Annotated in this window: 99 protein-coding genes and 1 tRNA gene (1 of these 100 running past the window's edge); 59 read left to right on the forward strand and 41 right to left on the reverse strand. The window is 48.8% G+C overall.

The genetic code is table 11. The features are described from left to right. Positions 1-9 precede the first annotated feature (9 nt). The 9 genes from dnaA (at position 10) to R2103_RS00045 (ending at position 14,295) form a co-directional block, all read left to right on the forward strand. Positions 10-1,374 carry a chromosomal replication initiator protein DnaA gene (dnaA, locus tag R2103_RS00005; protein WP_411172533.1) on the forward strand — a complete coding sequence of 455 codons (1,365 nt, stop codon included), beginning with the start codon at positions 10-12 and terminating at the stop codon, positions 1,372-1,374. 188 nt (positions 1,375-1,562) lie between these two features. Then, positions 1,563-2,678, forward strand: a complete 1,116-nt coding sequence (gene dnaN / locus R2103_RS00010) for a DNA polymerase III subunit beta (RefSeq protein ID WP_317529548.1) — start codon at positions 1,563-1,565, stop codon at positions 2,676-2,678. A gap of 83 nt (positions 2,679-2,761) precedes the next feature. Then, the gene (gene gyrB / locus R2103_RS00015; protein ID WP_317529549.1) at positions 2,762-5,182 is read left to right on the forward strand and encodes a DNA topoisomerase (ATP-hydrolyzing) subunit B; all 2,421 of its coding nucleotides are present in this window, start codon (positions 2,762-2,764) and stop codon (positions 5,180-5,182) included. Positions 5,183-5,373: 191 nt separating this feature from the next. Beyond that, positions 5,374-7,956, forward strand: a complete 2,583-nt coding sequence (locus tag R2103_RS00020) for a type I restriction-modification system subunit M (protein ID WP_317529550.1) — start codon at positions 5,374-5,376, stop codon at positions 7,954-7,956. A gap of 1 nt (position 7,957) precedes the next feature. Next, the gene (locus R2103_RS00025) at positions 7,958-9,181 is read left to right on the forward strand and encodes a restriction endonuclease subunit S (protein WP_317529551.1); all 1,224 of its coding nucleotides are present in this window, start codon (positions 7,958-7,960) and stop codon (positions 9,179-9,181) included. Positions 9,182-9,311: 130 nt separating this feature from the next. Beyond that, positions 9,312-9,566, forward strand: coding sequence for an antitoxin (locus R2103_RS00030; RefSeq protein ID WP_317529552.1), 255 nt, complete (start codon positions 9,312-9,314; stop codon positions 9,564-9,566). A gap of 5 nt (positions 9,567-9,571) precedes the next feature. Continuing rightward, positions 9,572-9,970 carry a type II toxin-antitoxin system VapC family toxin gene (locus R2103_RS00035; protein ID WP_317529553.1) on the forward strand — a complete coding sequence of 133 codons (399 nt, stop codon included), beginning with the start codon at positions 9,572-9,574 and terminating at the stop codon, positions 9,968-9,970. Beyond that, positions 9,967-13,083: a type I restriction endonuclease subunit R, EcoR124 family gene (locus tag R2103_RS00040; RefSeq protein WP_317529554.1), complete on the forward strand. Its 3,117-nt coding sequence runs from the start codon at positions 9,967-9,969 to the stop codon at positions 13,081-13,083. The genes R2103_RS00035 and R2103_RS00040 overlap by 4 nt, the downstream gene beginning before the upstream one ends. A gap of 156 nt (positions 13,084-13,239) precedes the next feature. Continuing rightward, positions 13,240-14,295: a hypothetical protein gene (locus tag R2103_RS00045; protein WP_317529555.1), complete on the forward strand. Its 1,056-nt coding sequence runs from the start codon at positions 13,240-13,242 to the stop codon at positions 14,293-14,295. Positions 14,296-14,374: 79 nt separating this feature from the next. Here R2103_RS00045 and typA read toward each other — a convergent pair whose 3' ends face one another. Further along, the gene (gene typA / locus R2103_RS00050; protein WP_317529556.1) at positions 14,375-16,189 is read right to left on the reverse strand and encodes a translational GTPase TypA; all 1,815 of its coding nucleotides are present in this window, start codon (positions 16,187-16,189) and stop codon (positions 14,375-14,377) included. A 119-nt stretch (positions 16,190-16,308) separates the two neighbouring features. On the opposite strand from typA, the gene R2103_RS00055 reads away from it, so the two are divergent. Beyond that, positions 16,309-17,286: an ornithine cyclodeaminase family protein gene (locus tag R2103_RS00055; RefSeq protein WP_317529557.1), complete on the forward strand. Its 978-nt coding sequence runs from the start codon at positions 16,309-16,311 to the stop codon at positions 17,284-17,286. Here the strand turns inward: R2103_RS00055 and R2103_RS00060 are convergent. From R2103_RS00060 to R2103_RS00070, 3 genes are all read right to left on the reverse strand, one after another. Next, a protein-coding gene (locus tag R2103_RS00060; protein ID WP_411172575.1) for an IS3 family transposase occupies positions 17,267-18,384 on the reverse strand; the annotation gives its coding sequence in 2 pieces (ribosomal slippage) (positions 17,267-18,123 and positions 18,123-18,384; 1,119 coding nt in all). The two genes, R2103_RS00055 and R2103_RS00060, sit on opposite strands and share 20 nt — an antisense overlap. A gap of 145 nt (positions 18,385-18,529) precedes the next feature. Beyond that, the gene (locus R2103_RS00065) at positions 18,530-20,641 is read right to left on the reverse strand and encodes a methyl-accepting chemotaxis protein (protein ID WP_317529559.1); all 2,112 of its coding nucleotides are present in this window, start codon (positions 20,639-20,641) and stop codon (positions 18,530-18,532) included. A gap of 337 nt (positions 20,642-20,978) precedes the next feature. Next, a complete protein-coding gene (locus R2103_RS00070) occupies positions 20,979-21,170 on the reverse strand; it encodes a hypothetical protein (RefSeq protein WP_317529560.1) in 192 nt (63 codons plus the stop codon). Positions 21,171-21,318: 148 nt separating this feature from the next. On the opposite strand from R2103_RS00070, the gene cutA reads away from it, so the two are divergent. The 5 genes from cutA to R2103_RS00095 all read left to right on the forward strand — a co-directional run bounded on the left by cutA (position 21,319) and on the right by R2103_RS00095 (position 25,462). Beyond that, positions 21,319-21,648: a divalent-cation tolerance protein CutA gene (cutA, locus tag R2103_RS00075; protein ID WP_317529561.1), complete on the forward strand. Its 330-nt coding sequence runs from the start codon at positions 21,319-21,321 to the stop codon at positions 21,646-21,648. A gap of 16 nt (positions 21,649-21,664) precedes the next feature. Continuing rightward, a complete protein-coding gene (gene dsbD, locus R2103_RS00080) occupies positions 21,665-23,599 on the forward strand; it encodes a protein-disulfide reductase DsbD (RefSeq protein WP_317529562.1) in 1,935 nt (644 codons plus the stop codon). Positions 23,600-23,756: 157 nt separating this feature from the next. Further along, positions 23,757-24,344 (forward strand): TlpA disulfide reductase family protein, encoded by a 588-nt coding sequence (locus R2103_RS00085; protein ID WP_317529563.1) that lies wholly within the window; start codon positions 23,757-23,759, stop codon positions 24,342-24,344. A 279-nt stretch (positions 24,345-24,623) separates the two neighbouring features. Next, on the forward strand, positions 24,624-24,959 hold the full coding sequence (locus R2103_RS00090; RefSeq protein ID WP_317529564.1) for a BON domain-containing protein: 336 nt from the start codon (positions 24,624-24,626) through the stop codon (positions 24,957-24,959). A gap of 128 nt (positions 24,960-25,087) precedes the next feature. Continuing rightward, positions 25,088-25,462, forward strand: a complete 375-nt coding sequence (locus tag R2103_RS00095; RefSeq protein ID WP_317529565.1) for a DUF2784 domain-containing protein — start codon at positions 25,088-25,090, stop codon at positions 25,460-25,462. Here R2103_RS00095 and ttcA read toward each other — a convergent pair. Beyond that, positions 25,454-26,362 carry a tRNA 2-thiocytidine(32) synthetase TtcA gene (gene ttcA / locus R2103_RS00100; RefSeq protein ID WP_317529566.1) on the reverse strand — a complete coding sequence of 303 codons (909 nt, stop codon included), beginning with the start codon at positions 26,360-26,362 and terminating at the stop codon, positions 25,454-25,456. The two genes, R2103_RS00095 and ttcA, sit on opposite strands and share 9 nt — an antisense overlap. Before the next feature lie 159 nt (positions 26,363-26,521). On the opposite strand from ttcA, the gene R2103_RS00105 reads away from it, so the two are divergent. Genes R2103_RS00105 through R2103_RS00115 form a run of 3 tightly spaced genes read left to right on the forward strand, consistent with a single transcriptional unit; the run spans position 26,522 to position 27,982 of the window. Continuing rightward, the gene (locus R2103_RS00105) at positions 26,522-26,974 is read left to right on the forward strand and encodes a plastocyanin/azurin family copper-binding protein (RefSeq protein WP_317529567.1); all 453 of its coding nucleotides are present in this window, start codon (positions 26,522-26,524) and stop codon (positions 26,972-26,974) included. Next, positions 26,971-27,501 (forward strand): DUF411 domain-containing protein, encoded by a 531-nt coding sequence (locus R2103_RS00110; RefSeq protein ID WP_317529568.1) that lies wholly within the window; start codon positions 26,971-26,973, stop codon positions 27,499-27,501. The genes R2103_RS00105 and R2103_RS00110 overlap by 4 nt, the downstream gene beginning before the upstream one ends. Before the next feature lie 13 nt (positions 27,502-27,514). After that, positions 27,515-27,982 (forward strand): cytochrome c, encoded by a 468-nt coding sequence (locus R2103_RS00115; protein WP_317529569.1) that lies wholly within the window; start codon positions 27,515-27,517, stop codon positions 27,980-27,982. A gap of 21 nt (positions 27,983-28,003) precedes the next feature. Here the strand turns inward: R2103_RS00115 and R2103_RS00120 are convergent, their stop codons facing one another. Continuing rightward, positions 28,004-28,414: a hypothetical protein gene (locus R2103_RS00120; RefSeq protein ID WP_317529570.1), complete on the reverse strand. Its 411-nt coding sequence runs from the start codon at positions 28,412-28,414 to the stop codon at positions 28,004-28,006. A gap of 399 nt (positions 28,415-28,813) precedes the next feature. Between R2103_RS00120 and mutS the strand changes: the two genes are divergently transcribed. Beyond that, positions 28,814-31,414: a DNA mismatch repair protein MutS gene (gene mutS, locus R2103_RS00125; protein WP_317529571.1), complete on the forward strand. Its 2,601-nt coding sequence runs from the start codon at positions 28,814-28,816 to the stop codon at positions 31,412-31,414. A gap of 31 nt (positions 31,415-31,445) precedes the next feature. On the opposite strand, the gene R2103_RS00130 is transcribed toward mutS, so the two are convergent. The 8 genes from R2103_RS00130 to lnt form a co-directional block, all read right to left on the reverse strand. Continuing rightward, positions 31,446-31,925: a peptidylprolyl isomerase gene (locus R2103_RS00130; protein ID WP_317529572.1), complete on the reverse strand. Its 480-nt coding sequence runs from the start codon at positions 31,923-31,925 to the stop codon at positions 31,446-31,448. Between the two features lie 137 nt (positions 31,926-32,062). Further along, complete coding sequence (locus R2103_RS00135) at positions 32,063-32,755, reverse strand: SprT family zinc-dependent metalloprotease (RefSeq protein ID WP_317529573.1); 693 nt, start codon at positions 32,753-32,755, stop codon at positions 32,063-32,065. A gap of 2 nt (positions 32,756-32,757) precedes the next feature. After that, entirely contained in the window at positions 32,758-33,483 is a 726-nt protein-coding gene (locus tag R2103_RS00140; RefSeq protein WP_317529574.1) for a lysophospholipid acyltransferase family protein, read from the reverse strand. A gap of 2 nt (positions 33,484-33,485) precedes the next feature. Further along, on the reverse strand, positions 33,486-34,025 hold the full coding sequence (gene gmhB, locus R2103_RS00145; RefSeq protein WP_317529575.1) for a D-glycero-beta-D-manno-heptose 1,7-bisphosphate 7-phosphatase: 540 nt from the start codon (positions 34,023-34,025) through the stop codon (positions 33,486-33,488). A gap of 1 nt (position 34,026) precedes the next feature. Further along, positions 34,027-36,174 carry a glycine--tRNA ligase subunit beta gene (gene glyS / locus R2103_RS00150; protein WP_317529576.1) on the reverse strand — a complete coding sequence of 716 codons (2,148 nt, stop codon included), beginning with the start codon at positions 36,172-36,174 and terminating at the stop codon, positions 34,027-34,029. Then, entirely contained in the window at positions 36,171-37,274 is a 1,104-nt protein-coding gene (locus R2103_RS00155) for a DUF4357 domain-containing protein (protein ID WP_317529577.1), read from the reverse strand. Before R2103_RS00155 ends, glyS begins: the two co-directional genes overlap by 4 nt. Before the next feature lie 17 nt (positions 37,275-37,291). Further along, positions 37,292-38,224, reverse strand: coding sequence for a glycine--tRNA ligase subunit alpha (glyQ, locus tag R2103_RS00160; protein WP_317529578.1), 933 nt, complete (start codon positions 38,222-38,224; stop codon positions 37,292-37,294). A gap of 45 nt (positions 38,225-38,269) precedes the next feature. Beyond that, on the reverse strand, positions 38,270-39,727 hold the full coding sequence (gene lnt / locus R2103_RS00165; protein WP_317532030.1) for an apolipoprotein N-acyltransferase: 1,458 nt from the start codon (positions 39,725-39,727) through the stop codon (positions 38,270-38,272). A gap of 429 nt (positions 39,728-40,156) precedes the next feature. Here lnt and R2103_RS00170 point away from each other — a divergent pair, with 429 nt between their 5' ends. The 11 genes from R2103_RS00170 to ychF all read left to right on the forward strand — a co-directional run bounded on the left by R2103_RS00170 (position 40,157) and on the right by ychF (position 49,190). Continuing rightward, positions 40,157-41,893, forward strand: coding sequence for a tetratricopeptide repeat protein (locus tag R2103_RS00170; RefSeq protein ID WP_317529579.1), 1,737 nt, complete (start codon positions 40,157-40,159; stop codon positions 41,891-41,893). Positions 41,894-41,989: 96 nt separating this feature from the next. After that, positions 41,990-42,760, forward strand: a complete 771-nt coding sequence (minC, locus tag R2103_RS00175) for a septum site-determining protein MinC (RefSeq protein WP_317529580.1) — start codon at positions 41,990-41,992, stop codon at positions 42,758-42,760. Positions 42,761-42,785: 25 nt separating this feature from the next. Beyond that, positions 42,786-43,598 carry a septum site-determining protein MinD gene (gene minD, locus R2103_RS00180; RefSeq protein ID WP_090315069.1) on the forward strand — a complete coding sequence of 271 codons (813 nt, stop codon included), beginning with the start codon at positions 42,786-42,788 and terminating at the stop codon, positions 43,596-43,598. Then, positions 43,595-43,873: a cell division topological specificity factor MinE gene (gene minE / locus R2103_RS00185; protein WP_317529581.1), complete on the forward strand. Its 279-nt coding sequence runs from the start codon at positions 43,595-43,597 to the stop codon at positions 43,871-43,873. The genes minD and minE overlap by 4 nt, the downstream gene beginning before the upstream one ends. A gap of 40 nt (positions 43,874-43,913) precedes the next feature. After that, positions 43,914-44,585: a lipoprotein insertase outer membrane protein LolB gene (gene lolB, locus R2103_RS00190; RefSeq protein ID WP_317529582.1), complete on the forward strand. Its 672-nt coding sequence runs from the start codon at positions 43,914-43,916 to the stop codon at positions 44,583-44,585. 42 nt (positions 44,586-44,627) lie between these two features. Continuing rightward, positions 44,628-45,467, forward strand: coding sequence for a 4-(cytidine 5'-diphospho)-2-C-methyl-D-erythritol kinase (ispE, locus tag R2103_RS00195; RefSeq protein ID WP_317529583.1), 840 nt, complete (start codon positions 44,628-44,630; stop codon positions 45,465-45,467). Between the two features lie 6 nt (positions 45,468-45,473). Continuing rightward, a tRNA-Gln gene (locus R2103_RS00200) sits at positions 45,474-45,548 on the forward strand. A gap of 155 nt (positions 45,549-45,703) precedes the next feature. Next, positions 45,704-46,654 (forward strand): ribose-phosphate pyrophosphokinase, encoded by a 951-nt coding sequence (locus R2103_RS00205; protein WP_090315077.1) that lies wholly within the window; start codon positions 45,704-45,706, stop codon positions 46,652-46,654. A gap of 60 nt (positions 46,655-46,714) precedes the next feature. Further along, positions 46,715-47,335, forward strand: a complete 621-nt coding sequence (locus R2103_RS00210; protein WP_317529584.1) for a 50S ribosomal protein L25/general stress protein Ctc — start codon at positions 46,715-46,717, stop codon at positions 47,333-47,335. Between the two features lie 137 nt (positions 47,336-47,472). Next, positions 47,473-48,042, forward strand: a complete 570-nt coding sequence (gene pth, locus R2103_RS00215) for an aminoacyl-tRNA hydrolase (protein WP_317529585.1) — start codon at positions 47,473-47,475, stop codon at positions 48,040-48,042. Positions 48,043-48,098: 56 nt separating this feature from the next. Beyond that, entirely contained in the window at positions 48,099-49,190 is a 1,092-nt protein-coding gene (gene ychF, locus R2103_RS00220; protein ID WP_317529586.1) for a redox-regulated ATPase YchF, read from the forward strand. A gap of 188 nt (positions 49,191-49,378) precedes the next feature. Here the strand turns inward: ychF and R2103_RS00225 are convergent, their stop codons facing one another. The 6 genes from R2103_RS00225 to R2103_RS00250 form a co-directional block, all read right to left on the reverse strand. After that, a complete protein-coding gene (locus tag R2103_RS00225; protein ID WP_317529587.1) occupies positions 49,379-52,735 on the reverse strand; it encodes a DEAD/DEAH box helicase family protein in 3,357 nt (1,118 codons plus the stop codon). Further along, entirely contained in the window at positions 52,732-53,766 is a 1,035-nt protein-coding gene (locus R2103_RS00230; RefSeq protein ID WP_317529588.1) for a virulence RhuM family protein, read from the reverse strand. The genes R2103_RS00225 and R2103_RS00230 overlap by 4 nt, the downstream gene beginning before the upstream one ends. After that, positions 53,763-56,888 carry a site-specific DNA-methyltransferase gene (locus R2103_RS00235; RefSeq protein WP_317529589.1) on the reverse strand — a complete coding sequence of 1,042 codons (3,126 nt, stop codon included), beginning with the start codon at positions 56,886-56,888 and terminating at the stop codon, positions 53,763-53,765. Before R2103_RS00235 ends, R2103_RS00230 begins: the two co-directional genes overlap by 4 nt. Before the next feature lie 237 nt (positions 56,889-57,125). Then, a complete protein-coding gene (locus tag R2103_RS00240) occupies positions 57,126-60,038 on the reverse strand; it encodes an SNF2-related protein (protein WP_317529590.1) in 2,913 nt (970 codons plus the stop codon). A gap of 132 nt (positions 60,039-60,170) precedes the next feature. Further along, the gene (gene rapA / locus R2103_RS00245; protein WP_317529591.1) at positions 60,171-63,092 is read right to left on the reverse strand and encodes an RNA polymerase-associated protein RapA; all 2,922 of its coding nucleotides are present in this window, start codon (positions 63,090-63,092) and stop codon (positions 60,171-60,173) included. A 243-nt stretch (positions 63,093-63,335) separates the two neighbouring features. Continuing rightward, the gene (locus tag R2103_RS00250) at positions 63,336-64,100 is read right to left on the reverse strand and encodes a DUF2490 domain-containing protein (RefSeq protein ID WP_317529592.1); all 765 of its coding nucleotides are present in this window, start codon (positions 64,098-64,100) and stop codon (positions 63,336-63,338) included. Between the two features lie 651 nt (positions 64,101-64,751). Between R2103_RS00250 and R2103_RS00255 the strand changes: the two genes are divergently transcribed. Then, a complete protein-coding gene (locus R2103_RS00255) occupies positions 64,752-65,060 on the forward strand; it encodes a c-type cytochrome (protein ID WP_317529593.1) in 309 nt (102 codons plus the stop codon). A 40-nt stretch (positions 65,061-65,100) separates the two neighbouring features. On the opposite strand, the gene hemN is transcribed toward R2103_RS00255, so the two are convergent. Beyond that, entirely contained in the window at positions 65,101-66,513 is a 1,413-nt protein-coding gene (gene hemN / locus R2103_RS00260; RefSeq protein ID WP_317529594.1) for an oxygen-independent coproporphyrinogen III oxidase, read from the reverse strand. A gap of 223 nt (positions 66,514-66,736) precedes the next feature. On the opposite strand from hemN, the gene fnr reads away from it, so the two are divergent. The 18 genes from fnr to R2103_RS00350 all read left to right on the forward strand — a co-directional run bounded on the left by fnr (position 66,737) and on the right by R2103_RS00350 (position 83,792). Then, positions 66,737-67,486, forward strand: a complete 750-nt coding sequence (fnr, locus tag R2103_RS00265; protein ID WP_317529595.1) for a fumarate/nitrate reduction transcriptional regulator Fnr — start codon at positions 66,737-66,739, stop codon at positions 67,484-67,486. Between the two features lie 269 nt (positions 67,487-67,755). Beyond that, positions 67,756-68,481 carry a 30S ribosomal protein S2 gene (gene rpsB, locus R2103_RS00270; RefSeq protein ID WP_108699452.1) on the forward strand — a complete coding sequence of 242 codons (726 nt, stop codon included), beginning with the start codon at positions 67,756-67,758 and terminating at the stop codon, positions 68,479-68,481. Positions 68,482-68,688: 207 nt separating this feature from the next. Continuing rightward, positions 68,689-69,573, forward strand: a complete 885-nt coding sequence (gene tsf, locus R2103_RS00275) for a translation elongation factor Ts (RefSeq protein ID WP_317529596.1) — start codon at positions 68,689-68,691, stop codon at positions 69,571-69,573. A 31-nt stretch (positions 69,574-69,604) separates the two neighbouring features. Continuing rightward, positions 69,605-70,321, forward strand: a complete 717-nt coding sequence (gene pyrH, locus R2103_RS00280; RefSeq protein WP_317529597.1) for a UMP kinase — start codon at positions 69,605-69,607, stop codon at positions 70,319-70,321. A gap of 50 nt (positions 70,322-70,371) precedes the next feature. Then, positions 70,372-70,929, forward strand: a complete 558-nt coding sequence (gene frr, locus R2103_RS00285) for a ribosome recycling factor (RefSeq protein ID WP_317529598.1) — start codon at positions 70,372-70,374, stop codon at positions 70,927-70,929. 1 nt (position 70,930) lies between these two features. Then, positions 70,931-71,698: a polyprenyl diphosphate synthase gene (uppS, locus tag R2103_RS00290; RefSeq protein ID WP_317529599.1), complete on the forward strand. Its 768-nt coding sequence runs from the start codon at positions 70,931-70,933 to the stop codon at positions 71,696-71,698. 14 nt (positions 71,699-71,712) lie between these two features. After that, the gene (locus R2103_RS00295) at positions 71,713-72,537 is read left to right on the forward strand and encodes a phosphatidate cytidylyltransferase (RefSeq protein ID WP_317529600.1); all 825 of its coding nucleotides are present in this window, start codon (positions 71,713-71,715) and stop codon (positions 72,535-72,537) included. Further along, positions 72,534-73,721, forward strand: coding sequence for a 1-deoxy-D-xylulose-5-phosphate reductoisomerase (gene ispC / locus R2103_RS00300; RefSeq protein ID WP_317529601.1), 1,188 nt, complete (start codon positions 72,534-72,536; stop codon positions 73,719-73,721). Before R2103_RS00295 ends, ispC begins: the two co-directional genes overlap by 4 nt. A 152-nt stretch (positions 73,722-73,873) precedes the next feature. Next, complete coding sequence (rseP, locus tag R2103_RS00305; protein ID WP_317529602.1) at positions 73,874-75,241, forward strand: RIP metalloprotease RseP; 1,368 nt, start codon at positions 73,874-73,876, stop codon at positions 75,239-75,241. A 3-nt stretch (positions 75,242-75,244) separates the two neighbouring features. After that, positions 75,245-77,551, forward strand: a complete 2,307-nt coding sequence (gene bamA, locus R2103_RS00310) for an outer membrane protein assembly factor BamA (protein ID WP_317529603.1) — start codon at positions 75,245-75,247, stop codon at positions 77,549-77,551. 25 nt (positions 77,552-77,576) lie between these two features. After that, complete coding sequence (locus tag R2103_RS00315; protein ID WP_317529604.1) at positions 77,577-78,110, forward strand: OmpH family outer membrane protein; 534 nt, start codon at positions 77,577-77,579, stop codon at positions 78,108-78,110. 54 nt (positions 78,111-78,164) lie between these two features. Next, complete coding sequence (gene fabZ / locus R2103_RS00320; protein ID WP_108699460.1) at positions 78,165-78,608, forward strand: 3-hydroxyacyl-ACP dehydratase FabZ; 444 nt, start codon at positions 78,165-78,167, stop codon at positions 78,606-78,608. A 71-nt stretch (positions 78,609-78,679) separates the two neighbouring features. After that, positions 78,680-79,261 carry a ribonuclease HII gene (gene rnhB, locus R2103_RS00325; RefSeq protein WP_317532031.1) on the forward strand — a complete coding sequence of 194 codons (582 nt, stop codon included), beginning with the start codon at positions 78,680-78,682 and terminating at the stop codon, positions 79,259-79,261. 342 nt (positions 79,262-79,603) lie between these two features. Next, complete coding sequence (locus R2103_RS00330; RefSeq protein WP_317529605.1) at positions 79,604-80,251, forward strand: hypothetical protein; 648 nt, start codon at positions 79,604-79,606, stop codon at positions 80,249-80,251. A 216-nt stretch (positions 80,252-80,467) separates the two neighbouring features. Beyond that, positions 80,468-80,896: an Hsp20/alpha crystallin family protein gene (locus R2103_RS00335; RefSeq protein ID WP_317529606.1), complete on the forward strand. Its 429-nt coding sequence runs from the start codon at positions 80,468-80,470 to the stop codon at positions 80,894-80,896. A gap of 179 nt (positions 80,897-81,075) precedes the next feature. Beyond that, entirely contained in the window at positions 81,076-83,001 is a 1,926-nt protein-coding gene (locus R2103_RS00340; protein ID WP_317529607.1) for an ATP-binding cassette domain-containing protein, read from the forward strand. Positions 83,002-83,108: 107 nt separating this feature from the next. Continuing rightward, the gene (locus tag R2103_RS00345; protein WP_317529608.1) at positions 83,109-83,435 is read left to right on the forward strand and encodes a c-type cytochrome; all 327 of its coding nucleotides are present in this window, start codon (positions 83,109-83,111) and stop codon (positions 83,433-83,435) included. Between the two features lie 27 nt (positions 83,436-83,462). Beyond that, positions 83,463-83,792, forward strand: coding sequence for a c-type cytochrome (locus R2103_RS00350; protein ID WP_317529609.1), 330 nt, complete (start codon positions 83,463-83,465; stop codon positions 83,790-83,792). A 71-nt stretch (positions 83,793-83,863) separates the two neighbouring features. On the opposite strand, the gene R2103_RS00355 is transcribed toward R2103_RS00350, so the two are convergent. The 6 genes from R2103_RS00355 to aat are packed head-to-tail and all read right to left on the reverse strand — an operon-like array spanning position 83,864 to position 88,101. Beyond that, complete coding sequence (locus R2103_RS00355; protein WP_317529610.1) at positions 83,864-84,301, reverse strand: DUF1841 family protein; 438 nt, start codon at positions 84,299-84,301, stop codon at positions 83,864-83,866. Positions 84,302-84,312: 11 nt separating this feature from the next. After that, the gene (gene nth, locus R2103_RS00360; RefSeq protein ID WP_317529611.1) at positions 84,313-84,951 is read right to left on the reverse strand and encodes an endonuclease III; all 639 of its coding nucleotides are present in this window, start codon (positions 84,949-84,951) and stop codon (positions 84,313-84,315) included. A gap of 1 nt (position 84,952) precedes the next feature. Beyond that, positions 84,953-85,609: an RnfABCDGE type electron transport complex subunit B gene (locus R2103_RS00365; protein ID WP_317529612.1), complete on the reverse strand. Its 657-nt coding sequence runs from the start codon at positions 85,607-85,609 to the stop codon at positions 84,953-84,955. Between the two features lies 1 nt (position 85,610). Next, positions 85,611-86,642, reverse strand: a complete 1,032-nt coding sequence (locus R2103_RS00370; RefSeq protein WP_317529613.1) for a quinone-dependent dihydroorotate dehydrogenase — start codon at positions 86,640-86,642, stop codon at positions 85,611-85,613. A gap of 40 nt (positions 86,643-86,682) precedes the next feature. Further along, on the reverse strand, positions 86,683-87,390 hold the full coding sequence (locus tag R2103_RS00375; protein ID WP_317529614.1) for an arginyltransferase: 708 nt from the start codon (positions 87,388-87,390) through the stop codon (positions 86,683-86,685). A gap of 12 nt (positions 87,391-87,402) precedes the next feature. Beyond that, positions 87,403-88,101, reverse strand: coding sequence for a leucyl/phenylalanyl-tRNA--protein transferase (gene aat, locus R2103_RS00380; RefSeq protein WP_317532032.1), 699 nt, complete (start codon positions 88,099-88,101; stop codon positions 87,403-87,405). A 298-nt stretch (positions 88,102-88,399) separates the two neighbouring features. On the opposite strand from aat, the gene R2103_RS00385 reads away from it, so the two are divergent. Next, a complete protein-coding gene (locus R2103_RS00385) occupies positions 88,400-89,338 on the forward strand; it encodes a porin family protein (protein ID WP_317529615.1) in 939 nt (312 codons plus the stop codon). 340 nt (positions 89,339-89,678) lie between these two features. On the opposite strand, the gene R2103_RS00390 is transcribed toward R2103_RS00385, so the two are convergent. The 4 genes from R2103_RS00390 to R2103_RS00405 form a co-directional block, all read right to left on the reverse strand. Then, complete coding sequence (locus R2103_RS00390) at positions 89,679-92,429, reverse strand: multicopper oxidase domain-containing protein (RefSeq protein WP_317529616.1); 2,751 nt, start codon at positions 92,427-92,429, stop codon at positions 89,679-89,681. A 35-nt stretch (positions 92,430-92,464) separates the two neighbouring features. Next, entirely contained in the window at positions 92,465-93,481 is a 1,017-nt protein-coding gene (locus R2103_RS00395) for a multicopper oxidase domain-containing protein (RefSeq protein WP_317529617.1), read from the reverse strand. A gap of 231 nt (positions 93,482-93,712) precedes the next feature. Next, the gene (locus R2103_RS00400) at positions 93,713-94,438 is read right to left on the reverse strand and encodes a response regulator transcription factor (protein ID WP_317529618.1); all 726 of its coding nucleotides are present in this window, start codon (positions 94,436-94,438) and stop codon (positions 93,713-93,715) included. Between the two features lie 263 nt (positions 94,439-94,701). Next, positions 94,702-95,385: a response regulator transcription factor gene (locus R2103_RS00405; protein ID WP_317529619.1), complete on the reverse strand. Its 684-nt coding sequence runs from the start codon at positions 95,383-95,385 to the stop codon at positions 94,702-94,704. A 512-nt stretch (positions 95,386-95,897) separates the two neighbouring features. Between R2103_RS00405 and R2103_RS00410 the strand changes: the two genes are divergently transcribed. Next, positions 95,898-96,767 carry a PEP-CTERM sorting domain-containing protein gene (locus R2103_RS00410; protein WP_317529620.1) on the forward strand — a complete coding sequence of 290 codons (870 nt, stop codon included), beginning with the start codon at positions 95,898-95,900 and terminating at the stop codon, positions 96,765-96,767. Positions 96,768-96,952: 185 nt separating this feature from the next. Next, a complete protein-coding gene (locus tag R2103_RS00415; protein WP_090315146.1) occupies positions 96,953-97,783 on the forward strand; it encodes an inositol monophosphatase family protein in 831 nt (276 codons plus the stop codon). Here R2103_RS00415 and scpB read toward each other — a convergent pair. From scpB to R2103_RS00445, 6 genes are read right to left on the reverse strand one after another with little or no spacing between them, the layout of a single operon-like run. Further along, on the reverse strand, positions 97,777-98,412 hold the full coding sequence (scpB, locus tag R2103_RS00420) for an SMC-Scp complex subunit ScpB (protein WP_317529621.1): 636 nt from the start codon (positions 98,410-98,412) through the stop codon (positions 97,777-97,779). The two genes, R2103_RS00415 and scpB, sit on opposite strands and share 7 nt — an antisense overlap. After that, a complete protein-coding gene (locus R2103_RS00425; protein WP_317529622.1) occupies positions 98,387-99,190 on the reverse strand; it encodes a segregation and condensation protein A in 804 nt (267 codons plus the stop codon). Before R2103_RS00425 ends, scpB begins: the two co-directional genes overlap by 26 nt. 23 nt (positions 99,191-99,213) lie before the next feature. Then, entirely contained in the window at positions 99,214-100,416 is a 1,203-nt protein-coding gene (locus R2103_RS00430) for a tryptophan--tRNA ligase (RefSeq protein WP_317529623.1), read from the reverse strand. 26 nt (positions 100,417-100,442) lie between these two features. After that, complete coding sequence (locus tag R2103_RS00435) at positions 100,443-101,108, reverse strand: site-2 protease family protein (protein ID WP_317529624.1); 666 nt, start codon at positions 101,106-101,108, stop codon at positions 100,443-100,445. After that, entirely contained in the window at positions 101,101-101,733 is a 633-nt protein-coding gene (locus tag R2103_RS00440) for an L-threonylcarbamoyladenylate synthase (RefSeq protein ID WP_317529625.1), read from the reverse strand. Before R2103_RS00440 ends, R2103_RS00435 begins: the two co-directional genes overlap by 8 nt. 42 nt (positions 101,734-101,775) lie before the next feature. After that, a complete protein-coding gene (locus tag R2103_RS00445) occupies positions 101,776-102,636 on the reverse strand; it encodes a 3',5'-nucleoside bisphosphate phosphatase (RefSeq protein ID WP_317529626.1) in 861 nt (286 codons plus the stop codon). A gap of 133 nt (positions 102,637-102,769) precedes the next feature. Here R2103_RS00445 and R2103_RS00450 point away from each other — a divergent pair, with 133 nt between their 5' ends. Both R2103_RS00450 and R2103_RS00455 read left to right on the forward strand, forming a co-directional pair. Then, positions 102,770-103,987 carry an NnrS family protein gene (locus tag R2103_RS00450; protein ID WP_317529627.1) on the forward strand — a complete coding sequence of 406 codons (1,218 nt, stop codon included), beginning with the start codon at positions 102,770-102,772 and terminating at the stop codon, positions 103,985-103,987. A 59-nt stretch (positions 103,988-104,046) separates the two neighbouring features. Next, entirely contained in the window at positions 104,047-104,547 is a 501-nt protein-coding gene (locus tag R2103_RS00455) for a hypothetical protein (protein WP_317529628.1), read from the forward strand. A 324-nt stretch (positions 104,548-104,871) separates the two neighbouring features. On the opposite strand, the gene R2103_RS00460 is transcribed toward R2103_RS00455, so the two are convergent. Further along, positions 104,872-105,555 carry a PEP-CTERM sorting domain-containing protein gene (locus R2103_RS00460; RefSeq protein ID WP_317529629.1) on the reverse strand — a complete coding sequence of 228 codons (684 nt, stop codon included), beginning with the start codon at positions 105,553-105,555 and terminating at the stop codon, positions 104,872-104,874. A gap of 119 nt (positions 105,556-105,674) precedes the next feature. Here R2103_RS00460 and R2103_RS00465 point away from each other — a divergent pair, with 119 nt between their 5' ends. Then, positions 105,675-106,214 (forward strand): histidine phosphatase family protein, encoded by a 540-nt coding sequence (locus R2103_RS00465; protein WP_317529630.1) that lies wholly within the window; start codon positions 105,675-105,677, stop codon positions 106,212-106,214. Between the two features lie 13 nt (positions 106,215-106,227). Here the strand turns inward: R2103_RS00465 and R2103_RS00470 are convergent, their stop codons facing one another. Beyond that, on the reverse strand, positions 106,228-107,331 hold the full coding sequence (locus R2103_RS00470; RefSeq protein ID WP_317529631.1) for an SMP-30/gluconolactonase/LRE family protein: 1,104 nt from the start codon (positions 107,329-107,331) through the stop codon (positions 106,228-106,230). 215 nt (positions 107,332-107,546) lie between these two features. On the opposite strand from R2103_RS00470, the gene R2103_RS00475 reads away from it, so the two are divergent. After that, the gene (locus R2103_RS00475; protein ID WP_317529632.1) at positions 107,547-108,821 is read left to right on the forward strand and encodes a prenyltransferase/squalene oxidase repeat-containing protein; all 1,275 of its coding nucleotides are present in this window, start codon (positions 107,547-107,549) and stop codon (positions 108,819-108,821) included. A gap of 53 nt (positions 108,822-108,874) precedes the next feature. Then, positions 108,875-109,543 carry an HAD family phosphatase gene (locus tag R2103_RS00480; RefSeq protein WP_317529633.1) on the forward strand — a complete coding sequence of 223 codons (669 nt, stop codon included), beginning with the start codon at positions 108,875-108,877 and terminating at the stop codon, positions 109,541-109,543. A 10-nt stretch (positions 109,544-109,553) separates the two neighbouring features. Here R2103_RS00480 and R2103_RS00485 read toward each other — a convergent pair whose 3' ends face one another. Next, positions 109,554-110,318, reverse strand: a complete 765-nt coding sequence (locus R2103_RS00485) for a zinc-dependent peptidase (protein ID WP_317529634.1) — start codon at positions 110,316-110,318, stop codon at positions 109,554-109,556. A gap of 263 nt (positions 110,319-110,581) precedes the next feature. On the opposite strand from R2103_RS00485, the gene R2103_RS00490 reads away from it, so the two are divergent. Together R2103_RS00490 and R2103_RS00495 are read left to right on the forward strand one after the other, a co-directional pair. Further along, a complete protein-coding gene (locus tag R2103_RS00490) occupies positions 110,582-110,776 on the forward strand; it encodes an entry exclusion lipoprotein TrbK (protein ID WP_108698101.1) in 195 nt (64 codons plus the stop codon). 224 nt (positions 110,777-111,000) lie between these two features. Beyond that, the gene (locus R2103_RS00495; protein ID WP_317529635.1) at positions 111,001-113,787 is read left to right on the forward strand and encodes a TIR domain-containing protein; all 2,787 of its coding nucleotides are present in this window, start codon (positions 111,001-111,003) and stop codon (positions 113,785-113,787) included. Between the two features lie 29 nt (positions 113,788-113,816). On the opposite strand, the gene R2103_RS00500 is transcribed toward R2103_RS00495, so the two are convergent. Then, positions 113,817-115,343, reverse strand: partial view of an ABC transporter ATP-binding protein gene (locus tag R2103_RS00500; RefSeq protein WP_317529636.1) — the 3' portion only. It continues 177 nt past the right edge of the window; the window shows 1,527 of its 1,704 coding nt (coding positions 178-1,704); its start codon lies beyond the right edge, outside the window; it ends in the stop codon at positions 113,817-113,819.

Genomic DNA, 115,343 nt, shown 5'->3' on the forward strand with positions numbered 1-115,343 from the left:
ATGCAATCACTGAACACTTTCTGGTTATCCTGCCTTGATCATTTTAGAAAAGAACTCAACGCACAGCAATTTAACACCTGGATCAAACCCTTACAGATTGATCCGGAACTGAATAGCGACGATGAGGTTGTGTTGATTGCACCTAACCGTTTCGTGTCGCAATGGGTTAAAGATAATTTCATCGGGCACATTGAAAACATGGCGCTGATGTACTTCGACAAGAAAATCCAGTTTCACCTGAAACTGGCCGAGCAAAACGATGCAAAAACCGTGATAGTCAAAGCCGCGCCGGTGGAAGCACCACAGGAGCCGCCAGCGGAACCCAAGGCCGCATACCAGCCCGGCAGGAAAAATCCCAGCGGTCTGAATCCTAATTTCACCTTCGATAATTTCGTCACCGGCAAAGCCAATCAACTCGCGCGCGCCGGTGCGATCCAAGTGGCGGAATCGCCCGGCATCGCGTACAACCCGCTGTTCATCTACGGCGGCGTGGGGCTGGGAAAAACGCACTTGATTCAAGCCATCGGCAATTACGTGCAGAAAAACGACAAAAACGCCAAGATCCGCTATGTGCATGCGGAAAAATACGTGTCCGATGTCGTCAGCGCTTACCAGCACAAAGCGTTCGACAAGTTCAAGCTGTACTACCATTCGCTCGATCTGTTGCTGGTGGACGATGTGCAGTTCTTTGGAGGGAAGAACCGCACGCAGGAAGAGTTTTTCTATGCGTTCAACGCGCTGATTGAAACGCATAAACAAGTGATTATCACGTGCGATACTTATCCGAAAGAAATTACCGGACTGGAAGAACGTCTGGTATCGCGTTTTGGCTGGGGATTGACGGTAGCGGTCGAGCCGCCGGAACTGGAAATGCGCGTGGCGATTTTGCTAAAGAAAGCCGAGCAGGAAAAAATCCGTCTGGGCGAAAATGTCGCGTTTTTCATTGCCAAGCATATCCGCTCCAATGTGCGTGAGCTGGAAGGCGCATTGAAACGCGTGCTGGCTTTCTCGCGCTTCATCGGTCAGGAAATCACCTTGGATCTGGCGAAGGAGGCATTAAAGGACTTGCTTGCCGTGCAAAGCCGGCAAATCTCGATCGAGAACATCCAGAAAACCGTCGCCGATTACTACAAAATAAAAGTATCGGAAATGTATTCCAAGAAGCGCTCGCGTATCGTCGCACGGCCACGGCAAATGGCAATGGCCATCGCCAAGGAACTGACTTCATTGAGTTTGCCGGATATCGGCGAGGCGTTCGGCGGCCGGGATCATACCACCGTGCTGCATGGCTACCGCAAAATTAACGAATTGCGCATTTCCGATCCGGTGGTGAACCGCGATTTCAACGCGCTGATACTCATTTTGAGAGGTTGATAACAGTTGAACAGTTTGTGTATAACTCTTGTTTTAAAAAATCCGCCATTTTTATCCACAAACTATCCAAGCAGTATACACTCGCCATACAAAGCAAAATTTTAAACTATCTTGTTGATATTCAGCAGATGTTAGAAACTATACAGAAGATTGGCGGACATTATTAAATTACTATTACTTTTATATAAATGCTTTTAATTAAAACCAACCGGGATACCTTGTTAAAACCGCTGCAGACAGTCACCGGAATTGTCGAACGCCGTCAGACATTGCCTATCTTATCGAATGTGCTGATCCGGCAAACTGCGGAAAAGACCTCTTTTTTGACCACTGATCTGGAAATACAAATCAAAACGGTTGCAACCATTGATTTGTTGCCCAAACAGGATTTTTCCTTAACGGTTTCCGCGAAAAAACTTCAGGATATTCTGCGTTCTCTATCCGCCGACGCCGAAGTAACCTTAACCCGGCAGGACGATCATCTCTACGTCAAATCCGGCAAAAGCGCGTTCAACCTGCAAATACTTCCGGCGGAAGACTTTCCAGAAGTTGCGGAAGAAGCTGAATCGGAAAATGCGATCACGCTGAAACAAAAAGAATTAAAAGATTTATTGCACCATGTCCAGTTCGCCGTCGCGCAACAAGACATCCGTTATTACCTGAACGGTCTGTTGTTATTGACGGATAACAAGAAATTCATCAGTGTTGGCACCGACGGGCATCGTTTGGCTTACATCGAGGCGGCACTGGACAAAGTACAGAAAAAGCAGGAAGTCATCCTGCCACGCAAGGCCGTGTATGAACTGTCCAAACTGCTCGAAGATAACGAAGAACCGGTAACCATTGAATACTTCCAGAACAAGGTGCGGTTTTCCTTTTCCGGCATCGTCCTGACGTCCAAAGTCATCGACGGGAAGTTTCCCGACTACAATCGCGTTATCCCGACCCGGAACAACAAACAGTTTGAAATTAGCCGCCAAACCTTCTTGCAAGCGTTGCAACGGGTATCGATACTGTCTAACCAAAGCGAAAAATTCCGCGGTGTACGCTTGATCGTCAGTGAAAATAACTTGCGTATCGTTTGCAAAAACAACGAACAGGAAGAAGCCGAAGAAGAACTGGAAATCAACTACACTGAAGAATCGGTGGATATCAGCCTGAACATCACTTATCTGCTCGATTTATTGAACAATGTGGATAGCGAAACCGTGCAATGCGCGTTTGAAAATGCCAACAGCAGCGTGCTGATCACGATACCAGGGAACGATGCGTTTAAATATATCGTCATGCCGATGAGAATTTAACCGCATGTGAGCAAGAACTCAGCAAAATCGGCAACTATCGAAGTCATTTCCTGCAACTTACATAACCCTGAAAATCCTGACCCATGAGCGATCAAAATCCCAACGTACCTAAAGACAGTTCGAGCGATTACGGTTCCGAAAGCATCAAAATCCTGAAAGGCTTGGACGCCGTGCGTAAACGGCCCGGCATGTACATCGGCGACACCAGCGATGGCACGGGACTGCATCATATGGTGTTCGAAGTCGTCGATAACGCCATCGATGAAGCGTTGGCGGGTCATTGCGACGAAATCACCGTCACCATCCATCCGGATAATTCCGTCAGCGTCATCGACAATGGCCGCGGTATTCCAACCGGTATTAAGCATGACGACGATCTGAAACGCTCGGCGGCGGAAATCGTCATGACCGAACTGCATGCCGGCGGGAAGTTTGACGACAATTCATACAAGGTTTCCGGCGGTTTGCACGGCGTCGGCGTGTCGGTGGTCAATGCGTTGTCGGAATGGTTGAAACTGACCATCCGCCGTGACGGAAAAATCAACCAGATGGAATTTCGCATGGGTGTTCCGGTCAAGCCGCTGGAAGTCACCGGCGAAAGCGAACGCCACGGCACCGAAGTGCACTTTCTCGCCAGCAAGGACATTTTCGGCAACGTCGAATACCATTACGATATTTTCGCCAAGCGCTTGCGTGAGCTGTCTTTTCTCAACAATGGCGTAAAAATCCATCTGATCGACCAACGCACCGGTAAGGATGAGCGATTCGCTTTCACTGGCGGTATCAAAAACTTCGTCGAATACATCAACCGCAGCAAAACCGTGCTGCACCCCAGTATTTTTTATGCCGCTGGTGCGAAGGACAACATTGCCGTCGAGGTATCGATGCAATGGAACGACAGTTACACCGAGCAGGTGCTGTGCTTCACCAACAATATTCCGCAAAAAGATGGCGGCACACATTTGACCGGCCTGCGCGCGGCGATGACGCGCACGCTCAACAATTACATCGAAAAAAACGAGCTGGCCAAAAAAGCCAAGGTGGAAACCTCCGGGGATGACATGCGCGAAGGTTTGTCGTGCGTTCTATCGGTGAAACTGTTCGAGCCCAAGTTTTCGTCGCAAACCAAGGAAAAACTGGTGTCTTCGGAAGTACGCCCAGTGGTGGAAGAAGTCGTGGCGCAAAAACTGACCGAGTATTTGCTGGAAAATCCCATCGACGCCAAAACGATTTGCAACAAAATCATCGATGCCGCCAGAGCGCGCGAAGCGGCGCGCAAAGCCCGCGAATTGACGCGTAGAAAAGGCGTTCTGGATAGCATGGGACTGCCGGGCAAGCTGGCCGATTGCCAGGAAAAGAATCCGGCATTGTGCGAACTGTACCTGGTCGAGGGTGATTCCGCAGGCGGTTCCGCCAAGCAAGGGCGCGACCGTAAATTCCAGGCCATCATGCCGCTCAAAGGTAAGATCCTGAACGTGGAAAAAGCGCGTTTTGACAAACTGATCTCGTCGCAGGAAATCATTTCACTGATCACCGCGCTTGGCACTGGCATCGGCAAGGACGAATACAACCCGGACAAGCTACGCTACCACCGCATCATCATCATGACCGACGCGGACGTGGACGGCTCGCATATCCGCACGCTGCTGCTGACGTTCTTCTACCGCCAAATGCCCGAATTGATCGAACGCGGCCACATTTACATCGCGCAACCGCCGCTGTATAAAATCAAGCACGGTAAAAAGGAACGCTACGTCAAGGACGACCATGAATTGAAACAATACATGCTGAGCCTCGCGCTGGACGGTTCCGAGCTGCATACCGGCGGCGATAAACCGGCATTAACCGGCGAAACGCTGGAAAAAATCGCCAATGAATACATCCTGGCGGAAGCGGTTATCGAGCGCATGAGCCAGGCTATCGACAGCACCGTCATGCACGCACTGCTACGCCAGCCCGATGTCGATTTAAGCAACGGCCAAGCCGCGGCGGATAGCGCAACCCGCTTGGCAGCGCGCGTCAAGGACGTGCAAATCGTTGCCGAATACGACGATCTGCACGAACGGTACCGCCTCAAAATCATGCGCATGTCGCACGGCAACGTGCTGACCAGCTACCTCGACATTGATTTCCTCGAAAGCGGCGACTACGCGCAAATCCAAAAAACCGCGCAAGTGTTTGACGGCCTGCTGAGTCAAGGCGCGTATATTCAGCGCAATGAACGCAAACAAACAGTCAGCGAATTCAAGCACGCGCTCGAATGGCTGCTGGAAGAAGCGAAAAAAGGCCTGAACGTCCAACGCTACAAAGGCCTGGGCGAAATGAACCCCAGCCAGCTCTGGGAAACCACCATGGACCCGGAAAACCGCCGCCTGCTGCGCGCGCAAATCGAAGACAGTATTCTCACCGACGAAATCTTCACTACCCTGATGGGCGATGTGGTGGAACCGCGCCGGGCGTTTATTGAGAAGAATGCGTTGCGGGCGACGAATATTGATATTTAGGAAAGCTATCGAATGTCAAAATAAGTGAAATTTAGTATTAGTTATTGAAATTTAAATAACTTAATGAATGAAAGTATGGTTAGTGAGTAAGTGGGGCTCGTCAAGAGCCCTTTTTTTTAAGACTGAATTACATTTGTTCATCAAATGACTTGTAGGCTATGTAGGGATCATTTTGGGAATAAAGCTCACCAATGAATAAGCAACAATTAGCAGCCAAAATCTGGGAATCAGCGAATCAGATGCGTTCAAAAATTGAGGCCAATGAATATAAGGACTATATTCTTGGCTTTATTTTTTACAAATATCTTTCAGATAAAGAATTACAGTTTGCCAAAAAAGAAGACTTTTCTGCCGAAGATATTAAAGCGCTGTCAGAGGATGATGCAGAAACCGTTGAATATATTAAAAGGAACATTGGCTACTTTATTGCCCATGAAAACCTTTTTTCCACTTGGATTGCAAAGGGAAAAGACTTCGATGTTTCCAATGTACGCGATGCGCTCTCTGCCTTTAGCCGTTTAATTCACCCAGTACACAAAAAGCTGTTTGATGGTGTTTTTGACACCCTGCAAACAGGCCTCAGCAAGTTAGGCGAAAGCGCAGCGGTGCAAACCAAAGCCATTAGCCAGCTCATTCACTTGATTAAAGACATCCCGATGGATGGCAAGCAAGATTACGATGTGCTGGGTTTTATTTATGAATACCTGATTAGCATGTTTGCCGCCAATGCGGGTAAAAAAGCAGGCGAATTTTATACGCCGCATGAAGTATCGTTGCTCATGTCCGAGCTCATTGCGCACCATGTCAAAGACAAAAAAGAAATCCAGATTTATGATCCAACCAGCGGATCAGGCTCGTTGCTCATCAATATAGGCCAATCCGTTGCCAAGCATATCGATGATGAAAACAACATCAAATACTACGCGCAGGAGCTCAAGCAAAACACTTACAATCTCACGCGTATGAACTTGGTGATGCGTGGTATTTTACCCAGCAACATCATCACGCGTAATGGCGATACCTTAGAAGATGACTGGCCATTTTTTGATGAGAGTGACCCTACCAACAGCTACAACCCGCTGTATTTGGATGCAGTGGTTTCTAACCCGCCCTATTCACAAAAATGGGATTCCGAGCATAAAGAAACCGACCCTCGTTATGCCCGCTTTGGCTTAGCACCCAAAACCAAGGCCGACTACGCCTTTTTGTTGCATGATTTATATCACCTTAAACCGGATGGCATGATGACGATTGTCTTGCCTCATGGCGTGCTGTTCCGTGGCGGTGAAGAAGGCACCATTCGAAAAAAGCTGATAGAAGCCAACCATATTGACGCCATTATCGGCTTGCCCGCCAATATCTTTTTTGGCACAGGCATCCCCACCATCATCATGGTGCTCAAACAAAAACGTGAGCTTACCGATGTGCTGATCGTCGATGCCTCCAAAGGCTTTATTAAGGTTGGCAAAAACAACAAGCTCAGAGCCTCCGATATTAAACGTATTACCGATACCGTAATCGAGCGGCAAACCCACCCCAAATATTCCAAGCTGGTGAGCCGTGACCAAATCCGTGAAAATGATTACAACCTCAATATTCCAAGGTATGTCGATTCCTCCGAACCCGCAGAGCGTTGGGATATTTACGCCACCATGTTTGGCGGTATCCCGGAAAAAGAAATCAACGCACTGGATGAATTTTGGCAGGCATTCCCCAATTTAAGGGCGGCGCTGTTCTCAGCCACCTCAAGCGAATATTCCGCGCTCAATGTGGCAGACATTAAAACCGCCATTACCCCCCACGCCGAAGTCAAAGCCTTTGCGCAAAGGTTTACCACCGCCTTTGCGGATTTTGATGGCTTTTTAAAACAAGGGTTAATCACCAACATACAAACGGTGAACATTCAAAAACAACTCACCGCGATCAGTGACGATATTTTTAGCCGTCTAAAGCCTATCCCGCTCATCGACAAATACGAAGCCTACCAACTGCTCGATGACCATTGGACCAGCATCGCGGTGGATTTAGAGATCATCCAAACCGAAGGTTTTAACGCCACCAAACAGGTTGATCCCAATATTGTCACCAAGAAAAAAGACGGCAAAGACCAAGAAGTGCAAGAAGGCTGGCTAGGCCACATTATGCCGTTTGAGTTGGTGCAACAAACCTATTTAAGTGGTGAACTGCAACAGATTCAAAGCAAGGAAAACCGCTTAGCAGAAATAAGCGCAGAAGTTGAGGAAATACTCGATTCACTGACTGAGGAAGAAAAATCCAGCGCAATCGTCAACGAAGCGATGGATGCTTTTGTGGCAAGCGAGGTCAGCAAAGAAGCCAAACAACTCAAAGCTGAAGTTAAAAAAGGCGTTGTATTTGCAGAAGAAACGATAGAAACCAAAACATTAAAAGTAGACGCGCTGCTTGCGGAAGAAAAAGAACTCAAAAAACAACTCAAAGCTGAAACTGCCGCGCTTCACTTAAAAACCAAAACCACCATTGAGGCGTTAACAGACGCACAAGTGTGGGCACTGTTAGAACTGAAATGGATTAACCCGCTGATCGCATCGATCAATCAACTGCCAACTACGCTGATTCAAACCCTCGCTACCAAAGTGCAAGTGCTGGCGGATAAATATGCCACCACGTATGCAGATGTGGCAAAAGAAATCACAAGCACAGAGGATGAACTCGCTAGCATGATAGATGAACTCACAGGCAACGCCTTTGATATGCAAGGCTTGGCTGAATTTAAAGCGTTTTTAAAGGCTGAGTAAGATGGCGGAGAATAAGCAAATACCAGCCATTCGGTTTAGGGAGTTTAAAGAAGAATGGGTTGAAGTTGAATTAAAAGATGTGTCCATTTATTCAAATGGCGGGAGCTTCGAAAATCAAACCCAAGAAAATGGACGTTACGAACTCATTACACTTAAATCAATCGATATGCAGGGTAAATTAGTATCCTCAGGCAGATATATTGATATAGAAACTCCAACATTAAAGAAAGACACACTTGTAATGATCCTCAGCGAGCAGTCCCCAGGATTGCTTGGCATGACAACATTAATACCAACAGATAATGAATTTGTTCTTAATCAGCGTGTTGCGGAAATAAGACCCAATAAAGATATTTCTAGCTATTTTTTATCAATGGCAATAAACAAAAATCAATATTACTTTAGTCGGTGTGGAGCGGGAACAAAAGTACAAAATATTTCGAAACCTAATGTCGAAAGATATGCTTTTTCATGTCCTCAATGTAAAGAACAAACCCAAATAGGCAGTTATTTCCAAAACCTCGATAAGCTAATTAGCTTGCATCATGCCAAGGTCAACAAGCTGGCCAACCTCAAAAAAGCCATGCTTGAAAAAATGTTCCCCAAAGATGGCGCGGATGTCCCTGAAATTCGTTTTAAAGGCTTTGACGGGGCATGGGAGAAGAGTAGGTTTGGCGATTGTGTTCTTATTCAAAGAGGAGGTTCCCCTAGACCAATAGAAAGCTTTATTACAAATGAAGAGAATGGTATCAATTGGATAAAAATTGGAGATGTATCAAAAGCCTCAAGATACATTACAAAAACAAAAGAAAAGATAATTCCGTCTGGAGAAAAATACTCAAGAAGAGTTTATGCAGGTGACTTGATACTATCCAACTCTATGAGTTTTGGAAGACCATATATTATGGCGATAGAAGGTTGCATCCATGACGGATGGCTTGTAATCAGGGACGAGAACAAACTATTTAATCTGGAGTACTTATTGCAACTATTGTCCTCAGATTTTATGCTTGAACAGTATAAAGCGTTGGCATCTGGTGGCGTTGTTATCAATCTAAATAGTGAGTTAGTTCAATCAACCACTGTTTATGTCCCAATTTTGGCAGAGCAAGAAAAAATCGGCGCCTATTTCCAAAATCTAGATAATCTGATCGCCCTCCACCAAACCGAGTTAGATAAACTCAACAATCTCAAAAAAGCCTGCTTAGAAAAGATGTTTGTCTAAGGAAATGGTTGGTTTTTTTGATTCTATTTTTAAGCCAGCACACCGTGCAAAAGTAACGTTGCATTATCGCTTAGCTCTGTCTAAAATACATACAGACTAGTACACACATTTATTGCGGGAGATCAACTTTATGCAAACCTTAACAACACGGGTGTTTATGAATGGCAATAGCCAAGCAGTGCGCATTCCGCAGGCTTTTCAACTGGATGTTCAGCAAGTTGAAATAAGCCGTGCGGAGAATGGCGACCTTGTGATTCACCCGATAAAACCTAAACGGGGCGATAGCTTGCTAGCAGCACTCACGCAGTTTGACGATGATTTTATTGAAGCATTGGCAGAGGATGTTTCAACCGCGCAACCGATGCAAGATAGAGATGCTTTATGAGGTATATGCTGGATACCAATATCATTATTTATTTGCTGAAAAATAAGCCCGTCGCGGTTGCAGAGCGGGTGAATGCGCTCAGTGACGATGATGTGTTGTGTATGTCTTATATTACTTACGCGGAGTTGTTAAAAGGTGCTGAGCGCAGTGTGCGTAAAACGCAGGTACAAAAGCAGATTAAACAGCTTACGCTGAGCATCCCTGTGGAATATGCGATTGATGCAAAAATTTGCCAGCATTACGCGGCGCAGTTTACCCAGCTTAAAACTTCTGGCACACCGATTGGCGCGAATGATTTATGGATTGCCTGCCATGCACTGGCAATGGATGCCACTTTGGTGACTAATAATGTAGGCGAATTCGAGCGTGTGCATGGCTTGAGCATTGAAAACTGGAGCCTATGACCTACCCCTCTGAAGCGCAATTTGAAGCCGCCTTGATTGAAGAACTCTCAAACAAGGGGTGGGAAAAGACGGTGCTAAAAAACCCGACGGAGGCGGATTTACTCAACAACTGGGCGCAGATTTTATTTGAGAATAATCGAGAGCGTGACCGTTTAAACGATACCCCACTAACGAACTGCGAAATGCAACAAATCATGGAGCAGATTGCCGAGCTGCGGACCCCACTCAAACTGAATGGTTTTATCAACGGTAAAACGGTGGCGATTACGCGCGATAACCCGGCTGATGCTTTGCATTTGGGTAAAGAAATCAGCCTGAAGATATACGACCGCCGAGAAATTGCCGCCGGGCAAAGCCGTTACCAGATTGTGCAACAACCCAGATTTAAGAGCTATTCCAAAATTCTGAATGACCGTCGCGGCGACCTGATGCTGTTAATCAATGGCATGCCGGTGATTCATATTGAGCTTAAAAAAAGCGGGGTGGCGGTGAGCCAAGCTTGCCACCAAATCGAGAAATATGCTCATGAGGGTTTGTTTACGGGCATTTTTTCTTTGGTGCAGTTGTTTGTGGCGATGGAGCCAGAAGAAACGTTGTATTTTGCTAACCCTGGGCCAGACGGCAAATTTAACAAAGATTATTTTTTTCATTGGGGTGATTTTAATAACGAGCCGGTTAACCACTGGAAAAAAATCACCGCTGATTTGCTCTCTATCCCGATGGCGCATCAACTGATTGGTTTTTATACCGTGGCGGATGATACCGATGGCGTGCTGAAAGTGATGCGTAGTTACCAGTATTACGCTGCCAATGCGATTTCGACCAAGGTGGCCAAAACGGATTGGGAAAATACCAACCAACTAGGCGGCTATATTTGGCACACCACAGGCTCAGGCAAAACCATGACCAGCTTTAAATCTGCTCAACTGATAGCCAACTCAAAAGATGCCGATAAGGTGATTTTTTTGATGGACAGGATCGAGCTGGGCACGCAATCGTTGCTTCAGTATCAAGGCTTTGCCGATGAAAACGAAGACGTGCAAGCCACCGAAAATACAGGTGTTTTAGTCACCAAACTAAAAAGCACCGACCCTGCCAATACCTTGATTGTCACCTCGATTCAAAAGATGAGTAATATCAAAGACGAGGCAGAGGGGCTAACGGCACATGATGTTGAAATCATGCGGGCAAAAAGAGTGGTGTTTATTGTGGATGAGGCGCATCGTTCCACTTTTGGCGATATGCTGATTACGATTAAGCAAACCTTTAACAATGCCTTGTTTTTTGGATTTACTGGCACGCCGATTCATGATGAAAACCAACGGCAAATGAACACCACCGCCACGGTGTTTGGCGATGAATTGCACCGGTACAGCATTGCCGATGGCATTCGCGATAAAAACGTATTGGGGTTTGACCCTTATAAGGTGATGACCTACAAAGACAATGAGTTACGCAAAGCGGTGGCGCTTGAAAAAGCCAAAGCCAGCAGCGAAGCCGAAGCGCTGGCTGACCCCAAGAAAAAAGAAGTGTTTAACCACACTATGCGCAAAGTGAGCATGGCGGGGCATTTGGACGAGGCTGGGCAATATGTAAAAGGCATTGAAGATTACATATCGAACGTGCAGTACGAACGTATTGAACATCAAGAAAAAGTGGTTGAAGATATTTGGGAGCACTGGGTCACACTCAGCCAAAATGGCAAATTCCATGCGATTTTGGCAACCAGTAGCATTAAAGAAGCGATTGAGTATTACAGATTGTTAAAGGCTAAGTGTGATTTAAACATCACCGCGCTGTTTGACCCCAACATTGATAACAACGGCAATGCGCACGATAAGGAAGCCGGTTTGCTGGAAATTGTTGAGGACTACAACCAGAAATTTGGCCAAGCCTTTACCTTTGCGGCGCATGATAAATTTAAAAAAGACATTGCTGCCAGACTCGGCCACAAAAAACCCTATGCGCAAATTGCCAAAACACCCGAGCAGCAAATCAATTTGCTGATAGTGGTTGACCAGATGCTGACTGGCTTTGACTCAAAATGGCTTAATACTTTGTACTTGGATAAAGTGATTAAGTACGAAAACATCATTCAGGCATTCTCACGCACTAATCGACTGTTTGGGCCTGATAAACCGTTTGGCACGATTCGCTATTATCGTAAGCCACATACGATGGAACAGCATATCAACCGTGCTGTTAAATTGTATTCAGGCGACAAACCGATTGCGCTATTTGCGCAACGGCTGGAAAGTAACCTGAATAAGTTAAATGCGATTTATGAAGAAATTGTTGAGTTGTTCATCCATGCGGGCGTTGCTAATTTTGAGAAACTACCTAACGATTTAACTGAACGAGGCAAGTTTGCCAAGCTGTTTAAGGCATTAAATGATTATTTAGAAGCTGCAAAAATTCAAGGCTTTAAATGGATCCAGTTAACGTATGAATTTGGTAATTCCAAATCTGTCGTGACCTTAAAATTTGATGAAAACACCTACCTGATTTTGGCGTTACGTTATAAAGAGCTATTTAGTAGCGGAGCTGGCGGTGGTAGCAGTGATGTGCCTTTTGAAATTGATGGCTATCTAACGCAGATCGATACCGGGATTATTGATGCGGATTATATGAATTCCCGATTTGAGAAGTTCTTAAAGACACTCCAGCAAGCAGGTGACGATAGCGGGGAAGTTCAAAAAACGTTAGATGAGTTACACAAGTCTTTTGCTTCGCTCACGCAAGAAGAACAAAAATATGCCAATATTTTTCTGCATGATGTTCAGAGTGGCAATATCACCATAGATATCCAAAAAACCTTTAGGGACTACATTACAGAGTATCAATTTACGGCTAAAGATACAGAAATACATGAGATTGCACAGGATCTTGGCTTAGATGAAACCAAGCTAAGAGCGATGATGAATACTGGTATCACCGAGGCTAACCTTAATGAATATGGGCGCTTTGATAGCTTAAAAAGTACAGTTGATATTTGCAAAGCAAAGGCCTATTTTGAAAAATTAGAGGGCAAGTCACTTTCTGCATCCAGAGTGAAGATGAAAGTTCATGACTTACTTCAGAGATTTATTATTAATGGTCGCTTTGGAATATAAAGTCTTTTTAAATCGCCGCTATGATTATAGTTTTGAGCGAAGTGGCTTCAGCTTGTTGCAAATGGATGCCAAAACACCGCTACAAAGATAATTAAAGTTATTGTCAAAGCTATAATAAAAACATCCTATTATTTATCTTAAAAAGGAGGTCGGCGCATGAAAGCTAAATCCCTTATTCCAAAAATTTGTTCCGTATCGCTGGCGCTTATCCTGGCGCAGGGTGTTTCCTACGCCATGCCCGGCATGCACGATTCCGGTAGCGGCGCGGCGACGGAGCGTCCGCGAGTGTCGAACAGCATCGGCGGGAAAATCAATTCACCCGGTTCTGAGATGGAGATCACCTACAGTGCCGACGGCAAGACGGCGATTTTTGTGTCGACGCGCGAGGGTAGTGTTCAATCGCCCGGCGGTCATTACAGTTTCGATATCTGGATGTCCCATCTGGTCAACGGTGAGTGGCAGGAGCCGGTTCATTTGGGGCCGGGTATCGATTCCAAGGTGGGACCGAACATCAATACTTCGGCGTGGGAGCTGGAGCCGAGTTTTTCCGACGATGGCAATGTGATTTATTTCACCCGCTACGAAGCGGGCAACATGTTGTCGGGCGATTTGTATGTGGTGCAAAAAGTCGACGGTGTTTGGCAAGAGGCCAGGAATTGGAACGATGTGCCGGAGTTGCCGGGCATCAATACCTCAACCGGTGAGGAACATTGTCCGATCATCGCGTCCGATAGCCTGATTTACTTCAGTTACCATCAGCCGGGCGAGACGCAGGATAGCGATATCTGGAAGGTTGAGAAGAAAGACGGTGTGTGGCAGAAGCCGGAAAGTTTGGGAGCGAAGATCAATTCACCGCAGCGCGACCATATGCACTGGACCGGATTATCGAAGGACGGTAAAAGCCTGATCATTACCAGCATGCGCACCGATTTGGATTCGCGCGGCGGGCATGATGAATGGATTGCCCGGCAAAATGCCGACGGTGAATGGCAGCAGCCGGTCAATCTCGGTGACACAATCAATACCGGCGGGGAAGATATGTGCTGGACATTCACACCGGACGGTAAGCAATTCACCGGCAGCTGGGGGCCGCACGGCACGTATGACATGGATCTGCGCTGGGTGAATAAGGACGATGTGCCGCTGTTGAAGGACTTTGAGCCGATTGGTCCGCCGCCCAATCTGCTGAAAAACAGTAAAACAGGCAGATGACGGACAAGCGGTGAAACAGTGAAGCTTTAAGGTTGCGCCGGTATTACCTCATACCGGCGCAATGGATTGAAAATCGTGATTAAGCTGCCGCTCTCGATGCGCGTTTGCGTTCGTGCTCGAGTAAAAAGCGTTTACGGATGCGGATGGTTTGCGGTGTAATTTCTACCAGCTCGTCGTCGGCGATGAATTCAATCGCGGATTCCAAGGTCAGTTGAATCGGTGGGATTAACGTCACCGCTTCATCGGTGCCGGAGGCGCGGATGTTGGTCAATTGCTTGCCTTTGATCGGATTGACGACCAGATCGTTATCGCGGGTGTGAATGCCGATCACCATGCCTTCATACAGGCGGTCACCAGGGCTGACGAACATGCGGCCGCGGTCTTGCAGTTTCCATAACGCATAGGCGACGGCTTCCCCCAGTTCGGCGGAAATCAGCACGCCGTTTCTGCGCGGCGGAATTTCCGGACGCATCGGGGCGAATTCGTCAAACACATGGCTCATCAGGCCGGTGCCGCGCGTCATGGTCATGAATTCGGATTGAAAACCGATCAGGCCGCGCGCCGGAATGCGATAATCCAGCCGTACACGGCCTTTGGCATCCGACACCATATCTTGCAAATCGCCGCGGCGTGCACCCAGGGCTTCCATCACCGCACCTTGATTGGCCTCGTCGACGTCGACGGTGAGCATTTCAAACGGTTCGCATTTGACGCCGTCGATCTCGCGGATCACCACGTGCGGGCGCGATACTGCCAGCTCGTAGCCTTCGCGGCGCATATTTTCCAGCAGAATGGTCAGGTGCAATTCGCCGCGCCCGGAGATCAGGAACGAATCGGTCTCGGCCGTTTCTTCCATGCGCAAGGCGACATTGGTGAGCAATTCTTTTTCCAGACGTTCGCGCAATTGGCGGCTGGTGACGAATTTGCCTTCCTGTCCGGCAAACGGTGACGTGTTGACCTGGAATGTCATGGTCAGGGTTGGTTCATCAACAGCGAGAACCGGCAGCGCCTCAGGTTTGTCGACATCGGCCAGTGTGGCGCCGATACTGAGTTCGTCCACGCCGTTGATCAGTACGATGTCACCCGCCAAGGCTTCTTTCATTTGCACCCGTTCCAGACCCTGAAAACCGAGTACTTGATTGACTTTGGCTTTTTTCGGCGGCTTATCGCCCATTAACACCATGACTTCCTGACTGGGCCGCAGTTTACCGCGGCGGATACGGCCAATGCCGATACGGCCGACGAAACTGGAATAATCCAGCGCGCTGATTTGCAGTTGCAAGGGTTCATCGGGGTTTTCATCGGGAGCGGGGACGTAGCTGAGGATGGTGTCAAACAACGGGCGCATGTCCGTGCTGGGTTTTTCAATATCCAGCGTGGCAAAACCGTTTAACGCCGAAGCATATACAACTGGGAAATCAAGTTGCTCGTCGCTGGCGCCCAGTTTGTCGAACAAATCGAATGTTTGATCGACTACCCAATCGGCACGCGCGCCGGGCCGGTCGATCTTGTTGATCACGACAATCGGACGCAACCCCAACGCCAGTGCCTTTTTGGTGACAAAACGGGTTTGCGGCATCGGGCCTTCTACAGCGTCGACCAGCAGTAAAACGCCGTCGACCATCGACAGCACGCGCTCGACTTCACCGCCGAAATCCGCATGACCCGGGGTGTCGACGATATTGATGTGGACGCCTTCGTAGTCGATAGCGCAATTTTTGGCTAAAATGGTAATACCGCGCTCGCGTTCAATATCGTTGGAATCCATCACACGTTCAGAAATTTGTTGGTGCGCGGCAAAGGTGCCGGCTTGATGCAACAGTTTGTCAACCATTGTGGTTTTGCCATGGTCAACGTGAGCGATGATGGCGATATTGCGGATTGGGCGAGACATAAATAATTCCTCAAAAAATAAGCTTTTAGTTGTTGCGGCGGGGGCAGCATTATAGCAGCCGTAGCGTGAAAATGGCTAATTTTCCATTAACTTAATAGAATCTTCAGAGACAACATTCCGTGCGGCAAAGTTCTGACATCCGGTATTTATCTTGGGATTTATTGCAATCGCTGCAATTAACGCCGCAGGAAATTGCGCTCAGTATTGAGCATCTGTTGCTCGGCCGTAAGCGGCAGCAGGTTTGGAATGCGCCCAAAGCGGTTATCACGCCGCCGGATGGCCGCTATATGATGGCTACGCTGGCGGCGGCCGACGATCCGCCTTTTCTCGCCGTCAAAGCCTTGGTGTTGAACCCGGATAACCCTAAAAACGGCTTGGCCAGTATTAATTCGCTGGTGACTTTGCTCGATAGCCGCAACGGATTGCCGCTCGCGGTGATCGACGGTAACTGGGTGACGGCGATGCGTACTGCCGGATTGAGCGCGGTTGCGGCCAAGCGGCTGGCACGGCCGGATGCTTCCGTTGCTGCGTTTATCGGTTGTGGGGTGCAGGCGCACAGTCATTTGCAGGCATTGGCTGCGCTGTTTCCAGTGACCTACGTTCGTGCATATGCACGCGGCGAAAGCCGGGAAAGTTTTTGCCAAATTGCGGAAAAAATGGGATTGATCGCAACACCTTGCCAAACTGCCGAAGAAGCAATCTGCGGCGCGGATTTAATCGTCACGTCGGTGACCTTATCGCCGCAATTGATACCTTTCCTAGATGCGCATTTGCTGAAGCCTGGCGCCTTCGTCACCATGGCCGATCTGGCTGCTCCATGGCGCGCTGACAGTATGGCGGCATTTGACCGCATTATCGTCGACGATCTGGAGCAAGAAGCAAGCATGCCTAAACCGTTGGTCGACCCAGCGCTTGTGCATGGCGATCTGACCGGTTTGGTGACAGGGGATGTGTCCGACCGTTGTACCGAAGACGAACGGATTGCTTTTGTGTTTAGGGGATTGGCGCTGGGGGATCTGGCGGTAGCTGGTTTGGCTTACCAGCGCGCCCGCGAATGCTCGCCTAATCCCCCCATTTTTAACAGGAGCATGCAGTAGAGAGTTTTAATTTAAAAGCTTCTGCCAACTTCATTGCTGGCGTGATACCTCCAAGTGCCATACTTGGACGTTCATTATTATAAATCCATAACCACTGTGTCGCAGTGAGTTGGGCCTCTTCAATGGTTGCAAATTCATTCATCTCCAACCATTCATGCCGGACGGTCCTGTTATAGCGTTCCACGTAGGCATTTTGCTGTGGCTTTCCTGGCTGGATGTAATCGAGCTGAATACCTCGAGTTTCTGCCCAACAACAAAGCGTGCCACTGATATTCTCCGGCCCGTTATCACAACGAATCTTCCTGGGTTTGCCGCGCCATTCGATAATCCGGTCCAGAGCGCGCGTAACGCGTTCTGATGGAAGCGATACGTCCACTTCGATTCCCAACCCTTCACGGTTGAAGTCATCCAGCACATTGAAGGTTCGAAAAGACCGGCCATTGGTGAGTTGATCAGCCATGAAGTCCATCGACCATGTGTCATTGGGCCGTTCTGGCACAGCTAGCGGCTCCGGCTTCTCCCGCTTTAATCGCTTGCGTGGCTTAATTCGTAAATTCAATTCCAGCTCACGGTAAATACGATACACACGTTTGTGATTCCATCCAAAACCCTTCACATTACGCAAATAAAGAAAGCATAAGCCAAAGCCCCAACGCTTGTGACAAGTCGTCAGGCGTAGTAACCAATCGGCGATTTCTTCGTTCTCATCGTTGAGCGCCGGATGATAACGATAGCAGGTCTCAGAAATGCCAAATGTTGTACAGGCCAAAACGATACTAACGGATTTATCCTGTACTGCCCATTGTGCCATTACTTTGCGCTGTGAGGGCTTTACCACTTTTTTCCAAGTGCCTCCTTCAATAGCTCATTCTGCATCTGGCTTTCCGCATACATCCGCTTTAACCGTTTGTTTTCCTCAACCATCGCCTTCATTTCAGATAGTAAGGCAGCATCCATCCCACCATACTTGCTGCGCCATTTATAAAAACTTGCAGTACTCATTCCATGTTCCCGGCATAAATCAGCCACAGGAATTCCTCCTTCAGCTTGCTTCAATATCTGCATGATCTGGCTTTCCGTAAATCGCTGCTTCTTCATCAGTAAAATTCCTCTTCGTCTAGGATAGAAAATTCTACTGCTTTGCTCGTTCAATTTTTGGGGGGATTACCCTCGCAAGGCGCGCTGACCGGTTATCAGGATAGAGCAAGTTGATTGAATTGATCAGCCTGCCGCTGCCGGGATTTTAGAATTCTTCCCAATCCTCAGCGCCACCTCCAGCTGCAACTTTGCGTGGTTGAGCCGTTACGGCTTCAGTGTTTGTTACGGCTTTCACCGCAGGCTTTTTCCGCGCAGGGCCGCGATTCGGCAGTTTGGCTATGCTGGCGGAGCGATTGTTTCTTTTGATCACCGCCGGTGTTCCTGAGTAACCTTCCGATAATTTGAAGGTGTTTATCGCTTGCGTTAATGCATGGGCTTGTTCTTGCATCGATTCCGCTGCGGCTGAAGCTTCTTCCACCAAGGCGGCATTCTGTTGCGTGGCTTCGTCCATTTGGGTTACCGCTTGATTAACCTGTTCAATACCGGAGCTTTGTTCTTGCGATGCCGCGGAGATCTCGCTCATGATGTCGGTAACGCGTTTTACCGCAGTGACGATTTCGTCCATGGTTGCACCCGCTTCATCCACCAGGCGCGTGCCGTCTTCTACTTTCGCTACAGAATCACTGATCAGTTCCTTGATTTCTTTCGCTGCTGCTGCGGAACGTTGCGCCAGTGTACGTACTTCTGTCGCTACCACCGCAAAGCCACGGCCTTGTTCACCGGCGCGCGCCGCTTCCACCGCCGCATTCAGCGCCAGAATATTGGTTTGGAACGCAATGCCGTCGATCACGCTAATGATGTCGACAATTTTCTTCGAGCTTTCGTTGATCGAGCTCATGGTTTGCACCACTTGACCTACTACCGAGCCGCCTTTCATCGCAACTTCCGAGGCACCGGCAGCCAGTTGATTGGCTTGGCGCGCGTTGTCGGCGTTTTGTTTGACGGTGGAGGTCAATTCTTCCATCGACGATGCGGTTTCTTCCAGGCTGGAGGCTTGCTCTTCCGTGCGTTGGCTCAAGTCCGAGTTGCCCGATGCGATTTCTCCCGATGCCGTTGCGATTTGGTCGGTTCCCGAACGCACTTTACCGACCAGGTCGACCAGATTCTCGTTCATCGCTTTCAGTGCTTGCAACAGCCGCCCGGTTTCATTCGTGGATGTCGCTTCTATCCGTTTGGTGAGGTCACCGGTCGCTATGGCATTGGCGATACTGATCGCTTCCTGCATCGGCTGTGTGATGCTGCGTACGATAAAGACTGCGAACATAATCGCAAAAGTCAGTAAAGCCGCTATTAAACCAATCATCAAATAAACTGTTTGCTGCAGATTTTCTTCGCGAGTATGCAGCGCTTGCGTGAGAATCTCAGCAGCAGTGAAATTGTAATCATAGATGGTGTCGATTGTGCGCGTAAGCTCGGCAATATATTCAGTCGCGGGCAGTTTTAGTTCCTTCGCTAGTAATAATTCTTGGGTTACCATGAGCAATGTCTTTTCGACTAAAGTTTTGATTTCATTACCTCTAGCTTCCAGAGCAGCTTTTATTTTTGGATCGGAGTGCATTGATTTTTCGACATTACGCAAGAATTCCGTGGAAAACTGATTGACATTACTGGCCAGCCCCCCCAGTTTAGTTCGACCTTCGTCATTTATATGTCCCAAAGTCAAGAAAGCTGTACCGGCTGCACGCATTTGACCCAAGTTTTCAGCTAATCTAGGCGCATTGAGCATGGTTGCATTAATCAGGAAGTAGGTGTTTTTGGCCGGATCCAGTAACAGATTGGATTCAATGAGCACTTCCTCACTGATAAGCATAAGGGCCTGAACTATTTTGGTATGCTGCGCTGTGCTTTCCGGAGCTTTGAGCCGACGCGCAGGAACAGCTTGTTGAATTTCGGTGATGCGCTGTTTTTCAGCTGACCAAAATGACACATTTTGAGGAGATATATTTGCTTCCTTAAGCTTGGTATCTACTAAATTGATGGCTTTATTCAGTTCGTTCTGAGTTTCTAACAAGCGGCTGGCTACGGATTCATTGCCGTTGAGTAATGCAGCAGATAGAGCACGATGTTGTTGAGTGAATTGCACCACTTTCTGTAACGCAATGACTGGTTGAGTACCCGCAGCTTCCCGTTTTGTGGTATCGAGTTCGGCGATCACTGTGTTAATGTATAGTGCTGCCGGTACTGCCGCCATCAGTATTAAAAATGCGGTCAGGATCGTGAGTTTCTGTGGCATATTCATGTGATTCAGAAGCATCATGGCGCTTTCTCCATTTTTGTGTAGTTGTTTCGATTAGATAGCTTGGTATCAAACCGAAGCTATAAACAGTCTAGTAATTGCTGGAGGAAAATCATCTTTGATGAGATTTTTACTCTTGTAAACTTAAGCAAGCTTTTACTGTAAGTAACTTCTTACGGAAAATAGAAACAGCTCTTTAAAGCTTTTAGCAAGCACCTATTTTTAATACTGATCCTAAGTTCAACCACAGAAATGTAAGTAACCGGGAGAGTTATTGAGATTGATGCAAAGAATTTTCGCGCAACTTTGTCATTGGAATTGCTAGAGTTTATCAGGGCCTTTTGGTGAGAATGGTTTGCTATTCTTTCTCGGCGCTTGTCATCAGAAATTTGACGAGCAGCGCGAAAACGAAGGGAATTGTGCTTAATCCTGTCACCATATAATGCTCGGCCGTGAATTGATCGCCTTCATCCATGATGATGTAGCCAAAAAATACCGAGACCGGGGTAATGATCGATAGCGCTATAACCAAGTTAAATAGTCCTTTCATTTGCTCTACTCCTTGCGATTAATTATTTTTTAAGTATATGCGTATTGGCGCGGCATGCCCAGTGCGCGCGTTTGCTATCACAACTGTCCATTGCAGCGCTAAGCGAGGTAAAATCAGCTTATTTATTGTGTATTAACTGATAACGCCAATGGAAGCGGTACTGATCATTTCCAATTTTCCTGACGAAAAGTCGGCGATGCAATTGGCGGAAGCTTTAATTCATCAGCAACTGGCTGCATGCGTCAATGTGCTGAGTCCGTGCGCTTCCGTCTATCGCTGGCAAGGTAAAATCGAATCGGCCGGAGAAATTCCGGTTTTGATCAAAACCCGGAAGCAGCACTATGACCGGGTTGAACAGTTGATCAAGATGATGCATCCTTATGAACTTCCTGAAGTGATTATGGTTCCTATAACCGGTGGCCTGCCTGCTTATTTGCAGTGGATCGCCGACACAACACTACTATCCGATTCCGATTAAACACGACTGAATACCGATGCGATCAATCCAATTTTTGTTACTGATTTTATGTTTGACCAGTACTCAGGTTCATGCCGAGGAAGGCAGTTCTTTCAGCTTATTCCAGAAACTGCAGGGACTGGGGATCAAGCTGGGTCAAAGCAATCCGCAAGAGCTTCTGCCTCCGGACGAAGCCTTCAAGCTATCGGTGGAAGTGCGCGATGGCCACACGTTGATCGCGAGCCTGACACCGGCCAAGGATTATTATTTGTATCGCGATAAAATCGTGTTTGAGCCCAAGCAAGACGGCATGGTCATTGAAAAAATCACATTGCCGCCGGGTAAAATGAAAGAAGACGCGACGTTTGGTCAAACGGAAGTCTATTACAGCCCGGTACAAGCCATCATTTCGCTAAAACGTGAGGATTCCGCAAGCGAGCAACCGCTGACGCTATCGGCGACTTACCAGGGTTGCAATGAGCCGGTCGGGGTTTGTTACGCGCCGATTCATAAAGCCATCGATCTGACGTTACCGGCGGTGAAGGCCGCTATCGGCGCGGTTGCTAACGCCGTGAGCAACCCGGCGGCTGCGGCCGGGGTGGATGCTACCGCGGAATTGTTCCGCATGCCGTCCAAAGCGCCTGCCATTGAAACCGAGGCGTACAAAATTGACCAAATGTTTCAAACCGGTGATTTCTGGCTGATTCTGACCGGATTTTTCGGCATTGGCCTGCTGCTGTCCTTTACCCCCTGTGTGTTTCCGATGTTTCCGATTTTGTCGGGAATTATTGCCAATCGTGGCAAACACGTGACTAAAAGTCATGGATTTATCCTGGCATTGGCGTATGTGCTGGGCATGGCGATTACGTATGCCATTGCCGGTGTGGCGGCTGGGTTGTCGGGCTCAATGCTGTCGGCGGCATTGCAGAATGCCTGGGTGCTGGGTTCGTTTGCAGTGATTTTTGTGCTGCTGTCTTTTTCCATGTTCGGTTTTTATGAGCTGCAATTGCCCGGCGCGTTGCAGACCAAGCTATCCGAGGAAGCCGGTCACCTTAAAGGCGGGCATTTGACCAGTGTGTTCGGCATGGGCGCATTGTCGGCGTTGATCGTCGGGCCTTGCGTCGCGGCCCCTTTGGCCGGTGCTTTACTGTATATCAGCCAGACCCGCGATGTGATCCTGGGTGGCTCCGCGCTGTTCGTCATGGCGCTGGGGATGGGCGTGCCCTTACTGTTGCTGGGCACTTCCGCCGGTGCGTTGTTGCCAAAAGCCGGGGCATGGATGGAATCGATCAAGCGGTTCTTTGGCGTATTACTGCTCGGCGTCTCCATCTGGTTGATCTCTCCGGTTATTAACGACGTGGTGCATATGCTGCTGTGGGCGGCGTTACTGATTATCTCGGCAATTTATCTGCATGCGATCGATCCGCTGCCGGAACGCGCTTCGGGTTTGCAGAAATTTCTCAAAGGCATTGGCGTTATTGCTTTGCTGGTGGGTGTAGCACTATTAATCGGCGTGTTATCCGGCAGCCGCGATGTGTTGCAGCCGTTGTCAAAACTAAACTTGGCAGCGGATGCGGCAAGCGGTCAAGAGACAGCAGTTTCAAGCTATCCGGCTTTACCTTTCCAGGGGGTAAAAACAGTTGCGGAATTGGATGAGCAAATCCGCCAGTCCAAAGGCAAGCACGTGATGGTCAGATTTCATGCGGATTGGTGCGTTTCCTGCAAGGAAATGGATCGTTTTACGTTGTCCGATGCCAAAGTGCAATCGCGCTTGAAGGATGTCGTGCTGCTGCAAATCGATGTGACCGACGGTACACCGGATGATGCGGCTTTATTGAAACGATTCAAGCTGTTCGGGCCACCGGGCATTCTATTCATCGATCCTCAGGGCAACGATGTTTCTGATATTAAAGTGATCGGTTTTCTGAATAAAAACGATTTCTTAACCGTGCTGAACGCCGTTTTGATTTAGGCATGCATCAAACCTCACCGCAGGTTTCTGCAGATTGAAAATTATCTAAGGAAGTGAAGTAGCGATGCCAAAATCTAAACTTCTTGCGTTGTATTTGCGCGCACTAAAACCCAATATCAAGTTTCTTCAAGCTGGAAAACTATCAAAGGATTTCGTGATGTCAAAATTTAAGCAGATTTTTTTGTATGTTTGTGTCGCATTATTTGCATTGGGAGCGGGCTCATTTCTGCGATCGGTATTGACGGAGTCTTATCAGGTTGAATTATCCAGTGCAGAAAGCCAGCAAGGTGCAAAAGCGATTCTGGAAGCTAATTTACCGGATATTCACGGCGAAAATCAGGCCGTTTCGCAGTGGCTTGGAAAAGTCTTGGTGGTGAATTTCTGGGCGACCTGGTGTACACCCTGCCAAGAGGAAATCCCCGAGTTTGTCGAGGCGCAGGAAAAATACCGCGCGCAAGGATTGGTGTTTGTCGGCATCGCGCTGGATCAAGCTGACAAAGTGAAAATGTTCAGCAAGGAATTCGGCATCAACTATCCCGTATTAGTCGGCAGCATGGATGCATGGTCGCTGGCTGCGGCGGCTGGCAACCGCATGTCGGTATTGCCTTATACCGTGGTCATTAACCGTTCCGGTGAAATTGCGGAAACCTATGTAGGCCGGGTCAATCTGAAAAAACTGGAAAAATTGGTTCTGCCGTTACTCAAGGAAAATTCACCAGCGCAGCCGTCAGAAAAAACCAGTTAATAGTTTGGCATCTATTGCGCAAGCATTCCAAAAAAACAATTGCTAGCCGTGATATTCAGGTAATATTTATTGCAGGAATGGAATGCTTTTTATACTGATATGCGCGCGAGCTACTCTGTCCATACAAAACCTCGCATTCTGATTTTGCGAATACTTACCGGAATTCAATAACACTGTTAATTTTGAATTGAATCAAGTTCAGAAGGCAGTAACGCAAGGGTCTTTAATCTAAATGTGACGAGGGATATTTTTCCAATATTCATTTAGGAGAACCTCATCATGGTAAAACTTGATCGTAATAGTTGTTTCGTTGTTTTCTTTTTAATTGCGCAGATGGCTTTCTTCCCGGCTTGCACGTCGGTGCCTAAGTATGAGGGAAGCACAGAGCAATACGATGATATTGTCATCACCACCAAGGTTCACGAAGCCATTATCGATGAGCTCTCCTTGCGGCCTTTCGAAATCAATGTCAGAACCGTGAAGGGCGTGGTCGAACTCAGCGGTACCGTCAATTCTCGCGACGATATCGATAGAGCGATGGCGGTTGCACGCGGTGTCAGTGGCATCCGGTTTATCAAGAATGATATGCGAACCCAAGGAACCGGTGATTATTAATTTTGTTTGTGCCAATGAATTGCAAGTTTTTGTTTTCCATACAACTTGCAATTCATTCCTGCCTCAATGGCGCGATGAGTTGTTGCGCCGGTCATCGTTAATGCAAAATTACCCAATCAAACACGCCATTGGCTGACATTGTACTGATCGTCCATTTTTTGTATGTGCTGTTTGTAGTTGGAAGTCTGCCGGTCATCTGGCTGGGCGCGTGGTTTAAGCTGCGCTTTGTCAGCAATCCGTGGTTTCGTTATTTACATCTTGGCGCGATTGTATTGGTCGTGATGGAATCTTTGATGGGTGTCGTTTGCCCGTTGACCGCATGGGAAAATAGCTTGCGCCAGGTTGAAACCGGCGGCAGTTTTATTCAGCATTGGCTGCATCGCATTATGTTTTACGATGCACCGGAGGGTGTGTTAACAGCGATTTATATTGTGTTTGCCGGTTTGGTCGCGATGACGTTCAAATGGGTGCCGCCCGTGCACGGAAATCGCCGGTCACGATGAAGAAACGAGTGAACGATCGTCCGCTTCTTCCGCGCCAGGGGTTAGCATTTCTTCGATATTGGGTTCAAAAGTTTCTTCATCGAACGCCGTGTCCCCGTCGATAAAAGGTTGGTCTTGCGCTTTCAGATTGAAGAAATCATAGCGGGAAGTATCGGCCAGATGCGATAGTTGAACGTTTTGTAAGGAACGGAACATGGTTTCCAGGCGGCCGGGGAATTTTTTGTCCCATTGTTGCATCATTTCTTTGATGACCTGGCGTTGCAAGTTCGGTTGCGATCCGCATAAGTTGCAAGGAATAATCGGAAAACCCGCCATTGCCGCATATGCCGCCAAATCCTTTTCCTTGCAGTAAGCTAGCGGGCGGATAACGATATGCTTGCCGTCGTCGCTAACCAGTTTGGGTGGCATCGCTTTCAGTTTTCCGCCATAAAACATATTCAGAAACAAGGTTACGAGGATATCATCGCGATGATGCCCCAATGCGATTTTGGTCGCGCCCAATTCGCTGGCAACCCGGTAAAGCACGCCGCGGCGCAAACGCGAGCAAAGGCTGCACGTGGTTTTCCCTTCCGCGATGACGCGCTTTACAACGCTGTAAGTATCTTGTTCGACGATACGGAAAGGCATGCCGATTTCCGTCAGGTAGTTGGGCAGTACCTGCTCGGGAAAACCGGGTTGCTTTTGATCCAGATTGACCGCGATCAGCTCAAATTCCAATGGCGCATGCGCTTGCAGATTGCGCAGGATATCCAATAAAGCATAACTATCCTTGCCACCGGACAAACAGACCATCACCCGGTCACCGGCCTCGATCATATTGAAATCAGCAATTGCAGTACCGGTCAGCCGCCGCAAGCGTTTTTGCAGCTTATTGGTATTATATTGTTGTTTTTGTTGCATACTTTATGAGATTCCAGTGGATGAAAATGACCTTCTTAACCCGGTAAAATGCACGATACTGGTGGCGGAATATTAGACAAATAAAGTGGAACAATTTAGCATAGCCGGATTCTAATCAAGACGGATAAACAGGTTCGGGAATTATTTCAGGAGCATTCTATGAACGGGATTATACCATTTGTGGTCCTGGTCTTGTTTTCAACCGGTAGTTACTCGAATACTAACTATTCCAATGTTGAAGTGGATATTGGCAGGCTGGGTGATGCCGACAAAGTATCCCGTATCATCAAGCTGACCCAAGTGGATAATATGTTTTTACCGGCTGAAGTCAAAGTAAGTGAAGGCGAAACGATCCGGTTTGTGGTGAAAAATGGTGGCAATCACCCGCATGAAATGTTGCTGGGTTCGATGGCAGAGTTGAAAAAAGTTGCTAATATGCGGCGCATGTATCCTGATAAGGAGCACTCCGAAGCTCATTTGCTGCAACTGGAGCCGGGCGAGCAAAAAGAATTGATCTGGCAATTCACGCGTGTAGGAACGATTGATTTTGCCTGCCCGTTGCCGGGCCATTTTAAGAAGATGCATGGAACAATCATTGTGGAGAAAAAATGAAATTACGAATAGGTGCGATACTGGCAGCCGGATTGTTGGGTGTTGCTGCGCAAGCAGCCGCTACGACCACGGTTGATGTTTATAAAAGCCCGACCTGCGGCTGTTGCGCTAAATGGGTCGATCACATGCGCGATCACGGTTTTACCGTAAAAACGCACGATGTGGGCAATAAGGAAATCCGCAAAAAATCGGGTATTTCCGAATCCCTCGGCTCTTGCCATACCGCGTTGATCAACGGTTATGCGATTGAAGGGCATGTACCGGCGCCGGACATCATCCGCTTATTGAAAGAAAAACCGAAGGCGGTTGGATTATCCGTTCCCGATATGCCGCACGGTACACCGGGCATGGAAGGCAGCGGGCGGGTCGATCCCTATAATGTTCTGCTGATCGAAGAACGGGATCAAGCGCGCAAGGACACGAAGATTTATCACCGTTATGACCCTTATGCCAAGAAAGCCGTGCAAGAAGCCGAACCGGCAAATCCTGAGCCGGAGAAAAGCGGTTCTGTGATGCGCTTGAAGTAGCAGCGGCTTTTTCATGATCGTGCGTAATGTGGTGCTCTGCATTTTTGCTGCAACGATGCTGGGCTGCGGTAATTCTGCGCCGCCCGGCGTTTCTTCCGGCCAGCATCAGGTCGATAGCAAGACAGGCTTAATAAAGCGGAATTTGGATCAAGTGCAAATCAAACGCGGTGAGAGTGTCTACAACGCCAATTGCATTGGATGCCATGGGCCTAACGGCGAAGCGACTCCGGAATGGCGCAAACCTGGCGCGGATGGAAAATATCCGCCGCCGCCATTGGATAGCACCGCGCATGCCTGGCATCATTCGACCGATGTTCTGAAAAAAACGATACTCAAAGGAACACCGCCTGAAATTGGCTCGATGCCAGCGTGGGAAGGTAAACTGACCGAACAGCAAGTGGATGATGTGATCGTCTGGATAAAATCGCTGTGGTCGGACGAAATTTATGACATCTGGTTCAAGAATTTTGAAGGAAAGTAGCAGTAGCACCGCTGATGATCGTCATTCTTCCGTCTTTTGTTCCAGTGATCTTATTTGTTCCAGAATAACTTGTTTTTCATTTTCCAGTTCCGTGAAGCGCGCATACAGCCGGTTTAAGTCGGCTGTATATTTTTCAATCCGTTGATCCCTTTCTTGTTTCTGCTGCATTAAATTATTGTAATTAGGCACCGGAATACTTTGCCCGGGTGTGCTCGGCAACGGTATATTCATGGGAGGCTCAGCCATGTCATTGCGGCGTAATTCTTGAATCATCATGAATTGCTGTTGAATGGATTGAGATTCTTGCTGTATGCGAGCTAACGCTTTTTCCAGCTGACGTGATTGTTTTTCCGTATCCGTCATACCCTTATCCTCATCAGCCCAAGCCGCGATGGAAAAAGTCAGTGCCAGCAAAAAAAGAATTGTCCGCATGGTATACGTGCCTATTCAAAAGAAAAATTACTGCGAGTGTTTCACGCCACAAAGCAGCATCTTCCATTCTACACGCCGGTTGATTCGATGCGCTAATGTCGTGCCGCTTGCGATGGCTTCAGTGTAATGGGTCAGCCAGCTTTTTTGTGAGTTTATTCGTCTTGTTGATTGAAATATCTCAATAATCCTCAATACTTGGAATAGTGATTATTTCGATTTACTCAATCACTTAAACTTTGCTTCATTTTTGATGCGATCCGGCGGGTCAATTTCCCGGAATTTTCTGAATAATTTTGCCTATAATGGAGTACAAATGTTGAGGTGGCGCTAAGCAGTTCTACTCCATTTATCCATCCGGATGATACATTTTCCAATACCACAATAATCTGACACGAATAAATGAAAACCCCAAAGGAACAGCACACGCCGATGATGCAGCAATATTTGCGCATCAAGGCGCAGCATCCGGATATGCTGATGTTTTACCGCATGGGGGATTTTTATGAATTGTTTTTTGACGATGCGGAGAAAGCGGCAAAGCTGCTGGGAATCACGCTGACACAACGCGGCGCTTCCGCCGGGGAGCCGATCAAAATGGCGGGTGTGCCATACCATGCGGCCGAGCAGTATCTGGCAAAGCTGGTTAAAGCGGGTGAATCCATTGCGATCTGCGAGCAGGTCGGTGATCCGGCGACCAGTAAGGGTCCGGTAGCCCGCGAAGTGACGCGCATCATCACGCCGGGAACGCTGACCGATGCAGCATTGCTGGAAGATAAGCGCGATTGCATCTTATTGGCGCTGTCGATACAGGAATCGGCCTTGGGGTTGGCTTGGTTGAATCTCGCGGCGGGGCAGTTGCGCGTGCTGGAAACGGCGCCGCACAATCTGCTCAGCGAGCTGGAACGTTTGCAACCGGCGGAGATTCTTTTGCCCGAGTCATTGAATTTGCCCGAAATACTAGGAAGAAACTGGGCGTTGAAGCGTTTGCCGCTGTGGCAGTTCGATCATGACAGTACGCGCAATACGCTGACGCGGCAATTTGCAACCCATGATCTCAGCGGCTTCGGTTGCGAGGATTTGTCCACCGCGCTGTGCGCCGCCGGGGCATTATTGGAATACACGCGCCTGACGCAGGGATCGGCCGCGCCCCATATTTCGTCGTTGCAAGCGGAGCGGGAAAGCATTTATGTGCGCATGGATGCCGCAACGCGCCGCAATTTGGAAATTTCCGAAACGATACGCGCCGAGCGATCGCCGACGTTACTGTCGTTGCTCGACACTTGCGCCACCAATATGGGCAGCCGTTTGCTGCAATTCTGGCTGCATCATCCGCTACGCGATCGCGCCGTCATTCAACAGCGGCTCGATAGCGTGGCAGCATTGACCGGAGAAAACGGGCAGCATCATTTTGCGGCAGTGCGCGTTCTGCTGCGGCAATGTGCCGATATCGAACGGATAACCGCGCGTATTGCGCTGAAATCGGCGCGGCCAAGGGATTTATCGGGTTTGCGTGACAGTTTGAAGCTGCTGCCGCAAGTCATCCTGGCTACCGCTCACTGTAACAGCGAGCGCATCGGTGAATTGCTTCACGTCATGCAGATTGAACCTGTGGTGGTTGAGTTACTGAGCAAAGCGTTGCTGCCGGAGCCGGGCGTGGTGCTGCGCGAAGGTAATGTCATTGCCGACGGTTTTGACGCCGAGCTCGATGAGTTGCGTGCGCTGCAAAACAATTGCGGTGAATTTCTGTTGCAATTGGAGATGCGCGAAAAGGAACGCACCGGCATCCCCAATCTGAAGGTGGAATATAACCGTGTGCATGGTTTTTATATTGAAGTCACGCATGCGCACAGCGAGAAAATCCCCGCCGATTACCGGCGCAGGCAAACGTTAAAGAATGCCGAGCGTTACATTACGCCGGAATTGAAGACCTTCGAAGATAAAGCCTTATCCGCGCAAGACCGGGCGCTGGCGCGGGAAAAATATTTGTACGAGGGATTGTTGAATGCGCTTGCCCAGTATATTCATGCGCTGCAAAAAATCGCTGCGAGCGTCGCGGAAATCGACGTTCTGTGCGCATTTGCCGAACGTGCGCAAGCCCTCGATTATGCCGCTCCGCAGTTAACCGGTGAGGATGTGTTTACCATCGACACCGGCCGCCATCCGGTGGTGGAACAGCAGGTGGAAAACTTCGTCGCCAATGATGTGCAACTGGGTGGCGAGCATAGCGGAAAACCGCGCATGCTGATGATTACCGGTCCCAACATGGGCGGTAAATCAACCTACATGCGGCAAATCGCGCTGATTGCCTTGCTGGCGCATTGCGGCAGTTATGTGCCGGCGAAAGCAGTGCACATTGGAATGCTGGATCAAATCTTTACCCGCATCGGTGCTGCCGACGATCTGGCCAGCGGACGCTCGACGTTCATGGTGGAAATGACCGAAACCGCCAATATTCTGCATAACGCCACCGCGCACAGCCTGGTGTTGATGGACGAAGTCGGGCGCGGCACGTCGACATTTGATGGTTTGGCTCTGGCATTTGCCATTGCGCGTCATCTACTGGTCAAGAACCGCAGTTTTACTCTTTTTGCCACGCATTATTTTGAATTGACCAAGCTTGCGGAAGAATTCAAGCAGCTCCAAAACGTGCATTTGGATGCGGTCGAGTATAAGCACCGCATTGTTTTTCTGCACAAGGTTGCCGAAGGACCCGCCAGTCAAAGTTACGGCCTGCAAGTGGCTGCACTCGCAGGCGTTCCCGAAGCGGTGATCAAGCTGGCGAAGAAACACTTGATCAAGTTAGAACAGGAAAGTGTGAAGCAAGAACCGCAATTGGATCTGTTTTCTGTTTCGATTGCCGGGCCGCAAGAGGAAAGCGTGCAAGAACATCCCGTCATTACCATGCTGCAAAATCTTTCGCCGGACGAATTGAATCCCCGGCAGGCATTGGAACAACTCTATTTATTGAAAGAAGCCCTGGGTACTGCGGATAACAGCTGACTTTTATCACCCCAGCGCAATTTTTGCTGCATTAATGCTCATGCCCGTGCGCACCGTGAACATGCTCGTGCGCGATTTCTTCTTCCGTAGCCGGACGCACATCTGTCACGGTGCAGGCAAAATTCAATCGCATCCCGGCAAAGGGGTGATTACCGTCGACAATAACCGAGTCTTCCGTCACGTCAGTGACTTTGTAGAGAATAAAATCATCGGAATCTTCCGCGCCGCCTTCGAAGTGCATGCCGATTGCCACATTATCGGGGAATGAATTGCGCGGTTCCACGCGAATTAATTCAGCGTCATACTCACCGAAAGTATCTTCCGGCTCCATCGAAACCGTGCAGGAATGACCAATCTCCTTTTCATGCAACGCTTCTTCAACCAAGGGAAAAATACCGCCATAACCACCGTGTAAATAACTGATCGGTGTATCGGTTTTCTCCAGAACTTTTCCCGAAGCGTCCGACAATTCATAGTTGAGTGAGACCACGGTATCTTTTAAAACGCGCATGTTATGTTTATCCTCGCTTTGGTGATTGCAAAATTAAAAAACTTCTAATAATCAAGACGATTATTGGTTACTAAAACTTGTATTGAACAGGCGCCCATTATACGCATAAAGCTATTTTTTTCCTGCAAAACAAAAGATCAACCATAGTTTTTGAGCATGTTCCGGGCAACCCGGTAATCGGGGTAAATCGTTCCGACCAGTCTCCAAAACGCCTTCGAGTGATTCATTTCAATCAAATGCGCCAGTTCATGCGCGACGACGTAGTCGATCAAATGCAGCGGCAGTTGGATCAAGCGCCAATTGAGCGTAACAAGACCACGGCTGTTGCAGCTGCCCCAGCGGGTTTTGGCGCGTGACAGGCGGAACGGCGGTGCGGGTACATTCAATGCCGGGGCGTAGATGGCAATGCGTTCTTTGAAGCAGGCAACCGCTTGCTGGCCGTACCAGGCCATGACGAATCGCTCGATTTGGCGGGGATTGAGTTGCGCCAGGGGTTGTTCCGCTGCTTCACAGGTAATTTGCCGCGCCATTTCGATTTCGCCGGATGGTTTCAGTGCGATGCGCCACGGTTCGCCAAGCAACGGATAGGCCGCATCATGCGTCCACGTCAATGCGAGGCTTTTTTTGGCTTGCCATTGATCGAGCTTTTTCGTGATCCAGCCGGCTTTTTCCCGCAGAACGGTATCGATGTGCGGGAGCGCGGTTTGCAGCGGCGCGCTGATGCGCAAACCGTGATGATCGATTTGTAAACCGATCGATTTGCGCTGGCAACGTTTGAGTGTATAGGTGATTTCCCGGCCGTTGAGCGTCGTGGTGGCTTGCACGAGCACGGTTACGGTTCTTGCGGGGTTTTCCGGCCGATACGCAGCATTTCAGCCTCGATCCAGGCTTCCACTTGCGCGTTCAATTCCCCGGCCTCCATGCCGGTGGGATCGATCGGCTGGCCGATGCTGACGGTAATGGTGCCAGGGTGTTTGACGAAAGAATTCCTTCCCCACAACTCACCGGCATTGTGCGCGACCGGCACCACCGGCACGTTGGTGTGCGTCGCCAGCCAAGCGCCGCCGATGCGGTATTTGCCGCGTTGTCCCGGCGGGATGCGCGTGCCTTCGGGAAAGATCACGATCCAGAATCCCTGTTGCAAACGGTCCTTGCCTTGCTCGACAATTTGTTCCAATGCTTTCTTCCGCGTGCTGCGGTCAATCGCAATCGGACTGGTCATCGCCAGCCCCCAGCCAAAAAACGGAATGCGCAGCAGTTCTTTTTTCAGCACCCACACCTGCGGCGGAAAAATTTCCTGGAAAGCCAAGGTTTCCCACGCCGATTGGTGTTTGGATAACACGATACTCGGGGTTTTCGGGATATTCTCCGCACCAATGATGCGATAGCGGATGCCGCACAGATTGCACAGCAGAAACAGCATGATGCGCGTCCAGCTCGAAGTCACGCGGTAGCGGTTATGCGGCGACAGTGGAAAACAAGCGAGCGTAAAAATGGCATACGGCGGCGTAATGATGATTTGCAGCAGCATGTACAGCGCCGAACGGAAAATGGCCACTCTTATTCTTCTCCAACCAGCGCATCGGCCACGGCGGCGAGATTGGCGAAAATCTGCGTATGCGCGGGAATTTCCTGAGCCGCACGCGTTGTTTCTCCATTGCCGGTCAGCACCAGCATCGGTATCGCGCCGATTGCCGCAGCTGCTTGTAAATCCTTCAACGAATCGCCGACGGCAGGGATATTTTTTAAATTAACACCGTAGCGCTGCATGATTTCACCAAACAAACCGGTGGCTGGTTTGCGGCAGGAACACTTATCCGCGTTGGTATGCGGGCAGAAAAATATCGCATCGATACGCCCGCCTGCGTGGTTGACCGCTTTGTACATTTTGTCATTGATGGCGTTGTAAGTCGCCATATCGAGCAGCCCGCGCCCGATGCCCGATTGATTGGTGGCGATGACCACGCGATACCCGGCATGCGTTAAGCGGGCAATCGCTTCCAGGCTGCCGGGTATCGCAATCCATTCGTCTGGCGTTTTGATAAACGTGCCGCTGCTCTGATTAATTACGCCGGTTTGATCGAGGATGATTAGCTTCATATCAGGTGGCCAGTTTGGAAAGATCGGCGATGCGGTTCATCGTCTGATGCAGTTGCTTCAGCAAAGCAAGACGGTTGTTGCGCAATTGCTCATCGTCGACGTTCACCATCACATGATCGAAAAAGGTATCGACCGGGGCTTTCAACGTTGCCAGCAGTTGCAGAGAAGCGGTGTAATCACCGGCGCCAAAAGCTTTTTTGGTTTGCGGCTCAATGTTTTGCAACGCTTGATAAAGCGCTTGCTCATCTGCTTCCGGCAGCCAATCAGGATTGACAATATCGGCGATAGCGCTTTCGGTCTTTTTAAGAATATTGCCGACGCGCTTGTTGGCAGCCGCGAGACTGATCGCTTCCGGTAATGCGGTAAACGCCCGCACAGCGGCGAGCCGTTTCGGAATATCGCTCAAATGCTGAGGATTTAGGCTGAGCACGGCGTCGACTTCCTGGGCGGTGTAGCCTTGCTCGCGCAAATAACCAACGAGGCGTTCCCAGACAAATTTCTTCAATTGCAGCAGTAAATCTTCCAGATTAGGGGGCAATTTCAGAAAAACCCCTTGTGGATTCGGAATCGCGGTGATACTCAATATTTCTCGATAAGTCTGATCGATTAATTGATTCAATTCAAAATGAGCCAGGTTTTTTTCGATCAGAATGCGAATGACTCCCAATGCATGGCGGCGCAACGCAAACGGATCTTTGTCGCCGGTTGGTACCTCGCCGATTATGAACATGATCACCAGTGTTTCCAGTTTATCCGCAAGTGCCAGACAAATACCCGCCGGGTTACGCGGCAATTCGTCACCGGCAAAACGCGGTTTGTACTGATCTTCGATGGCAAATGCAATAGCATCGCTTAAACCTTCATGCTGCGCGTAATAGCGCCCCATGATGCCTTGCAGTTCAGGAAATTCACCGACCATGCCGGTCAGCAAGTCTGCCTTGGCTAACTTTGAAGCCTCAACGGCCTGATCGGCCAGCTCATGACCTCCTAACTGTGCGCCAATCATTTTGGTGATGGCGCAAACAGAGTGTATGCGCTTTCCTTGTGTATACGCTTTGTTGTGATAAACCACCTTGTCTAATTCCGGCAAGCGTGACTCCAGCGTTTTTTTGCGATCCTGAACGAAGAAAAACTTGGCATCGGCAAGGCGCGAGCGCACCACGCGTTCGTTACCGGCGATGACTTGCGCAGGATCGGACGGGCGGATATTGGAAACCAGCAGAAATTTGTTGACCAGTTTTCCTTGTGCGTCGAACAGCGGGAAGTATTTCTGGTTCGCTTTCATCGTCAGAATCAGGCATTCCTGCGGTACTTGCAGAAACTCCGCGTCGAATGTGCCAACCAGCACGTTGGGATGTTCGACCAACGCGGTGACTTCGTCCAACAACGCTTCATCGTCGATTGGTGTGAGGTGCTGCTGCGCGGCAGCGGCTGCCAGCTGGCGCGCGATTTCCGCGCGGCGCTCAGCGAAACCGGCGAGCACTGCGCCTTCGGTGGTCAGTTGTTGCGCGTAGCTATCGGCATTGTGCAATACGATGGGATTTACTTTCGCCTCAAAGCGATGCCCCTGGGTTTCCCGCCCGGCTTGCAGACCGAGAATATTCACCGGAACGATGTCCGCACCGTGCAATGCCGTCAGCGCGTGCGCGGGACGCACAAAATTGACGCTGCTCCAGCCGTCGGCTAACTGGTATGTCATCACTTTGGGGATCGGTAACTTGTCGATCGCTTCCTCTAACGCTTTTTGCAATCCATCGGTCAGCGATGTGCCTTTGACGGTAATATCCAGAAACAGCGTTTCGGTCTTGCCATCCATTGCGCGCTGGAGTTGCGGCACAACCGTAGCATCCGCGCCCAGGCTCGCCAGTTTTTTCAATAACGGTGGCGTTGCCTGGCCTTCGGCGTCCAGGCCGACTTTGGCCGGCATCAGTTTTTGCGTGACCGCTTGATCGGCGGCTTGCGCAGCAACATTGGCGATATGCACCGCCAATCGTCTCGGGGTTGCATACGATGTAATGGTTGCGTCGTGCGCGATCAATCCTTGCGCTTTCAGGCTGTCAGCCAGCAATTGCGCAAAACTGGCGCCCAGCTGTTTCAGCGATTTGGGTGGCAGTTCTTCTACTAACAATTCAACTAGTAAGGACTTCATTTCTTCTTCCACTCTCGTGGTCCACTCGCTGAGGTGCCCATAAATACACTTGCAGCTGATGAACTTGAATTAAACTCATAATCTTGAGTTAGTCTATAAACACGATTATCGCCTCGGTCTTCAGGGATAAATATACCCATATTTATTAGCTTGCAATATATTTGGTACGCGCTATTATTTTGTTTTTTAAAATCTGGTGTAGCCTCAGCTGCAACTGAACCTTCAAATACAATAAAATTTTTAGAAGATAACTCTTTCCCAGATGCTTGTGCACCGCGTCGGTTTTGTAAAGTTAAAATTTGTTCTACTGAAAATCGTTCAGATGGCTTTTTCTCTTTTTGAATTCGAGAAGTAATTGGTGGTGGTAATGTGATTACTGTAGAGCTATTAGTGTTAATAGGCATTGTGCGATGGCGATTATTCTTAATAAAATTTAAAGCCTTATCGCTGGAGCATTCCACACCTCTCTCCGCACATCGTTTGATGAAACATTCAATTAAACTCATTGTTGGATCTTCTTCACTATCCCGTTGAGCAATAGGAAGCATCTCATACATAATTCGCTCAGCATCTGTTCTTTTCAAATATACTCGTGCCTCTTCAACAGCTTTACCAGATTGGATTGCTTCTTTTGAGAGAAAAGTATGAAATTCCAATTCAAGATCATCAAGAGAAATATCACTTGCACATAAATCAAGTTTCTCAAAACACTTATCTGAAAACTCACCAGATGCGCTTGATAGATAAAAGTGCCAGATCTGGCCATCGGTTAGAATGGAAATGTCAGCTTGGTTGTTACGATTGTAATTGCGCAACTGTAATTCGGCAGATTGGATCGTCGCCGCCAACTTACCGACTGCTTTAACTTCGATAAAGACTGCAGGGCGAAGTAATTGCGGCGGCATAAATAGTGCAATATCAACCCGAGAAGCATCTTCTTGCGGTATGGCAGCGAATTCGGAGAATACCTCGCGCGGATTCCAAATATCCCATCCGAGATATTCAAGAATTCGGCAAACCAGGGATAATCTAACATGCTCTTCATTCTTGTATTCGCCATTTCTTAGGCGCTTGATGACGTCAGAGAGTATCTCCTTCATAGCTAAATCCCTCATCACTAATTTGATGAGATTCTCTTATCCATCAACAACACTTCATCTACCCATTCGCGCGGTGCCATCGGGAATGGCGGATTGAGGTTTTTACGGCTGTCGTAATAGGCTTTGGCAACCTGCCGCGATAGATTGCGGATGCGGCCGATATAGGCGGCGCGCTCGGTGACTGAAATCGCGCCGCGCGCATCGAGCAGATTGAACGTATGCGCTGCTTTCAATACTTGCTCGTAGGCTGGCAACGCCAATTGCTGTTCGATGAGGTGATTGGCTTGCGCTTCGTGCTTGCCGAACGCCAGAAACAGAAATTCGGTGTCGCTGTACTCAAAGTTATATTTGGATTGCTCGACTTCGTTTTGATGATACACGTCGCGGTATGTCAATCCTTTGGTCCAGGTTAGATCGAACACGCTTTCCACACCCTGCAAATACATCGCCAGACGTTCCAATCCGTAGGTGATTTCACCGGTGATGGGTTTGCAATCGATACCGCCGACTTGCTGGAAATAGGTGAATTGCGTGACCTCCATGCCGTTCAGCCAGGTTTCCCAGCCCAATCCCCACGCGCCCAAGGTCGGATTTTCCCAATCGTCCTCGACCAGACGCACGTCATTCTGCGTCAAATCAAACCCCAATAAGCGCAGCGAATCGAGATACAAATCCAGAATGTTTTTCGGCGCCGGTTTCAGCACCACCTGAAACTGATAATAATGCTGCAAACGATTGGGATTGTCGCCGTAACGGCCGTCTTTGGGGCGGCGCGCCGGTTGCACATAAGCGGCTTTCCACGGTTCGGGGCCGATGGCGCGAAGAAACGTGGCGGTATGGCTGGTGCCCGCGCCCACTTCCATATCGTATGGCTGCAAAATCGCGCATCCCTGCTCGTTCCAATACTGTTGCAAGGTCAGGATTATTTCCTGGAAGGTCAATGTCGGCATGAAAAGTCGAGTTTTATCGCCATTAAAAGAAAAATTATGCGGATTTTACCGGGTTTTCCATGCCGCGCGGAAGGCGGATAGCAAACCGATGCACAATAACAACCCGGCCAGCCCTAGCACCGGGTAATTTCCCATGCGCACATACGGTGTCGCGCCGGTAAAGCCTTGCGCCAATCCATGCAGCGCCGCGGTGGTGAAAATTTCGATAGTTTGCAACACCCTGCCGCGCTCGTCGATGATCGCGGTCACGCCGGTATTCGTGGCGCGCAGCATGTAGCGCCCGGTTTCCAAGGCGCGCATTTGCGAAATCTGCAAGTGTTGCTGCGGCCCGATCGAACGTCCGAACCAGGCATCGTTGCTGACATTGACCAGCATCGTCGCTTGCGGCAATTGATAGATGATTTCCTCGCCGAACACATCTTCGTAACAAATATTGATTGCCACGCGCTGCCCGGCTAAATTCATCGGCTGCTGATCCAAACCGCCGCGCGAGAAATCCGACAAGGGAATTTGCAGCACTTGAATCACCCAGCCAAAAAGCGGTTTGAAGGGAATGTATTCACCGAAGGGAACCAGGTGATGCTTGCGGTAACTCTGTTCCGGAGCGGAGCCGAAGCTGAACATGGTGTTGTAATATTCGTTGCCGTTATGCGTTGTGCGCTCGGCCAGGCCGATCAACACGTCGCCGTTGTTATTCCTGGCATGCTCGGCCAGATACGACAAATACAGTGGCGGCACAGTATCGCTGAACAACGGAATGGAAATTTCCGGCGTCACGATCAAGCGGCTATCGCTTTCCACGATCAGCTTGGCGTATGTTTGCATGGTGCTTTCCAGGTGATCTTCACGCCACTTCATGTCTTGCGGAATATTGCCTTGCAGTAAACTCACGCTAATCGGTTCTCCCTCCGGTTTAACCCAGTCGATAAACTGCAAGCCATACCCGCCGCACCACATCAGCAGCAAAGGCAATGCGTAACGCCACTTTCTAATCCCTTGATCAAGCCAGAAGAAAAGCAGGGCCGCGCTGAATATCAGCAAAAACGAAATACCGTAAACACCGAAAACCGGCGCAAAACCCGCCAAGGGACTCAGTGGCGCTTGCGAATAGCCCAGCGCCAGCCAGGGAAAACCGGTAAACAACGTGCCACGCAACCATTCCGATAGCACCCATAAGGCCGCTGCCAGCGATGCCCAAAGAAAAGGCGAAGTCAGGCGGGAGCGGGTCAGAAGCCAAAAGCCCACAGCTGGAAACAGCGACAGATAAGCGCACAGTACGATCAAGGCAACCACCGCGATGGGCATCGGCATGGCGCCAAAATCGTGCAAACTGACGTAAATCCAGGTGACCCCGGCGCTGAACAGTCCCATGCCGAAACCGAATCCCAACGCGGCATTTTTCAGCGGGCTTTGGCTTTTGTGGCACAATCCCAGTAATACAGCCACGGTGATGACCGGCACCGGAAAAAGATAGAAAGGCGCAAAACCGAGCACGGTCAGCATGCCCAGCAGAAAAACAATAACCAGTTTTAACAAAGGATTTTTCAATCGAGTCCAATTAGCGATGAAGATGGGAAAAACTGCCAGCCGCCGGAAATTACCGGATACCGTAGAAACTGCACTGAACTTTCATATTTTAATGGTGTTCTCAGCATTTGCTTTATCATAAATTAACCCGTGACATCTTTGCGTACAATTTTAATCTTACTTTTCCGGGTGACATTCCATACGACTTATGCTAAATAATTATTTATTCACTTTATTGCCGGTATAAAAGTAGAATATGCGCACTGTTTTGCGTAACATCCGGTCTTGAATCCAGCGCACGGCTGCACGAAAAATGACTGAATGCTAAATGATTTAATGAATCCTGCGAATGCGGCACGGAAGTTGTACGTTTTATCTTATATTTGAAAATCAATCGGATTTCTCATGAAATTTAAAATTCTATGCGTGTTATTGCTGTCCGGACTTACTGCCTGCGCGCAGCTTCCTTCCAACAAGGAGGCAGAAAAAACAGGGGAATCCGCCGATCCGGAAGAAGTCAGCCAACAGAATTTACCCAAGCAGGAGCTGACTGCGCCCATTCTGTTTGATTTTTTAGTCGGCGAGACCGCATTGCAGCGCGGCAGCTTGGATATTGCGGTCAACCGCTATGTCAAGCTGGCCAAAACGACGCGCGATCCCCGTATCGCCAAGCGTGCAACGGAAATTTCCCTGCATGCCGGCAATCCCTTTGCGGCGGAGCAAGCGGCCACGCTGTGGGTTGGACTCGAGCCTGATTCCGTCGATGCGCGCCAAACCATCGCCGCATTGCTGGTCAATCTGGGCAAGCTGGATGCCGCGCGGCCCCATCTCGAGAAACTGCTGGCTACGGAAAAAGAAGGCGTCGGTCCTGCCTTCATGCAACTCAACCAATTGTTGTCACGCAATCCGGATAAAACCGCGACACTGCAATTGATACAACAGCTTTCACAACCGTATAAGGATGTTCCGGAAGTTCATTTCGCCATTTCCCAGGCAGCATGGTTCGCCAATCAGCATCAGCTGGCACTGGATGAGATGCAGCGTGCGTTGGCTTTGCGTCCCGAATGGGAAATCGCCGCCGTGCATAACGGCAGAATACTGCAACGCGTTTCCGCTGCCGATGCAAGCGAATTTTACCGCGGCTATCTCGATAAATATCCGGAATCCAACGAAGTCAGAGTGGCTTATACCCGGGTACTGATCGGTGCCAGCGAGATTGAAAAGGCGCGCGAGCAAGTGCAATGGTTATTGGATAAAAATCCCGAAGACGCCGAAATCACTTTGGCCGCTGGATTATTGGCCACGGAGATGGGTGATTTTGATGTTACGGAAGCCAGTTTCAAAAAGGCACTGACCCTGGGATACAAAGATACCAATGCGGTGTACTTCCACTTGGCGCAGATTTATGAGGAAACCAATCGCCCCGATTTAGCCATGGAAGCGTATCAGCAGGTAAAAAGCGGAGGGCGTTATTTACCGGCGCAAATCCGTTACGCGGATTTGTTGGCATTAAAAGGTCACTTGCAGGAAGCGCGCGCGCATCTGCAAAAACTACCCGCCGCCAATGATCAGCAAGCAGCGCATTTGATCTTGGCAGAAGCGCAGATTTTGCGGCGTTCCAAGGCTCACCAAGAAGTCTATGATTTGCTCGATGCAGGATTAAAGAAACTGCCGGATTATCCCGAGCTGCTTTATGATCGCGCCCTGGCAGCCGACAAGCTGGGTAAATTTAAAATCCTGGAGCAGGATTTGCGCAAATTGATCAAGCTGAAACCGGAAAATGCACATGCCTATAATGCGCTGGGTTACAGCTTCGCTGAGCGCGGCATGCATTTACCGGAAGCGTTGAAATTGATCAGGAAAGCCGTTGAGCTCTCTCCAGAGGATCCCTATATTATGGATAGCTTGGGTTGGGTATACTACCGCATGGGAAATTTCGTGGAAGGATTGAATTTTCTGAATTTGGCATTCGCCGCCCGCCCGGATGCGGAAATTGCGGCGCACTTGGGTGAAGTGCTTTGGGTACAAGGCGCTAAAGACGATGCCAAGAATATATGGCGTACCGCTTTGGAAAAAGATCCGGATAACGAAATCCTGCTGGAAACATTGCAACGCTTAACAAAAAAGAAAGCGATTGATTAAACCGGTTTTCATTGGCATGACCGGTATCTTTTCAAACATCATAAACAGTGCTTTGATCCCTGCCATGAATCTCTGTGAGCCTGTCAAACAATTAAAATGCTAAACACCACTCCAGCACTGGAATTCAAAAGCAGCACTTTTTTCGCGCCCATCTTGATTCTTTACACCAACGATCTGGCTGCAATCGAACAGACACTGCATGAAAAAATCAACCTGGCGCCGGAGTTCTTCAAAGACTCTCCGCTGATTATCGATTTGCGCGAATTAAACAAACAGAATCTGGATATCGATTTCACGCAGATCATCCAGCTGTTGCGCAGAGTCAGTTTTTTTCCGGTCGGTATCCGCGGCGGCAATGAGAACCAGAATAAACAGGCGCGCGCTTTATTCATTCCGATCGATACGGTGCGCGAACAAGGAAATACAATCACTGTCGGAGCGGAAGCACCCAAACAGGAAACGGCTCCACAGCCTGCCGCACAACCGGAAACAGCCGCGATCAAAGAGCCGGTCCGGCCTATCCCGATTCCGCCGGTTGCCGCAACGGCAACCTTGGTGACGCAGCCGATCCGCTCGGGACAACGAATTTACGCAGCCGGCGATTTGATCATTTTGTCGCAGGTCAGCGCCGGCGCCGAAATTATGGCCGAAGGCAATATACACGTCTATAATACGTTAAGAGGGCGCGCTTTGGCGGGCGTTCATGGCAATACAGCCGCCCGGATATTTTGTTTTGATCTACAGGCAGAGCTTATTTCCATCGCGGGCGATTATAAAACCAGCGAGGACTTGAACAAACAAACATACAAGAATCCCGTACAGATATACTTGCAGAATCATGCGTTAATCATAAAAGAGATCGCTTAAGACCAAACAGGCAAAGGAGGCTCAATTGGCAAGAATTATAGTCGTGACATCAGGCAAGGGTGGCGTTGGTAAAACAACTACAAGCGCAGCAATTGCTATGGGGCTGGCGAAAAAAGGGCATAAAACAGCGGTCATCGATTTTGATGTGGGCCTGCGGAATCTGGATTTGATTCTCGGCTGCGAACGCCGGGTGGTCTATGATTTTATCAATGTGATCAATGGCGAAGCCAGCCTCAATCAAGCGCTCATCCGCGATAAGAACTGTAATCTGCTGTATATCCTGCCGGCATCGCAGACTCGCGACAAAGACGCACTGACGCAGGAAGGCGTGGGCAAGGTTTTAGACGAATTATCCAAGGATTTTGAGTATATTGTGTGCGACTCTCCCGCCGGTATTGAGAAAGGCGCGAATCTGGCGCTTTATTTTGCCGACGATGCATTTGTCGTTACTAACCCGGAAATTTCTTCCGTCCGTGATTCGGATCGCATGTTGGGGATTCTATCCAGTAAATCACGCCGGGCCGAAAGAAATGAAGAGCCCATTAAAGAGTATTTATTACTGACCCGGTATGATGCCGACAGGGTTAAGCTGGGTGAGATGCTGAGTCTGGAGGATGTGCAGGAAATCCTGTCGCTGGAATTATTGGGCATTATTCCCGAATCGAAATCGGTTCTATCCGCATCAAACGCAGGTATGCCGGTCATTCTGGATGAAAAGAGCGAAGCTGGTCAGGCCTACGCCGATGTCGTTGCGCGCTACTTAGGAGAAAAACTGCCGCATCGGTTTATCGATGGTAAACAAGGGTTTCTCAGAAGGCTATTCGGAGGAAGAAAATGAGTTTACTGGACTATTTCAGATCATCTAAACCTAAAACCGCTTCGCTGGCGAAAGAACGATTACAAATTCTGGTTGCGCATGAGCGCAGCTACCGCAATCAACCTTCGTATTTGCCGCAATTGCAAAAAGAGCTGCTAGAGGTTATCCGGAAGTACGTGAACGTTGATCAAGACGCGATATCGGTTAACTTTGAACAAGACGAGAATCAGGAAACGCTGGAACTCAACATCGTGCTGCCTGATTTTCAACAAACCAATAAATCGATCAACAGTTAAAAGTTTAAGCACATTCACTGCCGTTGGTAATTGCGAATTGATGTCAGCCCGTTTTAATAGTGAATTACCAGCAAACGGATGCAGAATTCAGCCGTGGAAAGTTACTCTGGGAATTCTGGTCAGTTGTATTTTTCCGCTATTTTCCGGCTGCCAGCTTTTACCCGTTCAAACGCAACCCGAAGCGGCCGTCACGACCATCCAGACAGAGCCTGTTGCGGGTGCGCATAACGCAGCTGCCCCTGATTTCAACATCCTGGGCAGAATAGCGATTCAAGACGAAAATCAAAGTTTTTCCGGCAGCTTCCGCTGGCAACATCTAGCCGCCAGTGATGAAATTTTGCTATTCACACCGTTAGGCCAAGCGGTCGCGGAAATTTCCAAAGATCATGAAGGCGTGCGGCTGATCACCTCTAAATTGGAAGCTTTTTATGCCAACGACGTGGAGAGTTTGACGGAAGAAATTCTCGGCTGGCGCTTGCCGCTCAATGGGCTGCAATTCTGGATACAGGGCATGCATTCGCCTGCAAACGCGTCGCAAAAGGATCTCGATAATAAAAATCAGATTATCGCGATCCGGCAAGATGGCTGGCACATTCATTATCAAGGCTTTACGGCGGCACAACCCAACGCCACAGCACTTCCCCGGGTGCTGAATTTAGTCTACCAGAAACTGAAAATCCGCTTGGTTGTCGATGATTGGAAAGTTGAATAACCGTTATTGACGTTAAAGCATAAGCGCTTAATCCCTATTTCTATGTTCACATTTCCCGCTCCCGCCAAGCTGAATCTTTTTTTACATGTCGTTGGCCGCAGACCCGATGGTTATCATTTGTTGCAAACGGTTTTCCGCTTTCTCGATTTTTCCGATCAAATCAGTTTCGAGTTACGCAATGACGGCATCGTCAAACTGCACAATCCGATTGCCGGTGTGCCGGAAGAAAAAGATTTATGCGTCCGTGCCGCCAAACTGCTGCAACAGAAAACCGGGACCACGCAGGGTGTGGATATCTTTATGCAGAAACAAATCCCGATGGGCGGCGGCCTGGGCGGCGGGAGTTCTGATGCCGCCACCACACTGCTGGCACTGAATCACTTGTGGAAAGTGAATGTAAACCCGGAGCAATTGCTCGAATTAGGACTTCAACTGGGCGCCGATGTGCCGGTATTTATTTTTGGACACAATGCCTTCGCTGAAGGAGTCGGCGAAAAACTCGCCGCCATTGAACTGCCACCGGCATGGTATCTGGTTCTTGTGCCACCGGTGCAAGTATCGACTGCAGAGATTTTTACCAGTAAGGAATTGACACGCAACACGATACCCATCACAATACCGCCCTTTTCTGTCTGGCAAGGGCATAACGATTTAGAATTAGTCGTTTGCCGGGCATATCCCGAAGTGGCAAGATGCTTGGAGTGGCTAAAGCGGCTAGAAAATACTACAATAGCAGCGATGAGCGGTTCGGGCGCTTGTGTGTTCGCAGAATTTGCCACAGAACAAGCAGCACGGGCTGCATTTGAACAGATTCCAGACGATATGAAAGGGTTTGTCGCAAAAGGATTGGATTGTCATCCGATGCACAAAGCCTTGAATTAAGAATTTAGGGGAGTCGCCAAGTGGTAAGGCACCGGATTTTGATTCCGGCATTCGTAGGTTCGATCCCTACCTCCCCTGCCAGTATTTTGGCTTGGTAGTAACTCCGGAGAGGAGACTATTCATTCATTCTGATTGAGAATGGATGCGGAATAAAACAAAACCGTGGTCATCACAGCTGCTTATTAACCAGAGAAACCTGTACTCCCTATTCCAGCTAGCTAGCGCGAAGAAATATCATGGCTTATGACAGTTTGATGGTCTTTACCGGAACTGCGAATCCCAAATTGGCGGAGGATGCTGTGAAGCATCTCAATATCCATCTGGGGCGCGCTACTGTCGGACGCTTCAGCGACGGTGAAGTCATGGTGGAAATTCTCGAGAATGTGCGCGGTAAGGATGTGTTTGTATTGCAATCCACATGCGCGCCCACCAATGACAGCCTGATGGAAATAATGGTTATGGTGGATGCGTTGAAACGCGCATCGGCCAGCCGTATTACCGCTGCAATCCCCTATTTCGGCTATGCTCGTCAAGATAGACGGCCGCGCTCGGCGCGCGTTCCGATTACCGCCAAAGTGGTCGCCAATATGCTGAGCACCGTAGGTATTGACCGGCTGCTCACGATGGATTTGCATTCGGATCAAATCCAGGGTTTTTTCGATATGCCGGTTGATAATATATATGGCATGCCCATTTTGCTCGGCGATATCTGGAAACATAATTACCAGAATTTAATCGTGGTATCGCCGGATGTCGGCGGCGTAGTCCGCGCCCGCCATCTGGCGAAGCGCTTGGAATGCGATCTGGCCATCATCGACAAACGCCGCCCCAAACCCAACGAGGCGAAAGTCATGAACATCATCGGTGAGGTCAAAGACCGCACCTGTGTGATTATCGATGACATGGTGGATACTGCCAATACGCTGTGTCAGGCAGCCAATGCATTAAAAGAGCACGGCGCGAAAGCCGTGATAGCGTATTCCACACACGCGGTATTATCCGGCAATGCGGTGGAACGCATCCAGAATTCGGCGTTGGATAAGCTGGTGGTGACGGATACCATACCATTGCGCGAGGACGCGCAGGCATGCGATCGCATTTGTCAGTTGAGCATCGCCAATCTGCTGGCGGAAACCATGTTGCGGATCAGCAATGAAAGCTCTTTAAGCTCATTATTCATGGAATAGATTACGTTTTTTTAACCGGTTTGTTTGGTCGCGAACAAATCATCTTTATGGAGTATCACAATGAAAATAGAAATCAGCGCCGATAAGCGCACGTTGCAGGGAAAGGGTGCGAGCCGCCGCCTGCGTGGTTCCGGTAAAGTACCGGCAATCATTTATGGCGGTGATCAAGGAGCCCAATCGATTGAGATGGATCACAACGATCTGTATCACAAACTCAAGCTGGAAGCTTTTCACGCCTCCGTGTTAACGTTAGATGTCGCAGGGAAAAAAGAGCCCGTACTGCTGCGCGACATTCAAATGCATCCTTACAAACAGCAAGTGCTGCATGTGGATTTTCAACGCGTCGACAAGAACAAGAAAATACACATGAAAGTGCCGTTGCACTTTATCAATGCCGAAGTTGCACCGGGTGTAAAAACCTCCGGCGGTATTGTTTCTCATATCCTGACGGAAGTGGACATCAGCTGTCTGCCCGATGACCTGCCTGAATTTATTTCAGTCGATCTGGCCGAACTCACTGCCGGACACACGCTGCATTTGAGTGATCTGGTCATGCCTAAAGGCGTAGAAACCGTGGCGCTGGGCAAAGGCGATAATTTGCCGGTGGTCACGATCGTCATTCCTCGCTCGGTATTGTCCGATGAAGCCGGTGCTGAGGGCGCAGGCGCTGATAAAAAATAAGCTGAGTGACAACACACTGAGCTGTTCTGGAAATTGGACAAATCTGCCGGGGGTTGCAATATACACCGGCAGATTTTTCGTTTCTGGGGATGCTCTCAGTAACCCGATAAATTCTCACAGAAGCCTGACATCATTTCATGAAACTTGTCGTCGGATTGGGTAATCCCGGCAGAGAGTATGCCGGTACGCGCCATAATGCCGGTTTTGAGTGGGTTGACCGGTTAGCGCATACGCTGCACGCCACGCTGAGACCGGAAGCCCGGTTTCATGGGCTGTGCGCGCAGGTGCGGGAGAAAGATACCGATTTGTGGTTGCTGGAACCGCAAACCTTCATGAATCGAAGCGGGCAATCGGTCGTCGCACTGTGCCAGTTTTACAAAATCCTGCCGGATCAAATCATCGTGGTGCACGATGAACTGGATTTACTCCCGGGCATCGCCAAACTGAAAAAAGGCGGCGGTTTGGGCGGACATAACGGCCTCAAGGATATCGCCGCAAAATTGGGCACGCAGGATTTCTGGCGGCTGCGCATCGGCATCGGTCATCCGGGCGACCGCAACGCAGTCGTTGGTTATGTGTTACACCCGCCGAGAAAAGAAGAAGCGCCGCTGATCGATGAAGCCATTCAAAAAAGCCTGGAAGTCTGGCCGCTCATCGCGCAAGGCGCGTGCGAAGCGGCGATGCTGAAACTGCACACGAAAGCATAAATTCCAGCAATAATTCATCACATTGTTATTTAACCCTTTTTAATGAGAAACCGGTCATGAGTCTGAAATGTGGAATCGTGGGTCTACCCAATGTCGGCAAATCCACCTTGTTTAATGCCTTGACCAAAGCAGGCATCGCGGCGGAAAACTATCCTTTTTGCACCATCGATCCGAATGTCGGCATTGTCGAAGTACCCGATCCGCGCCTGCAAAAACTTAGCGATATCGTCAAACCGCAAAAAATACAACCGGCCATCGTCGAATTCGTCGATATCGCCGGACTGGTCGCGGGCGCATCCAAAGGCGAAGGATTGGGCAACAAATTCCTCGCCAACATCCGCGAGACCGACGGCATCGTCAACATGGTGCGCTGCTTCAACGATGACAACGTCGTGCATGTCGCCGGTAAAGTCGACCCGGTCTCCGATATCGAAGTCATTCAAACCGAATTGTCCCTGGCCGACCTCGCCACGGTCGAAAAAGCGCTGCTGCGCGAATCCAAGGTGGCCAAATCCGGCAACAAGGATGCGATCAAGTTATGCGCCCTGCTGGAGCAAGTGCAAGCACATCTTGACCAAGGCAAACCCGCCAGAACCATGGACTTGGATAAAGAGCAAAAACTCTTATTGCAGCCGCTGTGCTTATTGACCGCCAAACCGGCCATTTACGTCGCCAATGTCGACGATCACGGCTTTGAAAATAACCCGTTGCTCACCCGCGTGCAAGAATATGCGGCCCAGGAAGGCGCGCCAGTCGTCGCCATCTGCGCCGCGCTCGAAGCGGAAATTGCAGAACTGTCCGACGAAGACAAAAAAATCTTTTTAGCCGACCTGAACCTCGAAGAACCCGGTCTCAACCGCCTGGTGCGCGCGGGCTATGAACTGCTGGGACTGCAAACCTACTTCACCGCCGGCGTCAAAGAAGTCCGCGCCTGGACCATCCACAAAGGCGACACCGCCCCGCAAGCAGCCGGTGTCATCCACACCGACTTTGAAAAAGGCTTCATCCGCGCCGAAGTCATCAGCTACGACGACTTTGTCACCTACAACGGCGAACAAGGCGCCAAAGAAGCCGGAAAAATGCGCCTCGAAGGCAAGGAATACATCGTCAAGGACGGCGATGTGATGCACTTCCGCTTTAACGTTTAATCGATATGTCGCAAAAACAGGAAATTTGCGACATATTCGATGGACCTGTCGCCGTGAGCGACATAAAAAAGGGAATCTGGTATCAGATTACCTGAGTACCTTGAAACATTTGCAATTGATTCGGTTTGCCTAGATTCACCCTTCTTGATATATATCACATGGTCGAATCATTGTTATAAACAACCCATCTACACAATACGCTCAAATAGTTTCTTCAAATAAATTTGCTCGCCATCCGACATAAATAAAACATTTCGTTCTTCCAGGTCGGTCTGTTTGCAAGAAACATTCAACAGGCTTGCGAATGGTGTTGCTGAAACGATAAAGGCATTCAGCGTCAATTTTGGATCACCCAGTTTCTCTTGTAGTACCTTCACTTCTTTATATAAACCTAGTTTGGGATCGTTTAGGTTCATTTGACGCAGCCCTTTGGGGTCAATAAAGTTTAACCATTGCTCGCCAGTGGCATCGTCTACCAACCAAAGCAAGAAATCCGGGTAGAAATTTCCCGCCAAGGCAAAACCCAGCCCTTTGGCTTTGTTGTCGGCATTGCGTAGTAGATATAGGCTGCGCTTTCCGATGAGTTGCTGACCAAGCGAAGATTGATAAAATGCATCAAGGTCATGTACAAACTGTACTTCACTCGGCGCATCAAATGCCAATGGGCGCATTTTTAACGGTACGATGCCAGTATTGAGCGATTCACCTGACTTGGACGAGAATAATGGGTAATACAAGTGATGCTCAAAGCAAATGGCCACCATCTGGCCCATACTCCATTGACTGGCTTCACCGATCTTGCCGCTCTTCACTAGGTCTTGCAGTACCCTGATTTGTTTTTCGTAAGTTTCTCCGTCATCAGTATTATCAATTTCGAAGTGATATACCTTAAGCAAAGCATCGTCATCGTTCTTGATATGGACAATATCGTAAAACTGACCTTCATAAGCCGTTTTCAGCGATTTGTAGAAGCGATCTGTGTAATCCTGCAATAAATGGATAAGCATATCTTCCTGCTTGCGTATGTCCGCAATATTACGAATCACCAGCTCGACTTGTGGAATATACAGGGTGTACCAGTCATCGCGCGTTCGGCAGAAATCCATCAATCGCGTGCGCTCCAAGCGCAAATTGCTCCAGCTTCGTTGTTGTTTAAATTCCTGGATTGCCAGATAAATCCGGTCAAAATCAAACAGCGCCATGGTGGCGCTTGCAATTTTGCCGCTATGGCGAACATTGCTATTTATCATCACGCTGGTTTTATCCTGCGAACTCAGGGCTTCTATCTTTGGGTATAAATCTAGATCGATATGCACTTTATTGATTTTTCCCTTGAATTCACCCGGCACTTCGTATAGCCAGGGAAAATGCGTGCGCTTGAATCCCTTGATCTGGTTGTCCTTGTAGCCATCTTTCAGTGCCAGCGATTTCAGCTTGCTTTCGGGTAGATTGATGCAGGTTTTAAAATCAAGCTCGATCATTTCATCCGACGGGGTAATGCCTTCTTCTTTCAGATAATCTTTAAAAGCAGCCATATAACCCGCATTTACCCCGAAAATATTCAGCGTTTCCAGTCTTTCCAGGTGTATCCCTTTGGGACGTTGGCCAGGCGTGCTGCGTTTGAGTGAATAATCCTTACCTTTCAAACGTACGCCGCGCCCGAATAACTGAATGATCTGCGAGCCTTCGCCTTGCCCCATATTGAGCAAACCCATAGTGGAGACGCGCCAACTGCTCCAGCCTTCGGTAAATTTGCGCGAGCCGATTAATACATGCATCCGGCTATCTTTGCTATTGAGTGTACCAAATAGCGATTCGGTAAAATCGTCCGCTTCGGTATCAAACCATTGGGTATTCTCGGTTTTCTCCGCTTCTTTAAAAAAACCGGCATCATCGCCAATATTGATCAATCCGAACGGTTCGGCATCGCCAACCCGCAGCGCCAGTTCTCCTTTGCTCCGCTTCAGATTGATCACTTTAAGCCGCTGCCGCGCATCGGTATTGAACAGCAATTTAAGAATGCCGGAATAAACGACGTCGGCATTAAATGGCATCAATGGTGTAAAGCGATTATGAAAAATATTATTACCTTTGGTATCCAATAGCCGTGCGGTATTGGCAAGCAAGTCCGCCAACCATTTCTTAGTATCAGCTTCATCATTCAGAAACCCAGCCAGGAACCTGACAACATTCAAAATATCCGAATCTTCACCGGCAACCGTATTGCCGACAAACACCCACAGCGGTTTTTCAATGTTGAAATCAACCAGCTTGTCGCGGTTGGTATGCCACAGGTACTGCTGTTGATAGAAACTCAGCAGGCAAGCGGTAAAGTATTGCCGCGCGGCATCCGGTCGATCGTAGTCTTCATTTTTCAGATTAAGAATCAGCGATTCTTTGCCATAGCCGTCTTCGTAGAAAAACTTGTAGGAGTAATCAAACAGGATGCTTTTGGCATAAATCTCCCGCGTCGCCATTGTGCGTGCACGGCGCTTATCCTCACTGTTCAGCACCAACTTTTGCTTAGCGGCATTGAATTCAATCTTTTCTTCTTCAGTTAATTCGCTGACTCTGGATTTTCCGAAAAGCTTGCTGAGGAGTAATGGATGCTGCTTTTTCTTTATGTCCACTTCCGCTTTAAGCACCGTCAAGCTCTTTGCCACTGCCTGCCCAAAGGTAGCGGAATATTCGAAAGCAAAACCGCCTCGCACCAGTATTTCCCGGCGCGCCATCCAGACCCCGGCATCCCTGGCACCACGGTGCCCTTCGTCGACAAGCACCAGATTATTACCTTCGAAAGCTTCGGTTGCGATTGTTTTGTCACCCATTTCATCGCCCAGCTTATTGATGTCGATGATTTGAATCGTGCCTTTGAAAACACCGCTGCGATTTTTATCGAACAGGCGGCAGAAGCCGAAATCCGAAAGTTCCAGTTCGTCCAAATGCTGACGCGACAAGCCTTCATTGGGTGTTAGCAGAATGATGTTATCGGGAAAGATATCTTTCCGGTCTTTCTGGAAATAGTGCAAGTACTGGAGAATGTTGACATGCAATAGCAACGTCTTGCCGCTGCCGGTAGCATTCCAGAACGCCAGTTTGTTCAGTTCATCCGCAGCAAAAGGGTGGAATCGATGATCTGCCGTTTGTGCGTCGTTATAAGCCTGCATTTCATTATTCAAGCCATCCAGCAATTGCTGTCGCCGGTTGAAATACCAATCCAAATAAATCTCAGTGAACAACAACGAAAGGTACTGGAAATACTTCATGTTGAGCACAGTACCTTCAGTCTTGTTGCGCTGCTCGGTGATGGCATTCCAATGCTGCACAATATTCAGGTCATAGCGGCGTAAATCTTGCTGATCGATCAGATCCGTTTCAAACAGGTTGTGCTGCAAAGCATGAAAAAAACCGCTTTGCCCATCCTCTTCGATTCCTTCATGCCGGTCTTCCCCCAGCCGGTTTTTCAGTGCCAATAGATTGCTACCATTGAAAAAACGCATCATAAAGCGATTGAGCACCAATTCATGGTGGAAGCTGCGGCTCATTTTTTACCTTTGGGCTCGGTATCGGCGATGCGCTTGGCTGCAGCGGTCAATTGTGCAAACTGGTCATCTTCTCCGACGGTTTCTTTCTGCGCCCGCCGTTGCGCGGCAAACAATTCATATTCTGCATGTGCTTTGGTATCCGCCTGCTTTTTGCTGATTTTGCCCGCATGCGGCAGCACTTTGCGTTCATTAAAGCGCAGAAAATCATCCAATTTTTGTTCCCAATCGCGCATGAATACCTGTTTGCGCCGGGTTGCCTGATCTTCGGCAAAATCCAGCCACATCGTCACAATGCGGTTCAGTTCGGTAATTTCGTCTGATTTCAGATAGTTTTTGGCAATCGTTACATCGGTTTTCCGTACTTCATCGCGCGCCCAGCTTAACAAACCGGCATTGGGAGCCGCATGATCGACTCGCGTGGCAATGATCTCGGCAGCCGTCATCCCCGTGACAGCGAAGTGCAGCTTGTTTTGAATAGTACTGAAAAACCGGTTTGTTTCCTGTAACGAAGGCGCATAATCCGCCGCCAGCGCAAAAATCTCCCGCACACGCAAATACATACGCCGCTCGCTGGTGCGAATATCGCGTACTCGCGCCAGCATGTCGTCGAAATAATCCGGCACGGCGGAACCGGCCACTGGCGGGTTTTTCAGGCGCTCGTCGTCCATGACAAAGCCTTTGATAATGTATTCTTTCAGTAGCTGCGTCGCCCAGATGCGGAACTGGGTGCCGCGTATGCTGTTTACCCGGTAGCCCACCGAGATGATGGCATCCAGGTTGTAGTATTCCAGGTCACGTTCAACGCTTCTGCCGCCTTCATTCTGAACTGTTGCAAAATTTGCAACAGTTGATTGCCGCTGCAACTCTCCGGTTGCAAAGATATTTTTTAAATGACGGCTGATGCCCGATTTATCGACACCAAACAACTCAGCCATTTGGTTGATGGTCAACCAAAGCGTTTCGTTTTCCAGCCGCGTTTCCAATCGAACCGTGCCGTCCTCGCTTTGATAAAAAATAATCTCGCCAGTCATGATGCGCCATCCACGGCAAACATACGGCTTAAAAATTCCGCCTCGATCTGGCGTATTTTAAGCGTTTTGGTGATACCGCCTTCCGCCTCGGTGGTGGCGAAAACCGCCGGGATATTATGATCGCCATTGATATAAACCACTTCGAATTCACTATCCGCCGGATTGATCGCAAGTTTGCCGCACAGGCGATTCAATTGCTCATAATCCACCCATTCCACATCGCGCCACAGTACCAACGTTTTCTCACCCGACGACAGCCAGCCGGTGACTGTTACAAAACCTTGTTCCCGTTGCATGTCGATATGCTTCACGCGCAAGCCGATCAGATAGTTGAAGGTTTCTACCAGATCAATGCTGCGTTCTTCATAAGCACCCGCCGAATCAATCGTGACTTTGAGCGTGCAATCAAAAGGCTTGTTGAAGTGTTCCACCGATAGCAGCGAATCACGGCTTTCGATATCCAGCAGATAACGCAGCAGATAATCTTCCTGAACGGATTGCGGTAGGGTATCGAGCAGGTCTTGTTGCTGTGCCGTGCGGCGCAGTTGCAGATTGTTCAGCGTATCTTCGTAACTTTCCAGCTTAAGTACTTTGAAGGCATGGGAAATGCCGGTTTCCGGGGCGGTCGCCTTGCCGTCCTTCCAGTCGGCGGAATAGACGACTTTCTGGATGCGGGGTTTCAGGACGGTATCGAAGTATTCGCCTTGTTCTACGAGGATGTATTTGCGATTGCCATTGTCTTGACGATTTAGCACAATTACAGCATGTCCCGTTGTGCCGGAGCCAGCAAAGTAATCAACTATAACAGGAGCCTTATAGCTAGCAGTAGAAAGATAAATACATCGCCTTACAAGATTAATCGATTTTGGAAAGTCGAACTTCTTATCCCCAAGAATATCGATTAGAAGGGTATTTCCATAATTACCAGCATCAAATTCACCTCCAGTCCAAACGGTTTTCGGAACTGTCTGTTCATGTGTGACGAAAAGATCAAAAAAACCATCAACTTCAATGACTGCAATGCGTTCGAGATTACTTTTTATTGAATCCAGTCCAAAATTCCATCGTCGCTCTATACCATCTTGATCAATCGGCCAAATCTCAATCTCATCATTTTCGAGGTGGATGTTTTTTGCTGAGGGATGGAAATCATCATCTGGAACTGAACCGATTCGAACAATCTTTCCTCGCTTGATGTAAATTGGATAAAAAGAAAGTCTTCTTTCCGTTCGAAGTGAATTCTCCCCCCATCGTCGCATTTTTCTAGGCTTTTCATTTTCCTCAGATGTTCTTGCGATATAACCTTTATTATCAGATTTAGTAAGGAAGAGTGAATACTCATGAACTCTATTAAAATCTTTTGTAATTGAACCCTTTGGATTGTGCACAACGGAAATTCTCGAAAGCTTGTATGCGGGCGCAGCATCTTCAAGAATTATCGAAAGATTAACCATCTCCGAATCATCAATAGCTATGACTTTTACACCATCTTCATTTAGCAGCTTCATTGATAAGGCAAGCCTGTCCTGCATTAAACTTGCCCAAGATGAATGCTTATATTCGTTTTTATAAAGAATAGGGGTTGAGTTTGTATTGTATGGCGGATCAATATAAATACACTTCACCTGCTCCCGGTACTGCTCCTGCAACAGATTCAACGCCTGAAAATTGTCGCCATGGATCAACAACCCATCGAGGCTGTCATCCAGATTGTCTATCGCTGCCAGCAGAGCATGTTTGAATGCAGCATCATATAAAGCGGTATCGGCCATCAAGTAAGGATGAGCCTTCAGGTATTCGACACTGCCTGTTTCCGCTTGGTTAAACATATGGGTTTTATGCTCACTGAGCATACCCAGCTTTTCCCACTGTTCCCATTGCCCGGGGTTGGCGGCAATCGTCGGATACAAGCTTTCCGGCACCCGGTCGAGCGTGACGCAGTAATGCGTCGCCACGACAAATTTCTTTTTGAGCCAGAGTTTTTTCTGGAAATCTTCCAGTTGCGCGAGGAAGGCGATCAAGTCCAGCGCAATTGCCCGTAGCGTCTGGATCAGGCGCAGATTCCTTTCGATGTCGGCAAACTTCTCGGCATGCTGCACATCATCCAGGTGCATGACTTCGTTCTTGATATAAAAATCCAGTTCATTGCGCAGGAACCGGCCTAAATCCTTGTGAATGAAATAGTCGGCGGTGTTTCTCGTGGTGTATTGCGTCAGGTGTTTTTCCAGCAGCGTGCGTTGCGGATTCTTTTCCGTGGGTTCACGCTGACTTAATGCCAGCCATCGGGCTTTGACATATGCATCATTCAGGATCGCAGTGACGGCATCGGCCAGCAATTTTTCCTGCTTGCTGTCCGGCGTATTTTTGGGCATGGCTTTGTATTCGAAACGCAGCACTAATTCTTGCCCATTGGCGCCATTTTCTTCCGTGACTGGCAACAAGGGCGCATTGCCATGCGTCCCTGCATCGTCTGCATCCGCTTCCTCGCCGGTGTGAACAGGAATGTGCGGCTCGATCAGCACAAAACGGCGTTCTTTGTCGTTGTCCTTGCGGTTATCCTTGGCGGTATCCGCCGTGACTAGGCGAAAACGTACCGTGCGCCCGTCATCCAGCTTGAAGGCGTAATTGGAGAAGCTTTCACTGCTCTTGATGTAATACTGATCCTTGTTCGCCCAATGCAGCACCACTTCTTCCCCGGCATAGGGAATCGCATAGGTGTCGCCCTTATAGCGGCGCTGGCTGATGAAGTCGCCTTTATCGTAATAGCGGGAGAAGAACGTGAGCATATGCGAAAAAACGGCGTTCTCGTGCTCGGAAGCGCCGGTACTGTACTGCGCCAGTTTTTGCTTGATTTCCTGTACCTTGGGCACGGTTGCCGGATCAATGCCATCGGCGCTGTATTGCGCTTCCTTTTCTTGCAATTCTCTTCTTAGTCCATCGGTATTCGCCGCACCGGAAGCCGCCAAACTCTCGCCCACTTTGGCCTTGAGGCGATGCTCCAGATAATGGTTAATCTCCGCCGCGCGCGCATTAAAGATGCGATAGATGCCAAAATCTAGCTCAGGCCGGTCGATCTGAAATATTTCTTTCAGCTTCTTAACGAGGTCGTCGTATTTGCTCATCGTGATTTTCTTCAGAATGGTAACTAAACAATTGCTGCTGAATCGTCAGTGCCGGTTTAGTATAGGACTGCTTAGTCATGCAGACACTCTATAAAAAAGGAAACCCTCCATGGTGCGCAAATCTGACGGGATGCGTGGAGGGTGTTGTTATTCACATCATAATAAATTGCATCCATACACGTCTATTTTTTTATCAATTATTTAGGACAGGATAAAAATTTACACGCTTCGGGCGCGTCAAACGACTCGCCATTCGATTGTGAATAACTGTTCAAATCCGGCCTTCTGGGTGAGACGTTGTTCCAGCGATTCTATCAAGGCATTGCGTTTTTCAATAATGCTGTCTTCCACCTGAAAAATTTCTTGCCGCTGGCGTCGTTGTTGTTTTTCCAGTTTTTGAATCTGCTTCTGGATTTCATGCTGTTCGTCGAGATTGGGAGCCAATCGGGCTTGCCGTTGCTGAATTTTGATTTGTTCTTTGGTATCTCTGAGTGCCTTTTCAGCGGCAAGTATCATGTCGTCTGCCCATTTTTCCAGTTTCTCCCGGGCTTCATTAAAAAATTGATTGTTGGCTTCCAACGATTGACTGATTGTAGCTCTGACATGCCGCTGTGCTTCCGCAGCGAGTTTTTGTGTAAACAATTGCGGTATATCAATTTCACCTAGATGCTCTGCCATGCAATTGAATAATTTTTCACAGGTTTCTTGTTCCAACGATGCGCCTTGATCATCAATGGCAGAAAACAATAAGTATTCTTCCCGTTCAAAGCTTTCGATTATTAGCTTTGTCAACGTAAGAAACCCGCACTTTCCCCGCAATCTTTCTATCACATGCAAGCGTGTTGGGTGCTGACTGACATTAAACACGATACGTGCGGGTGGGGTATCCAGTGTTTTGGCTTGATCAATGACATATTCACCCAGCGGATGCGATAGGCGATATAAGAATGTTCCAAATTCTGCACTTAAGTCTTCAGTTGTTTCCGCTGTATACGGTTTATCAGCCGTGGGTGTACTTTTGGAAATGAGATGGTAGCGGCCTGCCGCTACATCTCGAATCGGCGGTCTGGCAAGGTCGAAAGTTAATGCGCTATCGTTAAATTGTGCCCGTTCATGCAGCATGAAATGGGTTAACGACCAGAAACGTTTGCTGAAGCGATCCAACTGGGCTTTGGCATCATTCAATTGAATGCGTAGTCTTTCATGGACATCTTCGTCAAAGTTTTCGAACAGTATTTTGCGGGTGTCATTCATGCGTGCCCGAATTCGTTCATCCATTTCTGCTTGAAGCGTTTTAAAAGCGACTTCGATTTCATCCGGTGTGCGGCATTGCTGATAGATCGATAGAATACGTTTCTCAAAATCAACACCGGATTCGATACTTCCCAGCACATCATCCGATGCGCCAAAAACGCCATTGAACAAGTTGAATTTCTCGGTCAATAGCTCCAGAACGCGACGATCCGCCTGATTGCGTTCATTGAGAAAGTTGACCACAACCACATCGTGTTGTTGTCCATAGCGATGGCAGCGACCTATTCGTTGTTCCACCCGCTGGGGATTCCATGGCAGATCGTAGTTAATAACCAAAGAACAAAACTGAATATTGACACCTTCGGCTGCTGCTTCGGTGGCGATCATGATGCTGGCATTGTCTCGGAAGTGTTCAATCAGCGCGGTACGGATGTCGATGTTTCTGGAACCGGCAATGCGTCCTGTTTCTTGGTTGGCATTGAGCCAATTTTCATAAATAGTAGTGGCTTCCGGGCTATTGTTGGTGCCGCTGAATTGAACAACTTGGTTCGCATAGCCATTAGCTTCAAGAAAATCTTTGAGATACATTTGCGTGCGGCGCGATTCTGTGAAAATCAGCGCCTTACGCCGAGCGCCGGTCAATGCCATTTGTTGAAAGCCGATTTCTAATGCTGTTAACAAACTGTGCGTTTTAGTATCGGTTCCGATATTTTGTGCCCATACTATCAATTCGGACAGCAAAGCAATTTCTTCTTCTAATTGCTTACGATTAACAGTCGTTTGAATCGAATGGTCATCTTCCTCCGGCGGGTCTATTTCCAGTATTTCATCGAGCAGATCCCCTTCGATATCCTCTTCAATAATTAATTGCTCGGCAAAACCAGGATTTTGCTGAATTTCATCATCTCGCAATGCTTCCAATCTTTGTTTCATGGTTTCGAGCGTTCCAGCAATTGCCAGCGAAGAGGAAGCGAGTAGTTTGCGTAAAATCAGTTCAGTAAGATGCCGCTGTCTCTGCGGAATAGCATAACTGTTTGGGCGTAGCAAAAAATCACTGACTGACTCATAGAGTTGATGTTCATTATCAGTAGGACGAAATGGCTGGGTAATGGCGCGCCGTTCCGTGTAACGAATATATTCCGTAACCTGGTTGCGCAAAGTGCGTCGGCAAAATCCTGACAAACGCTGCCGTAAGCTGTCTAAATCACCGCCTGCGCCAACATACCGGGTGCGAAAAGCGTTCACATCGCCAAAAAGGTGCTCGTCAATAAGCGTGGAAAGACCATACAGTTCCAGCAATGAGTTTTGCAAGGGTGTTGCTGTCAATAGGAGTTTGCGGCAATCTTCTGTGGCCCAGCGTATGCTTTGGCCAATTTTGTTGCTTTCCCGATAGGCATTGCGAAGCTTATGCGCTTCATCGATCACCACTAAATCCCAGGCAATTGCTTTCAGTTCATCGCGTATTTTGCTTGAGTAGTTATACGATAAGATAATGACGGCTTTGTGATTAAGTGGTGATTGATCCTTTTTTAGCCAATCGCGCCAGGTTTTGGCGTCCAGAATAATTGCGGGCAGATTGAATTTTTCTTGTAGCTCCATTGCCCATTGCTTGCGCAAGGAAGCAGGGCAAATGACCAAAAGACGCCGCTTTCTTTCCGACCAGTACTGGCATAATACAATTCCTGCCTCTATTGTTTTACCCAATCCCACTTCATCAGCAAGTAAAACACCTTTCGATAGCGGTGATTTCAAAGCAAACAGCGCTGCTTCAATTTGGTGTGGATTCAAGTCGACGCTGGCATCAAAAAGTGATTGCGATAACCGACCGATGCCATCGGGTGCATGTCGCAGCGTGAGATCGTGCGCAAAGTATTTTGCTTGGAAAGCTGTAATCATTAGCTTAAACTCATTACCAATTATTCCAATCTATATTGGCCAGAATGATTAACTAAGAATTTGCACAAAGCAAATTTAAGTTATAACCGCAATTCGTTTATGCGGCAAGCAAACGACTTACAGCCTGCCCTTTTACGTCGCCACAATCACCCTTACAGCATCAAGCCGCAGATTACTGGATTTCAGCGCAGTGGTCAGTTGCTGTAATTGTTGCTCAAAGAACTGGATTTCTTCTTCACGCACGTTCGGGTTGACTTGTTGCAAGGCTTTGAGGCGTTCGATTTCCGGGGTGAAGGTTTGTTGGATGCGCGCTTCGGCTGCGGCGATGAGTTGCGGGGCTTGGGCGCTGGCTTGTTGTTCGCTGGCGGTTAGCAGCTCGCGGATGGCGTCTTCTTTCAGTTGGATCACTTGTTTGGCGATGCCGGTCGCGACCGGTTGCAGGTGTTGGTTGACCGAGTCGTGATCCAGGAATGGGTAGTCGCCACTGCCGTGTTCGTCGAGCACAATGCGGATTACGGCGGGCGGTAAATAGCGGTTGCTTTGTTGTACGTTGTGTCCGCTGGCTTCGAGCACAAACAGGGTTTCCAGCAGCAAGGTGCCAGGTTGCACGCGTTTGTGTTTCAGCATGGCCACCACGGCGTTGCCGTTTTCGTGGCTCAGAATCCGTTCCATGGCGTGCGTGACCATCGGGTGTTCCCACGTCAGGAAGTGCATATCCTCGTTGGCCAGCGCCACTTCGCGCGCGTAGGTGATGACCGAGCCTTCGTCCTGCAAACCGGGAAACGGCATGCTCATGTGTTCGCTTGGTTCGATCAAAAAGCTGCCGCTGCGGTGGTCTTCGATATGCACGCCGCAGCAGTCGAATACCGTTTCCATGTACTGTGGCAGCGCCGGATCGTTATCCTGCGTGCGTGCGGCTTGCGTGAGCTGTTCTGCTGCAATCGGCCGGAACGAGTTGTATTCGAGCAGCTTGTCGCGCCCGCAGTCGAGCGCTTCGTTCAATTCCCGGTGCGCCGTTTGCGTGATGCCGATTAACCCGGCCAATGCCTCGGCCTGGGTTTGGCGTTGATGCAGCGCGGCGATGAGCTGCTCTTCCACTTTGACAAACACCGTTTGACCGGCCGGGCAGGTTTTTTCGAACGCATTCAAGCCTTCGTGATACCAATGGAACATCACCGCCAGCGCGCTGTTTTCCAGATAGGGCACGTGGATCTGGATGGTGTCGGTCTGGCCGATGCGGTCCAGGCGGCCAATGCGCTGCTCGAGCAGATCGGGGTTGAGCGGCAGATCGAACAGCACCAGATGATGCGCAAACTGGAAATTGCGGCCTTCGCTGCCGATTTCCGAGCAGATCAGCACTTGGCCGCCGGTTTCCTTGTCGGCAAAGAACGCCGCAGCACGGTCGCGTTCGATCAGGCTCATGCTTTCGTGGAATACCGGAATAAATTGCCCGGTGGTTTCTTTCAGCGCTTGCGCCAGATCGCGCGCGGTTTGCGCGTTGGCGGCGATGACCAGCACCTTTTCCGGTTTCACCCGCTTGAGCGTGGCAATCAACCAATTCACGCGCGGGTCGATTTCGCTCCAGTACGGTTGATCGTCTTCGCATCGCACTTGGTAAATCAGTTCCGGGCATAGCAGCAATTGCGGTTTGGACAGAGGCGTGGTTTCAAACGTTACCAGGAATGGCAGGTATTCCGCCGGTAGCGGCAGCGGACTGGCAACCAGTTTGCGTTCGGGAAATCCTTTGACCGCCGCACGCGTGTTGCGGAACAGAATGCGTCCGGTGCCATGCCGGTCGAGCAATGATTCCGCGAGTTTATTCCGGGCTTGCTGGTCTTGCAGTTCCGCCAGTAGTGCTTGGGCTTGGGCCGGATCAAGCGTGTCCGCGATCAATTGGCGGCTGTCTCCGCTCAAGTCTTTCCCTTCGAGCAATGCTTCGACGGCGCGGGCGATGGGTTCGTACGATTGCTCTTCGGTGACAAATCCGGAAAAACTGCTGAAACGGTGCGGGTCGAGCAGGCGCAGGCGGGCGTAGTGGCTGGCTTTACCCAATTGTTCCGGTGTCGCGGTCAGTAACAGCACGCCCGGGGTACGCGCCGCCAATTGCTCGATCATGGCGTATTGCGGGCTGGCGGCTTGCGGCGACCAGTGCAAATGATGCGCTTCGTCGACCACCAGTAAATCCCAGCGGCCTTCCAGCGCTTGCTGAAAGCGCTGCGGATTTTGCCGCAGAAAATGCAGGCTGCACAGCACCAGTTGCTCGCTGTGAAACGGATTTTCGGCGTTTTCGCTTTCTTTGCCGTTGCCGTCTTCCTCATCTTCATCGTCTTCATCGCTTGCTTCCAGCGACAAGCAGCGCTCTTCGTCAAAAATACTGAATTGCAGATTGAAACGCCGCAGCATTTCCACCAGCCATTGGTGGATCAAGGTTTCCGGCACCACGATGAGCACGCGCTTGGCGCGCTCGGTGAGTAATTGCTGATGCAAAATCAGACCGGCTTCGATGGTTTTGCCCAATCCGACTTCGTCGGCCAGCAGCACGCGTGGCGCAAAACGGCGGCCCACTTCACGGGCAATATACAGTTGGTGCGGAATCAGGCTGGTGCGTGTGCCCACCAGTCCATATAGCGGGGCGTTTGCCAGCCGATTGCGGATCAGCAGTGTTTGATAGCGGATGCGGAACCATTTGTCCTGGTCGAATTGGCCGGTGAACAGGCGCTCGGACGGGCGGTTCAATTGTACTTGCGGCGCCAGCCGGTCTTCCGCCAGTTCAACTTGACTGCCGTCTGCATGGGTACCGGTATAAACAATCAATCCATCGCGTTCGATCATGCCGGTGACTTTAATGATGGCGCCATCCTGACCGCTGACGGTATCGCCCGGTTTGAAGATGACCCGCGTCAACGGCGCCGATTGTTTGGCGTATGAACGGGTTTCACCGGTTGCTTTAAACAGAATGGTGACGATCCGGTGTTCGACGGTTTGCACCGTGCCTAATCCCAGTTGCAGATCGACATCGCAGATCCAACGCTGGCCTGGCTTAAAATCTTGCATGTGTTACTTTGTGAGTGGTCGAAAAGGAGCAGTATAGTAATAGAATACGACGAAAAAGTTACTATTTCTTGTGTCTGCTGATATTCAATGCGGAAAATCGAAACGAAGAGCGAGATTTTTTATCCGCGTATACAATCCAGTGACTGCGGAAAAAATTAACCGGTTAACTTCCTGAAGTTAGGAAAATTAACCGGTCATTTGAATACAAACTAGGTGTTAACTGCTTAGCATCACTAGTGTGTCTTAGAAGTTCAGGAACAAGCTGGCTACAAAGTTATGCATCATTTGATCCGGACGTTTGCTATGCGGTCTGTTGATGAATTGGTTCATGTAACCCATTTCAACGGTCGCATACTGATTGATTTTGTAACCCAATCCGACGAATGCCCGGTTTTGATCGTAGCCGCGGGAAATAAAGCCCGGATTGTTATCAATGGTCGTCATGGCAATAAACAACTCGCTTTGAACAATGAAGCTTAAATTCGGATTGACTTGGGGCAATGGAACGGCCAATTTGACCAATTGGCGGAACCGATGTGCTACATCATTTGCACCTGGAAGCGGTGCGTTATGATCAAAGAAGCGTTGCTCGAAGCGGCTACGCAATGACAATCGGCCAAACGAGAAATTATCCGCCCAGGTTATTTGCTCCCAGATCCGGTGTTCGTTGAATGGATGTCCTGATTTTAGTGCCAATGGTTCAGCAGTCGGCGCCCAAGCATAACCGACCCACGCTACCATCTTATCGGTTAGCGCATAACCTAAGCCCGGACGGATCAGTGATTGCGAGAATTGCGTAGCATCATTACCAAACCGGCCTTGTCCTTCCATCCACCATCTGAATTTTTTCAATTCAGGGTTTTGCGGATTCACGAAACCAAAATTACCTTGTGAGAAAATACCTCCCCACACTTCAAAGTCTTCCGCCGTAGCGTCAGCAGCAGCTGGATTGCTCAGCGACAAGCCAAGTGCAGACAACAAAATAACAGTACTTATCTTTTTAAACATGCAATCTCCCTATTAATGCAATGTGATTTTACTAAAATATTTGTTAACGTTATGTTACCAATGAAAAAACTCTACTGCATGCAACTGTTTCTTATTATATTGATGATAGCGGGTTGCTAACCTCATTTTTTAGCGTAACACTTGATTTTTTGTAGTAAAAGAATTTTGCCATTCTTTTACTACAGTGCTGCGCACAGTAGCATAGTAAATGTTAAGAAATTGTTAAGAATTACACTTAACGTAAATGATGCTATTGCCATTAATTGTTATTAAAATTGAAGAGCCTAAATTAATAATAATTCAGAACTGCTGCGCACAATAACATGGGAAATGTTAAGAAATTGTTAAGAATTACACTTAACGTGAACAATGCTATTGAAACTGAGACCTCAATCGGTTTGGCAGCTTCGGCAAATATGCGTTATCCCATTGATTGTGTTTGATTTGTAAGTAATGCTGAATGCGCTTATTTACACCGGATGACCTTAGGATGCCGGGAAACTGTCTTAAAACATTTGTTTGGCAAGCTGTTATGATACTGGGTATGGTTGGTCTTCTAAAGCGCGGAGCTGATAAATTTTATAAGCAACCAAGTAGGGGTCGGGATTACTCCCGGTATTTTTATTGAAGTAAATAAACTGGAGTCAGGGAATGAAAAAATTAAATTTTGCATTAACGATATCGGCGCTATTCATTTTAGCCGGCTGTGGCGCAAGCAAAGACTATACTCCGCCAAAAGATGCATCCGGAGAAACGATTTTTAGCTCTGCTTGTACAGAATGCCATAAGCCTTTAAGCGCTAATGTGGCAATGGTATTAAGCGAGAAAGTGGCCAATAAGGATGCAATTATCAAGAAATTTCAATCGGGCAGTATGAGAATGCCGGCATTTAAGAATATTCAGGGTGAATCTGCCGACCGTTTGGCTGAATATATTTTAACGAATAGCCAAGTCAAATAATTCCAAATTACCTGAGAATCCAGCGATTCTCAGGTAAATTTCAAATGGGTATCGAGCGGTTTTTACGTTGTTGCACAGCGCGCAGATACTTATCAAAAACCGCGCAAATACTGCTTATCATTAATTGCCCCTTGGGCGTCACTGTAATTTCCTGATCATTTAGCGTGACCAAGCCCGCTTGTTCGTAAACAATAAGCTCTGCTAATTCTGTAGCAAAATAGTTTTTGAATTCAATGGGGAAATACGCTTCCACCGATTCAAATGAAAGCACGGAATGACAAATAAGCGCTTGCATGACAGAGCGCCGGATTAAATCGTCGGGAGTTAATTCGATGCCGCGTCTGATCGGCAGAATATTGTGTTCCAGTTTGCTGTAATACTGCAGCAGGTCGCAATCATTTTGGCTTAAAGCCGGACCGATACTGCCGATTCCCGAAACTCCCAATGCGACCCGGTAGCTGTCAGGATAGATCGAATAACCTTGCAAACCGTAGTAAAGCCGGCCTTGGCGTTGTGCAATGATCAGTTGATCATCGTGCTTTGCAAACAGGTTCATACCGATGTGCAGGTACCCTGCTGCCGTTAAACGGGTAATAGCGAGCAAAAGCATTTCCAGTGCAGTTTCTATGTCTGGTAAATCTTCCGGATTTATATTTTGTTGCGGTTTAAATTTTTCTGGCAGGTGCTGGTAATTTAATAAGTTGATTTGATCCGGGTCGGCCGTTATGATTTTTCCCAGCGTGTATTCAAATTTTTTTACAGTTTGTTTGGGCAATCCATAAATCAATTCCGTTCTTATCGTTTTAAAACCGGCTTGTTGAGCGTCACGGATTGCAAGCAACGTGGCATTCTCTGTCTGAACGCGATGGACGGACTGTTGCACATGATCATCGAAATCCTGAACGCCGATAATCGCGCAATTAAAACCTATTTCTTTCAAAGCCTGCATGGATAGATCAGGCATTTGCCGCGAATCGATTTCGATTGAGAATTCACCGTCTTTTATCAGGTTAAAATTTTGCTGGATTGCTTTTAAGATACTGCTTAGCTGAGCTTCATTCAGCAGCGTCGGTGTGCCCCCTCCGAAATATAGCTGTTCAAGCTTCGGGTCTTCTTTGAAAAACTGTGCTTGTAGTTTTATTTCACGCGATAAGTAATCGAGATAGGTCGATATGCTGTCATTTTTGTCGGCGATGATCTGATTGAATTGACAGTAAAAACATAAAGAACGGCAAAAAGGGATATGCACATATAATGAGATTGGCCGACGGAAGTGCCCCGATTTGCAATTGTTCAACCAAGTGGAATAGGTGCGCGCATCAAACGTTTCGACAAAATATTCCGTGTCCGGGTACAAACGATAATCAGCATTGTAAACACCGAACCGGCGAATGAGATTGGAGCTGATTTGAAGCAAATCAGTAGATGAATCGGAAAATCGTAGTGGATGCACTGGGAATCTCATTTTATAAAGAACTTTACCCAAAGAAATCTGCATTGATATGCCATCATTGACTGGTTTTCATGGCCAACATGTCGTGTTGAACGCGACCGATTTAAAAAAGAATATCCACTCTTCCCCTCAATATCGTAGAATTATGCTGCGGGTTTGAAGTGTTAATTTTGATTCAGATCAATTAAAGCGTTGAAATGTAATTCCCTATTTGGAAAACACTTTGCTTAACGATACATCGCTACATCATCTCGATATCTCGCACATCCGATCCAGCTGCGCTACTTGCAGTTTGCGCGAGCTTTGTTTGCCTGTCGGTCTTAATGATCAGGAAATTCAGGTTCTGGGGGATGTCGTCAGTTATAAACGGAAAATTCAGCGAGGCGGCTACTTGCATCGTACCGGCTCGCAGTTTCAATCCTTGTTTGCCATTCGCAGCGGATTCTTAAAGACCTGTGTGCTTGAGGAAGATGGGCGTCAGCAAGTGACCGGTTTTCACATGACAGGGGAGTTGCTGGGTTTGGATGCCATCAGTACGGACACTCATACCTGCGATGCGATAGCGCTTGAGGATAGCGAAGTGTGTGAAATTCCCTTCGCCAAGCTGGAAGAGATTAGCCGCACCATCCCCTCTCTCATGCGTCATTTCCATAAAATCATGAGCCGTGAAATTGTCCGGGACCATGGCGTAATGCTGCTGCTCGGCAGTATGAAGGCCGAAGAACGTTTGGCATCTTTTCTGCTCAATTTGTCGCGCCGCTTTTTAATGCGCGGTTACTCCGAGTCGGAATTCAATCTCCGCATGACGCGCGAGGAAATTGGCAGCTATCTTGGTCTCAAATTAGAGACTGTCAGCCGCGCGTTTTCAAAACTGCAAGACGAAAATATCATCACTGTGGATAATAAACACATACAAATAAATGATATTGCCCGCTTAAGATTGAAAATGGGAAACTCGTCCTGTATCACTTAACAGTGATAGCCGCAAAAAGCCTTAAATCTTTAACGATTATTAGCATAGTGCGACGCTGGAAAAACGCTTGTTGCACATCCGTAATAATTACCTGCATTATTCTGTTCTTCTGTCAGCTTGAGTAAGCCAAGGAAAATGCTATATAATACGGCCATAATTTAACGGTTGATGCGGTAGCGCATGAAACACCAGTTGAATTAAATACACACATTCGTTCTTAAGTTTGAATCATTAAGACGAATGGAGGCTCAATCCATAAGGAGAAATTTATGTCAGTAACTATGCGTCAAATGCTGGAAGCAGGTGTTCATTTTGGTCATCAAACCCGCTTCTGGAATCCCAAAATGGCCCCCTATATCTTCGGCCATCGCAATAAAATTCACATCATCAATCTCGAAAAAACGTTGGTGATGTATGAAGAAGCCATGAAATATGTGCGTCAACTATCAGCAAACAAGGGTGTTATTTTATTTGTCGGCACTAAACGCCAGGCGCGCGACATTGTGCGCGAGGAAGCTCAGCGTTGCGGATCACCTTACGTAGATCAACGCTGGTTAGGCGGAATGCTGACTAATTTTAAAACTATCAAGCTATCTATCAAGCGTTTACAAGAAATGGAAGTAATGACACAAGATGGAACGCTGGATAAGCTTGTAAAAAAAGAAGCGCTCGATCTTCAGCGCGAATTGGATAAGCTCAATAGCAGCTTGGGCGGCATCAAGGATATGAAAGGATTGCCGGATGCGTTATTTGTCATCGATGTGGGTTATCAAAAAGGTGCGATTACAGAAGCCAGAAAGCTCGGTATTCCGGTTATCGGTGTCGTTGATACCAACCATAATCCCGATAATTTACAGTACATTATCCCTGGAAATGACGATTCGAGCCGGGCGATACGCCTATATGCGCGCGGTGTAGCCGATGCGATTCTGGAAGGACGTAATCAATCGATTCAAGAAATCGTTGAGATGAGTGCAGAGGCCGGGCAAAGTTAAGAAATCTGCATTTATTATTTGATAGCTGCCGCATGCGCGGCGGCTATCGGTATTAAATACCATTGAACTGTTTCAAGGTAAGGCTTATCAACCTGTGGCGGATTTGTGAAGATTGTTTAATTTGCCATTGAATGTTAAGTAAATTTTAATCTTATCTTGATTAAAATCTATATTCATTCATAAATTAATTTTGTAACTGGAGTAAATATGGCGGAAATTACCGCGAGCATGGTCAAAGAATTGCGTGAAATGACCGGTCTTGGCATGATGGAATGCAAAAAAGCGCTGGCAGAGACTGACGGTGATATGAAAGCGGCAGAAGATCTGTTAAGAATTAAAAGCGGTGCCAAAGCAAGTAAGGCGGCAGGACGAATCGCTGCTGAAGGTGTCATTGGCGCGTATGTTTCGACTGACAGCAAATGCGGCGCACTGGTTGAAGTTAACTGTGAAACGGATTTTGTGGCCAGAAATGAAGATATTATCAATTTTGCCAAAAGCTTGGCCGGGTTGATAGCCACAAAAAATATCACGGATGTTGCAGTATTAAGCGAAGCGGCGCTGCCGAGCGGTGAAACTGTTGAAACGGTTCGTAAAGCGTTGATTATGAAACTGGGTGAAAATATCAGCATCCGTCGCTGCGGACGTCATGAAACACAAGGTCAGCTGGCTTATTACCTTCATGGCACTAAAATTGGTGTAATGATCGATTATACCGGTGGTGATGAAGTGCTAGGCAAGGATCTGGCTATGCATATCGCCGCAAGTAAACCCATGTGCGTTTCCAAAGAGCAAGTATCCGCTGATGTTTTGGCGCATGAGCGGCAGATCTTCACTGCACAAGCGGCTGATAGCGGTAAACCGGCGAATATCATTGAAAAAATGGTCGATGGCCGCATTGCAAAGTATCTGGCTGAAATCACTTTGTTAGGTCAGCCTTTTGTCAAGGATCCGGAACAAACCGTAGAAAAATTGCTGGCCAAAAAATCTGCCAAAGTAAACGCGTTTACGATGTTTGTGGTTGGAGAAGGGATAGAAAAGAAATCCGAGAATTTTGCGGAAGAAGTGAAAGCCCAGATGGAACAGGCAAAGTAACACGAGTTATCATCTTTCCAATTAACGATCAATGACCGCTGTTGCTTATAAACGTATTTTACTGAAGCTATCCGGCGAAGCCCTGATGGGTGAAGATAAGTATGGGATCAATCATGCAGTGATGGGCAGAATTGTTGCTGAGATCCAAGAGATCAGTAAATTAGGTGTTGAAATTGCCATTGTGGTTGGCGGCGGAAACATTTTTCGTGGCATGAAGTCCGCCAATGACGGGCTTGAGCGCGTTACCGCGGATTATATGGGTATGTTAGCCACTGTGATGAATGCCCTTGCACTGCAAGACGCCATGAAGCTGATCGGCTTGGTGCCGCGAATACAGTCCGCTTTACGCATCGAACAAGTCGTGGAACCTTATATTCGCGGACGTGCCATTCGTTATCTGAAAGATGGCAGGGTGGTAATTTTTGCGGCAGGAACCGGCAATCCTTTTTTTACCACTGATACTGCAGCCGCTTTGCGAGGCATGGAAATGAATGCGGATATCATGCTTAAGGCAACCAAGGTGGATGGTATTTATACCAGTGATCCGAAAATTAATCCGGATGCGACGCGCTTTCATCAATTATCTTTTGATGAAGCGATCGCGAAGAATTTACAGGTAATGGATGCAACAGCGCTGACGTTATGCCGGGATCAGAAATTACCGCTCAATGTATTCAGTATTTTCAAGACTGGCGCTCTTAAACGTATAATAACAGGAGAAGATGAAGGAACGTTGGTGACGGTCTGATGCTACGATAGTCGGGTCTTCTGAAATAGATTCAAGAGGGATAGGATATTATGATTGCCGATGTAAAAAAATCCGCTGAACAAAAGATGCAAAAAAGCCTGGAAGCATTGAAAGTGGATTTGAGTAAAGTTAGAAGCGGGCGAGCACACACTGGCATACTGGATCATGTCACAGTCGATTACTATGGCACGCAAACGCCGATCAACCAAGTTGCCAATATCAACTTGATTGATGCGCGCACGATCGGTGTTATCCCTTGGGAAAAGAAAATGGCTAATGCCATTGAAAAAGCTATCCGTGAATCCGATCTGGGTTTAAATCCGATGCCGGTAGGCGAAACTATCCGCGTACCGATGCCGGCGCTTACCGAAGAGCGCCGCCGCGATCTGTTCAAAGTGGTAAAACATGAAGCGGAAGCCGTGCGTGTTGCCATGCGCAATATCCGCCGGGACGCGAATGCGCACCTGAAAGACTTATTAAAGGCTAAAGAAATATCGGAAGACGAAGAGCGCCGCGGGCAAGACGAGATTCAAAAGTTAACCGATCGATATATCTTAGAAATTGATAAGGTTTTACAGGTTAAGGAAGCCGAACTGATGGCGGTTTGATATGCCTCAAGGTCCGAGTTCAACCCGAGAAATACCCGAAACAGGTTCAATACCCAAACACATTGCTATTATTATGGATGGTAACGGCCGTTGGGCACAAAGCCGTTATATGCCTCGGATTGCCGGACATAAGCAGGGTGTCGAAACAGTTCGCGGTGTTATTAAAGCCTGTATGGAACGCGGTGTTGCTTTCCTCACATTATTTGCCTTCAGCAGCGAAAACTGGCGGCGGCCTACCGATGAAGTTATGTCTCTGATGCAACTGTTTCTTGGCGCATTGGAGCAAGAAATCACCAAATTGCATGAAAATGGCATCCGTTTTAAAGTCATCGGCGACATATCAAGATTCGATCCTAAAATCGTAGAATTCATTCACCTTGGCGAGCAGCTCACCGCCAACAATACGCGTCTCACATTTACGATTGCGGCCAATTATGGCGGCCGCTGGGATATCATGCAAGCCATGCGCAAAATGATGGCGCAGTCAAAAGATCTGCCGCTGAATTTTGAAGAAGAAAGCTTGGCACAATATCTGTCCATGAGTTATGCACCTGAACCGGATTTGTTTATCCGCACCGGCGGTGAGTACCGCATCAGTAATTTTTTACTATGGCAGCTGGCCTATACTGAATTATATTTCACCGATACACTATGGCCGGATTTTGACGAGCATGAGCTTGAACTGGCCATTCAATCTTATCAGCAGCGCGAGCGCCGCTTTGGCCGCACGAGTGAGCAGTTGCAAATGACACTATCCGCCGAAGGATAAAAAGATTACCTTTCATGCTTAAAACCCGCATCCTCACTGCAGTCGTTATTCTTCCCTTGTTTTTATCGGCGCTGTTTTTATTACAAGATATCTTTTGGGTCATCGTAATACTTTCATTGACGATAATCGGATCGCGCGAATGGAGCCGGTTAGCGGGATTTTCAGTACGGAATACCATCATTTTTATGCTCCTGACCACATTCATCGGGGGAGAGTTGTTGTTTCAAATGAGTGAATCGTTAAAAGCGAATATTTACTCTCCGGATTTAATCTGGGTTTATATTTTGTCCGCAGCTTTTTGGATCATCAGTGTACCGCCCTATCTGAAACAGCTTTACGCAATAAAAAATCCGCTTATTTTGATGCTGACCGGCTGGATACTCTTGCTGCCCACTTGTCTTGCGCTCTATCAATTGCGTGCTATCAGTCCGGAGCTGTTACTGGGTTTTATGGCAACCATCTGGATTTCCGATAGTGCAGCTTATTTCACTGGAAGATCATTCGGTAAACACAAACTTGCTCCCCGGATTAGCCCGAATAAAACTTGGGAAGGTGTAGCTGGTGCTCTAGTTGCGGTATTACTTTATGGTCTGATCTGGGATTTCTGGTTTCTTGAAGAATCTTTAGCGGCGAAATTGATACCATTGCTACTGTTTATGGCGATATTAGGTATTATCGGGGATTTATACGAATCGCTGATGAAACGTCAGGCCGGTGTTAAGGATAGTGGAAATATTTTGCCAGGTCACGGTGGAATTTTGGATCGAATCGATGCTTTGACTTCTTCACTGCCATTTGCCATTTTGGCCTTACTTATTTTTTATTCACCCGCGTCATGAAAACTACCCGTCAAATCACCATACTCGGCTCCACCGGCAGCATCGGAGAGAGCACACTCGATGTTATCGCGCGGCATCCGGATCGCTTTCAAGCGTTCGCATTAACGGCCAATCACAGTATCGAAAAAATGCTCGCACAATGCCAGCGCTTTCAGCCGCGATACGCGGTCATGCTGGATACAGCCAGCGCCGGGCAGCTGGCCGATGCAATCAAAGCAGCCGGTATCCGGACGGAAGTTCTGGCTGGTATCGAATCGCTGGAAAAAGTCGCTTCACATCCTGAAGTGGATGCCGTGATGGCTGCTATTGTGGGCGCTGCCGGCATCCGCCCAACGTTTGCGGCAGCCCGAACCGGGAAACTGGTATTGCTGGCTAATAAAGAAACGCTGGTCATGGCCGGGCGTATATTCATGGACCTGGTAAAACAGCACAACGCCACGCTATTGCCGATCGACAGCGAACATAACGCCATCTATCAATCATTGCCGCATCATTTCAATGGCAACTTGGCGGCAGCGGGTATCAGCCGCATTTTACTGACCGCTTCGGGCGGACCATTCCGGCGAGCACCGCTGGAATCGCTCGTGAGCGTGACACCGGAGCAAGCCTGTGCACATCCGAATTGGGATATGGGGCAAAAAATCTCGGTGGATTCCGCCACCATGATGAATAAAGGATTGGAAGTGATCGAGGCGCATTGGTTGTTTGAGGCGCCACCGGAGAAAATTCAAGTGGTGATTCATCCGCAAAGTGTCATTCATTCCATGGTTGCTTATGTCGATGGCTCGGTCATTGCGCAATTGGGGAATCCGGATATGCGCACACCCATTGCCCATGCGATGGGCTTTCCCGAGCGGATAGAAAGTGGAGTATCGGCTTTGGACATGTTCAAGGTTGCTCACCTGGATTTTGAAGAACCTGATTTTAAGAAATTTCCGTGTTTGGAATTAGCTTACCAAGCACTCGCCGCAGGCGGAAATATGCCCGCAGTGCTCAATGCGGCCAATGAGATCGCAGTGGAATCGTTTCTTAAAAGACGTATGCCATTTACCGCCATCCCGGTCATGATTGCGCATGCCATGAAAACCGTGCGGCAAGAAGAAATGTCGACATTGGATGATGTATTGAAAACAGATACACTGGCCCGTGATGCAGCGCGGAATTGGCTTGCAAACCTGCAATAATCCGCGTAAGTAAATTGTTACAGCGACTAGATTCTATTTTCCTAAATTAATGATAGTATCGCGTATTATTCAATCAGCATCGGCAGTGAAATGATAAGTATCGTGCGGTCCAACTCCCCTTTCTACCTGCATCCCTTACGTAATAAACCCATATGTCAATAACCTATACTATCATTTCATTCATACTGGCCCTGGGTATATTGATTACATTTCATGAGTTTGGCCATTATCTGGTGGCGCGCTGGAATGGTGTGAAAGTGCTGCGGTTTTGCATAGGATTCGGCCAACCTATTTTCCGCAAGCGCTGGGGAAAAGACCGGACAGAATGGGTGATTGCCGCTATTCCATTGGGTGGCTATGTCAAGATGCTGGATGAAAATGAAGGCAGCGTTGCGGCGGAGGATTTGCCGCGCGCATTCAACCGTCAGCCGGTCGCCCGGCGTTTCGCTATCGTAGCTGCCGGCCCTATAGCTAATTTTTTGTTGGCGATTGTTTTATATTGGCTGCTTTTCATTCTCGGTGTTAACGGCATGAAGCCCGTGGTGGGTCCGGTTGAACCCGCTACGGCTGCTGCTCAGGCGCAATTCGTAGAAGGCGAGACCATTGTCAGCATTGAAAACGAGCCGGTCGCCAGCTGGCAGGATGCGCGTTGGGCTTTATTACGCTACGCCATCGATCAATCCGCGAATGTAACGATACAAACCGTTAATAAAAATGGCGAAATCAATTTGCGCAAATTGGATCTGAGCCGTGTCGATCCGGATAAGCTCAATGAAAATTTTCCAGGTATGATTGGGCTTACCAGTTATCAACCCATTATCAAACCTGTCATTGGACAAGTCATAGCCGGTGGTGTTGGCGACAAAGCCGGACTGCAAGCTGGCGATGAAATCATCGCTGTGTATGATTCGGAAATCCATACTTGGATGGACTTTGTCAAAGAAATACGCGCAAGCCCCGGACGGACACTGGAGCTGGAAATTTTGCGCAATGGCGAAATGATCGCGCTGACCGTTACGCCCGAAACAGCGGCTGAAAATGGCAAGCAAATCGGCAAAATCGGTGTAGCGCCCGTTATCAATCAGGCTGAGTTTGACGAATTGCTCGTCACCGTCAGTTATTCTCCCGGCAAAGCATTCCAAAAAGCCATCGAGAAAACTTGGGAAACGACCATACTGACATTGCAAATGCTGTCCAAAATGATCACGGGTGACGTTTCACTGAAGAATGTCAGCGGGCCGATCTCCATCGCCGATTATGCCGGTCAATCCGCACAGATGGGATTGGTATCTTATCTCGCTTTTCTGGCATTGATCAGTGTCAGTATCGGTGTTTTAAACTTATTGCCGATCCCGATTCTGGATGGCGGGCACCTTATGTATTATCTGATTGAAATCATCAGAGGCAATCCGCTTCCTGACAAAGCCATCATTATTGGGCAGAAAATTGGCATGGCCATGCTGTTTACCCTGATGACATTTGCCATCTATAACGATATTAACCGGCTTATTACTGGCTAGATAATGAAATTCCAGCATTTTGCCGTTGCAGTTGTCAGCTTTTTTTATGCGTTCTCCTGTTGGGCCAGCGATTCTTTCATCGTCAAGGATATCCGTGTTGAAGGCATACAACGTACCGAAGCCGGCACGGTATTCAGCTATCTGCCGATTAAAGTCGGCGATGCCATGAATGAGGACAAAGCTACCGAGGCGATCAAGGCGCTGTATGCAACCGGTTTTTTCAAAGATGTAAAATTAAAGTCTGAAAACAACATCTTGATCGTGGAAGTTGTGGAGCGGCCGGCGATTGCGCAAATCAGTATCAATGGTGCGAAGGAATTCGAGAAAGACAAGCTGCTTGAGGGATTAAAACAGGCGGGCATATCGGAATCGCGGATTTTCAGCCGCTCATTACTGGAAAGAGCGGAGCTGGAATTGAAGCGTCAGTACATCAGCCGTGGCAAATACGCCGTCAAAATTACCACAACCACAACCCCTCTTGAACGTAACCGTGTGGCGATTAATTTTGACATCAAGGAAGGCCGCACAGCCCGGATTAAAAAAATAAGTTTTGTCGGTAATGAAAAATTTCCCGACAAAGAGTTGCGTGGCATATTGGTTCTCAGAAAACCTGATTTACTGAGCTGGTTCACCAAAAATGACCAATATTCAAAGCAGAAACTAGCCGCCGACTTGGAAACGCTGCGTTCTTATTATTTGGATCGCGGTTATCTTGAATTCAATATTGAATCTACGCAAGTATCGATTACGCCGGACTTACGCGACATCTATATTACCGTCAACGTGACAGAAGGCGCGCAATATACTGTCTCCGATATCAAAGTGGCTGGCGATACCATCGTGCCGGAAGAAGAATTGCGTAAACTGATTTTACTCAAAAGCGGCGCGGTATTTGCCCGGCAAAAGCTGACCGAGTCGATCAAATCCATGACTGACCGACTTGGTGACGATGGTTATGCCTTTGCCAATATCAATGCATCGCCGGAAATCGATCATGAAAAACGCCAAGCTGGATTTACATTCTTTGTTGACCCGGGCCGCCGGGTTTATATCCGGAAAATCAACATCACAGGTAACGACCGCACACGCGACGAAGTGATCCGGCGCGAGTTCCGGCAAATGGAGGGCGCTTGGTATTCCACGAAAAATATCAATCTCTCCAAAGTGCGTGTAGATCGCTTATTTTTCTTCAATAGCGTCAATGTCGAAACGCCCGCCGTGCCCAATAAAACAGACCAGGTGGACATTAATGTCAAGGTCGAAGAGAGGCCAACCGGATCTATCATGTTCGGTGCGGGTTATTCGCAACAACAAGGTATTATTCTGAATGGCTCGGTTTCTCAGAATAATATTTTTGGCACCGGTAATTTTTTCAGTCTGGATGTAAATACCGGTCTTATCAATAAAACCTATGCCGCTTCATTTACCAATCCCTATTTTACCGTGGACGGAGTCAGCCTTGGCTTCGATGTTTATAAGCGGGATTTGAATACCCGCCCTTTAACGCAAGTGGGTGCATTTAAAACGGAAACTATCGGGGCCGGCGTCCGCCTGGGTATACCGATTGCCGAAGGCGATATCGTTTCTTTCGGATTGGCTGCGGAAAATACCCATATCGGTACTTTTGACGATAGTCCAAGGCGCTATCTGGATTTTGTCAAGGAATTCGGCACATCGACCAATAATTTCCCATTGACCGTCAGCTGGGCTCGAGACCGCCGTGACAGCGCCATCTGGCCTACTTCCGGCACGACGCATCGATTGTTCGGTGAAGTCAGCGTACCCGGTGGAGATTTGAATTACTATAAAGTCAGTTACAATCAAAAATGGTATTTTCCCATTACCGATTTCTTCACTTTGATGTTAAATGGCGAAGCCGGTTACGGTGACGGATATACCGGAAATTCATTGCCATTCTTCAAAAACTTTTTTGCTGGTGGTAATAACTCCGTCAGGGGATATAATTTGAACTCTTTGGGTCCTCGCGATCAGTTTACAAATACTTCAAACAGCAATTCAATCTTGTTTGCCGTTGGCGCCAGCAAGCGGGTTGTGGGTAATATCGAACTGATGTTTCCGGTTCCTTTTATGAAAGACGATCGATCATTGCGCCTGAGCACATTCCTGGACGGTGGTACCACATTCAATAAATTCGGCGATCTGAATAATTTTATGCGTTACTCGGCCGGATTGGCGCTTACCTGGGTTTCGCCGATGGGGCCGTTGAAGGTTAGTATCGCGCAGCCTTTGAATGACCAGCCTGGCGATAATTTGCAAAGATTCCAGTTCATGTTCGGGCAACAATTCTGATTTAGTTGAGACTCCGGTAGCGTATATGTTGAAACAACAAATCAACCAACAGCGGCGCAATCTGGTTATGGTGGTAATTGCCGCTGCCATTGCCTGCGGGTTCACGGTTGCTTTTGCTGGCGATATCAAGATCGGCGTAGTGAATACCGAAAAGATTCTGCGCGAATCGCAACCGGCGCTCCTGGCGCAGAAAAAAATCGAGCAGGAATTCGTGCCGCGTGACGAAGAAATCAAGAAAATGGCACTAGAAGCCAAAAACCTGCAAGATAAGCTGGAAAAAAACAGCATCAAGATGGAGGAAACCGAGCGGCGTAATCTGGAAAGAAACCTCGCTAATCTGAGCCGGGAATATCAACGCGCGCAGCGCCAAATGCGCGAAGATCTGAGCGTACGCCAGAACGAAGAATACAGCGTCATCCTGGAGCGCACCAATCGTGCGATCAGCAAAATCGCCGAAGCGGAAAACTATGATCTGATATTACAATTGCAAGACTCGGTTTATAGAAGCCAGCGCATCGATATCACGGATAAAGTGATTAAAACGCTCGACAAGGAATAACCAGTCAATTCAGTCAATGTTGATCGCGTCCCAAGGGCTAAAAAGGAAAATAAAATGAGCACCATGAATATTCACGAAATCTTGAAATACTTACCACACCGCTACCCGATTTTACTGGTAGACCGGGTCATTTCATATGAAGCGGGCAAGGATATCGTCGCATTGAAAAACGTTTCCATTAACGAACCGTTCTTTTCCGGACATTTTCCGCATCATCCCGTCATGCCGGGTGTTTTGATTGTCGAAGCATTAGCGCAAGCTGCCGCGATTCTGACGCTGAGAACCGAAGATACGGTTAACAAAGAAGACACGGTTTACTATTTTGTCGGTATCGACGGTGTCCGTTTCAAGAAACCGGTCATCGCCGGTGATCAGCTAATCCTCAAAGTGGCCATCGAACGGCAAATCAAAGGACTGTGGAAGTATTCGGCGCGCGCGGAAGTCGATGGGCAGCTCGTGACTGAAGCTCAACTGATGTGCACCTCCAGAAGCGTCTAGGATCCGATCCTATCGATTGAAATAGTGACTGCAGCGGAGACTGAAGAATCGTAACACCATGCGCCAATGAGCTGATTTGCGGTGTCGACGAAGCTGGCCGGGGACCCCTCGCCGGATCCGTTTATGCAGCTTGTGTGATACTGAAAGCCGACCACCCGATCACTGGACTGGCCGATTCTAAAAAGCTCAGTGAAAATAAGCGCGATGCGCTTGCAATCATGATCAAACAACATGCTGCCGCATGGGCCGTGGCATGGGCCACAGTCGAAGAGATCGATCAACTCAATATCCTGCAAGCAAGCTTATTGGCCATGCAACGTGCCGTTAAAAGCCTGCCGTTTGTGCCTGATGTCGCGCTCGTCGATGGCAATCAAAGTCCGCGCTTGCCATGTCCGGTGCGCACCATCATCCGGGGTGACAGTCTGATACCCGCCATTTCAGCCGCTTCCATTCTAGCCAAAACTGCACGTGATGCAGAAATGAAGCGATTGCATCAGCTTTATCCGTGTTACGGCTTTGATAAGCACAAAGGCTATGGAACCAAAGCGCATTTGGCCGCGCTGCAAGAATATGGTGCTTGTAAAATACACCGGCAAAGTTTTGCGCCGGTAAAATGCCTTAAACTTGCGATGATCATTGAATCGCCACGATGATTTTCATACCGCACCATCTTTTAAAACGACGTAGGATGTGCTGAGCGCAGTGAAGCGCATCACTCGTAATGGATGCCCCTCTCTACCGCGCCGTAAGGTAAATCAAAATACCATTGCGTAAGCATGGCGTTTTGCAGGAAATTACCGGACAGAGACCCATATCACGTGTTCATTTGCGCCCGCTATTGGGCCACTTTTAGCGATTGAGCTGATTAATGCCCGTGAGTCGTTCCGATAGGTGGAGCATCGCAAGTAGCGTTCGCTATAGCCGAGATTCGCTCAGTTTGTTCTTCAACAATGTTATGATTTGCTCCTGAATATGAACCCATCGCTGGAGAAATCATGCGTGACTCAGAACCTCAATCCGGTTTGAATTTTAATTTCATCGTGCCAATTGCCATGTTGGCTGTTTTATTGCTGGTGCCTTTTTCGATCAACGCGGTGTTGCATAAGTTGTCGGCTAAAAGGATACACAACCCGGTGATCATGAAATTGCCGCTGGATAGCACGGTAATTACGATTCCATCCGAGGTGAAACAATATGAGCCGTTCGAGGTGGCGGTCAATCTGGAAACAAAACATCTTGCCAAGTTTTTAAATGAAATTGTAGCGACGGCGTCCGAAGGGACTTCGATACATGGAATTCGCGGTGTCGTGTCACCCAATATGAAGGCTGAGATCGCTGGCGATGATTTTGAAATTGACAGATTGGGCGCGCAGGATCCGGTTTCGGATTATGGCGGTACGGCCAAATGGCGCTGGCGCGTGACGCCGGAATCATCCGGGGAACAGGTGTTAAAGTTTCAGCTGCATATAGTGACGCAAGATAATGCGCAGGCAGACACTAAAGTGCTGGGTCTCGCCGAAGCGAATTTTTCCGTCCAGGCGAATCTGTCGGAGTGGATGAAACGGAACGGAGTCTGGGTTGCTGTATTACTGACGGTACTTGCAGCGGTCTTTTATGGCTTGCGGCGGCGTTACGCGCGTTAGTTACCCATTTGATTTGTATTGAGAATTATAATAATCGTATTGAATGATTTTCCCGGGTGCTTGAAAAAAAATAATTGATCCTTATATCAGGTTTGAAAGTGTATTTTTTGTAACTGTGAAAACGCTGCATTAAACGTAGAGCAATTTGAGATTGAATGAGGCGTTGATGTTGAACTTACACAATGTGCTTTTTTAATTGATAAGGAGAAATTGAGTATGGCTATTACACGTTATGAACCTTGGGGATTGTTAAGTCAACTGCAAAGAGAATTGGAACGCAGCGTCGCTGAAGGTTCTACCGCAACGGCGGAGTGGTCTCCTGCGGTGGATATTAGGGAAGAAGCGGATAAATTTGTTATTCATGCGGATATTCCCGGGGTAAAACCGGAAGAAATCGATATCAGCATGGAAGATGGCGTACTTACCATCAGAGGTGAGAAAAAATCGGAAAGTAAAACCGAAAAAGAAGGCTACAAACGCGTTGAGCGCACGTACGGTTCCTTCTACCGCCGCTTCAGTCTGCCGGATACCGCTAACGCTGAAGCGATTTCCGCATCGTCAAAACACGGTGTGCTGGAGGTGGTTATACCGAAGCGTGAAGCCGTGCAACCGAAGAAAATTAACGTCACCGCTGCGGCTGAGTAATGCAGTCTTTTTGACGCGCAGGGATGCGAAATGGAGCCTTCGGGCTCCATTTTTATTACACCTGTTTTTGCCAAGCGGGCCAAAGCATGACAAAATTGCCTCCCTTGGTTTATTGAGAAATGCAAAATCAATAACTTGATTAATCCCGCAATCGTTTTTATCCACATTAAACTTCACTGATGCCGCTCATTACACTGGAAAATGCCTGCCTGGCTTTTGGCCACCATGCTTTGCTTGATCATGCCAACTTGCAGCTCGACCCAGGCGAGCGTGCCGGTTTGATCGGCAGAAACGGCGGCGGTAAGTCAAGTTTGCTGCGATCGTTGGCGGGCGAGATTAAGCTCGATGACGGCCGGCTCTGGCGCGCGCCTAATTTAAAGCTGGCGTATGTGCCGCAAGAACCGCTGTTGAATCCCGCCAATACGGTATATCAAGAAGTTTCCACGGGTTTGGGCAATATCAGTCAGATTCTGCTGGATTATCATGCCGTTTCGCATGCATTAAGCGAAACACCGGAAAATACCGAAGCATTGCTGATCCGTCTGCAAGATTTGCAAGGCGCTTTGGAAACCGACGGCGGATGGAACCTGCAAGCAAAAATAGAAACCGTGATCGATAAACTGAATTTGCCTGCGGATACCTTGATCGATCATCTCTCCGGCGGCTTAAAAAAGCGCGTGGCATTGGCCCGTGCGCTAGTGATATCGCCGGATGTGCTGCTACTGGATGAGCCGACCAATCATCTGGATTTTTCTTCTATTGAATGGCTGGAAGGATTGCTGCGGGATTTTTCCGGTAGCGTTCTGTTTATCACACATGATCGCCGTTTTCTCGATAACGTAGCGACCAGAATTATTGAGCTGGATCGCGGAAATTTGCAAACTTTCTCCGGCAATTTCTCCGATTACCAGCGCCAGAAAGCGGAAATGCTCGAAGTCGAAGCGATACATAACCGGAAATTCGATAAATTCCTGGCGCAGGAAGAAGTCTGGATACGCAAAGGAATCGAAGCGCGGCGTACGCGTAATGAAGGCAGAGTGCGAAGACTGGAGGCATTGCGGCTGGAGCGCGCAGCGCGCCGGGACAAGGTTGGAAAGGCCAATATCAATGTTGATGCGGGTGAGCGTTCGGGTAAGCTGGTTGCTGAGCTGGAGCACGTCAATAAAAGCTATGGTGATAAAGCGATTATCAAGGATTTCTCCTGCCGCATTATGCGCGGTGACCGGGTGGGATTGCTGGGCCCGAATGGTGCTGGAAAATCGACGTTGTTAAAATTGATTCTGGGTGAATTGCAACCTGATTCCGGCAACCTTCAGCAAGGAACCAAGCTGTCGGTTGCTTACTTCGATCAGATGCGCGAGCAGCTCAATGAAGAAATGGTTCTGACGGATACCATCAGCCCGGGTTCCGATTTTGTTGAGATTAACGGTAAACGCAAGCATGTCATCAGTTATCTGGAGGATTTCTTGTTTCCTCCGGAACGCGCCCGTTCGCCCGTCAAATCACTTTCAGGCGGTGAACGTAATCGTTTGTTGCTGGCGCGATTATTTACCCGCCCTGCCAATGTGCTGGTACTGGATGAACCCACTAACGATTTGGATATAGAAACATTGGAATTGTTGGAAGCCCTGTTGCAAGACTATTCCGGCACGTTGTTTTTGGTCAGTCATGACCGGGAATTTTTGGATAATGTCGTTACACAAGTAATTGCATTTGAAGGAAATGGAAAATTATGTGAATATATTGGCGGTTATGAAGATTGGATACGTGCAAAACAGTTTGAAGATAATAGCAATCAGCAAAAAACAGTATCGAAGCAGCCGGAAACCTCACCAACCAGTAGTTCTACAGCGGCAAAGCCTGCTCGAACTAAAAAATTGAGTTATCAGGAAGCACGTGAGCTTGAAGCATTACCTGGTAAAATTGATAAGTTGGAACGGGAGCAGGCCAATATTACTTTACGCCTGAACGAACCAACAATTTATCGTGATCACCCAGACGAAGTAAAAGCATTACAAACACGCTTAGCGGCGATTGAAAAAGAATTGACAGACTGCCTTGCAAAATGGGAAGAATTGGAGTCGAAATCTACTGCAAAAATGTAGCTCGGGCAACAAATTTCCCCATAAACAACATGGACATGCTTACACTTATTCATTGACCAAATCGGGCGCATCGTTTAAAGTTCAACTTTTGAGAGAAGGAGGCTTACATGAAACAAAAATCGATTATGAATTTATTACTTGCCTTGGGCATGTTCTTGGCATTTTCGGGAGCAACTCAAGCAGCTGGAGACGCAGCGGCAGCAAAAGACAAGTTATCAATGTGTGAAGGTTGTCACGGAATTCCAGGTTATAAAACAGCTTTTCCTAGCGCTTATCATGTTCCCAAACTGGGCGGACAACATGCAGAATATATCATTAAAGCGTTGGAAGGTTACAAAAGTGGTTCACGTAGCCATCCTACCATGACGGCCTTAGCTAAGACATTGTCTCAACAAGATATCGAAGATCTTGCTGCATATTATTCTAAAAATTAACTGAGTCATTCACGCAAGGAACGAATTATGAAGAATTATTTAATTGCCGCATTAAGCGGAGCAGCGTTGATATTATCAAGTCAAGTAATGGCTGCTGATATTGAAGCAGGTAAAAGTAAAGCAGCTGAAGTTTGTGCTTCCTGTCATGGCGTTGACGGTAATAGCCCGGCACCTAATTTCCCCAAAATTGGCGGACAATACAGAACTTACATCGCAAAAGCATTGAAAGACTATAAATCCGGCACCCGGAATGATCCAATTATGGCGGGAATGACTGCCAATTTGTCACCTGCCGATATTGAAAACCTGGCTTTCTATTATTCCAGCCAGGCAGGTAGTCTGAATTCAAACAAATAATATTTATTTGAACTGACAACGAATTCAAAAGCGGGATAAATACCAGTCGATGGTTTTATCCCGTTTTCATTTTAATTGACCGAACCCAGCTGTTTATCCAAACAATCGAAATAGATGCCGGCATCCGGCGCGGATTGCGTACGCTGCGCTTGCCATATCATTTCTGCCAGGCATTCCATCGTCTGATGTGCCGCAACGTGTTCACTTCCGCAATGCTTCTGTAGACGCGCAAATCGCTCGCAAATTCCAACCGGTTGATTAATGGACAACTGTTCTTTGATCGCTACGTGCATGCTCATGTGCAGGAATGGATTTGTATCACCCATTTCCGGTGAGTAATCCTTATCCAAATAGCGCTCGGGGTCGCTGAGAATGTCATGGTATTCCGGGTGAAGCAGTATGACCTCGAGCGCGATCGTTTCGATACCGGATAATATTTCCCGCTGACGGTACTTACGCCATGTGTCGAAAAATAATTGCCGCGCTTGTTCTCTCGATGGTTTAAACATAAATAGTGTGATTAGAGTGCAAAATTTTTGTCTTTGAATTCACATAAATGATTGATCGTGCAAATTGCACAGGCCGGTTTTCTGGCTTTGCAAACATACCGGCCATGAAGGATCAGCCAATGGTGTGCATCATGGCGAAATTCCTTCGGTACTGCTTTGAGCAGCTTTAATTCGACTTCCAGAACATTTTTGCCGGGGGCTAGTCCAGTACGATTCGAAACCCGGAAAATATGCGTATCCACTGCAATCGTAGGTTCGCCAAACGCGGTATTTAGAATGACATTGGCAGTTTTACGTCCGACCCCGGGTAATGCTTCCAGTTGCGCGCGCGTACGGGGTACTTCGCTGCGATGATGCTGGATCAGCAATTGGCAGGTTGCCAGAATATTTTTCGCCTTGGTTTTATATAGCCCGATGCTTTTGATACATTCAAGCAAACCCGTTTCACCCAAAGCAAGAATTTTTTCCGGCGTATTGGCGTGAGGAAATAATTTCCGTGTTGCCAGATTCACGCTTTTGTCGGTAGCTTGCGCCGATAAAATAACCGCGATCAGCAGTTCAAAAGGGGAACGATATTCCAGCTCGGTGGTTGGATGCGGATTGGTTGATTGCAAACAAGTAAAAATTTCGTGCCGCTTGGCTGAATTCATGTCATTCCACCGGCGGCCGGTTATTATCAGTCCGGGCACGGATGGCCATGGCACGTTTTAAGGCTGCCTGCACGATGGCATGCTTACGTTCTTCCGCTGCAGTTGGGGTTATTTCCGGTTGTGCAATGGCTTTAGTGGGTGCTTTGGGACTGGCTTGTTTTGCTCTCGCTAACCGCTGCAATCTGAAGTGATACCGTGAGCGTGCGTTATCGGCGGCTTGTTTCTGCCGTATGCCGTCGGTCTTCTCGGCGACGGACACCAGGCTAATACAATCCATGGGGCAAGGCGCGATGCATAACTCGCATCCGGTGCATTCTGCGGCGATGACCGTGTGCATTTGTTTGCCAGCTCCAACAATGGCATCGACAGGACAAACCCGAGTGCAGAACGTGCAGCCGATACATAACTGCTCGTCAATTCTGGCAACGACTTTACCGGACCGGGGAAAGCCATGCGACGTGTTCAACGGTTTGGGCGGAACACCCAATAATTGCGCCAATTTCTCGATACCTTCCTGATCGCCGGGTGGACATTGATTAATATCCGCGCGACCTTCGGCTATTGCTTCCGCGTAAGGCCTGCAGCCGGGAAAGCCGCATTTTCCACATTGTGTTTGCGGCAATAGCGCGTCGATTTCTTCTATCAACAATTGATTCATGCTAATTCGATTCTTTTGCGTGATCAGCACAGATCACCCGTGCAATTTCCTTAACCAAATCCGGGCCGCGGTAAATCAAGCCGGTATACAGCTGTACCAAGCTTGCGCCCGCCGCCAGCTTGTCTTGCGCGTCATGCGCCGACAAGATGCCGCCGACGCCGATAACTGGTATGGCACCATGCAGTTCACCATGTAGTTGCTGAATAACCGCTGTAGCGCGTTGTGTCAACGGGGCGCCGCTCAATCCGCCGCTTTCCTGTGCGGCTGGCAAGTGCTCGATGCCTGTCCGTGCAATCGTAGTATTGGTGGCGATCACCCCGTCGATGCGATGTTTTATCAGCAGTGCGGCAATCGACTGGATCTGTGTTTCATCCAGATCGGGGGCGATTTTGACCGCCATCGGCACATATTTTCCATGAATTTGCGCCAGCTTGGCTTGTTCCGACTTTAATTGATCGAGTAACCGGTCGAGTGCATCGGCGCTTTGCAGTTGCCGCAAATTCTGTGTGTTGGGCGATGAGATATTGACCGTCACGTAACTGGCATACGGGTAAACCTTCTGTAAACCGATTCGATAATCGTCGACCGCATTTTCCAGCGGGGTATCGAAATTCTTACCGATATTGATACCGAGTATGCCGCGATAAGCAGAGTGTCTAACGTTTTCAACCAATTGATCGACGCCATGATTATTGAAACCCAGCCGGTTGATGATTGCACTGGCTTCGGGAATGCGAAATATCCGCGGCGCCGGATTTCCCGGTTGCGGCCGTGGCGTGACAGTGCCAATTTCGATAAAGCCGAATCCCAGCATGGCGAGCGCATCTAGGTATTCGCCATTTTTGTCCAACCCGGCGGCAAGTCCGACCGGATTGGGAAAATTTAATCCCATGACAGTGCGGGACGGACAAGCGATGACAGCAGGCGTTAATAAGCCCAATTTTCTGGCCAGCTCAATGCCATCGAACGTGACGCGATGTGCAGATTCGGGATCAAGCTTAAAAAGGAGCGGGCGAAGAAGTGTGTAGAACATGCCGGGTTTTATTTTGAAGGGTTGCCGATTTGAGCCGATTTCACGAAAGAATGCTGCTATCCAGCAAAACCCACTGATTGTTAATCAAGATTTCAAGCGGTTGAAAATTGGCTTTATAGCGCATTTTCCGGTTTTCTTTGATCCAGTAGCCCAGGTAAAGATACTCCAAATGATGCTCCCGGCACTGTTCAATCTGCCATAGGATGTTGTAAGTCCCAAAACTCGCCTGAGCGACCTCGGCATCGTAGAAAGTATAGACCGACGACAGGCCATCCGGCAGCACATCGATAATACTGACCATGCGCAATTGCTCTTTGTCATGGAACTCGATCAATTTGGAATTCACATGACTCTGCAATAGAAAATTGTGATACTGCTCGCGGCAATCATTATCCATGCCGCCGCCAAAATGGCGATTGTTCTGATAGCGTTGATAAAGCGCGTAATGCGCCGGTTTATAATGCAACGGATGCACGGTGGCGGATAAATGCTGATGTTGTTTCCAGGCACGGCGCTGCGCGCGCTTAGACACAAAGTCGGTCACCTTGACCCTTACGGAAAGACAAGCACGACAATGTTCGCAGCATGGCCGGTAGGTATAATGGCCGCTGCGGCGGAAACCGGCTTGTACCAATTTTCCATAAGCTTGCGCATCGATATGATGCTCCGGCGTGACCACCTCGGAGCAAGCGAGCTTGCCGGGCAAGTAACTGCATGAATAAGGATTGGTGGTGTGAAATTTAAGCACAGGTATCTGTCATTATTCGATTGGAATGCGATCAAAATTCCATGTGTTGCCGGGCTCGATTCCGGTTATTAAGTCATCCAATGTTTGACTGAATTCCGTTCGTGAAATTTCCCGCGCACCCAAAGACGCCAGGTGGCTGGTTCTGACCTGGCAATCAATCAAGCCAAATTGCCAATATTGTAGCTGCTTTACCAGGTGCACGAAGGCGATTTTTGATGCATCTGGCTGGCGCGAGAACATCGATTCGCCAAAAAACACTTTTCCTAGCGCAACACCATAAAGCCCGCCGATGAGTTCACCATTGACCCAGGTTTCCACGGAGTGCGCCAGTCCCATTTTGTGAAGCGCGCTATAAGCGGTCACCATTTGCGGGTGTATCCAAGTACCTGCTTGATCTTTGCGCGGCGCGGCACAGGCTTGCATGACCTGGGTAAAACTGCGGTCCGTGCAAATGTGGTAATGGTCTTTTTTCAGCGTTTTGCGTAGTGACCGGGAGATTTTTAATTCGGCGGGAAACAGCACCATTCGGGGATCCGGACTCCACCAAAGGATTGGATCGTCTTCATTGAACCAGGGAAAAATGCCCTTGCGATAAGCCGCAAGCAAGCGTTGCGGTGACAGATCTCCTCCCACAGCCAATAATCCGTTGGGCTCGGTAAGCGCATTTTCCACGGGTGGAAACGGTGTAAAAGAGTTCATTTTGGGAATAATTTCTCTATCTATTTAATTCAGCAGTGATTTTATCAAATCGTTGTTTGGGAAAATATGTGACATATATCCCGAAGCAATACAGTGCATGCCATTTAGTCAAATATCCCATTGAATATGGATAAATGTCCCGATTCTGGGGCTGTTTTAAATCAAGCACTTCTGCTGCAAGCAGCAAAGTATTAACGGCGTTCTTCATTCAGGTTGATGCAGATCAATGTATCTGTATATCTTTTTTTTTATGCTGTCGCGGTTGAAGTCAGTTGCTAATAAAAAAACCAACCCTCTGAAGGAGAATCTTATGAAGTATTTATCACGTAATAAAAAATTAACCGTCAATTTTCTTGCCGGTTCGCTTTTAGCCGCTAGTGCGATGGCTGCGCCTCAAGTCGTGGCAGGTGAAGCAGCTGCTGAGCGTATTAGGCAATTAGAACAAAGCTTGCAAGCTATTCAAGTTGAATTACAAAGAATGAAATCTGAATCCGCTCAGGCTGCACAAAAGGTTAAAAGTATAGAACAAACCGCTACTCAGACAGAACAGAAAATAAATCAGACAGAAAAGAAAATAAATAGTCTTGAAGAGAGAAAGGATGCATTAGCAGAAAAAGTAGATCCTCTAACACAACGGATCGGTACAGATATCACAGAAAAAACTCGCATGCTGCACTTCCGCGGCGGTTTTACACACCAAATGAATCAGCGTAACGGCTCAAGCATACAAAGTATTGTCGCGCCGGTTGGAGCTCAAGATCAGGCTGGTCAAGATGGATGGTATGTGGGTGCAGGTATTGATTGGGGACTGACCAGAGATATGTGGGGGTTTATGCCAAGAACAACAGTCTTTGCAGAATTGATGTTTGAATATAAACAATTTGGCAACCATGTTCAGGGCAATGCGCTGGCTAATGCGCCTACGATGTTAGCGGGCGGTTCACTCAATCCGATTAATGTAACAGTCAGTCAGTTTACTTTAACGGCATCCCCTAAAATCAAATTTTTTGAAGGTTCTAAAATAAGACCTTGGATTATTCCTGCAGGTTTAGCAATTCATGTAATGAGTCCAACGTCTGAAGCCATTACGTATTTAGCGCCAGGCATCCAGTTTGGCGCAGGCGTTGATTACAATATTTGGAAAGATTTCTTTATCGGTATCGATGGCCGCTATCAATTGGTCAATAAGACAGACGGTGTTAATTTGAGCGGTATGACCGCGGGCGGTTATGTTGGAATCGGCTTTTAAAGCATAATTCATCGTTCTCTTTATTGCTCCGTGCGCAGCAGCCAGAAGATTATCAGCGCGTAACGAAGCCTTGGCACCTCGCTATTCGTTTAGCGGGGTGTTTTTTTATGCGCATCTCCAGAGAGCTGGAGAGCTTGCATACTGTTATGCTTCAACACACTGATGTATTGACGGAAATATGATCAGGAGGCTTGTTGCCAGTTGATTCCAATGCGATCCGGTTGGCAAGCAGTATGCTGACGCATGACACATAGCCTTTGGATACATTTCTTTTTTATCAGGCTGATAAAGCGCAACTGCCAGCTTAAGCTGGCAGTTGCGCTTTTATGGTTAGACTAGATTAATGTCCTACAGGATTGCGTTGTGCAGCTGTTAAACCGCTTTTCCATACATCCGGCAGGTTTTGCACCCAGCCGTTGTAGACATTCGGTACAGCCAGAACTCCCTGTCCGCCGAATCCCGGCAAGCTGCTCACCGTGTCATCCTTAGCGGTGCTTGGAGTATCCACCAGAGAAACATAACCAGCAATATGCGCATCGCTGATATCACCGTTATTGTCCGGATCTATATCAACCACCGTCAGCCGGTTACCGAATTTGGTGGTAACGTAAGCGTAGTAACCGCCACCTTCTTTCGCGCCAAAGTTGGCGCCATGGCAGCCCGGATCGCAAGGCAACATTTTGACGATTTTGTCAGTCTTGGTATCGACGATGACAATTTGTCCGCCAGTAGCGGCGATCACGACGGCCTTACCATCCGGAGATACCGGTGATTGAATCGGCAGAACACCCACTGCTATCGCTCCGTTGCCATCATTGTCGGCAAAACTGCCATCGATAGGATTGTAATCCGCAATCAAATTGATGGTTTTCAGCAACGCGCCGTTTGCGCCATCAACAACCGATAGCGAATGATGCAACAGGTTCGCTGCGTAGATTTTGCTGGAATCCGGCATCATACCGATGGCGATCGGATGAGCGCCCGGGGCATTATTTCCCGTTGGGGTACGTGCATGGATTCCGCCAGTAGCACCATAAATACCGATATCATTGGTGTTAATGTTCGGTGTCACAATCTTGGTGCCATCAGCGCTTACCCAATGACCATGCGGATTGGCTGAAGTGTGGCCATGCGCCTGAGTCGGCAGCATTTTGCTGACACTGGTGGTGCCGGCGGGAATTATCGCAACACCGTTCTCGCCGTTGATCGCAATGGTAAGATCATCGTTGGAAGGCAGTGTCACCACATGCGATGGCGTATTGCCAACGGTGATATTTTTGATCAAGGCGCCCGTTTCACGGTTAATCATCGATAACTTGGTATCGAACCACTGGGTTTGATAAATCACCGATTGATCGCGATTGGTCCACATGTTATGCGGATTGTTGTTGTTGATTTCCGGCAATGCAACCTTCCGTTTAACCGTCCAGTTGGTGGTGTCTACTACTGTCGTGGTGCCGGGTTTGTATTTTCCAGCAGTTTTTTCAAATTGCGTGTTAACCCACACTTCCCCAACACCGGGTTTTTCGGGTGCTGCGCCAACGGCTAAAGGCGCATCGACTACATTCAGCGCGGATAACGCTAAGGCTAAACCGCCGTCTTCAATGTTTCCAAACGGTGCGCCGGAAATTCTAACCGGTAAAGTTGGAAATTTTAAGTTCCAGATGCCGGTTGAATAATCCTGCCAATTGCTGGGTGAGGTAGCCACGAAGAACGTTCTTAATAAACGAACGGCCAGATCGCTGCTGGTAGGTAATCCAGCAATGCCGGTAACCAAGTCGATCTTATAATCCATTGCCGGGTTACCTAAATCGAGTCCTTCGGTTTCCGGATCATCGACAATCACCGCACCGAACATGTACGGATGTACTTTACAAGTAAACACATACAGTCCTGGTGTCGTCAGTTTAACGATACCACCGCCACGGTAGGCGGCACTTTGGTCAAATGGCATGTGATGCGCGCCGCTAGGCCATAACAGCGAGCTGATGGTATGTACGCCATTGGTATCGGACATGACGAAGTTTACGCTGCTGCCGGGATACATGACTTCCAGCGATTTGGTTTTAATGTCGAAAGGCAATCCGACGATGGCGTCTCCACGAGGGCTTCTAAACCAGCTGGCCGGTTCGTCGCTGACTTCCAACGTTACGACACCCGGCTCGGATGGACGCGCGCCTAGCAAGATATTGCCATAAGGCGATGCACCGACAACACTGTGTCCGTCTCCACCCGCCGGATCAACGCGGAAACTGCCATGCATACCTGCTTCCATATGCGCGATCAAGTGGCAATGGAATTGCCAATCGCCCGGACCAACCCCGCTACCGGCTTTAATGGTAAAGCTGTGAGTATCGGTACCGTCATTCAGCAATTTGGTGTCTATGACCGTTGCGGTATCGGTTTTTAGCCAGCGGTGCGCATGCAAGTGGAACGTGTGGCCAGGTCCTATCGCCAACACATGGAAACGTACCAGATCGTTTTCAACCGCGCCTAAATCAGGGGCTGCCCAAAGCGGTTTCTGCACGCCATCCGCGGATATTTCGGTACCCCAGAATGTCGAGCCGACCATGAATAACACAAATTGTTTGTCGAGATCGGCCTGTGTAACTGGAACGATGCTGCCATCGCCGTTGACGAAACTATCGATCGGACCGTTCTTTTTGTCGACGATGATGGCGCCGAACAGCCCTAGTAACTCTTTACCGTTGTTATCGCCATGATAAACATAGGTACCGGTTTTATTGGCGTGCAATGTGTAGTTTTGCGTTTGACCCGGTGTGGTCTTTGCGCTATTGCTATTCACCAAACCTGGGACAGTGAAACCGACATCGGCTGCGGTGTTATTAGTCAACGTGATTTGGATGGTATCGCCTTGTTTGACAAATAAGGCCGGGCCTGGAATGACGGCTTCCGCATCGCCGCCGCCCGTGGCATAGCCTAATTGACCGTTAGGCAGAGTTTTGGCTGTGAAATTAAAGCTATGAACTGCGGCCATTGCCATCGATGATGATAAGAATGCGACGGCAAATAGCATAACAACCGCCATTGCCGCAATGTGTTTATTGAATTTTATAATCTGTTCTTTCATGACGTGATCCTTAATATTGGGATGCATATTGCTTATTAATCAACAATGAAGCTGCCTTTCATGCCCAGTAATTTGTTTGAAAAATTGTTATCCACGTATTGCGTGCTGTTTTTAGACCGGATAACGAATACATGTTTTTCCAGGGGGCCGATTGCAACTTGATTGATAAGATTATGTGTACCCGGATCAAACCATTTGTAGTTATTCAGGCTGAAATTGTGGAGATCCGTGCCTAAAGCGATGAGATGAAACCGGACATCGGTGTTTTTAGGTGCGTTGAGCGTTGGATTGACGCCATGCTTGGTTTGCTTTTTGGTTGTGCTATCGATTTCAACACCCCAGAACGCATCGTCTCCGAGATAGAGGACATATTCTTTTGAAAACTTATAACTATTCTGCGGTCTGGGTGTTGCTGCCGGATTGACAATGATTGCGCCAAACAAGCCTTTGTGTTCCGATCCGTTATGATTTTCGTAATTGTGATCGTGGTATGGCCATGTTCCAGCGGTTCCAGGTGCAACATCCCATTCGTATTCATACGATGCGAAGGTATCTTCAGGGCCTTCTCCGGCTCCCTCGTCCAGTTTTCTATTGATCACTCTAAGCGTGCCATCGCTCAAGATTTTGTAATGAACGCCATGAACATGCACGCTTACTTGCTTACTCACTCCTGCTACGGGATAGGCAGGGTCAATCGCGTTTAAAAGGGTTAACTTAACCTTGTCGCCTTCGGTTAGCTCGATAATCGGTCCAGGGATGGTAGGGGCATTACTGTATCTGTCCGTAACATCCAGGCCATCGATCTTATGGCTGAGCATTTGATATGCCAGCAATTTATTGCCGAAACCATCGTCTGAAATATCTTTGGCAGTCATTTCGATCACATGTTCGGCGGCATAACTCTTATCCGCGCCGATAAAGGATATCGACATTGCCAGGACAAAGCCGGCGGCAGCTCGTGCGCATAACGAGCGGTATGGAATCTTTGCTGTTTCGATGGCGCTCTGTGAAAGCGGCATGTCACAACTCGATTGATTAATTTGAAACGACATTTAAGGTTCCCTCCTTAGGTGAAAAAATTCGTAATCAGCGAACCGTGAGGGGAAAATACATCGCGGTTAGTGCGTGCGAGTACTTTCTTTGAATGAGGTCTACGATTCGCGTGAAGCCTACGATTTGAGAAATGGATAGCAGAGATGGAAATTTGCTATCTATTTAATCAGAGAGGGATTTTAACAAACATAACTTCTGCAAAATAGAAGTCATTTGTCCTTAAAATGATGCTATTTTTCGTGATCTTGTGGGAAGAATGTCCCAAGAAGGTGGGATTCTTTGAAGTAATTATACAGCGGTGCTTTGAGGCACAGCTCGATTTGTTTCTTTACACCAATTTTTCTATAAATAACAGAAAGTTGGTTCCTGACCGTTTTTTCCGTGACCAGTAATTGCGCGCTGATTTCTTTCGCCGATAAGCCTTTACATGCCAGATAGGCAATATGGCGTTCACTATCGCTTAATTTGGGTTGCTCCGAGGAGCGCTTGTCGGTTTGTATTTCTATTGGTGGATTGGAATCAAACTGTGCTTGCCAGAGCAGTTTGGTGACGTTGCGATCGAACCAGATTTGTCCCGCATGAATGGCATGAATCGCTTTCAACAGCAAATCGGAAGAGTGATGCTTGCTGATAATACCCATCGCTCCGGAACGAAAGGTTTTTAGATGCGTTTGTTCGCTATTCTGATGAGAAAAAGCCAGTACCTTGCTTTGCGGACAGGCATGCAGCAATTTGGTGATATGTTCGGCATAGTTACCACCGCTCAGCTGTAAATCCATGAGAACGATATCCGGCTTGTGCTGCGCCGCCAGCTTGAATAAGTCTTCGATTGAGCTGGCCTCTGCAACGAGGCGGATGGAATGGTGGCTTTCAAACAGTGAACGCAAGCCAATGCGCACGAGCTCAAAACTTTCAGCCACCAAGAGACGTATTTTTGTCTGAGACTCCTCGACCATGCTTTTTAGTATTTTAAAATTTTATATAGCCCCTGAAGAGGAAGGGCTGATTTATTTGCAGGAGCCGTACACAAATTACACTAAATCTCGCATTCATTCGAGATATATTATGTACTATACAGATTATAAAGATAAATTATTCTATCTGTCTAATTTGGCGATGAATTTTATCAAATCTGCCTGTTGATAAATAGATGGCATTTGTCCCTATGAAAATGCCATTTTCGGAAATTTATCAGAAAAAATGTCCCTATTGCGTAGGATTATTTGAAGTGATCAAATTGAAAAGCTATTAAACATAATTCAATTTGTTTTTTGACGCCGGTTTTTCTATAGATTGCTGATAATTGGTTACGAACAGTTTTTTCCGTGATATCCAGCCGCGCACTGATTTCTTTGGCGGATAAACCTTGACTCGCCAGAAAGGCAATGCGGCGTTCGCAGTTGCTGAATTTAGGGTGAGCCCAAATGTTGTCATTGCAGCGTACTTCTGCCAGTGGATCGGGGCCGGATCGCGCCTGTTGTTGCTGCGGTTCCGTGTTGTCACGGTTAAACCAGGTTTCTCCCGCGTGAACTGCATTGATGGCATTCAGTAGCGCTTGAGTGGATTGGTGCTTGCTGATAATCCCCGATGCGCCGGCATGGAATGCGAGTAAATTGATCGGTTCGCTGATGCAATCGGAAAATGCCAGCACCTTGGTCTGGGGGTGCAAGCGCGTTAATTTGCAAATGTGCTCAGCATCGGCACATTCACTTAGCTGCCAATCAATGAGCGCCACATCGGGACGATGCTCTGCCACCAGCGCAAAAAGATTTGCGATATCGCCGGTCTCGGCGACCAGATGCATGGAAGTGTGATCCTTGAATAAAGCGCGTAAGCCAATGCGAATAAGATCAAAATTTTCTGCAACAAGCACGCGAACTTTATGATGTAATCTATCCGTCATACTGATTCTTATTATTTCTGTGATGGGTATTGGGCGGGATAAAAGGACTTTGTGATCGATCTGAACCCGTTGCCAATTAAGGCTTAAATTAATGATTGTTATTCTATGAACGAATTACAGTATGCCAAGCGGCAAAAAGAAGCGGATAGCTAGTGTTATTTGCTGTTTATGACCAGTAAAGATTGCCGGGTGAATTTAAAAAAGAGATTTTAAGACAGTGAAAATAAAAAATTTTTAATAGAATCTTTGTCAGATATTTTGAAATATTTTTATTTGTGATATCTTTTTTAAATTATTTATAAGCTAATGAAGATAAATTGTTTTTGCATGATTTCTGATGTCAGATAATTTGATAATAAAAAAAAATTAAAATATAAGCAAAATCCTTATTGCATTAAGGACATTTTATCGACAAAATATGCATACCCCTAAAAAAGGGGAGATATATGTATATATATGAAAAATTAATTAAATTTAGTGGTCTTAGAATTTAAAAATAAGGAGTAACAATTATGAAATTTGAATTGAAAAGTCATATTACAAAAGCTGTAGCACTGGCTTTTTGCGGCGCATTGGCAACTGCGGCTCAAGCTGCACCAACGGTGATTAGCGGTTTTGGCACAACTTCCGCTACAATTGCCGACGCAGGTTATTTCTCACCTGCTGGCGCACTCGGCTTAAGCTTCTTGGGCAGAGAATTTGTTAATCATGGCACATTTGCATCCAACTGGTCGCTCTATGACAGTAGCGGACCTGTTGCCGTTGCTGATTCGGTGGGCGGTACCAATCCGCTAAGTACGATTTCTTTTGGCGTAGGCGGCAGCATTTCCGTTACTACCAATCTTGGCAGTAGTGGCTGGAGTCTGCTCGAGACAGTCAGTATTCCAACGAGCGGTCACGTAGCTGTTACAATTCAATTGACCAACAACACGAGTGCTGATGCTACCGGTGTGCAATGGAGCGTTGGTGTTGATCCTGACCAAGGCATTCCAGGCGGTGTCGGATTTGGTACGACAAATGAGGTCCTGGGAGCTGGCGGCACTACTGCTGTAAAAGCGACCAGTCTGGATGGATGGTCGTTAACCCTGGCTAACACCACCAGTGCAGGGGCAGTTGACATTGCTGGGTATGTTGATCCGTTTAGCTGCTGCAGTCCGATTGCTCCTGCTACCATTTTTGCTGCTGGACAATCTGGTAGCCAAGGTTTTTCGGATAGCTCAATCAACTTGGCTTTTGCATTAGGTGATATTGCTAGCGGGGGTAAATCTCAGGTAATCGGCTACGAATACATCATGGCTGTTCCAGAACCAGAAACCTATGCAATGTTGCTGGCTGGTTTAGGTTTGATTGGCTTCTCAGCACGCCGCCGTATCGGTGCTTAAGGCATAAAGCTTTAGTTCTCAAGAAGCCCGCACTTCGCATTGAAGTGCGGGTTTTTTACATCCTGGTTTGTCATTCTGAAATGAATTCAATTTGTTTTATTAGGCAATCCGCGGCACTATAAAATCAAGCAAGTAAGTTCGATTCATAATAAAATCGCGCTTTTTGTAAAAGCTGAATCAACACTATGCATCCCATGCTGACCATCGCGGTGAAAGCCGCGCGCCGTGCCGGTAGTATTATCAATCAGGCATCGCAAAATCTGGATTTACTCAATGTATCGAAAAAATCGCACAGCGATTATGTCAGCGAGGTCGATGGCGCGGCTGAGGAAGCTATTATCAAGGTGCTGCAAACCGCTTATCCCGATCATGCGATTCTGGCGGAAGAAAGCGGGCACCGGGGCGATCAGAAGAATTCAGAATATCAGTGGATTATCGATCCTCTGGATGGCACGACCAATTTCTTGCACGGTTTTCCGAAGTACTCGGTTTCCATCGCACTCAAGCATAAAGGTGCATTGAGTCATGCCGTGGTTTACGATCCGACGAATAATGAATTATTTACCGCTAGCCGGGGATGCGGCGCCTTTCTGAACGATCGCCGCATTCGCGTCGCTAAACGCACCAAGCTGGATGATTGTCTGATCGGCACGGGCTTGCCGTTTCGTGATTTGACGCACATCGATGCGTATTTTGCCATGCTGAAAGACCTCGTGCCGCGTATCGCAGGAATCCGCCGTCCGGGTTCTGCTGCATTGGATTTGGCGTATGTCGCGTGCGGCCGCTACGATGGTTTCTGGGAAATCGGTTTGGCGCCGTGGGATATGGCGGCCGGATGTTTGTTGATTACTGAAGCGGGCGGGTTGGTCGGTGATCTGGAAGGCAATGAAACACAATTGGAAAGCGGTCAGATAATTGCCGGAAATCCCAAGATATTCGGGCACTTGCTGCAAGTGATCGCGCCGCATCTCACACCGGCGCTGATCGAAGTGCAGCGCGCGGCAAAATCTCAATGACCGGATGCTTCCGGTTGTTCCAACGGTAGATGCTCATTTTCGCTGCCGGATTCAAGCAAGGATTTCATTTCTTCCAGCGGAGGCAGTTCTTCAATCGAGCGCAGATTCAAGTCGTCGAGAAAATGCGCTGTAGTGGCAAATAGTTCCGGTTTTCCCGGCACATTGCGGTGTCCAACCGCTTCAATCCAGCCGCGTGCCACGAGTGTTTTGAGTATCGAGCTGGAAACACCGACACCCCGTATTTCTTCGATATCGCCACGCGTCACCGGCTGGCGGTAAGCGATGATCGCGAGTGTTTCCAGAATCGCACGGGAATAACGCGGTGCTTTTTGCGGCGTCAAGCGTTCCAAATACGGCTGCATCTCCGCTTTGGTCTGAAAGCGCCAGCCGCTGGCCACAGTGACCAGTTCTATGCCGCTATCGCGCCATTGTTCGCGGATTTCCTCCAATAAATTCGCCAAGACCGCAGCACTTAACTCGTTATTGAATAATTTCCGTAATTCGCTGACCGGTAAAGGCTCTTGTGTTGTAAGCAAGGCTACTTCCAGAATTTGCCTGGTTTTTGCAGGGCTGAGCGAATCCTGTACTTCAGGCTGACTATACTCAGGCGGCATTGATTGAACGGACATAAATCATTCCGCTATCGGGAGATTGAGAAATTTCCAGCAGCAACTCCTTGGCCAGTTCCAGAATGGCCAGGAAAGTGACGACGACTTCAGCGACGGTGGCCAGGGGGCTGAACAAGTCATAAAATTCAACCTGCTGCTCAAACCCGCGCAGATCGCGTAGCACTTGGCTCATATAAGCACGCACGGATAGGGTTTCGCGTTTGATGTGATGGTGGCGGTTGACTTTGGCGCGCGTCAGAATAGCCGCCCAGGCGTTACGTAAATCGTCCATATTGATATGGGGTAATTGCTCGGTTCGTTTTTGTTCTATCCACACTTGAATAATGCTGAAATCGCGCTCGGCTTGCGGTAATTGATTCAAGCGCAGCGCGGCTGTTTTCATTTGCTCGTACTCCAGCAAACGCCGCACCAGCTCGGCGCGCGGATCGTGTTCTTCTTCCACAGCCGTCTTGGGATTGGGCAGCAGCATGCGCGATTTAATTTCGATCAGCAGCGCGGTCATCAGCAGATATTCGGCCGCCAGCTCCAGTTGATCCACGCGCATCATTTCGACGTAAGTCATGTATTGCTGCGTGAGTTCGGCCATCGGAATATCGAGAATATTCAGATTGTGCTTGCGGATCAGATACAGCAGTAAGTCCAGCGGGCCTTGGAAGGTATCCAGAAAAACTTCCAGTGCATCCGGCGGAATATACAAATCCTGCGGGATTTCCAGCAGCGGTTCGCCGCAGATTCTAGCGACCGGCTGGGGTTCTGCAACATCAATAACCAGATTCACCGTTTCAATCAGTGGAAAACATATCAGGAATAACTGAGCCCCATCGCTTCGCGGATGTCGCGCATGGTCTCTTCCGCCAGCTTGTTGGCTTTTTCGCAGCCGTCCGCGATGATGTTACGCACCAGTGTCGGATCTTCTTCGTATTTTTTGATGCGCTCGTACATCGGAGCTTGTTCCGCGAGAATTTTGTCAATCACCGGGGTTTTACAATCCAGGCAGCCGATTTCGGCGTTCTTGCATCCTCGCTGCACCCATTCGCGGGTTTTGTCATCGGAATACACCAGGTGGAATTGCCATACCGGGCATTTGGCGGGATCGCCCGGATCGCTGCGCCGCACGCGCGCCGGATCGGTCGGCATGGTGCGGACTTTTTTGCGAATGCTTTCCGGGTCTTCGCGCAGACTGATGGTGTTGTTATACGACTTGGACATTTTTTGCCCATCCAGTCCCGGCATTCTGGAAGCTTCGGTCAGCAATGTTTCCGGCTCGGCCAGAATCATTTTGCCGCCGCCTTCCAGGTAGCCGAATAAGCGTTCGCGGTCACCCAAGCTCAAATTCTGTTGTTCGTTCAGCAACGAACGCGCTTCTTCCAATGCATTTTCATCGCCCTGTTCCTGATACAGCGTGCGCAACTCGGTGTACAGTTTGGATTTCTTCGATCCCAGTTTTTTGATCGCCGCTTCGGCTTTTTCTTCAAACCCCGGTTCCTTGCCGTAAATGTGGTTGAAGCGGCGTGCGATTTCACGCGTGAATTCAAGATGCGGTGCTTGATCTTCACCGACCGGAACCCGGTTGGCGCGGTAAATCAGAATATCGGCGCTTTGCAGCAAGGGATAACCGAGAAAACCATAGGTGCTGAGATCTTTTTCGGATAACTTCTCTTGCTGATCTTTGTAGGTAGGCACGCGTTCCAGCCAACCCAGCGGTGTCATCATCGACAGCAACAAATACAGCTCGGCATGTGCAGGGACTTTGGATTGAATGAATAAAATCGCCTGCGATGGATCAACACCCGCAGCCAGCCAGTCGATTACCATGTCCCAGACATTCTGCTCGATGATTTCCGGCGTGTCGTAATGCGTTGTCAAGGCATGCCAATCGGCGACAAAAAACAGGCATTCGTATTGCTGTTGCAACTTCACCCAATTTTTTAATACACCGTGATAATGTCCTAAATGCAGGCTGCCGGTAGGGCGCATACCTGATAAAACGCGATCAGCAAACATGTTGAAATCCTAAATGTAAAGCGTTGTTAAATATATAACCCAAAAATGGATACGATGATGATTTTAACCCAGAGAATAACCGGTCCGATCACGGTACTCAAAATACCGCTGAATAACAATACCAGCAATATCATAAAGCCGTAAGGCTCAATCCGGGAAAATTGGTAAGCCAGTCGGTACGGCAGCAGACTCATGGCCATGCGGCCGCCATCCAAAGGTGGCAACGGCAGCAGATTAAGCACCATCAGGACGATGTTGATTTCGATTCCCGCGATACCCATCAAAGCCAACGGTTTGGCAAAGCTGCTCTCGGGCATGGCAAGCGCCAGTTTGATCATCAGCGCCCAGAAAAACGCCATCAACAGATTGGCGCCGGGCCCGGCGGCGGCGACCCACAGCATATCGTGCTTCGGGTGGCGCAAATTGGCGAAATTAACCGGTACCGGCTTGGCCCAGCCAAATAAAAATCCCGCGCCGACAGTCAGCTTGCTGAGAACAAATAACGACAGCGGTACTATGATCGTGCCGACAGGATCGATGTGCCGCGCTGGGTTAAGGCTGATGCGACCGGCGTTAAAAGCCGTGAGATCGCCGAATTTTTTGGCGATATAGCCGTGTGCCGCTTCATGCATGGTGATGGCCAGAATGACCGGCAAGGCATAAATGGCAATGCCTTGAATAATCTCATCCATGCTCGATTCCAAACGGCTCGAGGCTGCCTTTACCGGGCCGGATCAATTCCGGCACCGCGGTCGTCAGATCGATCACCGTGGTCATGTCGATACCGCAGGAACCGGCGTCCATCACCAGTTCAACCTGATGCTCCAGGCGTTCGCGGATTTCTTCCGCATCGTTCAGCGGCAACTCGTCTCCCGGCAATATCAAGGTGGAACTGAGCAACGGCTCGCCGAGTTCTTCCAGCAGCGCCAGCACCACCGGATGATCGGGAATACGCAGGCCGATGGTGTTGCGTTTCGGGTGTTGCATGCGGCGAGGTACTTCGCGCGTTGCTTGCAAAATAAACGTGTAGCTGCCAGGCGTTGTGGCTTTGAGCAGGCGGTATTGGCTGTTGTCGACTTTGGCGTAGGTGGCGATTTCCGCTAGGTTGCGGCATACCAATGTGAAATGATGCCGCTCATCCACTTCCCGGATGGCGCGAATGCGCGTCATCGCTTCTTTATCGCCGAGGTGGCAACCCAAGGCGTAGCAAGAATCAGTCGGATACACGATGATTCCGCCGCTGCGCACGATGGCAACCGCTTGCTTGATCAAGCGCAAATGCGGGGTATCGGTGTGAATGGAGAAAAATTGGGCCACAGTGAAACGGTATCGGGATTATTTGAATTTCACATCAAAACATCAATACGCAAGCTCGGCTGCGGCCGTATTTTTCCAATGCTGCCAGACCGGAGTGCAACCGGATGGGAATTCAGGTAACTGCCCGAGATCGAAATGGCTTTCCCCCGGCCCGTGAAAGTCCGAACCGCACGATGCCAGCAGATTTCTGTCCTTGGCGTGCTGGGCAAACCGCTGTGCTTGCTCCAAGGTATGGCTGGACGTAACGACTTCGAGGCCTGATCCACCGAGTGCGCAAAATTCGTCGAGCAAATCGCTGAGCACATTTTTGCCCAGATCGTAGCGGCCCGGATGTGCAATCACGGCATGGCCGCCGCTGCCGCAAATCCAGCTGACCGCATCGCTGAGCGTGGCCCATTCGTGCGGCGCATACCCCGGTTTACCTTTAACCAGATATTTTTTAAATACCGACTTAACATCCTTGGCGTAGCCTTGCTCAACCAGAAAACGCGCAAAGTGCGTACGTCCGATCAACCGGCGCACGCCGACATAAGCATATGCGCCTTCCAGGCTGCCGTGGATGCCGATTTTTGCCAGCTCCGCGGCAATATTCTCGGCGCGTTGGGTGCGTCCGGCGCGAACAGCGGTCAAACCTTCAACCAGTGGTGCATAACCCGGATCAATATCCAGCCCGACGATATGCAAAGTGCGGCCGCGCCAGCTGACGGATATTTCCACGCCGTTTATAAATGTGATACTTTTCGTTTCGGCGGTCTGACGCGCTTCCGCGAGTCCGGCGATATCGTCGTGATCGGTCAACGCCAGCGTTTCGACGCCACGCAAGGCGGCGCGCTCAACCAGTTGAGCGGGTGATAACACACCATCGGAAATGGTGGAGTGACAATGCAAATCAATATTGAGCATGTAAATTCGTTGCGCAATGCAGGACACGCATGATAGCAAATAACCCGATTGAAGAGAAATAATTGTATTGGATAATGAAAGAGATAGTTAGATCCATGATAGAAAAACCATTTTGCAAGGACTCCCAATGACTATGCTACAAACTGTTCGCGATCATCTTGCCGCTGCACCGCATCGCAGCCTCTTTTTGGCAGGCGCGCTGCAAGGCGTGCTGACGGTATTATGGTGGATATTCGACCTGACCGGACGTTACGGCATCGCCGGATCGATGACCGCTTGGAGCATCGTCCCGACCTGGGCGCACGCATTCCTGATGATTTATGGTTTTTTCCCGTTTTTTATTTTCGGCTTCCTGTTCACCACGTATCCCAACTGGATGAACGGTGAAAAAGTAAAACCGCAAGAATATGTCGCCACGTGCGCATTGATGGCGGCGGGCGTGGTGCTGTTTTATGCGGGTCTGGCGACGCACAAAGTCATCAGTATCACCGGCGTGGAATTGATGCTGGCCGGATGGAGCATCGCCGTTTACGTGCTGTTTCGCATCCTGCTCACGACACCGGCGCAAGATAAGCGCCATGCCAGAGTTACCAGCGTCGCGCTGCTGATGGGCTGGCTCGGCGTGGCGGCGTATTTGGTCTGGCTGGTGACCGGCGCCGCACTGGCGCTCGATTGCGCGCGCGTTGCCGGAATCTGGTTTTTTCTGCTGCCAATTGTACTGACCGTTTCGCATCGCATGATCCCATTTTTCTCCAGCCGCGTGCTCGACAATTACGAAATGGTGCGGCCGTTCTGGATGCTGTGGCTGATGCTCGGCTGCATTGCCGCGCACGGTTTGCTGCAATGCTTTGAGTTAACAGCTTATCTGTGGCTCGCCGACTTCCCGCTGGCTGGGTGCGCGCTGTATTTGTCGTACCGCTGGGGATTGCAGCGCAGCTTTAAAGTGAGTTTGCTGGCGGTATTGCACATCTCGTTCGCTTGGTTCGGTGTGGCGATGCTGCTGTACGCTGTGCAAAGCCTGGTGTATTTCGCCTCCGGCAACCTGATTTTGGGCCTTGCTCCGCTGCACGCCATCGGCATCGGTTTCTTCTCCGGCATGATCCTCGCGATGGCCTCGCGCGTCACCCTTGGCCACTCCGGACGGCCACTGGAACTCGACCGCTTCACTTGGTTACTGTTTTTGGGCTTCCAAGCAACCGCCGTAATCCGGATTCTGGCCGACCTCATCCCGGCGATTGCGCCGATGTTCTATGTGCTGGCCGCACTGGTTTGGCTAACGTGCTTTGGGTTATGGGCGGTTAAGTTTGCGCCGATTTATTGGCGTGCTAGGGTGGATGGGAAGGCGGGGTAATATCAAGACATTTACTGGTTTATGGTTGTATTTTTCTACAAAAATTTTACGGAGCAGGCATGATTAATATATTTAATGGAAGTAACAAGCAGAAACTCATGCAATCAGAGATAGCAGTACAAAGATATGCATCTGTTAATGCTTATATGGCGTATGAAGGGCAGATTTATTGGACGCGTGCACAATTCTTCTTGGCAGCAAATGCGCTTTTAATCGGTTTTGCTCTTCCTATTTTGCCTACACTCATTGATAAACAAACATTGTACCGAATAATAATCGTATCTGGAGCATCATTGGCTGGATTGATTCTTACATGGCTTTGGCAACGATCGCTGAAAGCGGGTGAGTATTGGCTTAATCATTGGCGGTCTGAACTTAGAAAATTAGAAGAAGATGCATATGGCGATCTTCTTTTGCATCGAGAATTTCCACCGGAGTCAGGTAGAGTGAGTGCAACGAAAATTGCCCACCACACTACATGGCTATTTTATGGTGTTTGGGGATTAGTGATAATCTATTTGTCATACTTTGCGTTTAAGTTATCGCAAAAAATTTGTTGAAGAGGTAGCAGCACAAACATTTAAAAAGACAGGCGGATTAATATCCGAATATCCGGCAGAGATCTCGTAGCAATTCAAAAAAGAGCCATGGAAAAAGGTATGTCGTATCAAACCTTAATCGCCAGTATTTTCACAAATATGCTTCTGGAAGCTTACATGACGCTACCGCCAACAAGGTTGCGAATTCAAATGGCTAAAAGGCCGTAACGGGGGCGTGTCTTACAATCTGTACTCAGCTAAGCGGGGTTATCCCGTTCAAGAAAATTGATTCGATTCGCTGACCCCGCGCTAAGCTGCGAGGTCAGTATATTTAACGCTACAGAATCAACTGATTTTGTTGCGGCGCACATTCCAGCCGAGTACTGCCATACCAGCCAGCAAGAGCGCGTAGGTGGAAGGTTCCGGTATCGGTGAAATGGAAATCGCATCGAGGTCGAATCCTTGGCTGGCGCCCAATACGTCAAGGCCGCCGATGCCAACTTTGGTAAATGCCGTAGCTCCCAGTCCGGCCAGGATACCCGCATAACCGGATAGATCCAGCGTGATTACGCCGGATGCATTGGTGGTAACAGTCGGTTGTATATTGCCGCCATTGTCAGTCCAGAGAAATAGCTGTGCACTTTCGGCGTTATCTCCAGTTTCCCAGATTTTAAGTATGTTGTTGGCGCTAAAATTAGCGCCGAAGCCTACTTCAATATAAGCGCCGGTGAAAGCTGTACCCGAAACACCAGGCTCGCCCGGCAGCGATAAAAACCGATCGTCGGGTGCTCCCAATACCGAGCTGCGCGCTTCTGCTTCTGTCAAAACAACTGGAAAGCCGCCTGACAGAGAGCCGCCATAAAATTCCCCTGGAAAACTGCCGCCGACACTACCCCGAAGCAATGTGTCCGTGGTGCTACCAAAAGTTTCTGCCGCTGCTGACACTGGGGATAGCGCGATAGCGCCGAGAGATAGTGCAACTAAAGAAGAATGGAAATATTGCTTAACTTGATTGATTGAGCCCATCATCTTACTCCTTTGTTGTGAAAAATCATTTAACTGCATATTCCATACTACTCTCTATTAGGATAGAGATAAAATGTTTTATGTGAGTGTCATTAATGATATAAATTTTTTGTAGACGCTGTATGAATTTTTACTGCATGCGCCACGGGCGCACAAATTACAATGACTTGGGTTTGTGTAACGATGATCCCAACCGGAATGTGTATTTGACGGAAACCGGTATCGCGCAAGCGCAGTCGGTGGGGCATGAGCTGCGCGATGCGGCGTTTGAGCGCATCCTCGTTTCACCCTTGCCGCGTACGCGCCAGACGGCGGAAATCGTCAATCGCTATCATGCCGTGCTAATTGAAGTGCACGCGGATCTTGCGGATATCCGTTCGGGGTTCGAGAGCCAACCGGTGCCGGATTATTTTGCCGCGATTAGTCACGATCCGCTGCGGGCGCGCGTGAACGGCGGCGAGTCGTTGCTGGATCATAAGCAGCGCGTGCTGCGCTTTATCGATTGGCTAAAAGTGCAGCCGGATGAGACATTGCTGGTGGTTGCGCACGAAGAAACGCTGCGGGTATTTGCCGCCTATTTTGAGGGCGGCATTGCGGATGCGCAGTTGCGCGACATCCACATCGGTAACTGCGAGTACCGTCGCTATGTTTTAGCGCGCTGATTTTAAGTTTCTTCTATTCTTCGCGCGCCAGCCAACCGAGTCCTTTGGCATGCAGGCTTTGGATGTACAGCCGCTCGGGCGTTTCGGTCACAGCGGTGGTTTCTGGATAGGTTCCTGCGGGATCTTGCAGATCGGCGGTTACGGTGCCCTCTTCGTTAAATGCGATTACGTGGCCATAAGCTTTGGGGACCGGCCACAATGCGCGCGGCAAACGCAGCGTGATTTTGCGCAGCAACGGCTTATCGCTCATGGCGTCGATGACCGGGTTGCGCGGTTTGGCGAAGCCGAGCCAGAGCCTGCCGTCAAGGCCGCGCATCAGGTTGTCCGGGTAGCCGGGCAGATTGTCGAGCAGCACGGCAGCTTGCGGCGAACCTTGCGTAACATCGAGATCGTTGGCGGTTACGGTGATTTTCCACACGCGATACCGGCCCGTTTCGTTGACGAACAGCGTTTGTTCATCCTGCGAGAGCGCGATTCCGTTGGCGAAACTTAGTCCCCTGGCTACGATGCGCGCTGTTTTGCTGGCAGGATCATATTCCAGAACGCGTCCGGTGGACGATTGCTCCATGATGTCGAGAATGCTGGCGGTGAAGGTGCCGCCCCAGTCTTTGGGCGCAAAGCGTGATGAAGCATCGGTGAAGTAGATTTTGCCGTCGGCCGCGACCGTCACGGCGTTGGCATAGCGGATTGGATCACCGCTTACTTGATCAGCCAGAGCTGTGATGGCACGATCCGGCCCGATGGATAGCAAACCTTTGATCGCATCGGCTGCGATCAGGTTACCGGTAGCATCGAAATCGAAGCCGAGCACGCGTCCGCCGGTATTGACGAATATTTCCTGCGCGGTGCCATCGGAATTCATGCGCAGAATGTTGCCGCTGGCCATCGCGGCGTAGAGTTTGCCGTCACGCGACAGCGCAGCGTGCTCCGGCCCGGTTTCATTGCCCAGATCGATTAATTGGATACCAGCAAGCTTGTTGTTTACCGTATGTACTCCGGTATAACCCGGCGCAACAGGCGCTTGCCAGCTCACCGGTTCTACCGGTACTGGCCATAAGCTGAGGTATGCAGCCAGCGCCAGCATGGCGATGATAAGTGTCCAACCGGTTTTTTTCATATTCCACCGTGAGTCCAGAAGATTCAGTGAGCGTGCGCAAACCGTTATTTTGTCATTTCATAGCATTTTCTGTAAAAATTATCGCCCGCGTGATCTACTTCCCAGCATCCGCACATCCTGCCATACTGCAAATTGATGGGTTGGCATCATTCCGGCAATAACTTCATGCGTGCGCCCGGATATACCGGGGGTTAAGAAATTGAAAGGGGAATTCCATGACTCGGATCACTGAAATTATCAATCATGCGGGCCGGTGGCTGGAACAGCAGCAAGATAAAGAATCCAGAGGATGGGGCGAACGGCGCGGCGGTCATGTTAATGTGCTGAATACCGCCGAGGCGATGATCGCGCTGATCGACAGCGGTGTCTGTCATGCCGGTACCGGCTCGATCCGCGGCGCGGCCGATTTCTTGCTGAAGCATCAGACATTGGATGGCCAAGATGCCGGTTCATGGCCACGGGAATTAACCACGGATGACGGTAAAACCATCGATATTCCGGATTTGGTGCGCACGGCCTATGCGATTCAGGCGCTGATCAAGGCAGGCAAGGGAATCGACGAGCACCCGGTACGCATGGCATTGGTTTGGCTGCTTGGCCGCAGAAATGAAAACACCAAAGGCTGGAGTTATGCCCGGGGTAAACCCGATGCGCTGATGCCCACGTGTTTTGCGCTGAACGCTTTGCTCGATGCTTACGATGCTTACCCTGGTGCTTATCAGACGCAGATTCAGGAGAGCCTGCAACATCTGGTGGAGGCTTACTACCACGACGGCGGGGATGAAGTGCGCGGCTCATTCGGCGCGCCAGGGCCATTGCAAGGCATTCACACCATTCATGCCGCGCTGGTATTGCAAATTGCCCGTAACAATAACTTGAGCCGGTATCCGGAGCAGGAGAAACAAGCGGTCGAATGGCTGCTGCGCAATCCCGATAAAGCCATCCGCTTGCGGGAAGAATGGGTGGAGATAGACCAAAACCAGGTTACGGATGGTCAAACCGGCGGTTATGGGTTCATGGTGATGGCCGATACCTTATTGATGAAGCTGTTGCTGGGATCGGAAAGCATCGACGACAAAAAGAGCGCATTGGCGCAAGAAGCCATGCATAGCCTCAAAGACAAGATCGATGAAAGCACCGGCGCTTTTTACGGACCGCGGTTATTTTCCTGGGCCACGGCAAAAGCATTGTCGGCTTTGGCGGTGATGCAGAAACACGCCGGTGCTGAATATCCCGATCTCCCCGCGCGGACGCCCGAATCCCGTGCCGGATCCGGCGGCTTGAAAACCGGTCCTGTCATTATCGGGCTTGTAACGCTGCTGTCAGGGTTGGGCTTTTATTTGATGCTCAACGATAAATTCGGCTTGCTCGAATTCAGCTTCTTTGTCGTGATGATGCTGGCGGCGCTGCTGGCATACGGCGCCATCGGCGAGAAAACCTTCAGCGAGCTATTCAGCAACGTCGGCGGTTTATTAAAAAAGGGTAAATAGAAAACCAACGATGAGCTGCGCTGCATGAACGATTGTAATGTGAGAACGATGCCATGATTGATACCATCATTTTCGATGCGGAAGGCATAGTCATTGATACCGAAGCGATTTGGGACAAGGGGCAGGCAATTTTTCTGCAGCGCCGGGGCTTTGTCTATGACCGGGAACGGATCAAACCGTTGCTCACCGGCCGCACGCTGGCCGAAGGTGTGGAAGTCATGAAGCAAGCGTACCATTTTGAGGGTGATACCGAAGCTTTGGCGCACGAGCGCGCGGATATCGTGCGCGAACTTTTTATTCATGAAACGGCTTTTATCGAAGGCTTCCTGCCATTCTACGAGTCCGTGCGCAGCCGCTACAAAACCTGCGTCGCAACGGCGATGGATCAGGAACTGTTGAAACTCGTCGATCGGCACCTCAATCTTTCGGCGTTGTTTGAAAACAGAATCTATACGCTCGACAAAGTCGGCTACCGCTCCAAACCGAATCCGGATATTTTTTTGTACGCCGCGCAGCAGCTTGGTTCTGCGCCGGAAAATTGCGTCGTCATCGAAGATGCGCCGCATGGGATTGACGCCGCAAAAAGCGCCGGGATGCGCTGTATTGCGATCACCACCACTTATGATCCGGAAAAATTGCGAAAAGCCGATGTCGTCGTCCATGCCTACGCGGAAATTGACCTTGCCGCCGTGGATCAATACGCATCGATACCCATGAAATAAACGCGCTGCATCAACGCCAGCGTTTTGCCGGGTCTTGGCGGTAAAACAGCGCGAGCTGCTCGTAAACGGAAGGAAAATGTTCCTGCGTCACGAGCGGCAGTTCAAAAAAAACTTCGCTCAGCACCGCGAAAAACTCCGCCGGACTTTCCGCCGCATACGGATCGATGACGGTTTCCTGCTGCCGGTCAACCTGGCGGCAGAATTTCTTGTAGGCCGTGCTGAATACTTCATGCCAGGTATACGCGCTCATATTGGCGTGCAATTCCGGGCAACCGTTGGGGCCCTCGTACAACATATCGATCTTGTGCGCAAATTCATGGATCACCACGTTTTCCCCCACGTGCGAGGCCGGTTCCGCTGCATCTTGCCAGGAAAGAATCACCGGCCCGTCAGACCAAGCCTCACCCGATGCCGCGTGCTGCACATGGTGCACGATGCCGAATTCATCCTCGTAGTCGTAATCCAGCATGAATTCGCCGGGATACACGATAATCTGGCTCCAGTTGCGGTAGTAATCCAAGTCCAGATTGAGAATCAGGATGCACGCCTGCAACGCAATCGTGGCACGCATTTCGTCGGTGATTTCCAATTCATGCGCGCCGTAAAATTTCTTGTCGTGCAGAAATAACGTGGCGCACTCGCGCAAGCGCAGCAGTTCCTCGGGGTTGAGTCCTTTCAAACAGCGCAGATGGATCAGTTTTTGCCAGACGGCATCGGCAATGCCCTCGTGCTGAAGGATCCGGTTACGGTGCCAATTCGTTAAGCTCCACGACATGCGAATAATCTCCGGGAAACTGCCTTGAACTTGTGCTTATGCCTTCGGACGGGTTGTATAAAAGCGGTCTAGCGAGGATGAAAATAATACCTTCTTTTGTTCCGTTTTGCCTGAAATGGACACGGAGAAATACTAAGACCATGAGAATTCAGGTAGAATTGCACTGTTAGGTTCGTGTGGCAGGGCCAACGCCAAACGATTGAGAAATCGGATATAACCATCAAGCCATAGTGTATTTTTAGATTTTTAGAGGAAGACTGTAAATGAATTTTAAATTTAGCATCGTTTGTATTATTGGCCTGAGTATCGCCCTGATCGGTTGCGGCGGAGTTCCCGAAGCAAGTTCGGAAAATTGTTCAGGAAGAGGAATGGAATCATCGCTGACAGCATTCAAGAACGACGAAGCTGCACGCGAAGCCTTTATCGCTAAATGCGATGAACTGAAAAAAGCAAAATAAGCATACGGCTGGAAATTCAAACCCGGCTCCGGGGATGGTTTCTAGCGTTTTGGAAGAAACTGGAAGTCGATGTCACTTCCAGCGAACGGCGAATTGGAAGCATATGCTTCGTTCGCCGTTTTTGTTTTGGAATTGTACGTGGGTGAGCTCATGATTTGATTGACCGACAATACGGTTGATACACGGTATTATGCTTGTGTAAATCATTCCTCCAAAATTTGTTCATGACTACCAAACGTTTCCTAGTTGCATTGTCTTTTCCCGGAGAGCATCGGAATTTTGTTTCACAGGTAGCGGATGTATTAGCGGAGTCGCTGGGGAAAGATAAAGTTTTCTATGATCAGTGGTACACAGCAGAACTGGCACAGCCGGACATGGATACGCTATTACAGTCGTTTTATCACAAGCATGCCGAGCTCGTTGTGCCATTCCTATGTGCAGATTATGAACGTAAAAAATGGTGCGGGCTGGAATGGCGGGCAATCAGGGATCTGATTAAGCAGCGGCAAAGTAAGGATATTATGCCGATGCGTTTTGACAGTGCGGAAATTACTGGTTTTTATTCCATTGACGGTTATGTCGATCTAAATGATCTTGCACCACAACGTGCCGCAGAAATGATTCTCGAACGGTTAAGGTTGAATCAAGTTGCTATACCAAAACAGCCTACCAAAATTTATTCCAATCGCTTGCCCACCGTCGAAGGTGAATTCTTCGGGCGCGAAACCGAACTGAGACTGCTCGACGAAGCATGGAAAGGTGACGGTACGCGCATCATTCAGTTCATTGCACCCGGCGGTACAGGTAAGACCAAGCTGCTGCGGCATTGGTTGGATCATACGGATAACATCGACGCACTGATCGCCTGGTCGTTTTATTCGCAAGGGTCGAGCGAAGACAAGCAAGTTTCCGCCTCGCCGTTTTTCAGTCATGCATTTGAGATGCTTGGTTCGACTCGCTCTTTATCTTCATTTACAACCGAAGAAGACAAGGGTGACTATCTGGCGAGCTTGCTGCGGCAGCAGCAGCGTTTCGTGCTGGTGCTGGATGGATTGGAGCCGTTGCAGCATGCGGGTAAAGGCATGCGCAATGAACTCAAGGACCGGGCAATGCGGCGATTGCTGCTGAGCCTCGCCGGACGCAACAACGGCCTGTGCATTATTACTACGCGTGTTGCTGTGCATGAACTGAACAATCGTACTCACGTTAAAGTCCACGATCTGCAAAACCTTGCTGTTGCCGATGGCGTGAAGTTGCTGCAATCACTGGGTGTGCAAGGCAACGGCAAAGAACTGGAAAAAGCGGTGAGGGAGTATGGCTGTCATGCACTAGCGCTTCACTTGCTCGGGAGCGCGCTTCATACCTATCTGGATGACGATGTGCGCAAGCGTGACACATTGACTGAACTGATCGGCGATTACGATGATTTGGAGCGCCACGCCTTTAAAGTAATGCAGGCTTATAGTAATTGGCTGGATGGCACGCCCGAGCTCAAATTGTTACTGTTGCTGGGATTATTCGACCACCCGATTGAAACCGAAGTGCTGCAAGTACTGTGGCAAGCACAGATTCCAGGTTTGACGGCAAACATCGACGAAAAAGCCTGGAAAGTTGCCATTCGTGACCTGCGGGAAAAGCACCGCTTGCTATCCATGCACGAAAATCGCGCCGATCTGCTCGACTGCCATCCGCTGATTCGAGAATACTTTGGAAAACAATTACGGGAGGGGCAACCCGATGCCTGGCGGCAGGCGCATAGCCGGTTGTACGAATATTACAAAGTGCTGCCGCAAAAACTGTTTGGTAAGGAGTCACCTGACACGCTGGAAGAAATGCAACCGTTGTTCAGCGCTGTGGCGCATGGCTGCGCGGCGGGGTTGCATCAGCAGGCGCTGAATGAAGTTTACTGGCCATGTGTACGACGTGAATCTGATGCTTACATTGTCAAGAAACTTGGGGCATTCGGCGATGACTTAGCTACTGTGGTGCATTTTTTCACTACGCCGTGGCACACTCCCGCTGTGGATATGGTGGATGATGAGCAAGCTGCCTTATTAGGTTGGGTCGGTTTCGATTTATGCGGCCTAGGTCGTTTAAGTGAGGCGCTGGAACCGATGCAGGCAAGTATAAATACCCGAGTTCAGCAAAAAGAATGGATATCCGCTACCATCAACGCTATCAATCTCAGTAATGCGCAGCTTGCTCTTGGAAATGTGTTGGCAGCACTCAATACCAGCCGCCACAGTGTAGATTATGCTGACCGATCTGGGGATTTATTTCAACGCATGGGAGCTCGTATCATTCGCGCCAATGCTTTGCTTCAGGCTTGGGAAATTGCATCGGCCTTTGAGTTATTTAAGGAGGGGGAACAGATTCAGCAGGAGAGACAGCCCCAGTATCCGCGTCTGTATTCACTACAAGGCTTCCATTATTGTGATTTCCTGCTAGCACAGAGCGAGACGAAGGACGTGATAGGGCGTGCGCAATATGCTCTCAAACTTTCTAAATCTGCTGATGGTAAAGGTGGAATGAGCTTGCAGGACATTGCTCTGGATCAACTGATCCTCGGACGTGCATATGGGCAACAGGGGGATTTCTTGCGAGCCACTCGCTGGCTCGATGATGCTGTTGATGGTTTGCGCTCGACTGGAATGCAAGAATTCATACCTCTTGGCCTGCTCGCCCGCGCCGCCCTGTATCGCGATGCCCGCAACCCCAATCACGATTTCGCCCGAGCCCGTCAGGATTTGCAGGAAGTGTACGATATCGCCGAACCGAGCGGTATGCGGCTGCATTTGACCGATTATCATCTGGAAATGGCGCGGTTGCTGATTGCGGAGCGAGAGAGTCCTCCTCGAGTTCCCTTGGAAAAAGGTGAGCCGGAAGGGATTTCATTGCAACAGCATGTGGCAGAAGCAGCCAGGCTGATCGAAGAAACCGGCTATAAGCGGCGCTTACCCGAGCTACAGGAGTTGCAACATAAGCTATCGACCATTTCAGAGCTTCCCTAGCGTTCCTGTTAAGACCGCGCGGAGTCTGATTACACCTGCACTTCTTGCGACAACGCTTCCGCTTCGCCGTTGGAGAGCATGAACACGCGGTCGGCGGCGTTGATGACGGCCGGTTGGTGTGAGACCGCGATGATCGTTAAATCCTTGGCTAAATTTTGCAGTGTTTCGCAGATGGTGCGTTCGCTTTCCGGATCGAGCGCGCTGGTGGGTTCGTCCAGAATCAGGAATGATGGGCTATGCGCCAGCGCCCGGGCAATTGCAATCCGCTGGCGTTGACCACCGGAGAGCAATCCGCCGCGTTCACCGACTACGGTCAACATGCCATCCGGCAGCACACTGACAAAATCCCAGGCACCGGCCTGGCGCAGTGCACGCTCGGCATCGTCGGCGGTGAGCGTGGGTTCGCCGACCAGAATGTTATTCAGTATGGTGTCGTGCAACAAAATGGTGTCTTGCGAGACGTAACCGATCATGTGACGCCATTGGCGAAGATTGATGTCATGCAGCGGGATTCCATCGATTTGGACTTCGCCGGATTGCGGTTCAGTCAAGCCGCACAGTAAATCCAGCAGTGTACTTTTGCCGGTGCCGGAAGGTCCCATGACGGCGGTGAAGGTATTGACCGGTATTTCGATGTTCAAATCCCGGAATATTACTTTGCGATCATAGTTGAAGCGTACGTGGTGCAGCGTCACACCTTTTTGCAGCGTGGGTTGCAGTGTTCCGGTCGCTCTCTCGGCGGCTGCGCGCGCGCCCTCGGCGGCTTTGCGCAATGCCCAGTAGGCGCTTTCTTGCGCCGCCAGTTGCTGGTGCCGGCGCTGTGTTTTGTTCAACAAGCCCAGAATACGCGTCAGCAAAAATACCATCAGCATGACTTCCGGCAGCGACAACTCCCATACCACCAGGGCAAGATACAAGCCGCTGGCAGTCAAAGCGGCCAGAATAGGCTCTTGCAGCGCGTTTAACGCTTCCCGGTTCATTACCTCGCGGCGAGTGGCTTTTTCCAGTTGCTGCGTTTGTTCGCGCAAAATGGCGTCGGCCACGTTATCGCGCGCCATCGCTTTAAGTGATTTTACCGAACTCAGCACATCCGACAGGTAGGCGAGCAAATCGCGCAACAAATGGGTCTGCTTCGTACCGGCGCGGCGCGTGGCGCTGACCAAGCTGTTGAGCACAAACAACAGGAAGGAACCGATAATCAGCGAGGCAAGCGTCGCTTCCCATGAAATGAACAGTGCGACGACGGCGTACACCAGCACCTGCACCATGAGTGACAGCACATTGACGCTGTGTTCGAAACCGTTCGCGGCGCGGTAAGCTTCCGAAGCGATGGAATTGGCGAGCGAACCAACCGGCTGGCGCAGATAATATTGCCAGCGGCTGGCCAGTAAGGCTTCGATCAGATCCAGGCGCAATGCGGTAGCGACATGCGCAACGGTATAACCGACTTGGCGATTGGCCAGCAGCAGCACCAATCCCTTGAAAAACATGCCACCGACGATGATGATCAGAATGGTATCCAGCGTCGGATTGATGCCGATATCTTGCAGCGCTTT

It is taken from the genome of Nitrosomonas sp. Is24 (assembly GCF_033063335.1).
Taxonomy (GTDB): domain Bacteria; phylum Pseudomonadota; class Gammaproteobacteria; order Burkholderiales; family Nitrosomonadaceae; genus Nitrosomonas.

Bases quoted from the DNA above. Each gene is read 5' to 3' on its own strand.
- dnaN (WP_317529548.1), top strand. From the start codon at position 1,563: ATGCTTTTAATTAAAACCAACCGGGATACCTTGTTAAAACCGCTGCAG.
- gyrB (WP_317529549.1), top strand. From the start codon at position 2,762: ATGAGCGATCAAAATCCCAACGTACCTAAAGACAGTTCGAGCGATTAC.
- R2103_RS00020 (WP_317529550.1), top strand. From the start codon at position 5,374: ATGAATAAGCAACAATTAGCAGCCAAAATCTGGGAATCAGCGAATCAG.
- R2103_RS00025 (WP_317529551.1), top strand. From the start codon at position 7,958: ATGGCGGAGAATAAGCAAATACCAGCCATTCGGTTTAGGGAGTTTAAA.
- R2103_RS00030 (WP_317529552.1), top strand. From the start codon at position 9,312: ATGCAAACCTTAACAACACGGGTGTTTATGAATGGCAATAGCCAAGCA.
- R2103_RS00035 (WP_317529553.1), top strand. From the start codon at position 9,572: ATGCTGGATACCAATATCATTATTTATTTGCTGAAAAATAAGCCCGTC.
- R2103_RS00040 (WP_317529554.1), top strand. From the start codon at position 9,967: ATGACCTACCCCTCTGAAGCGCAATTTGAAGCCGCCTTGATTGAAGAA.
- R2103_RS00045 (WP_317529555.1), top strand. From the start codon at position 13,240: ATGAAAGCTAAATCCCTTATTCCAAAAATTTGTTCCGTATCGCTGGCG.
- typA (WP_317529556.1), bottom strand. From the start codon at position 16,189: ATGTCTCGCCCAATCCGCAATATCGCCATCATCGCTCACGTTGACCAT.
- R2103_RS00065 (WP_317529559.1), bottom strand. From the start codon at position 20,641: ATGATGCTTCTGAATCACATGAATATGCCACAGAAACTCACGATCCTG.
- R2103_RS00070 (WP_317529560.1), bottom strand. From the start codon at position 21,170: ATGAAAGGACTATTTAACTTGGTTATAGCGCTATCGATCATTACCCCG.
- cutA (WP_317529561.1), top strand. From the start codon at position 21,319: ATGGAAGCGGTACTGATCATTTCCAATTTTCCTGACGAAAAGTCGGCG.
- dsbD (WP_317529562.1), top strand. From the start codon at position 21,665: ATGCGATCAATCCAATTTTTGTTACTGATTTTATGTTTGACCAGTACT.
- R2103_RS00085 (WP_317529563.1), top strand. From the start codon at position 23,757: ATGTCAAAATTTAAGCAGATTTTTTTGTATGTTTGTGTCGCATTATTT.
- R2103_RS00090 (WP_317529564.1), top strand. From the start codon at position 24,624: ATGGTAAAACTTGATCGTAATAGTTGTTTCGTTGTTTTCTTTTTAATT.
- ttcA (WP_317529566.1), bottom strand. From the start codon at position 26,362: ATGCAACAAAAACAACAATATAATACCAATAAGCTGCAAAAACGCTTG.
- R2103_RS00105 (WP_317529567.1), top strand. From the start codon at position 26,522: ATGAACGGGATTATACCATTTGTGGTCCTGGTCTTGTTTTCAACCGGT.
- R2103_RS00110 (WP_317529568.1), top strand. From the start codon at position 26,971: ATGAAATTACGAATAGGTGCGATACTGGCAGCCGGATTGTTGGGTGTT.
- R2103_RS00115 (WP_317529569.1), top strand. From the start codon at position 27,515: ATGATCGTGCGTAATGTGGTGCTCTGCATTTTTGCTGCAACGATGCTG.
- R2103_RS00120 (WP_317529570.1), bottom strand. From the start codon at position 28,414: ATGCGGACAATTCTTTTTTTGCTGGCACTGACTTTTTCCATCGCGGCT.
- mutS (WP_317529571.1), top strand. From the start codon at position 28,814: ATGAAAACCCCAAAGGAACAGCACACGCCGATGATGCAGCAATATTTG.
- R2103_RS00130 (WP_317529572.1), bottom strand. From the start codon at position 31,925: ATGCGCGTTTTAAAAGATACCGTGGTCTCACTCAACTATGAATTGTCG.
- gmhB (WP_317529575.1), bottom strand. From the start codon at position 34,025: ATGAAGCTAATCATCCTCGATCAAACCGGCGTAATTAATCAGAGCAGC.
- glyS (WP_317529576.1), bottom strand. From the start codon at position 36,174: ATGAAGTCCTTACTAGTTGAATTGTTAGTAGAAGAACTGCCACCCAAA.
- R2103_RS00155 (WP_317529577.1), bottom strand. From the start codon at position 37,274: ATGAAGGAGATACTCTCTGACGTCATCAAGCGCCTAAGAAATGGCGAA.
- glyQ (WP_317529578.1), bottom strand. From the start codon at position 38,224: ATGCCGACATTGACCTTCCAGGAAATAATCCTGACCTTGCAACAGTAT.
- lnt (WP_317532030.1), bottom strand. From the start codon at position 39,727: ATGCTGACCGTGCTCGGTTTTGCGCCTTTCTATCTTTTTCCGGTGCCG.
- R2103_RS00170 (WP_317529579.1), top strand. From the start codon at position 40,157: ATGAAATTTAAAATTCTATGCGTGTTATTGCTGTCCGGACTTACTGCC.
- minC (WP_317529580.1), top strand. From the start codon at position 41,990: ATGCTAAACACCACTCCAGCACTGGAATTCAAAAGCAGCACTTTTTTC.
- minE (WP_317529581.1), top strand. From the start codon at position 43,595: ATGAGTTTACTGGACTATTTCAGATCATCTAAACCTAAAACCGCTTCG.
- lolB (WP_317529582.1), top strand. From the start codon at position 43,914: ATGTCAGCCCGTTTTAATAGTGAATTACCAGCAAACGGATGCAGAATT.
- ispE (WP_317529583.1), top strand. From the start codon at position 44,628: ATGTTCACATTTCCCGCTCCCGCCAAGCTGAATCTTTTTTTACATGTC.
- R2103_RS00205 (WP_090315077.1), top strand. From the start codon at position 45,704: ATGGCTTATGACAGTTTGATGGTCTTTACCGGAACTGCGAATCCCAAA.
- R2103_RS00210 (WP_317529584.1), top strand. From the start codon at position 46,715: ATGAAAATAGAAATCAGCGCCGATAAGCGCACGTTGCAGGGAAAGGGT.
- pth (WP_317529585.1), top strand. From the start codon at position 47,473: ATGAAACTTGTCGTCGGATTGGGTAATCCCGGCAGAGAGTATGCCGGT.
- ychF (WP_317529586.1), top strand. From the start codon at position 48,099: ATGAGTCTGAAATGTGGAATCGTGGGTCTACCCAATGTCGGCAAATCC.
- R2103_RS00225 (WP_317529587.1), bottom strand. From the start codon at position 52,735: ATGAGCCGCAGCTTCCACCATGAATTGGTGCTCAATCGCTTTATGATG.
- R2103_RS00230 (WP_317529588.1), bottom strand. From the start codon at position 53,766: ATGACTGGCGAGATTATTTTTTATCAAAGCGAGGACGGCACGGTTCGA.
- R2103_RS00235 (WP_317529589.1), bottom strand. From the start codon at position 56,888: ATGAGCAAATACGACGACCTCGTTAAGAAGCTGAAAGAAATATTTCAG.
- R2103_RS00240 (WP_317529590.1), bottom strand. From the start codon at position 60,038: ATGATTACAGCTTTCCAAGCAAAATACTTTGCGCACGATCTCACGCTG.
- rapA (WP_317529591.1), bottom strand. From the start codon at position 63,092: ATGCAAGATTTTAAGCCAGGCCAGCGTTGGATCTGCGATGTCGATCTG.
- R2103_RS00250 (WP_317529592.1), bottom strand. From the start codon at position 64,100: ATGTTTAAAAAGATAAGTACTGTTATTTTGTTGTCTGCACTTGGCTTG.
- R2103_RS00255 (WP_317529593.1), top strand. From the start codon at position 64,752: ATGAAAAAATTAAATTTTGCATTAACGATATCGGCGCTATTCATTTTA.
- rpsB (WP_108699452.1), top strand. From the start codon at position 67,756: ATGTCAGTAACTATGCGTCAAATGCTGGAAGCAGGTGTTCATTTTGGT.
- tsf (WP_317529596.1), top strand. From the start codon at position 68,689: ATGGCGGAAATTACCGCGAGCATGGTCAAAGAATTGCGTGAAATGACC.
- pyrH (WP_317529597.1), top strand. From the start codon at position 69,605: ATGACCGCTGTTGCTTATAAACGTATTTTACTGAAGCTATCCGGCGAA.
- frr (WP_317529598.1), top strand. From the start codon at position 70,372: ATGATTGCCGATGTAAAAAAATCCGCTGAACAAAAGATGCAAAAAAGC.
- uppS (WP_317529599.1), top strand. From the start codon at position 70,931: ATGCCTCAAGGTCCGAGTTCAACCCGAGAAATACCCGAAACAGGTTCA.
- R2103_RS00295 (WP_317529600.1), top strand. From the start codon at position 71,713: ATGCTTAAAACCCGCATCCTCACTGCAGTCGTTATTCTTCCCTTGTTT.
- ispC (WP_317529601.1), top strand. From the start codon at position 72,534: ATGAAAACTACCCGTCAAATCACCATACTCGGCTCCACCGGCAGCATC.
- rseP (WP_317529602.1), top strand. From the start codon at position 73,874: ATGTCAATAACCTATACTATCATTTCATTCATACTGGCCCTGGGTATA.
- bamA (WP_317529603.1), top strand. From the start codon at position 75,245: ATGAAATTCCAGCATTTTGCCGTTGCAGTTGTCAGCTTTTTTTATGCG.
- R2103_RS00315 (WP_317529604.1), top strand. From the start codon at position 77,577: ATGTTGAAACAACAAATCAACCAACAGCGGCGCAATCTGGTTATGGTG.
- fabZ (WP_108699460.1), top strand. From the start codon at position 78,165: ATGAGCACCATGAATATTCACGAAATCTTGAAATACTTACCACACCGC.
- R2103_RS00330 (WP_317529605.1), top strand. From the start codon at position 79,604: ATGCGTGACTCAGAACCTCAATCCGGTTTGAATTTTAATTTCATCGTG.
- R2103_RS00335 (WP_317529606.1), top strand. From the start codon at position 80,468: ATGGCTATTACACGTTATGAACCTTGGGGATTGTTAAGTCAACTGCAA.
- R2103_RS00340 (WP_317529607.1), top strand. From the start codon at position 81,076: ATGCCGCTCATTACACTGGAAAATGCCTGCCTGGCTTTTGGCCACCAT.
- R2103_RS00345 (WP_317529608.1), top strand. From the start codon at position 83,109: ATGAAACAAAAATCGATTATGAATTTATTACTTGCCTTGGGCATGTTC.
- R2103_RS00350 (WP_317529609.1), top strand. From the start codon at position 83,463: ATGAAGAATTATTTAATTGCCGCATTAAGCGGAGCAGCGTTGATATTA.
- R2103_RS00355 (WP_317529610.1), bottom strand. From the start codon at position 84,301: ATGTTTAAACCATCGAGAGAACAAGCGCGGCAATTATTTTTCGACACA.
- nth (WP_317529611.1), bottom strand. From the start codon at position 84,951: ATGAATTCAGCCAAGCGGCACGAAATTTTTACTTGTTTGCAATCAACC.
- R2103_RS00365 (WP_317529612.1), bottom strand. From the start codon at position 85,609: ATGAATCAATTGTTGATAGAAGAAATCGACGCGCTATTGCCGCAAACA.
- R2103_RS00370 (WP_317529613.1), bottom strand. From the start codon at position 86,642: ATGTTCTACACACTTCTTCGCCCGCTCCTTTTTAAGCTTGATCCCGAA.
- R2103_RS00385 (WP_317529615.1), top strand. From the start codon at position 88,400: ATGAAGTATTTATCACGTAATAAAAAATTAACCGTCAATTTTCTTGCC.
- R2103_RS00390 (WP_317529616.1), bottom strand. From the start codon at position 92,429: ATGAAAGAACAGATTATAAAATTCAATAAACACATTGCGGCAATGGCG.
- R2103_RS00395 (WP_317529617.1), bottom strand. From the start codon at position 93,481: ATGTCGTTTCAAATTAATCAATCGAGTTGTGACATGCCGCTTTCACAG.
- R2103_RS00400 (WP_317529618.1), bottom strand. From the start codon at position 94,438: ATGGTCGAGGAGTCTCAGACAAAAATACGTCTCTTGGTGGCTGAAAGT.
- R2103_RS00405 (WP_317529619.1), bottom strand. From the start codon at position 95,385: ATGACGGATAGATTACATCATAAAGTTCGCGTGCTTGTTGCAGAAAAT.
- R2103_RS00410 (WP_317529620.1), top strand. From the start codon at position 95,898: ATGAAATTTGAATTGAAAAGTCATATTACAAAAGCTGTAGCACTGGCT.
- R2103_RS00415 (WP_090315146.1), top strand. From the start codon at position 96,953: ATGCATCCCATGCTGACCATCGCGGTGAAAGCCGCGCGCCGTGCCGGT.
- scpB (WP_317529621.1), bottom strand. From the start codon at position 98,412: ATGTCCGTTCAATCAATGCCGCCTGAGTATAGTCAGCCTGAAGTACAG.
- R2103_RS00430 (WP_317529623.1), bottom strand. From the start codon at position 100,416: ATGTTTGCTGATCGCGTTTTATCAGGTATGCGCCCTACCGGCAGCCTG.
- R2103_RS00435 (WP_317529624.1), bottom strand. From the start codon at position 101,108: ATGGATGAGATTATTCAAGGCATTGCCATTTATGCCTTGCCGGTCATT.
- R2103_RS00445 (WP_317529626.1), bottom strand. From the start codon at position 102,636: ATGCTCAATATTGATTTGCATTGTCACTCCACCATTTCCGATGGTGTG.
- R2103_RS00450 (WP_317529627.1), top strand. From the start codon at position 102,770: ATGCTACAAACTGTTCGCGATCATCTTGCCGCTGCACCGCATCGCAGC.
- R2103_RS00455 (WP_317529628.1), top strand. From the start codon at position 104,047: ATGATTAATATATTTAATGGAAGTAACAAGCAGAAACTCATGCAATCA.
- R2103_RS00460 (WP_317529629.1), bottom strand. From the start codon at position 105,555: ATGATGGGCTCAATCAATCAAGTTAAGCAATATTTCCATTCTTCTTTA.
- R2103_RS00465 (WP_317529630.1), top strand. From the start codon at position 105,675: ATGAATTTTTACTGCATGCGCCACGGGCGCACAAATTACAATGACTTG.
- R2103_RS00470 (WP_317529631.1), bottom strand. From the start codon at position 107,331: ATGAAAAAAACCGGTTGGACACTTATCATCGCCATGCTGGCGCTGGCT.
- R2103_RS00475 (WP_317529632.1), top strand. From the start codon at position 107,547: ATGACTCGGATCACTGAAATTATCAATCATGCGGGCCGGTGGCTGGAA.
- R2103_RS00480 (WP_317529633.1), top strand. From the start codon at position 108,875: ATGATTGATACCATCATTTTCGATGCGGAAGGCATAGTCATTGATACC.
- R2103_RS00485 (WP_317529634.1), bottom strand. From the start codon at position 110,318: ATGTCGTGGAGCTTAACGAATTGGCACCGTAACCGGATCCTTCAGCAC.
- R2103_RS00490 (WP_108698101.1), top strand. From the start codon at position 110,582: ATGAATTTTAAATTTAGCATCGTTTGTATTATTGGCCTGAGTATCGCC.
- R2103_RS00495 (WP_317529635.1), top strand. From the start codon at position 111,001: ATGACTACCAAACGTTTCCTAGTTGCATTGTCTTTTCCCGGAGAGCAT.